Origin of the sequence: Variovorax sp. V213 (assembly GCF_041154455.1) — a bacterium.
Classification (GTDB): Bacteria; Pseudomonadota; Gammaproteobacteria; order Burkholderiales; family Burkholderiaceae_C; genus Variovorax.
Map to the genome: position 1 here is coordinate 57,672 of NZ_AP028665.1, position 111,183 is coordinate 168,854.

Genomic DNA, 111,183 nt, shown 5'->3' on the forward strand with positions numbered 1-111,183 from the left:
GAGGATCAGGCACGTTGAATCCCGTGCCTTGCACAAGCATCACTCGAGTCTCGTTGAGCATCTCGAGGAAGAACTGCCGGTCGTCATGGATGGGATAGACCGCAGGGTCCAGGCGAGGAAACATGTACAGAGCCGCCTGAGGCTTGACGCATGTGACGCCCGGTATCGCGGTCACGAGTTCGTAAGCAAGATCCCTCTGCCTGCGAAGCCGGCCACCCGGACTCACCATCTCGTCGATGCTCGGCGGCGACGTCAGCGCCGCCTGAATTGCCCACTGCCCAGGAACGTTCGGGCACATGCGCATGTTGGCCAATAGGTCCAATCCCTCCAGATAGTCCTTGGCCAGTTTCTTGTCACCTGAGAACGACATCCAGCCGGCGCGATAACCACATGCCCTGTGGTTCTTCGACAGCGAATTGAAGGTGAGCGTCGGGACGTCACCGCTCAGAGATGCCATGGCGGTGTGACGAAGCTCGTCGTACAGCATCATGTCGTAGACCTCGTCGCACAGGATCAGCAACCCAAACTCGCGCGCGATCTTCACGATGCCTTCCAGCACCGGTGTGGGGTAGAGCACGCCAGTAGGATTGTTTGGGTTGATCACCACGATGCCCTTGGTTCTCGCGTTGATCTTGGAGCGGATGTCCTCCAGATCGGGTATCCAGCCGTTGGACTCGTCGCAAACGTAGTGCACCGCCCTCCCTCCGGCCAGGCTCGCGCAAGCGGTCCACAGCGGAAAATCCGGCATTGGGACAAGCAGTTCATCCCCGGTGTCCAACAGTGCGTTGACCGCGGTCGTGATGAGTTCGGACGCGCCATTGCCAAGCCAGATGTCGTTCAACGACAAGCCGGTCACGCCTTGGCTGACTCGGTAATCCAGGACCGCCTGCCGAGCGGCAACGATCCCACGGCTGTCGGAGTACCCAGCCGAATCAGCCAGGTTTCGAATCATCGCCTGCTGGATTTCCTCAGGGGCCTCGAAACCGAACAAGGCCAGATTGCCAATGTTCAGCTTCGTGATCTGGAGCCCTGCTGCCTCCATGGCCATGGCTCGATCCATGATCGGACCGCGGATGTCGTACAAGACGCTGTCCAGTTTCCCCGATTTCTTAATCGTCATTGGTTGCCCGCATCAAGCGATCAGTTGCTGATCGAGCGGCCAAACCGGTCGCCGGACGTGTCGGAATGGAAACTGCTCGAAGTTGAGCGACATGATGCCGCCGCTGTCGACATAGATCAGCCGGCGGCTCATCGGCTCGAAGTCCGCGCGGAAGTGGTTCGCCGCCTTGCATGCCAGGATGTTGGTGGTCTCGGGCTGGATGCCGAAAATGCGGAACTGCTCCCTGTCGTCGATCTGCACTCTCTCGGTGGCGATGATGATCTTGACTTCGCCTGCCTGCACGACGCAGCTCTTTCCGTAGGAATTCTCTTTGCCGGTGGCATAGGTGCCCTTTCGAATCACCTTCCCATCGCCAGACAGTGCGATCACGGTGCCCCGCACGTCGATCGGTGTGCCGCCAAATCGAGGGTCGATCTTTCCGCCCAGAGACAGGCGGACCGTGGCGCCGACGCCAGCGGAGAAGCACGTTTGCACCGCGGCTGGGTCCGCAATCGATGCGAAAGCCACATCGCGCAGATCGGCCTCAAGCAACGCTTTGAGAAGCACGGTCCCGTCGCCCGCCGTACCACCGCCTGGACAGTCGGTGAAATCGCCGATGAGCAACGGTCCCGGCTTGTCCGCGGGCTCCCTGGCGATATGCATCGCCTCATCGCACCGGAGCAGGTGCATCGTTTTTTCAGCTCGGGTATTCCAGGCGAACTGAATCAGCTCGTCAGCAACGCGCCGCGCAACCTCGGGCGCTTGATCATGGGTGACAAGCACAGACGATCCGATGAACTCCTTATCGGACCAGTCGAACCCTGCGTTGATGCTTATCTCCAAGACATCGTCGTTCTCGGCCATCGCCTTGTCGGCCAGTCGCAAGACGTCCACCATCGGGCCTCGCCCCGAAATGGTCCGGCCCATGTCAAGCGCGTAGAACATCTTGCCTTGGGCGTAGCAAAGCTGTGGCTTGCATTCGCCCAGCATCGCCCGTTGGAGCAGCGCGCCGGCTCTCTCCGCAGTCTCGTACATGTCGATGTGCGGAGTCGTGCGGTAGGTGGATGCGATGTTCGCGTACTTCGCGGTGTCCGGCCCGACGTTCGCATGGATGTCGAAGGTGACTGCGATCGGCACCTCAGGGCCAACGATTTCGCGGACCCGCCGGAGCAAGTCGCCTTCGGCGTCCGCCACGCCCTCGGTCACCATGGCCCCGTGAAGCAAGAGCAGCACCCCGTCGACGGGGCCGCTGGCCGCCAGTTTGCTGACAATAAGGCCGGTGACATGATCGTATGCGTGCTTCGTCACGGGACCGGACGGGGTCGTGCTTGCCGAAACGGGCAAGACCAAGTCCCAGTCGAATCGCTGGGCCAAGTCAAGCGCGGCCCCGAGCTCGGTTCGCGTGCCCTGGAAGTGCTGCGGAATCTCCGCGTCCAAGTGATACGACGTGCGCTCGAAATTCGCCATGTCAGCCGCAACCGGGCTGAAGCTGTGGGTCTCGTGCATGAAACTGGCGCTGAAAACCTTGAGTCTGTTCATAGGATGCGAAAGATCAGTTGGAAATTTCCGCTGCCAACTCCGCTGCTCGATCGCGGGCTGCGGTGACCGCGGAGGCAAACGTCTCGGACAGCTTGTTTTGCCCGAACACGTTCAATGCTGCTTCGGTAGTGCCATTCTTCGACGTCACGCTTTGTCTGAGATCGCCGAACGGCGTGCCGCTGTTGCGGGCTTGCAGCATCGCACCTTCAGCAACCTGTAGAACCAGATCGCGGGCGCGATCTAGCGGAATCCCGCAGCTGATCGCAGCACTCTCAAACGCCTCGAGGAAAGCGAAGATGTAGGCCGGACCGCTGCCACTGACTGCTGTGACAACGTCCATGTCCGCATCGGACTGCACCCATAGCACCTCGCCGACCGCCGAAAAGATCTCGTGCGCCCACTGGCGATTGAAATCAGACAATCCTTCTGCGGCCAGGAGTCCAGTCACGCCCCTTCCGAAGGACATCGCTATGTTGGGCATCGCCCGCACCACTTCGGGTGTTCCAAGCATTCGCTTCAAGCTCGAGATGCTGATCCCTGCGGCAACGCTGATGTGAAACGCACACTTGCACGCCTTGCGGCTACTCTTGATGGCGTCCTTCAGCACTTGCGGCTTCACCGCCCAGATGACTACGCAGGGGCCGCTGGGCGCGCCCGAAAAGTCAGCGGACGTCGGGACATCGAACGCACCGGAGATGCGGGCGGCCTGCGCAGCATCGGGTTCGATCACATGAAGCCACGCATGGCTCCACCCCGCTTGGATCAGGCCACCCAAAATCGCAGAGGCGATGTTTCCACCGCCAACCAAGATGACCCGCGGCTGAGGCGATGCGCCGGACATCAATCTTCCAAAGGGGTGTACGGTGTGCGCAGCAGCCCGGTGTTCACCAACTCGGTCACGTAGTCCGGCACCTCGATGCCGGGAATCAGGTCAGGCGCATCTTCGGCCCCCACCGTCTTGTACGACATGGGGAGCGCGCCAGCCCAGACAGGATGATTGACGTCGTCGGGGTCGTTGGGGTAGCCCTCGCGGGTCTTGGCAGTGGCTTCCTCGATGTCCATGTACAGGATAGTCGTCGCCTTGAGCTCTTGCGGCTGCATGGGCCGCAGGGCATCCCATCGACCCGGAAACAAATTCTCAATGAAGTCCTTCAGAGCAGTCTTTTTGGCATCGTCGCCTTCCACAATCTGCGCTTTACCGAAGACCATGGCGGAACGGAAACGAGCCGAATGAAAGAACGCCGAGCGCGAGAGCACAAAACCGTCCATGAAGCTGCACGTGATGCAAACTTGGTTCCCCAGCGCCTGACGAATGAATCGGCTGGCCGACGAACCATGCCAGTAAATCCGGTCGCCGTTGCGCCAGTGGGTCGTAGGCGTAACGTACGGATTGCCGTCGATGCTGTAGCCGACATGGCACATAGGCGCGGCGTCGAGCACGCGATAAACATCTTCGCGACCATGCGAGCCACGCTCGCGAAGGCGACGGATCTTGGTGCGCTCGGTGGTGGGAAATTCGTTCGGTGGAGTAGGTGTTTGGTTCTTCATGGCACGACGCATTGGAAAAACCCTTAGTTTTCCGTAAGCGAGTGCCGCCACAAAGGGCCACTTAGTCGAATTTGCGCCGGACGGTTCATCCTCTACAGCCCCCTCCTCGCGCTCGATTTCTCCACGATCGTTAACGGCAAAGTGGCCCAGTTTATATAGAATAATTGGTCTTTTCGATAGGGCCACTCATGCATGAACGACAAAAGCGTAAGCGCGGCGCTGGCGGTGTCGTCATCACCGCGTCTTTCCGGCGCGATACGGGTGAAAGCATTCAGCAGCAGCTGTACCTGCGCGTGCGGGAACTCATCCTGACAGGAGAGCTTTCGATCGGCCAGCGCATGCCTTCATCGCGAGTAATGGCCCAGGAACTGGGCATCGCTCGCAACACCGTCGCTGCCGCATTCGAGCAGCTGCAATCAGAAGGCTACCTCGTAAGCAAGATTGGATCGGGAACCACGGTGAGCGAGAAGCTCCCGGAAGAATTGCTCATCACTTCAGCGCGGCCATCCGAAGAGCACTCTGATCGCGCTGCAAAGCTTGCCGTTTCAGAACGTGCAGAGCATCTCATGCAACTTCAAGGCGCCGGGGTGAGCTGGCTGCCAGCCTTCAGCCCGGGACTGCCTGCTGTGGACGAGTTTCCGTACGTCGTCTGGGCCAAGTTGGTCGCCCAGGAATGGCAACGCACCGGCATCGGTTCGATGAACAACGATGCTGGCGGCTACTGGCCGCTGCGAAGTCAGATCGCCGAATATGTCAACAGCGCACGCGGTGTGAAGGCCGAGGCTGACCAGATCATCATCGTGAGCGGGAACCGGGAGGGAACGGAACTGGCGGGCCAAGTCCTACTGAACCCTGGCGACCTTGCGATCGTCGAGGAACCGGGTTACGCCGGCACGAAGTCCGCCTTGACCGCCGCCGGCGTGAAGCTCATCCCCCTCCCAGTCGATGAGCAAGGCCTAGTGGTGTCGCTCGTTAACGGCACGCACCGGTCTGCCCGCCTGCTTTGCATCGCACCATCTCACCAGTACCCGATGGGGTGCACTACGTCGTTGGAACGTCGGCTGGAGATCTTGAACTGGTGCAAGCAGAACAGCTGCTGGATCTTGGAGGACGACTACGACAGCGAGTTCAGGTACCAAGGGCGCCCTCTACCCGCGCTCGCGAGCCTGGACCCGCATGCCAACATCATCTATGTCGGAACGTTCTCCAAGACGCTGCTCCCTTCCGTTCGCATCGGCTATCTCATCGTTCCCAAAGACCTCATCCAGATCTTTGTGCGGACCAAGCTCGCGATGAGCGGGCCGACGACAATGATCTCTCAGCGCGCGATCGCAACGTTCATCGAGTCGGGCATGTTTTATCGTCACGTGAGGGTGATGCGCAAAATCTACGCTGAACGTCGTGAGGCACTTAAGGCGGCCATGCGCCGACACCTTCCGATGCTAACGATACCGGCACAGGAAGACGCAGGCCTTTTCTTGATCAGCACGTACCAACTATCAGCCATACCGCACGAGGACATCGAGGTGGCACGCGCGGCCAAAGCCGTCGGCCTCTACGTGGTGCCCCTTTCGGTTCACTACCTGTCGGACAACAAGCAAAACGGGCTAATCTTCGGCTACGGAGCGTTGCGCCCCGATGACATCGATGAACCCATCCGGCGATTGGCCGACGTGCTGCAGAACCTGAAGACCGATCACAAAGCCTGAGCGGACGCCAGTTCGAAGTTGTGGCCGGGAGAAGCTTGCAGAAGCTTTTCGGTGTAAGCGTCACGGGGCGAATTAAACACATCAAACGTTCGCCCTGCCTCCACCACGGCACCATTCTTCATCACCAGAACATGGTCGCAAATCTGGGCAGCCACACGCAGGTCGTGCGTGATGAACAGGATGGCAAGATCGAAACGCTTCTGAGCGTCTTCAAGAACCTCGAGCACTTGTTTCTGCACGGACACGTCAAGTGCCGAGACGGCCTCGTCGGCGATCAGAACTTCGGGTTGCATGGCAAGCGCTCTCGCGATCGCGATACGCTGCCGTTGCCCGCCCGAGAACTGGTGCGGATAGCGTGCGAGCGCCTCCACCGGCAAACGCACAAGACTCATCAGCTCCGCAGCTTTCCTAATGGCGTCCCCTTTTTCCATGCCGAAGTTCACCGGGCCTTCGATGATCGAATCCTGGATCGTTCGGCGTGGGTTCAGGGATCGATACGGGTCTTGAAAGACAATCTGGATCTTGCGCCGATGCTGCCGCAGATGGCGTTCGTCCAACGAGGCGATGTCCGTCTCGCCGAGTTGCACCTGGCCAGACGTGGGACGCAGCAAACGCGCGATGCAACGGGCCACCGTGCTTTTACCGGAACCGGACTCGCCCACGATCCCAATGGTTTCGCCGCGGTTGAGAGTAAACCCCACATCGTTGGCAGCCTTCACGACGCGACCGCGGCCGAACCAAGATCTCGATCCGTACTGCATGTGCAGTCCGCGTACCGCCAAAACGGCTGCACGCCGAACGTGTGGCCTCTCGGGCGGCGAGGACCGGGGCACGGCTTCAATCAATGAGCGCGTATAGGGATGCTTGGGCGCGCGTAGCACCTCATCGACTGTTCCCTCCTCCACGATACAGCCACGCTGCATCACGATCACGCGGTCGGCGATGTCTGCGACCACACCAAAGTCGTGCGTGATGAACAGGACGCCCATGCCAGAGCGCACCTGCAGTTCTTTGATCAAGACCAGTATTTGGGCCTGCGTGGTCACGTCCAGGGCCGTGGTGGGCTCGTCCGCAATGAGCAGCGACGGTTCAAGCACCATGGCAGCAGCGATCACGACCCGCTGACGTTGGCCACCGGACAGCTGATGCGGATACGAGTGATACAGCCGCTCGGGATCCGGCAGGTGCATCGCCTTCATGATGTCCAAGACCTGCACCTTGCGAACGCCAGCCGGCGCATTGGTGTGTATGCGCAACACCTCATCGATCTGATCGCCCACGGTCATCACGGGGTTCAGCGCCGTCATGGGCTCCTGGAACACCATCCCCATAGCTCGTCCTCGCAGTGCGCGAAGGCGTGATTCGGAAGCTTCGACGAGATCCTCGCCGTTGAGAAAAATCTGCCCAATATCGACTTGAAGAACGCCCTTCTGGAGCAGCCCCATTGTGGCGAACGCGGTGACCGACTTGCCGGAACCCGACTCGCCGACGATGCAAACCAGCTCGCCGCGACGCACTGTGATGGAGACGTCCTCAACCGCGTGCGACCTGTCGCCGCCCATCGGCAACTGCACACACAGACCTCGAATGTCCAGCACCACTTCATCAGAGTTCACAGCTTTCATCGCTTGGCCATTTTAGGATCGAGGCTGTCGCGCAAGGCGTCCCCGACGATGTTGAGAGAAAGAATGGTGATTGCCAGAACGATGCCGGGGGCAAAGATGCCTGCTGGATGGAGCCGAAACGCGTTCCGACCTTCGGCCATGACGTTGCCCCATGTCGGTATCTCTGGCGGGATCCCAATGCCGAGGAAGGAAAGGTAGGCTTCAATGAGAATCGCGGAGGCGCAGATGAACGTGGACTGCACAATCAACGGCGGTACCAGATTTGGCAACATATGCCGGACAAGTAACAGCGGGGTCGGCGTACCGACCGTGATTGCGGCTTCGACGTAAGGCTCTTCGCGAAGAGACAGCACGTAAGAGCGGACCAATCGGACCACGCGTGGGATCTCCGGAATCACGATGGCTAGCACGACGCTTGCAACGCCTGCTCTTAACATGGACACCAGTGCGATTGCAAAGAGCACCGAAGGGATGGCCATGAGCCCGTCCATCACGCGCATCACGATGCCGTCAAGCCAGCGGACGTAGCCAGCAAGCAGTCCAATGAACAGCCCGATGCATGTGCTGATCACGGCAGCAGCCACGCCCACGGTCAACGATGCACGGGTTCCGTGCGCGATGCGGCTGAAGATGTCTCGACCAAGGCTGTCGGTCCCCAGCACCGCAGTGTAGGAGTCCAGTCCATTCACGGGCTCCACGAGTGTGATCGTCGCACCGGGAGGCTTGTTCCGAACCATGGGATTGATCGCTGCGGGATCTGCCGACGCAAACAGCGACGCACCAATCCCCAGAAGCACGATCAACACCAGCAGCGCCGACCCGATCAGTATGGTTGGTTGCGCGAACAGGCCAAGCCTGGACGCCATGGACGTCTTGCGGGGTGTCGTCACGTCATTCCCCTTGTCCGACGATATGGCAATCGAGTTCAATATTTGATCCTCGGGTCGAAGACCGTGTAAAGCAGGTCAATGCCCAGGTTGATGAGCACGTAGACGAAAGAGAAAAGGAGGATCACGCCTTGCACCGTGGGAAAGTCCCGGGCGAGCACTGCGTCCACCGTGAGCCGTCCCAGGCCTGGGATAGAAAACACGTTCTCGGTCACCACGACGCCTCCAATGAGAACCGCGAACCCCAAACCGATCACGGTCACGATCGGTGCAGCGGCGTTCTTCAACGCATGACGGAACAGGATGTTGAGCTCGGTCTGGCCTTTGGCCCGGGCCGTCCGGATGTAGTCCTCTTCAAGTGTCTCGATCACGCTCGTTCGAGTGATGCGCACAATCAGAGCGATGAACACCAAGGACAGCGAGATGGCAGGCATGACGATTCGCTCAAGCCACGCCCCCAAACCGCTGCTCAGCGGCGCGTAACCCTGCACAGGCAGCCATCCCAGCTGGAGCGCGAACACGTAGATGAGGATGTAGCCGACCAGAAACACGGGCACCGAAAACCCCATTACAGAGAAACTCATGACGAACCGGTCGAGAAGCGTCCCTCGTTTGTAGGCTGCCAGCACACCCAACGGCACCGCAACCATCACCGCAATGACCAGCGTCAATGCCGAAAGGGTAAGAGTGGGCTCCAGGCGCTCGCCGATGAGCGTCGTGACATCCTTCTTGAAGAAGAACGACTCGCCAAGGTCACCTTGAAGACCGCGCCAAAGCCAGCCTCCAAACTGGATGACGATCGGCTGGTCCAAGCCGAGCTTGCTATGGAGCATCGCAATCTGCTCCGCGTTCGCCGAGTCGCCCGCGATGATCGCAGCTGGATTGCCCGGCATGAACCGCAGGATGGAGAAGATCACCGCCGCGACGATCAGCATCACGGGGATGGTGGCGCCGATGCGGCGCAAAAGATAGGTGAGCATGGCGATTGGGCGCAGGCCTACTTCTTCTCGATACCCCAGAAGACTGGCGCTGCCGCGCTGACCAGGCCGCTGATGTTCTGTCGAATGGCTGTGGGTTGGTAATACTGGCCCACGTTCATCATCGCGTTGATCTGCACGTTGCGAACCTGGATCTCTTCTGCGATGGCTTTTTGCTTGGCAGGGTCCGTCTCTTTAGAGAACCTGTCCCGCAGCGTTTCCATTTGTGCGTCGCATGGCCAACCATACAGAGCTTTGTCGCACGTGGTGGAAAGAAAGATTTGAGAGACCGGGTCCTGGACGTCGGCGGACGCCCACGACGTAAAGAATCCGTGCCAACCGCCAGCACTCGGAGCATCCTTCTTCGTGCGTCGGGCGATGAGTGTCTGCCAATCCATCGTCTCGATTGAGACTTTGAAGCCGGCCTTTTCCATGAGGGACTTGGCAACGGGTGCAAGGTTCGTATGGTTCGGCAGGTCGGTCGACTGAAGGATCACGATCGGCGTACCGTCGTAACCACCTTCTTTCAGAAGTTCGCGGGCTTTGACGAAATTGGATTCCATGAATCCGTTACCAAGCCCCTTGTCGGACGTGAACGTCGTGTCGCACGGATACAGCGATTTGCAGATTTTGTAGTACTGAGGGTTGCCGATCGCCGCACTGAGAAAGTCACGCTGGTTGAATGTGTACCAAAGCGCGCGTCGCACCTTTTCGTTGTCAAAGGGTTTTGCCAGCCAGTTCGGTTTGAAAACGAAGTAACTTCCCAGCGGCGTTAAGTTCACAATTTTGACTTCCTTGTTTTTGTTCAACAATGGAAGCAGGTCGTGCGGAGGTGTAGCGATATAGTCGATCTCGCCGGACTCAAGGGCGTTCACCGCTTGTTGAGAATCCGAAATCGCGAGCCACTCCACGCGGTCGACTTTGACAACTTTCCCTCCAGCCAGTCCCGATGCTGGCTCGGAACGAGGCTTGTATTTGTCGAACTTGACGAAGACGGCCTTGTCCCCGGGGCGCCACTCGTCCTTCTTGAAAACGAACGGACCCGAACCAATGAACTCGTTGATCTGCGTGTTTGAATTCGTCTCCGCTACCCGCTTCGGCATCATGAATGCGACTGTGGGCGACGACTTTCCCAGGGCACGAAGCAGCAGGCTTGACGGCTCCTTGAGCTTGATCGAAAAGGTCTTCTCGCCTTCGACCTTGATCGTGTCGACGGATGACATCACCTTTTGGCCAATTGGATCTTTGGCTCCCCATCGCTTAACGGATGCAACGCAGTCATCTGCTGTGACCACAGTGCCGTCGTGCCACAGCAGTCCAGAGCGCAAGGTGAAGTTGTAAGTCAGCTTGTCCGGAGACTCGACGTAACTCTCAAGCATCTGGGGCTTTAGATTGCCATTGGCGTCTTGGGCGAGCAAGGTGTCGTATACCATGTAGCCATAGTTTCTCGTCAGGTAGTTGGTGGCCCAGATGGGATCCAAGATCTTTAAATCGGCCCCCATGACCACTTTCAACGTGGTCGTGGCCTGCGCCGTAAACGCGGTCAGTCCGATCACGCAACAGGTTGCGATTGCAGCGGCTCTCTTCATCATGCTCTCATCTCACTTGGTTATAAGCAGTCTGGAGCATTGCATGGTGCCAACCTGGTCGACAGAGCCACTTACGCTGCCAGATGGCAGTCCACTAACTCGATATGTAAATCTGCACCGACTTGGCGTTGAAAAGGCATGAGAAAAGTGCCAGAAACAGGGGATGCACCAATAACGGACCCCGGCGGCGGCCTGCTGACCACTCGGGCAGACGTGATCATCCCGATCCTCCTAAGCATCACCAGGAGCCCATCGGCGCCAAAGTGATTGGCCGCATGCACACCGCACTGGAGCGCCACGAGTCTATGGAAACAATTACCGGCGCGAAAAAATCGTATCCAGCGTCTGTTTTGACATTTTTTGATTAGAAATCAGCCGCCTGCAGCCTGCTGAGACCGACGGAGGACCACAGGCGCACGCGCAGGACGGTCGGATCGCTCAGGCCTTCGCGCCGGGTGAACGCTGACTGGCCAGCGCCCGGCTTTCCTTCTTCAGCGCCTTGGACACCGGGCAGATCGCCTGCACGAAACCGGTCAAGGTGTTGGCCAGGCTTTCGCGCTGCAGGCTGTAGAAGATGAACTGCCCTCGCTTCTCGGCCTTCACGAGGCCTGCACTTTCCAGGATCTTCAGATGCTCGGAAAGCGAGGGCTTGGACATCTCGAAGCGCGTGGCGATGTCGCCGGCCGAAAGCTCTGTTTCCGACAGGTAAACAACCTCAACCCCCGCCTGATCGCCTGCCGCGACGTCAACCCTGTGCGCTAGGTGATCGGTCCCGATTCACCCGACGCCGTGCGTCACGGTACAGCTCGAAAGGAAAGCAGGAAAGAAGGACGGAACGAAGGAAGAAAGGGCATCAACGCACCCGATCAGCCGTTGCGCCCGAGCAGACCCGTCCCCACACGCCTCACTCGCGCAACGTGAACACCACCGAGAGGTAGGACACCGGCCCACCTTGAATAGCCTCGATCCCATGCAGCGCCGTGGCCTCGAACAGCAGCGAGTCCCCTGCCCTCACCGTGACCACCTTGGCGCCATAGCGGTAGCTGACCTCACCGGACAGGAAGTACAGGAACTTCAACCCCGGATGCTGGAAGGTCACGTACGGATCGGCGCCGGGCAGCAGCGAGACCAAATAAGGCTCGACGAACAAGTTGCCCGACAGGAGATGCCCCAGCAGCTCGTAGCGGTAGTCTGAAACCGCACCCACGCGATCGACGACAACGCCCTGCCCTGCGCGCACATGGCAGAAATCCGTCCGGCGTGCCTGGTCGCCAAAGAAACGCGACGCCGGCACACCCAAACCATTCGCGAGACGCTCCAAGGTCTCCACCGAAGGCGAGACCAGCCCGCGCTCGATGCGCGAAAGCATCGAGGAAGAAATCCCCGACATCTTCGCCAGCGCACCTCCGGACACATCGGCCGCCATGCGAAGCGCCCTCACCTGCGTGCCGATGCGCGCCGCGGACAGGCTGCGTACGACAGGAGCGGGTTGCCGCGGCCGGACACGCGTCACCGAGACCGGCAACCTCAAACGCCGGGTGCTGGGGAGCGGGGATGCAATTGCTCGATTGGCCATGTGGGACTTGCCTTGACGCGGGATATGCAAGTCCAAATTCTACGAAAAACGTAGAGACGAGAAAAGTCGATCTTACGACTATCGTAGAGTGTCTCCCAGCCGATCTCCTCGCTCAATCTTCGGTGCCCGTCTGCGGCTCGCGCGATTGGCAGCCGGCCTGCCGCAGGACAAACTCGGCGTGAAAGCGGGGTTGGACGAGGGCACTGCAAGCGCACGCATCTCTCGCTATGAGAGCGGAATTCACGAGCCGAACATTGCGTTTGCCCATCGACTCGCAGACGAGCTCGGAATACCCGCCGCTTACTTTTACGCAGTAGACGACGAATTAGCCAAGCTCATTCTCTGGTTCGGCCAGTTGAGCACGAAGCAGCGCAAGTCGCTCCTGGAATTAGCCGGTCAGCTCAGATCGTCCTCCTAGAAAGACGACTACCGCATTAAAAATTCGCGTGCCTCGCGACAAACCATGTAGGCAGCGATCCCGAATAGAACAAGTCGAGCAGTCCTCTGCCATTTGTTCTATCGCCTCCGCAGACCAGGTTTCCCACTCAATGGTTTCCAAGGGCGGGAAACCCGCATGGATGCTTGCTTTGAGGGGTCGGGACGACGTAGTTTACCGTCATTGCGCCTTTGAGCCAGTGTGCGCCCGATGAGGCCCGCTTTCCGTCAAAAGAGCACCTGCTTGAGTTGGTCATCAACGACGCCGGGCCGCGATGCCATCGCTGCTCATCGAGTCGCAGATCTCCACGCGGTCGAATTTCCGCGCGCCCAGTGCTCATTTCGCCGAGGTATGCGTAGCCGAAATGAATCCGACTCAGCCGCTGCATCAGGCATAGGCCTCGCCGGTAAGGACCATTGCCGAAACGTCCGGCGTTGAAGCACGCAATGCAGCAGTCGACACGCTGTAGCGCTTCGGCTCCGCATAAGGAATCGCGACCCCATAGTTGCCGTTCACGATGTCAAGCTTCATTTCATAGCATGCCAGAGCTGCGCCCAGCGTGATCAGCTTGCTCGCCAACGGCGTGACCACCAATCGGCATCCGCCGATAACGCTCAAGCTTTTCTGATACCGTTTCATGGCGCCCAACAGTTGCCGATACGCCTCGAAGGGGTTGCTCTCGTGGGCATAGAGGACATTGGTCAGGGGCGTCTTGCTCACGTCAAACAATGGCACCTTGTATTCGATCAGCAGCCGATCACCTCGACGTGGATCACGGGACGGATGCGGAAGCACCGGGCAGATTTCCGCAGAGTCTGGAATCTGGTCGTACATCACCTTCTGCAGTTGCGACACCCTGTTCTCGCCGAGTACCGGAAACCAGACAAGCGGCCAATCGCGAGTGCTTTCAGTTTGCAATGCGCTTGCAAATCCAGGAATCAAGACCAGCTCGTTGCTAGGGTCCTCGGACTGGATCATGCTGTCGAGGCCAGCATCCTCTCCGACAAGGATCTGCAGATTGATCTTCGACGCGGCTAAGGGTACTGGCGCATTGCGGTTGGGTACTAGCCGATCCAGCAATGCGAGCATGAGCGACAAATACGCTATACGAGGAAGTGAACTTACGTCGAGAACGATGTCTGTCTGATCGGAGACTGCACGAAGCACTTCTTCGGTTCCGAGCCTGAGCGCATTGCTCGCGCTCAGGTCGTCTTCTCCCTCGGCCGTTGATTCAATCATGACCGTCCGCGTTGCCCCGATCACGGCGAACCGCCGCTCAAGAGCCAGCGCATTTGCCTCGGTCACGTCGACGAGCTCATCGCTCAACTGGTAGCCGCGAAATCCCACCAGCAGCAACTCCGCCTTTTCAACGGAGCAACCCGACGAGATAACGCTGCCGATGAACCGATCCATCACGGATTGCGCCCGCAGGTCAAATCCGCGCCCTCCCACGTACAACAGTCGCACGCCGCTGTTAGCACGTCGACGCTGTTGGAACATTTGATCCCACATGTCCTGCACTTCGGCTCCACGCCGAAACACATAGCGATTCCACAGCGTCATCGCGGCACCTCCGCCGAGCGGCGTTTCGTCGGCGCGGAGGGGCCGTCCATCCAACTGATCAAGGCCTCGGCAGACACGTCTTGCCAACCGCCGTATTGGAGAGGAAGGTCGTGGTAAGCACAGAGCGACCTGTTCAGATAGAACACCGTGCCCTCCTCCCGGGACGCGCTGGCCGCGCTACCGCGTGTTGTCAACAGATTCTCTGCAACGCACTCCCAGAGCACGCGGGCAAGCAGCGCATGTGGCTCCGACGTCTTCGTCCGCTCCGGTCGCAGCCTGCTCAGTTCGTAGCGGCTGAGACGGATCCCAGTCACACCCGGCGCATAGGAGGCAGACATCTGGAATGTCTTTTCCCGGCAGTACTGGCCGATGGCATCCAGGAGCCTCTGGGCTCTGGTTCCTTCGGTGTGACTCTTCGGTATGAAGTCGCGCTTGCGCTTGGCGGTTTCTTTGATGCGACGTTCCTGCTCGGCTGGGGACAAGCGAAGGTCTGGCTGCTTCCGAAGAACCTGTTTGGCTACCATGCCCTCATACAGGCTCGCAGCGACAGCCAGGAGCTCTTCGACGTTGGTGGTAGCCAAGGCGCAGAGCCGATCAATGCCGTAGTAATAGGGCAATTTCAGGTCGTCGTGACAAAGTATCTCCGCGGCGCCTAGCACCTTGCTGTCGCGTTCGTCGAGATCCTCCGCGGGAAGCGGCGCGAGTTCGAGCGTGAGTTGTCGCCGGCCTTCGGACCGGGCGACCAGGATGCGCGTGACGTATAGCTGCATCAGGCTCTCAAAACCAATCGTCTTCTGCCCTTCGTCGGCATGTGCCAACCAGTCTGCATAACGAATGTTCTCTCGATGGCGCTCCATCTCTGCAGCGAAGAGCGCGACCGCCTTGCCGAACACCTCCGAGAGGTCCTCAGGAGTAAGCTGATCCTCAAGGTATTGCGAGAATGCGCCTGCAGGGATCTCGCGCTGGACGTCCAACCGGCGGTCCAAGATGCTTTGGGCGAAGGTCGCGAACTGGTGCTGGCCACTCTTGCCAATCCACATGTCCTCGATAGGGTAATGGCGAAGGTCTCGCCCCTCGCGAGCACCCTGAGACAACAAGGCATCTCCCAGGGCGATGCTGCGCTCGGCCAGCCACACCGGAATCGCAGGCCGAAGTTCGACAAGCTCCTCCAGCATCAGCTCGCGCTGCTTCTTCCGAAGCTTCTGGAGGTCATCGATCATCAGCAATCGACGCGGCGCCACAAGTTTTCCGCCGCGCAGGAATTTGACCGATTGCAGCCAAAGCACGCTTTCAAACCGGACGTGTAGCGGAAGATCGGCGGAAGCATCGCCAGCGAGCGAATCAAGCTTGGCATACACGGCTCGTTCCCGCTCTTCCGCCCATCGAACCAACTCAACGGCCGAATCTGCTGTCGGAATCGATTTGAGATCACGCGCCAAGTCGTCGTACTCTAGACGCACGTCAGTGAGTTGATCGGTCGACGCGTAAGCAACTAGCGAAGCAAGACTTCGCAGGGTTCGAAGAACCACGCGGCAGTCAAAAAGCGCACGGAACAGTCCCGCTTGAGCCATGGACGCGCCGGGTGGGAGGTCGGCGTAACCCGAAGCACAGGACAGCAGCACGCCAAGTAGCTGGGGCCCCTCTGTTTCATGCATGACCTGGCGCCCGAGCAACCGTTGGTACGACTCGTCTTGACCGGCTCGGGCATTCCAGAAAGCTCGCAGTGCCGCCGGCGTGAAAGCACGCAGCAGAGTGGTCTTCCCTCCTCCCGGCGGACTGGTGAACAGATGCACCGCACCGTTGAAGGCGTCCTCATGAAGTCTTTCGAAGATCTTCGGGGAAAAAAGACGAACAAACTCCTGGTCGGAGGTGCGCTCCGACATTCGCTCCAAGAAAGGATTTGCGCGATAGGCCACTCAAAACTCCTTGTGGCGGCTTACGCGAGGAAAGAGTCCATGGAAGCGATGCCCCTCAGAACCCCATAGCATGTAGACCGAATTGTTGGGCGTGTTGTGCGACAGGACAACCGGCAACGCACACCCGGCAAAACCCATTTGCGCCGTGCTCGTGCCGCCAACCTCGATGTGCTCGTCGAAGGCGGCCGGGTCGTAGTACTTTGGATTGGTCAGTATGGACTGCAGTTCAGCCGGGACATTTCATCTGCTTATTGGCGGTGTAGAAGAGATCGACATCGTTGGTCGCCATCGTGGGTTCGTCAAACACAACACCCGCCGCGGCCTCATAGGCGTACATGGCATATGTGCCGATCACTGTGTAGTAGTCCATGATGCCGCGACGCCAGAGCACATCGAGCACCTTGACCGGCATCACCAGCAGCCTGCCGACTTGGTGGGCAACATTGCGCTTCTGCATGCGCTGGCGTTCTTGAGCCCAGTGGTCATGCGCCTGAGCGCCGCCGCCTTCTTTTCAGCGTAGCTACGCACGATGCTTTCTAGCTTGGCATTGCGCAAACCGAAGTCCTTCAGGACCTCGCCGTCGACGGCAACCTTGTGAAGATGCTCACCGTCAGTCCGGGCCTTCCAGACGAAATCGAACCCGAATGCGCGAACCGCCTCCTCGGCACGCTGGTACTCGGCAAAGACCTGTTGTGCTTCGATGATTTGGGCGGCCGCCTTCGCCTCACGCTCTCTGTATGCCATCGATCAACCAGGCGCGAAAACGCGCTGCGCGATGCTCTCTACCGTGCGGCGACACTCGGCCGCAGGTAGCTTGGACACAACAACCAGACAGTCGGCGATCAACGAATCAACCAGCGCAGCCTGACGTTGCGCCATTTGAGAATCTGGCGTTGCCGCTGGCTGAACTCCAATGACCGCATGATTGACCATTGCAAAGAACTGCGGATCGAGCGTACGCATCGTGGCCATCTTTCCGGTCTTGCCGATGACGACCTGCTCGAATTTGCCCGCATGCTGGACCTCCGCGGCCATCTCCGTGGCCAAGGTCCTCCAATAGGCATTCTCGGCCCGGCATTTCGAAGGCTCGCGCTGACGGCCAAACTTGAACTCGACAAGAAAGTAAGTTCGCTCGCCGGACGCTCCTGCCGGAGCGACTTCCACAGTCGCGTCGACTGCCTCCTGCAGTTCCGTCAGCGCGGCAGTGATGGTGTTCTCCGGAGCATCAAGCAGCACCTGCAAGTGGTACTTTGCATCGTCGACGACGCAGCCAAGGGTGGGTGAGGACATCTCCTCGAGTCGCACACCTGCGGGCTGTCCATACGCGAAGAGAGCCGATGTACCCAGCACCACGCTGCCTTCCGAGAGACCTGCGGCTTCTAACTGGCGAAGCACCTCCACCACAGGGGTGGGAACGGCGCCGGCCCTGACGGCCTTGTTCATTCGCTCGCACGACTCGACGCTTTCCTTGAGCGTTCGAGCCCGTTGCTGCAGCCGGGCCTTCTTCTGCTTGAACTCCCCGAACTGGCGCTCCGTCTCGACAGTTCGAGGACCGATGTACGTCACTTTCCCCCGCACCTTCCGGGCAAGATACTCGTAGGAGCCGACCTTCTTCCAGAAGAGACTCCCCTTCAGCCCCCGCGATTCTCCCCGCACGCGGGCGTACTCCCTGTATACCCGCGTGGAGTCCAGGATCTGCTTGGCGGCAGCATCCGAAGTTCGAACAAGATCCATTTGCACCTCAGAGAAGGATTTTGCCAATTTTGGTGCAAATCTCATGAAATCAAGACGTTAGAGGACCTCGGGGGGCGCTCCAGCCATTCTTTTGTCGAATTTACTCCATTTATTTCAGTTCTTTGAAGAATGGAGTAATAACGCTGACTGGCCGGTCTCGTCGAGGCGAGACATCATGGCAAAAAATGCAGCAGCACGGCTCACAACCCAGCAACTTGCCTGTCGAACGCGCCAGAAATTGCCTGCGTCCGGTCAGACCGGCGTTGCCCCTAAGACCGCGCCGTCGGCAATTCTTCCAAGCCTACCCGCCAGGCTCGAAACGTAGCGCCGTTGAGAGAAATTCCCTGGTCCTCGCACCTGCACATCCTCAGCCGCGCCAAGCGCGAGGAGGAGCGCGAGTTCTATCTGCGCATGGCAGCCCGGCAGGGCTGGCAGGTTCGCGAGGGCGCGCCAGATCGACAGCGGTCTCTTCGAACGCGCCCTGCTGCAGCGCCTCCCAAAGTCTCAATGGCGTTGAGAGAAATGCAGCCGCAGGCTGCGCAGCAGTTCAAGGACGCCTACCTGCTGGATTTCCTGGCCCTGCCCGAACCGCATACCGAAGCCGAACTGCACCGCAGCTTGCTGATGAACCTGGGCCGCTTCCTCACCGAACTGGGAAGCGCCTTTTGCTACATCGGCAGCGAGTCTCCGGTGCAGGTGGGCAGCCAGGATTTCGCACAAGATCGCGACCATCTTCGGTGCAGGTGGGTTTCGTGCCCAGGAACAACGAGCAGGTGTCGTGGCGCGACTTGGCGCAGGAGCCACCGGACACCGATTCATCCCGACCTGCTCCGAGCGAAACGTAGACCGAGGCGCAGATCGGGGGTTCGCGTCGCCGTGCGAGGTCCGGTTCGCGAACGCGGCGCTGCTACTCGGCAGCCAGAAAAAGGGAGCGGCATCAGACCGCGCACTCCGCGTCCCGGCCCAGGCACTCCCGCCCTTCAGCGACTACAAGGATTCGACGCCAACCCGAGACGATTCAGAAATTGCCTTGCGATCGGGCTGTTCTTCCAGACCACCGTCCGGCCCTGGTCCACGGCTTGGCGCCCGTACACGATCCATGCATCGCAGACGGTGCCGATGGGCTCGATCAGCTCGAAGCGATCGGCGTGCTTCTTCGCGAACTCCGAGAAGACAATGCCCCCGCCGTAGCGCCCTTCGCTCAAGCCGGCCTGGACCGCGAGCACCGTGGGCTCGTGGACGATGGTCGGCCAAGCGGACAGATCGGCATAGCTCTGCGTGGCAGGCTGCACGCCCACCTTGCCGGCGCCCTCCCCGCCTGCCGTCGACCGCACGAGCGCCATCGGCTGACTGGGAGAAATGAAGGCGTCGACCACCACCATGGCCGTGCGATAGGTGCCCGTGATCTCGGCCGCCGCCGGATGCACCGCGCATTGAAGCAGGTAATCCGCCTCGCCGGCGATCAGTGCACGCGCGCCGCTGTGGAAGTCGTCGAACAGCGCGATGCGGCAGGCCTGTGAGATGCCATGGGCGGCAAGGTACTGCTGGAGCACGAAGTGATGGTTGCTGCCCTCGCAACCCAAGGTAGAAAAGATCAGCATGTGTTCGCCCTGGAAGTGGAGCATGGCCGATGACAACGGTTCGGCCTCGGCGGCCGCCCTTGCGACATTCCCGCACGTGCGTGCGCCGGCGGGCCTCGCGCGAGCGCTTGCCCGTGCGCGCACCGTGCGTCTTCATGCAGCCGTCGACGGCACGCCGATGATCTCATCCTCCAGCCGGCAGGTCTCCGCGATGATCAGCTCGTACAGTGAACGCAGGAAGTCCGGGTTCATGCCGTGCGCGGCGGCAAAGGCCGCCGCACGCGCCTGCACCACTCCGATGCGATGGGGTTGCATCATCGGAATCGCATGGTCCCGCTTGTGCAGACCGATCCGGCAGCAGCAGTCAAGCCGGCGTCTCAAGGTCTCCAGCAGGGTTCTGTCCAGGCCGTCGAGCTCGTCTCGCAGCGACGCCAGGATGCGCTGGGCGTCTTCGTCGCTCCTGGGGGGAGCCGAGCTTGCGTGATGGACCACGACAGCGGTTCCCTCGTTGGCGCCCGGGCGCCGTTGTTCTGAATTCATGGGGGTCTCCTTATTCAAGCTTGATGCCCTGGCTCGCGATGATCCCGCTGAGCGCGGCCGTGTCCGCCTTCACCCGGCGCACCAGTGCCTCGCCCGAAATGCCTGCCGCCTCGTAGCCGTGCTGGAACAGTTTCTGCCGCACCTCGGGCAGGCGGATGACCTCCGAAAGAACCTGGGCCAGGCGCTGCGCGATGGGCGCGGGCAGGCTGGCGGGCGCCGCCGCGGCGGTCCAGATTTCGAGTTCGAAATCCTTCAGGCCTGCTTCCGCCAAGGTCGGGTAGTCCGGGACGAGTTCGGATCGGCGCGACGAGGTCACGCCGATCGCGCGCAGCTTTCCGGCCCTGACCTGCTCCTGCGCGAGGCCAGGCGGTAGGAGCGCCAGCTGCAGCTGCGCTCCGATCAGGCCGGTGATGACCTGCGGATTGCCCTGGTAGGGCACATGGACGGCGCCGATGCCGGTGCGGGCCTTGAGAAGCTCAATGCCGAGGTGGCCGATCGTGCCGATGCCGGGCGTGCCATAGCTCCAGTTGCTGCCGGCGACGCGCGCCGCCTCGAGAAAGCCGCGCGGAGCCGCCTTCGAGACCTCCGGGGTCGTGGCGAGCACCAGCGGTGCCGTGCAGATGATGCTCAGCGGCATCAGGTCCTTCTGCGGGTCGTAGGAGGTCGCCGGATTGAGTATCTTGGCGATCGTCATGTTGCCGTTGATGAGGATGCCGACCGTGTGCCTGTCGGTGGACTTCGCGACGACGTCCGCGGCGATGTTGCCGCTCGCGCCAGGATGGTTCTCGACGATCACCGGCTGGCCGAGCGCCTTCGCCATGGGAGCGGCCAGCACGCGCGCCACGAAATCCGGCGAGGAGCCGCCCCCGAAGCCGACGACCAGCCGCAGCGGTCGTGTCGGCCAGTTCAGATCCGCCGGGACGGGATTGGGCCGGCTGGCGCCAGCCGATTGCGCGCAGGCGACGCCGGCGCATGCGAATGCGCCGACAAGACACAGCAGACGAACGGCGCGTGTTCGAAAAAACAGGAGGTGGGACATGAGGTAGACCGTAACGAAATTGGAAGCCAAGTCTTGCTTCGGCAGCGCGCTGGATCAACTCCTGCTTGATGCGCAAAACCTCTGCATGGCCCAGGAAGCCGCGCAGGCCCGGCTTGCCGCCGAGCGGGCGAAAGCTGCGACGCGTCGCACTTGCTTCTCATGCAAGTTCGGTCGAACGCCGGTGGCGCGTCGCGGTGCCGTGAAGCGGGGCTTCAGATCAGATTTCACCGAGTGCCCGGCGCACCAGTTCGTCTGCCGAGCCGTCGTCACGCAGTCCGAGCGCACGGGCCGATGCATCGTCGAGGCGCGGATAGCGCCCGAACACCGCCTCCACGTCGGGTCGAGGCTGGAATGACACCAACCCGCGACGGGATTCGCCGTAGCGTGTCGAGCACGCATCGATGATGTCCCCGATCGAGAGGCGCAGCACGGGCAGCGGCCAAGCGCGCCCCGGGTCGGCGCGCGAGGCATCCATGACTGCCGCATGGGCGATGTTCTCGGCGCAGCGCCGGGCCGACATCCACCACGCAGCGGCTTCGGGACGACGGGGCAGACGAAGGCTTCGGCGGCCTTGAGCGCGTGCAGGATGTCGCTCATGAACGCGGAGGTGAGCCCCGCACCGCTCCTTTCGCGGGCGACGATGCCGGGGAGCCGGACCGATCGGCCGTCCAGAAGGCCGCGGCGCGTGAAGTCCGCCAGCAGGATCTCGCACACCCGCTTGTGTGCGCCGTAGGTGAGCGGCGGTCGCAGCGGCGTCGTTGGTGTGACAAGGTTCGGCAGGTCGGTGCCGTACACCGCGATGCTGCTCGCATACACGACCGTGGGCCTGGTGCCGTTCGCAGCCAGGGCCTCGAACAACGAAAGCGATGCGTCGGGGTTGACCCGCCGGCCGAGCGCGTAGTCGGCCTCGGACGCGCCACCGGGGACAGCCGCAAGACGTGCTCGCGCCGGCAGTGCTACATCAGCGAGCGTTCAGCTCGGCGAAGAACTCCGCATCCGGTTCCTGACCATTTGCAACGTCCTGCCCATTCGCCGTGGTTCGTTGAGCATCCTGTTGATTTCCGCGTTGCCGTCTTCGGTGATGCGCAACACGACAGCTGTTCGGGCGACGTTGTACTTGCCGGCCGAGTCCAGTGCCGGCGCAATCTCCGCTTCGATGAGACCCGTGGCTTTGAGGACGCTCACATGATGAACGTCCTCGGGTCTGGTCACCACCTTGGGCAGGGGGACATGCTGCAGGCTCAGCAAATAGAACAGGGGCATAGCCGTTAGCTCCTTCGATGCGTTTTCTGATCGAGACTGGCGCTTGCTCGCATCGCTCCTTCGATGGAGAGCGTGACGATATGCAGCTGCCCTGGCTGGCGCCTGTCGGACGCCGACCAGCGGCCCTGTAGCTCAATGGACGTTCCAGAGCTGTCGGCCTCTGCGTCGAAGATGCCTGGATCAACGAATTTGGCCAGGCCTGCTGCGGGCCGTGAATCTGGGGGTCTGGATGTCGAATTCCGCGGCCTCCGGATTGAGCAAGTTCTCAACTCCGGCCGCATGAGCCAGAGCGGCGTAGTTGGTCGAGATCGCCTTGAGGACGGCCAGCACCATAGGGTCGTCCTTGCCGATCGGAACCCCGTTGATCTCGTCGCAGATCCGCTTTGCCTGCTTGTATTGAAGCTCTGTGACTTTCGCGGAGTAGGCGATCCGGCGTTTCGCCAATTCGGAGGGTTCGACTTGGGAGTCATCATTCATGTTCTTCCGCCGCTGACGGTGTCGTCGCCTTCGCCGCTGCTGGTGGTGTCGCTGCCATTGGAGCCGGTCATCGTGGTCATGTGCTTCCTTGGTGAACGCCAGATGCGTGTCGTCTTGAGGCTGTATCTGTGTTGGCTATTGGACTGCGCCGGCGACATGAGCACATGGAAGGAATGTCCTTTCCTTCTCGCTCGATAAGTACTGGAACGGCACTGAAAGCCTGGTGCTTTTGTCCTGATGAGCATCTGCCCGCGGGCGCGTCAGTTCCGCCTACGCCGGATGGTCAGGCGTGGCACGTCGTACTTAGGACTACATTTAGCCCAAAAGGGCCGGCATTTTGGGCACAGCGAGCGCCGGCGACCGGAGGATCGAATGCCGCTCTTGTTCCTGATGAGGCTTCTGCGCACCCAACTACCGGTACAGGTCGTTGAGCCAGAGGAAGCTCGCGATGTGCCCGTGTTCATGGCCACGGGGTTGATCGAGGCCAAGATTTCAGCACTCACGCCGGCGGGGCTGTACGCCAAGGCCTCGACGGCGACGGTGGAGGGCATCACCGACGACGGCCTCGCCGAGATTGCCAAGATGGGCGACGCTCCCGGGTTCGCGAAGACTGCCATGCAATTCGCTCGGGGTTTGCGATTGATGTGACCTTTGGTCACGCGGGGTGCGCCAGCCGTCGCTCTGCGGCTTGACCTGCCCTCGTGCTCCATTCCTCGACGAAGCGAAGGGCACGGTACTTCGTGCACTCCAAACGCGGCTTCCCGGGTCGGCTGCGGGGTCACCACCAGCAGCAGCGACGGCATGCACCCAACGCTGCGCGCGTAGGAGGGCCACCGTCAGTAAAAGGCGCCAATCACCCCGGTTGCGCGCCTTCGATGCGTGTCATCGTGGCAGTGCGCGACATCCTTCCGCGCCGTAAGGAGACCAAAGATGGCAGATGACCTGAAGAAAACCGGCCTCGACCGAAAGCTGATCGCGATGCATGAGCCTCATGAAGTCCGGTCATGGACCGAGGCCCTCAAGTGCACGGAAACCCAACTGCGCGACGCCGTCAAGGCGGTGGGCAACTCGGCCGATGCCGTGCGCGAGTACCTGGCCGGGAAACGCTGATGGGCCACCTTCGGCGAATCGCCGTCCACGTCGACGAGCCGGACCCGGGGCACTTCTTCTGGGTACTGATGGAAGAAGGCGATGACGCCAGCCAGTGGAAAGAGCTCGAATCAGCCGGGGAGCCGCATGAAATGTGGCTCGACGCACTGCACGCTGGCGTGCGGGCGCTTGAAGGCCACGCGCCAGATGAGCGCATAGGCCCTCGCATGCCTGGCGACGACGAAGACGCCAGTCCGGTTGGCTAGTCGGACTTCCCATGCGCGCGATCGTCGCTTCGGCACGGGCCAGCCAGGGCGGGGCATGCGCGAGATGGTTCTCTCACATAAATAAGTGAGTACACCAACCGATACAACAGATAGATTGCGCCCATGTGGAAGCCTGCCAAGCCCATCATCATCGCGGGAAGCGCGTTGCCTCCGGCCGAGGCCTGGTGGCACGAATTCAGGAGTGAGTTCTACGATCGCTGCAAAGGCGCTGTCGACCGCGAGTGGCTGGACGCTTTCACTGCCGCGCTCTACGCGGTGAGCGCCGACCAGGACCCGCGCAAAGCTGCCGAGGTGGCATTCGTCACGCTTCAATTCGAGTTTCCGAGCGACGAAAACTAGACCTTCTCCAGCTCTTCGGCGCTCGGCGCCGGCCCGCATCTCGCCAGAAGGCCTCGATCTCGGTCCTCGGGGCTGATGTAGCCGGTGCACATCGGACGATTCTTGCGAACGGCGCATCACTTGTCGAGCTTTCGACGAAGCCGGCTCCGAGCGGCTGTTTTATGGATACAGGGCTCTTGTCCGGTTGAGCTCGGCTCGCCCCTGTGGAGTGATGCGCAGGATCACCCCGCCGCGGCCCGCGGTGTTGTCGGGGCCGGGGAGGTTCGCCTCGATAAGTCCGGCAGCGACCAAGACCGCCGCGCACTGAATGTCGGCCTCCTCATGGATGGCCAGAGGGAACGAGGCGTCCGCGATGCGGCGCAGGAAATTCATCGGCATCACTTCTCTTTGGTTCGCAAAGGGACAGGCTTTCGATTCACGGAGTGGTTTCGTGAGCTGGGTGAGGACGTGCCTTGTCGATGGCCCATGATGCTGCGCCTAGTATTCCGAAGTATTCCGTCACCCGAGACGGATTTTCCCTACGTCGCATACGGCGCCGCAGTCCATCATCAAGCCGGTTGTACCTGCTCGTGATCATCGGACGCCCCGGAAGCCCGCCGTGTTGCCCATCGACTACCTCCAAGAAATTGAACACGCCAGCTTTCCGCTGGAGGAAGATGATCACGCCAAGATCAGATGCGTGGAGTTGCTGTGCGCTGTCGGCTACCTCGACGCAACGATCACGGTAAGTGCCAACCAGGACAGGCGAGCCCGAGTGGCACGAATCACCTGGATGGGACGAACGGCGCTCAGCAACCTGGGCCCATGAAGCTCTTGAGCGCCCGATGGCAAGTTGTGACCTCCCCGCCCTGATACAATCCGACCTCGCCCAAACTTGATTTGGGTGTTGACTGGCCAGTCAAGCCGAATCTCACACCGGCGCGTCGAAGTCACTACGACGAGAAAAACAACAGGTGGCTTCCGCAACTGAACATTTGCCGTAACCGTGGACCGCGTGAGAGTTCACGACCAAATCTCCAAGCCCGCCTCGTGCGGGCTTTTTCGCGTCCGCTGATCACTCGAACTTCGGCCCCCAGACCGCAAGCGCGCGGTAATCCGTGCTGACGCGCTTCCGAAAAAGATTGTCCGGCCAGCGCCGCAGTGCCAGGTTCCGCAGCCATTGGCTCGGCCGACCTTCGGTGTTACGCTGGTTTCCCCATGAGGTGACGCGCGCATGACCAACGACGTATCCGGCTTGGGAGAGTTCATCAAGGGCAACCTGGAGCCGATCCTGCAAGAGTGGGAGACCTTCGCCCACTCCTTGATGCCGCTTGCCCAACTGGACAGGAAGGCCCTGCGCGACCACGCGGAAGAGATGCTTCGCGCGGTGGCCGAAGACATGCGCGTGCCGCAATCGGAGCAGCAGCGCGCAGACAAGGCCAAGGGGCTGCGGTCCGACACCATGCCGCAGCTCACGCACGCCGCCGAGGCGCACGCAGTCTCGCGGTTCGGCGACCAGTTCACGATGGACCAACTCGTGGCCGAGTTCCGGGCCATCCGGGCAAGCGTGCTCCAGCAATGGGCCGTGCACAGGGCCAAGACCGATGAAGCAGTGGAAGAGCTGACTCGTATCAACGAAGCCATCGACCAGGCGCTCACCACTTCGGTCACGCGCTACTCCGTGAAGCTCGATGATTCCCGCACCATGATCCTCGGTGTACTGGCCCATGATCTGCGCAACCCGTTGAACGCGCTGTCGATCGGGTTGCAGTACATCCTGCGCAGCGAGGCCACCGACGCTACCAGTATGAAGGTGGCAGCGCGGGCCCTGCAGAGCGTGGGCCGCATGGATGGTCTGATTCGTGACCTGTTGGACTTCACGCTGGTGCGCCTCGGACCCGGATTGCCCGTGACGAGAGAGCCGGCGAACATGGCTCAAATTTGCGCCAGAACGATCGAGGAGGTTGAGGCATCGCACCCCGGGCGCCGGTTGCGTTGCAAGACTGCTGGACTGGCGCATGGAGAGTGGGACCCGAAGCGGGTGTCGCAGATGCTCATCAACCTGCTCACCAACGCGCTGCACCATGGCGACCCCAGCGGCGAGGTCAGCCTCACGTTGAAAGGCACGCAGACCGAGGTGCGACTCGACGTTCACAACGAAGGGCCTCCAATTCCCGAGGCGCAACGAGCGACGCTCTTTCAGCCGCTCGCGGCCACCGCCTTGAAACGCAGTGGCGCGTCCCAGTCATCCGGTCTGGGGCTTGGCTTGTACATCGCCAACCAGATCGCAACGGCTCACGGAGGCAGCATCGAGGTGAAATCAACCGACGCCGAAGGCACGACCTTCACAGTGCGGATGCCTCGACACCTCGTGAAGGCCAACGACGCGACAGGATGAACATGATCTAGTCGACCGAGCCGCGGCTCGATCTCCATCAGTTCCCCAAAGCCGTCTGCAGTTGCCTGTCTGCGCCATCGCCTAGATGAGCCTTACGCTCAAGCAGATCAACGGTGTGCCACTGCTGCCGCAACCGGTGCGCGCAGGCGGCGATCCAGACGTTGGCTGGCACGGGTTCCATAGCTTCCATTCTAGGCCAATTACTGTATATTTAAAAGGGGTATCCTCTTAGCTCCAGCAATTGCGGAGCCACTGGATGGACGTACAGATATTAGCGCCGTCAGCGGGCAAGGACTACCCCCAGACCTGGAACGAATTCCTCGACTGGTTTTCCACCGAGAACGACTGCCTCGCCTACCTGGAACGGTTGCGTTGGGGCAGCGGCTTCGTCTGCCCGAAGTGCGGCAGTATTGGCGAGGCATACCGTGCCAGCCGCACCCGCCTGATGTGCCGAAGCTGCCAGCACCAGACCACGGTGACTGCCGGCACCATCTTCGACAAGACCCGCACGCCGCTGCGCGTGTGGCTGGCCGCGGCCTGGTATCTGACCAATCAGAAGCAAGGCGTCAGTGCTCTGGGGCTGCAGCGTGTGCTCGGCCTGGGCAGCTATCAGACCGCCTGGACGATGCTGCACCGGTTTCGCCGCGCGATGGCGCGGCCGGGCCGGGATCAGCTCAAGGGCGTGATCGAGGTTGATGAGACCTACATGGCGCTGACCGACCGCGAGGATCCACCCGTCAAGACCGGGCGCAAGCGCAGCACCTCCAAGCTGCTGGTCGCCGTGGCCGTCGAACTGCTGGAGCCCAAGGGGTTCGGCCGCATCCGGCTGCGTCGCATTCCCAAGGCTTCAGCGCAGTACCTGATTCCGTTCGTTCAGGAGAGCATCGAGCCTGGCGCCCAGGTGCGCACTGACGGTGCGGGCGCCTACCAGCCGCTGAAGGATTTGGGCTACGACCACCAGCGCACGGTGATGCTCGGCTCGGAAGTGCCGGCGCATGTGTCGATGGCCGGTGTTCACCGCGTGGCGGCGCTGGTCAAGCGGTGGATTCTGGGGACGCACCATGGTTCGGTGCAGCCCGAACACCTGGATGCCTACCTCGATGAGTTCGTCTTCCGCTTCAACCGCCGCACCTCAGGTTCACGCGGGATGCTGTTCTATCGGTTGCTTCAGCAGGCTGTGGTCACTGGTCCCGTGACCTATGCGGACGTGGTCCAGTCGAGCGACTCATAAGGCCCAAAGCCATCAGTTCAACCCCAAGGGAATACCGGTCGCGCCATCCAGCTTGGTAATCCTCCAGCGGTCAGAGTCCTTGTGTTCGTAGTCCACGCGGTAATCGAGGTTGGAGTGCATGGTGAGCAGTAGAACTTTGAAGATCACACCGCCCTCGTGAAGCTCGCGGGCCAATTCAGCCATCCGGTCGTAGAAAGGCCCTTCCCTCATCGCACTTAGAAGGGTCACTTCACCGGCTCGCTCGAACGACGCGCTGGCGCCATCCTGTAGCTCGTCGATGTAGAACCTGAAGAAGGCGCGTGACCAGCCAGGGAATTTCTCCAACATCAGCCCCGCAAAGGTCTGTGCGAGTTCCACAACTATTTCAGAGTCGCGCTTATTTGGGTGCGTCATGTTTGGCTTGGTTGGCCGTTTTGAGCCGTTGGACCTTGAGCGTAGCGTTTCCCTTTGGCAATCGCTAAAATCTGTATGTACATCCAGTATTTCACCATGCTGGAGCTAAGAGGATACCCTTATATTTAAACAGTACTTTTGCCGAGCCCACTATGCCGAAAAGAACTGTGAAACCGCGCCTCTCGTGGCGCATGGCGTTCGCCCATGCGTGGGTCGAATTTGCAGATGGCCAGGCCGACCTCGAGGACTTGCTCGAGAAGGGCCACCGCCTGTATCGAAAGAGCCGAACTGGCCGCGTGCGCCTTTGGCACCATCAGCTTTGCCGGCGTCGAGCAGGCGGGAGGTCGGTGGTGCGACCAGGTCTGGTACTGCGAGGCCCACAGCCTGCCCGGCCCACTCTCCCTGCAACTGCTACAGAACGCCGCGGATATGAACCATGACCCAAGCTGAGCTTTTCCTTTCGCGCGATGCAGCGCAAGTGCAGACGATAGCGGATCAACCGGATATGCCGGACGAAGACGTGCCCTTCCGTTTCGAAAACGTCGAGCCCGTGCATCGGGTCACGTACATCACGCGGCTCGTGGACTATCCACATCCAGCTGCGGATGCCGTCAAGGTGGCAGAGCAACGCTTCCGGCGCGAGCTCGACCGGCAATTGGGTGACGACGTGGTGCCGGCGCTTCGGGCGTTCCAGAACGCCAGCGAGTCGGGCGAAAGCGATCTCACCAAGGACGAGGTGGCGCTGGCCAAACGATGGATCAAGGCCTTCGATGCGGCCAGGACCGCAGGCTTCCGCGACCTTGGCGACACCGACGAGGCGTTCTTCGACGTGCGGCCAGTTTGACCGAGGGTGTCACGCCGACAATCAATGAGTCACCGAATTCTTCGGTCGATTGGTGGGACGGTGGATTCAACTCCTATTTCGAACGGTGAGAAGCGAAAGCCCAACGGGGAGGCTGGGTCAAGGATGTGACTACGGGGCCGACGGTTTTTGCTTCTGCGCCGCAACGAACCGCACTTCAAACTCGTTGATCGCGTCCACCGCCGGGTTGCCTGCTCGCGAGAAGTTGTGCCGATCTGCTCGGTGATGCAAGCGATTTTGGATCTACCGCAGGCGGGTGCAACCAGGAGCGAATTGGACCGGATGATCGCTGTTGCAATGTTGGCCTGGCCGGCGGCGGTATCGCGCAAACGGGAACCTAAGCATATACGGGCTCGAAGGTCGCCGACGGGTGAACGCGATTGCCATCATCGCCGGCGCGCTCGGGCATACGCTCACGGCTAGGCAATCGTAGAACTCGCCTTTTGCTGTCGCCTTAGAGCTCAGGCAATTGGCCAGCACGCCAGGCGGCGCCCATGGCGTCGCTGTAGGCAATGGCTTGCTGGCGCTGCGTGCCGAGCAGATCACTGCCCAAGGTCATCACATCACCGTCCTTCAGGAACACAGGCGGTTTCTGGCCGAGACCGACACCTGGCGGCGTACCGGTCGGGATCACGTCGCCGGGCCGAAGCGCCATAAAGCGGCTGAGATAAGACACGATGGTTGCAACGCCGAATATCTGCGTGCGGGTGTTGCCGGTCTGCCGTCGAGTTCCGTTCACGTCGAGCCAGAGGTCGATATTCTGCGGGTCCGGCACTTCATCAGCCGTCAGCAACCAGGGTCCTATCGGCGCATAGCCGAGGTAGCTTTTGCCTTTGGTCCACTGGCCTTCCATTTCGATTTGCCAGGCACGCTCTGACACATCGTTGCAAAGGCAGTAGCCGGCCACATATTGCAGCGCTTCTGCTTCGCTGACATGCCAGGCCGGACGTCCGATCACGATAGCGAGTTCGACCTCCCAATCAAGCTTGCCTGAGCCGGGTGCGACGACGATCGGATCGTTGGGGCCAGCCAGCGCGCTGGTGTGCTTGTTGAAGACAATCGGCTGTGTGGGGATCGGCGTGTTGGTTTCTGCCGCATGGTCGGAATAGTTGAGGCCGATGCAAACCACATTCGGAACCTGGCCTACGCAGGGGCCGAGCCGTGTATCGGCGGGCATGGCGGGCAAGCTCGACGCATCGAGGGCGCGCAGCCTTGCAAGGCTCTCGGGCGAAAGTGTTGGCCCGTGAATGTCGCTCACGACGGAAGACAAATCACGCAAGGTCCCGTGTGTATCAATGAGGCCGGGTTTTTCAGAGCCGCGGGGGCCGAATCGAACGAGACGCATGGGGAATCCTTTTGGGTATGTATTCAGGTTTGAGGCCGCGTTGTCAAAGCTGCTCGAGCGTCAGCGCAAGTTCGCCGAAGTTGCCATAGCGAAGCACGGCGGGACGCTTGAACGGTAGGTCAATCGCCCCCGCAAATGAGCCGGTGATCACTGCCTGCCCGGCCTCCAGACCCGTGCCCTGGCTGCGCAGAAACTCGGCAAGCCAGTAGAGGGGCAAGCGCGGGTCGCCGTTGGGGTGGCTGGCTGCAAATGTGATGTCGTCATGGCCCTGCACCGAGAGTGCAATCTCGAAGGGGCCAGGAAATGGCTCCTGTGCAAAGTCCACGGCGACAGTCGGCCCCAGCACCACGCTTTGGTGCCACAGGCTGTCGGCCATCAGTTCAGCGCCACTGGCGTCTGCAGCATCGTCATAGCGGCAACCGAGCACCTCGACCGCCAGCCGCACGCTGCCGATGGCGGCGTTGACATCGGCGTGGGTGTAGGGGGTCGCCCGTGGCGGCAGGCTTTGCTTGAGCTCGAATGCCAGTTCGGGTTCGATGCGTGCTGCGCCTGTCGGTCCCGCAGGCGCGGCAGCCACGCCGCCCGATGGCCTCGCCTCATGCAGCGCGGCGGCGACCCAGCGATCGCCCGGGGGCAACCCGCATTTCCAGCCGATGGCGGGGTTGCCGCGCAGTTCGCTGATTCGCCGCTGGATGCGCCAACCGTCTTCCGGCGTGGCAGGACGCAAGCCGGCTTCCAGCCTTGCACCGAAGCGACCCGACGACTGAAGTGCGTGCAGGTAGTGTGCGGCGGCCTCGATGGCGCTCGGTTCCATGTTTTTGACGCCCTCGATCTGGATACCGTTCATTTGTCTGTTTCCTTGTGTCGATCGAAATGACCTGTTTGGCCCGTCTATGAATCTCATGCGGCATTTGCCGCCGGGCTGTCATCCCTGGGCCAGACCAAGCCCAGCGTGCCGCTGGCCTGTTGCAGCAGGGCATGAAACTCCGCGTCGCGCTCGGTGCCCATGCGTAGCAGCGGGCCGGCGATGCTGATCGTGCCCAGCACGCGCTGGCTTTCGGGCTCGCGCACTGCTGTCGCAATCGCTTTCACGCCGGGCTCTGCCTCTTCAACTGCCAGCCCGTAGCCGCGGGCGCGGGTCGCGTCCAGTTCACGCAGCAGTTCATCAATGGTCTGCATCGCGCGCGGACCGGCGAGTTTGCCGGGAGCGGCCGGCTGGCCCAAGCCGTTTTGCAATGCCAGCCGGGTCGCCGCTTCGTTGCTCATCGTGGCCAGCCACGCCTTGCCGTTGGCGGTGGTGTGCAGCACGGGCCGGCCATTGAGTGCCGGCTGGTACATCAGGCCGGGTGGCGCGCCTTGGGCTGATGCGAACCAGTGCAGCGCGTCGCCCTGCACAACGGTCAGTCGCACCAACTCACCGCAGCGCCTGGCCGCCTCATCGAGCACGGGCTGCACGATGCCAGGCAAGCCAGTGCCGCGCAGATATTGCTGGCCCAGCAAGGCGAGCTTCAGCGTCAGGCGATAGCGCTCGGTTTCGGCATCCTGCTCAATCCAGCCGAGCGCGGCCATTTCCGCCAGCAGCCGATGCGCCGGGCCTTTTTGCAGGTCCAGTGCAGTCGCGATGTCAGACAGGCGTCGCCATTGACCTTCTACCGCCAGCAGTTCGATGACTTCGAGACATCTCTCCAATAAACCCTTGACAAGCCGCATTTGAAGAAACAGAATTCTTGTTGGAACAAAGTTACTTTAACGACACGCAAGGCAAGTGTCAATCCTTTCGCAAAGGACATCGGCCTGAAAACCGAAGTCCATTCATCGAAGGAAACAACACGCGTTCCGATCACCAGTGCATTGCTTTTCGCTGCGCATTGAAGGTGCGGCGTACCTGGTGTAGGCCGGGCAGCCGCGACTCACGAAAAATAGGCAGAGAGTTTCCATGTCCCTCGATCTTTCCTGCACCTTGCCGGACGACGCCGCCGATGCGCTGCTGATTGGCAGACTCTGGCAGCCCGGCATCGGTCCGACGGTAGTGGCCTGTCATGGCGGCATGCTGCTCGATTTGTCGGGGCTGGGCGCCACCGCCAGTCAATTGCTGGAACTGCCCCATGTGGAGGGCGCCGTGCGCGCCGCCTTGCCGACGGCAACCCCACTGGCGCCGCTCGCCACGGTGCTGGCCAACTCCGACGAGGCTCTGCGGGACGAATCGCAACCGTGGCTGCTGGCCCCGTGCGACCTGCAAGTCGTCAAGGCCAGCGGCGTGACCTTTGTCGCGAGCCTGCTGGAACGCGTGATCGAAGAACAGGCGCGCGGCGATGCTTCGCGCGCTCAGGCGATCCGCACGGCGCTGTCAGGCATCCTGGACGACAACCTGGCCGGCATCGTGCCCGGCTCCAACGAGGCTGCGCGTGTCAAACAGGTCCTGATCGCGCAAGGTGTCTGGTCGCAATACCTCGAAGTTGGCATTGGCCCGGATGCCGAAATCTTCACCAAGGCACCGGTGCTGTCGGCGGTGGGCACCGGCGCGCAGGTCGGCATCCATGCGGAGTCGCAGTGGAACAACCCCGAGCCCGAGGTGGTGCTTGCAATCAACAGCGGCGGCGCGGCCGTCGGCGCAGCGCTGGGCAACGATGTGAACCTGCGCGATTTTGAAGGGCGCAGCGCGCTGCTGCTCGGCAAGGCCAAGGACAACAACGCGTCGTGCGCGATCGGCCCCTTCATCCGACTGTTCGATGCGGGATTCACGATCGACGACGTGCGCCGCGCCGACCTCGCGATGCGGGTCGACGGCCCGGAAGGCTTCACCATGCACGGCGCCAGTTCGCTGGCCAAGATCAGCCGCGATCCGCTCGACATCGTGGCGCAGGTGATCGGCCCGAACCACCAGTACCCCGACGGCTTCATGCTGTTTCTGGGCACGATGTTCGCGCCGACGCAAGACCGCCACGGCCCCGGCCTTGGCTTTACCCATGAAGTGGGCGATGTGGTGCGAGTGGCCACGCCCCGGCTCGGCACGCTGGTTAACCGCGTCAACCATTGCAGCAGCATTGCGCCCTGGAGCTTCGGCATCACTGCGCTGATGGGCAATCTGGCGCAGCGCGGGCTGCTCTGATCAACACCAAGGCGAGACCGAAGTTCCATGAATCAATCGACCGTTGTATCCAAAGCCGTGAATGACGTGGCGCCGCTGATCAGGCTGGCTGCGCAAGACGACGTCGGCATTGCCAGGCGCGACCTGGCTGCTGGCGAATCGCTCGCCCCCCTTGGGCCGGTATGTGCCGGTCCCGTTCCCGCCGGCCACAAGGTTGCCCTTCATGACATCGCAAAAGGTGCGGTTGTGCGCCGCTATGGCCAGATCATCGGCATGGCGACGCAGGCCATCAGCGCCGGTGCTCATGTGCATGTGCACAACCTCGGCATGGGTGAGTTCACGCGCAGCTCCAGTGTGGGCGAGGCCTATCGGCCAACAAGTTTCATCAATCCCGCCGCAACCTTCATGGGAATAGTCCGTGCCGACGGCCGCATCGCAACGCGCAACTACATCGGAATTCTGTCAACGGTCAATTGCTCTGCCAATGTGTCGCACGCGATTGCCGAGCGCTTCAAGGGTGCGGCCCTCGCCGCCTATCCGAATGTCGATGGCGTTGTACCCCTCACACACGGCAGCGGCTGTGCGATGGATCCCGACGGCGAAGGGCTGGCCTTGCTGCGCCGCACGCTGGCAGGCTATGCACGGCATGCCAACTTTGCTGGTGTGCTGATCGTTGGACTGGGCTGCGAGTCCAACCAGCTTGATGCTTTGAAAGTGGCTGGTGAACTTTCTGAAGGCCCGATGCTGCGCACCCTGGGCATTCAGTCCAGCGGTGGCACGCGCGCGGCGATCGATGCCGGCGTGGCGGCCATCGAGTCGATGTTGCCTGAGGCGAACAAAGTACAGCGACAGCCGGTGGCTGCCAAACATCTGGTTGTCGGCCTGCAATGCGGCGGCTCTGACGGCTATTCGGGCATCTCGGCCAATCCGGTGCTGGGCGCTGCGGTGGATTTGCTGGTGCGTCATGGCGGAACCGCGATCCTGTCGGAAACGCCAGAGATCTATGGGGCGGAACATTTGCTGACGGCCCGCGCCGCCTTGCCGGCAGTGGCCGCAAAGCTTGAAGAGCGCCTGCGCTGGTGGGAGGACTACACCTCGCGCAACCACGGCGAAATGAACAACAACCCATCGCCGGGCAACAAGGCAGGCGGCTTGACGACCATTCTTGAAAAGTCGCTCGGCGCCGTGGCCAAGGGCGGCAGCAGCGGCTTGATGGCGGTTGTCGAATATGCCAGGCCTGTTCAAGCGCATGGGCTGGTGTTCATGGACACGCCCGGTTATGACCCGGTCTCTGCAACCGGCCAGGTTGCCGGCGGCGCCACCCTGCTCTGCTTTACCACCGGACGAGGCTCGGTCTATGGCTGCAAGCCTTCGCCTTCACTGAAGATCGCCACCCATTCAGGCCTCTACCGGCGCATGAATGAAGACATGGATTTCAACGCCGGCGAGGTGCTCGATGGTACGGCCAGCGTTGAAGATGCCGGTGCGCGGCTGTTCGCGCTGATGCTGGAGACGGCCTCCGGTGGCAAGACCAAAAGCGAAGCACTCGGCATAGGCACCGATGAATTCGTGCCGTGGCAACTTGGCGCGGTGATGTAGTCTTTGCCTTGGCGGCGAACGCCGGTCATCCGAAGTTTCTCGCTGTCGCGAGCACTGAATCGGGCGAGCCGCATTCCTCTTGCGATCCTTGCAGGGATCAGTGCAACGTCTCGAGCCGTTCGCCGGAGTCCGCGCGGAAAAGATGAACATGCGCGCTGTCCGCACTCAGGTGCACCTGGTCGCCGGGGCGCACACTGACCCGTTCGCGCAGCACGCAGGTGAGCTTGGTGCCGCCCGCATCGACGATCAGGTGGGTCTCCGAGCCGGTGGACTCCACCACCAGCACGCGCGCCTCCACGCCCTCGGCGTCCAACCGTAGATGCTCGGGCCGCACGCCCAGCGTGAGGGCCTGCCCGCTTGTGGCCGGCACGCCGGGCACGATCCAGTGGTTGCCCGCGTTGTCCACAACGCCCTTGCCGTTCACCTTGACGGGCAGCAGGTTCATCGACGGCGAGCCGATGAAGGCCGCGACGAAAACGTTTCGCGGCCGGTCGAACAGGTCGAGCGGCGTGCCTACCTGTTCCACGATGCCATCGTGCATGGCCACGATCTTGTCTGCCATCGTCATGGCCTCGATCTGGTCGTGCGTGACGTAGACGGTGGTGGCCTTCAGGCGCTGGTGCAACTCGCGAATCTCAGCGCGCATTGCCACGCGCAGCTTGGCGTCCAGGTTGGACAGCGGCTCGTCGAACAAGAAGACCTGTGGGTCTCGCACGATGGCTCGACCCATTGCGACGCGCTGGCGCTGGCCGCCGGAGAGTTGCTTGGGCAGCCGCGTGAGCAGTGGCTCCAGCCCCAGGATCTTGGCGGCCCGGGCCACGCGCTCTTCGGTCTCCTGCTGCGGCGCATGGCGCAGCTTCAGCGAGAACGCGAGGTTGTCCGCCACCGTGAGATGCGGGTACAGCGCATAGTTCTGAAACACCATGGCGATGTCGCGATCCTTGGGCAGCAGGCCATTCACGCGGCGCCCGCCGATGCGGATCTCGCCGCCGTCGATCCCTTCCAGGCCCGCGACCATGCGCAATAGCGTGGACTTGCCGCAGCCCGACGGGCCGACCAGCACAACGAATTCGCCGTCGCGGATGTCGATGCTCACGCCGCGGATGATCTGCGTGCTGCCGAAGGACTTGGCTACGTCCTGGATCTCAACTGTTGCCATGATGTCTCCTCATTCAAAAAGTGAAGCTGTTGCCGCGCAAAGCCGGCCGCGTGCCGCTGCGCACACCTGCGGGTCGGGGGGAGCTGTGATCCCTCATCCCGCTTGCCAGGCGGTTTTTAGCCGCGTGTATTCATGCAGATAGCGGCCCACAGCAGCGTCACGTAGTTCGGTGGACTGTTGCAATAGCGCAAGGGCCGCGTCAAAGGCGCCGGGATCACATGCTTCCAGCAACAGCACCCAGCGAGCCGGGGCCTGCAGGTCCTTGCGGTCCTTGCTTTCGGCAGTGCGCTGGCCCGACAGGCCGGCGTCCGAGCCCAGCAGGTGCGCACCGCTGATGCGCGGCAGCCGCGCAGCGGCTTCCAGCGCCGAGGTGAGACGCGGCACCACGTCGCGCACCGTGTCGTCCGCGATGTCGAAGCGCACGGTCAGCATCGCCCCACCCGAGCCCACGCCGTGGCTGGCCATCACGCGCGTGAGTGATCGCGTCGTCGTCTGGAAATGTGCGGTGGTCGCACGCGTCCACTCCGTAGGCTCGTTCAAGCGCGACAGATAGTCACTGCCCTGGATGACCTGGAAGCTCGCGGTTTCATACAGGGTGAAGAACTCTGGCTGGGTCGCCGCATCGGCAGCCCGATAGCGGCGCCCCCGCACAAAACCGGGAATGCCCACGCGCTCGGGCATGTGCTCGTGCAGATGCCAGGCGTAAAACTCTGCGCGCCCGGCCTCGGCGATGTCGTTCCAGATAGCCACTGCACCTTCACCTGCCAGCATGGTTTTGCTCCTTGAATGTGGTGGGCACGGCCTCGCGCAGGTTGAGCGCGACTTGGCCGACCCTTCGGAAATACGGCGCAGCCGCTCGCCCGGCCGCGCACGATGGACGCCTGTGAACAAGAACGACGCCTGGAGCGGTGGACGCGCAGGGCGCCTCGGCTCCGGCGGGCTTCCGAGGGGGAAGACCTTTATCCATTGGAGACTTTCAGCGGCGTGATCCCCATCATGGCCTCCATCACCTTGCGGCTGGGCCACAGGTCGGCGATCTCCGCCGCGGTGGCTTGCACGTCGGGCGCGATGGCGGCGATGCGCTCCGGTGGGAGTCGCGCCACGGGGCCGGCTACGCTGACGGTGCCGATGGCGCGGCGGCTTTGCGGATCTACGATGGCGCAGCCCACTGCGCACGTGCCTGGCTCCCCTTCCTCGATGGATGTGCCATAACCGCGCTCGCGCGTCAGCGCGAGTTCGGCAAGCAGGCTGGCCTCGTCGCGCACGACTGGCCGGCCGAACCGGGAAGGCACGACGAAGCCGCGCGCCTTCACCAGCGCCACGGCCTGCGCGTCGTCCAGGGTGGCGAGCCAGGCCTTGCCGGTCGACGTGGCGTGCAGCACCACGGGCTGGCCCATATCGGGGTCGTAACGCAGGCCGGAGAGCGCGCCCTGGGCCTTGGCGATCCAGATCAGCGCGTCGTCTTCCACCAACGCCAGGCGCACCAGTTCGCCGGTGCGCGCGGCCAGACGGTCCAGGGAGGGCTGGCAAATCTCCGTGATGCCGGAGGCCGCGAGGAAGCGAAAGCCGATGGCGGCCAGCTTCACTGTCATGCGGTAGCGCTGGCTGTACTCGTCCTGCACCGCCAGCCCACGCCTCACCAAGATGGACAGCAGCCGGTGCACGGCGCTCTTGGGCAGTTCCAGTCGCCGCGCGACCTCGCTGATCGGCAGCCCCTGGGGGTAGTCGGCCAGCAGCGTGAGGATGTCCAGCACGCGCTCGATCATGTCGCCAGTGGCCACGAAATCTCCATGTATTTAGAACAGGGTTCCAATGTAGCACCGTCACTCGACGCAATATCAAGGGATATCCCGCATGACGAGGCATGTTCAAGCAACTACATTGGAACGACGTTCTATGTGAGGTCATTGTTATGAATGCCATTCCCTACGTGGAGGCCGCGACTGCGGCGCAGGCGGACCCCCGACCGCCGGGCTTCTGGTCGCGTTTCGCCTGGTTTGCGCCGGCCGTCGCGGTGTTGCTCGCCGTCACGCTGTATCCCACGGCCGTGGTGCTGTGGCTGAGCGTCCACCGCACGCGCCTCTACGAAGTGGTGGAAGGCGTGGGCTTGGCGAACTACGTCTCGGTGATCTCTTCTCCGGCCTTCCTCGAACTCAGCCTCAACTCCCTGCTGTACGTGTTCGGCGCGCTGGCAGTGGTGCTGCCTCTGGGGCTGGCCAGCGCCCTTGCACTGCAGAACATTGCGCGCGGCGCTGCGTACGTGCGCACCCTGCTATTGCTGCCCTGGACGCTGTCCATGGGCGTGGTGGGCTGCTTCTGGCTGTGGCTGCTCAATCCCTCATATGGGCCCATGAGCTATCTGATGCGGTCCCTGGGCATGGAGCCCGGCCTGATGCTCGGCGATCCTTCGCTGGCGCTCGTTCTCGTCATCCTGGTCACCGCGTGGTGGTCCTTCCCCTACGTGATGGTGATGATGAGCGCCTCGCTGCAAAGCATCCCGGCGGAGCTGTATGAGGCGATCGACATTGACGGGGGTGGCCTGCGCGCGCGCCTGCGCCACGCGGTGTGGCCGCACATCGCGCCCACGCTGGGCAGCACCGCGCTGGCGCTGGGCATCCTCTATCTCACGCTCATCACGCTGATCCTGGTGCTCACCGGCGGCGGGCCGCTGGGCTCGACCGCCACCTGGAGCTTCGAAGTGTTCTCCAGCGCTTTCCGCTCGGTGGACCTCTCGCCCTCGTCGGTCATCTCCGTCGTAGTGCTGGGGGTCAACCTCTTCCTTGGTTACCTTTACACGCGGCTCACCGGCCGCGTCTCGGGCTGAACATCATGCATATCCGCCGTTCCGAAAAAATGCTGTCCTGGGCCGTGCTGACGGCCCTGGTGCTGGTCGTGCTGATCCCGCTGTCGTGGGCGGTGCTCACCTCGCTCAAGAGCGAGGCCAACGTCATGGCCTACCCGCCTAGCTTCTTCCCTACTGAGCCGAGCCTCTCGGCGTACAAGGCAGTGTTCCGGAACGAGACCTTCGGCTCCGACCTGTTCAACTCGGTGCTGTATGCGGTCGGCGCGGTCGCGCTCGCAGTACTGCTGTCCGCGCCCGCCGGCTACGCGGCTTCACGCTTCGAGTTCCGCGGCAAGCGCACCGTGATGCTGCTGATCCTGTCCACGTCCATGATTCCCGGCGTTGCGCTGCTGGTGCCGACCTACTTCCTGCTGGACGCGCTGGGCCTCCTGAACAACGCGGCGGTCATCATCATGGTGCAGGCCGCGCGCCTGGTGCCGCAGACGGTGTGGTTCATGCAGAACTTCGTGGACGCCGTGCCGCGCGAGCTGGACGAGGCGACCCAGGTGGATGGCGCCAATCACTGGCAAACCTTCACAAGGGTCATCTTGCCGTTGGTGCGGCCCGGTATCGCCGCAAGTGCCGTCATCGGCATGGTCACGACCTGGAATGACTACATCACCGTGGCCGCGTTCGCGCCCGAGGTAGCGCACCGCACGCTGCAAGTGGCGCTGGTCAACCAGGTGTTCGACAGCATCGGCATCACCTGGTCGTACGTCATGGCCTACGCCGTGGTGTCCTCCCTTCCCATCGTGGCCATCTTCGTGCTCGCGCAGCGATGGTTCATCAGCGGCCTGACCGCCGGCGCCGTCAAAGGCTAGTCCACCACATGCGTACTTAAACCAGGAGACAAACATGAACGAGCAAAAACCAGCAAGCATGAACGAACAGAAACCAGCGCCCCGTACGAGCCGGCGCATCTTCCTGGGTGGCATGGCTGCCGTGCTGGGCGCACCAGCGGGCCGGGCCTTCGCGCAAACCACGGAGACCATCGCCTACGACACATTTCTCGACCCGGCCAACACCAAAGACCCACGCGCGGCGGCGCAGACGCAGATGATCGCGGCTTTCGAGGCCAGCCAGCCGCGTGTGAAGGTACGCGTGGTGGTGGACCCCGCCGGGCAAAACGGCGTACGCGCGGCGCGCGCCAAGTCGGACAGCCCCGACGTGATCCGCGTGAACAACTTTCAGATGCCTGAGTTCGTGTCCACCGGCTCGGTGCTGGCCATCGACGAGCTCATCGCGCGCGACAAGGTGGACACCACGGACTGGCTGATCAGCCTGGATCAGACGCGCGTCAACGGCAAGATCTGGGGCTTGCAGCAGGACTATCGGATCCCGATCTACGTCTACCGCAAGAGCAAGTTCGACGAGGCGAAGATTGCGACACCGCCGCGCACGTACGGGGAAGTGAGCGCGCTCGGCCCGCTGCTGACCAAGCAGAACCAGATGGCCTACGGCGTTCCTATCGGCCTGAGCGGCGGGATCGGCGGCGCGCAGGCTTTCATGGAGTTCATCGTGAGCTCCATCGTGGCGGGCAACAGCGACCCGTTCTTCGCGCCCAACGGCCGCGAGATCGGCTTTAGCGACAAGCGGCTGCTGCTGGCCGCCACCATCGTCAAGGACTTGTTCCAAAAGAAAGCTGCGACACCTGTGAGCCTGCAGTTCGCGTACAACGAGCTCCAGGATGGGATGCGGGCCGGCACGGTGGCATCCGCCACCTTCGGGCTGTACCGCTACCGTGGCCTGAAGGCTGCCGTGGCCGACGACCTGGCCTGGGCGCCGGCCCCTTCCGTGGAGCCCGACGACAAGCACGCGGTGTATGGCTTTCAGATGTGTATCAATCGCCATTCGCCACGCCAGGGCGGCGCGTGGGAGTTCGTCAAGTTCATGGCCAGCCCGGCGGCTCAGGCGATCGCCGCGCGAGGCGGCGAAGTGGTGGCGCGAGCCAGCGCCTACAAGGACGCCTATTTCAAGACGCCGGAAGCCGAAGACCAGCTGGGCTGGAAAGCGCTGGTGGAAAAACGAGGCCGCATGGTGAGCTACTCCATCATCCAGTCAACCTTCAACCAGATCTGCGGCGAAGCCTTCCAGCGCATGATCCTGCGTGACCTGGCGCCTGCAGCCGTGGCGCTCGAGGTGCGCACCCGCTACACCGAAGCGCTGGCCAAAGCATGATGCCGCATGTCACCGGGACAACCCGACTCTATGGGTTGGTGGGCGATCCGCTGACGACAGCCAAGTCGCCCGAACTATTGAACCGGCTCTTCATCGAACAGCGCGCGGACGCGGTTTGCGTCCCATTCGCGGTCAAGGACGATGACCTGCCCGCATTCGTCACCGGTGCACGGGCGTTGGGGAATCTCTCCGGCGTGCTGGTCACGATGCCGCATAAGCGACGGATGCTGTCCTTTGTCGACGAACTGCATCCGACTGCTCGTCAGGTTGGCGCACTCAACGTCATCCGCTGCGATAAGGACGGGCGTTGGGTCGGTGCGATATTCGATGGCCTCGGTTGTGTGCTTGGCATGCAGTGGGAAGGCAATGATCCGGCGAACAAGTCCGTTCTTCTCGTCGGCGCCGGAGGTGCCGGCAGAGCCATCGCGTTTGCAGTCGCTTCCGCGGGGGCCCGGGCGTTGACCATCTTCGATGTCGACGAGCGCCGCGCCGACGAACTCGCCAAATCCGTCGCCGCCGCAACCGGTTGCACCACAAATTCCGGTTCGGCCGATCCACGCGGATTCGAGATCGTCATCAATGCCACGCCGCTGGGTATGCATGCGAACGATCCCATGCCCGTGAATCCCGAGCGATTGGATCCCGGCAGCATCGTCGTAGACATCATCAATGCACCCGAGCCGACGCCGCTTTGTCGTGCCGCCGATGCACGCGGTTGTCGTACCCAAGGCGGACGCCCGATGCATGAAGGACAGGCACTGCATGCCCTTCGTTTTCTTGGATTCGATTACCGACCTGACGGCAAGTCACTACCGGACGGGCCCGAAACCACGCAGTTGTCGCCATCTGAATGAAAGGAAGATGTCATGAATAGGCTTTTCAGGGTTGCCGCGGCATTCCGTGCGGCTGGCTGCACGAGGGGAGAATACGCATGAAAGTTGCATTGCTGGAGGCCAGCCATTGGCATGTCCCGCTCTATCTTGATGCGCTCGAGACGCCAGGGATCGAGGTGGTTGCCGTTTCGGATGCGGAGCATGTCAAGGGAGAGGCAATTGCCGCGCGATTCGGGTGCAGCCTGTACTCGTCGCCCTATGAGCTGCTCGAGCGCGAGGAGGTCGATTTCGCGTTTGTGTTCGGTCGGCATTCCGAAATGCCTGCGCTCGCGGAAGCAGTGATCGCGCGGCGGATTCCGTTTGCGCTGGAGAAGCCCTGCGGTGTCAACATGTCGCAGGTTACCCGGCTGCGGAAACTGACCGAAGAAGCCGATCTTTATTGCGCTGTACCGCTCATCTTTCGCATGAGCGACCTGCTCAGCGCGGTCAACGGTGCCGAGGGCCGTGTCCCGTCGGACTTCAACTACATGTCCTTTCGTTTCATCGTAGGTCCGCCCGGCCGTTATGAAGCCGCGGGCTCAGGCTGGGCGCTCGATCCTGCGTTTTCAGGTGGCGGGTCCACGATCAATGTCGCAACGCACTTCATAGACTTCTTCAGATTGTTGACCGGCAAGGAGGTCACGCGCGTCTCTGCCGCCATGAACTCTCGAACGCACCGGGGTGCGGTTGAGGACTACTCGTTGCTGACGATGCAAACCGAGGATGGCGTGATCGGACTCGTGGAGACCGGATACAGCTTCCCCAGCACTTCGGATGAACAGCGCGAATTCTCGTTCACCCTTTCGTCCGATCGCATGTACGCGAAATCGGGACCCGACCGGATCGAGATCCGCGACCGAACCAATCTTGCCGCCGGCACTCGGAGCCTGCGTCTCGAGCTGGAAACCGACGCCTACTACCCGCTGTTCGTCAAGCGGGTGCTTTCTGAATGTCGCACGGGTGCAAAACCGATCGCGTCATTGCGCGACGCCGAGGCCATGATGCAGGTCATGGACGCGGCCTACGCTTCGGCTCGGCAAGGGGGTGCGCTTCAGACTCTTGCGCCGATTGGCACTCGCTCGCCAATCAACTGACGGGGAATTCCATGACCAAGACTGCGCGATACCAAGGTCCATTGCCGCTTGACCAGGCGAAATCCAAGTTTGTTCTCACCCCTCTCGAGGACAACCGCTTTCATCGAGATGGTCCTCGCGCCAATGTTGAGTACCGGGATCTCGGATTGGCGGATGCTTCAGGTGGCCGCATCAGCGCCAAGCACATCCGCGCTGTCCAGCCATTCGGCAAGGAGACCGGTTGGCATTGGCACGACATGACCGCGCACTTCGTGTACGTGCTGAAAGGTTGGGTCGAATTCAGGTTTGACGGCATGCCCGAACCGGTGACCGTCGTTGCCGGCTCCTGCCTCAGCCAGCCCGCCGGAGTGGCGCACAACGTCATTCGGCAATCTGACGACCTCGAGCTGATAGAGATCAACACACCCGCGGACTATGTGACGGTCGAATGTTCTCGCTGAGCGGCCGAGCCGACAAGCCTGCTGCCAGGTACGAGTTGGTCTCGCCCACGACCAGCCGATGGCTCAGCGCGGGCTCAGTCTCCGTAGAGCCGTCGGAGAACTGGAATGGCAGCGCACGGCCAGCGCTCGCGTAGATCATGCCGATGCTGGGTCTTGTGCTCCAGTCGGCGCGCGTCCTCGGCGTTCCGTGGTGCTGGAGGAAGTCGGGTGCTGCACAGGTGACGAAGTGGAACTCGCCGATCCGCCGCGTGACCATCATCCGCTAGCTCACTTCCCCAATGACGTGGCTCGCGTAGTTGCCCATGACGGCAATGCATCTTCTGCTTTCCACTTTTCACATAGGACGTCAGCGGCGGGCCGTCAGGTGGAGCATCTTGAAATGCTCGTAGTGTCCGACCCCGTTTTGAACGATAGGATCTTGCGAAGTGAGCTCGCCGATATTCTGGTCGTCTTCGATTTGGAACAGCGAGACACCATAGGAACCGGCAGGATCCATCACGGGGCCGTGCGCAACGACGACGCCTTTGCCGAGCAGGTCGTTCAAGAATACGCTGTGCTGCCCCATCCACTTTTTCTCGTCTGCAGACATGGTGGCAAGGAAGTCCGCGCGCGGCGGGATGAACTTGCACAGGTAGTGCTTCATGGCTCTCTCTTTCAAATTCTTGAGGTTTCGGGGGATTGCAGAACCTTGGCTCTTTGGTGTCCATGAGCCGCGAGATCCCATGGCTCATCGCATCAGGCGCTTGCGCGCCCTTGATGCCCTTTATTTTTCGGGCCCGCGGCCGGTGCCGACTACCTCATCGCCCGGTTGGTGCAGGTCATTGGCCAGCATCAGCCCAAGATCTGAAGATGCGCCCATGATCACGACTGCCTCCCCCGTTCGTTGATTTCAAAACTCGAAATTGCATGTTGGTATCAATTCAGGACCAAGTCAATATCAAAACGATATGAACTCCAGAAATGCTTCTGCGACCCCTTACCCTATCGAGCGCAGCCTCGCGTTTCTGGGTGACGCCTGGACGATACTGATCCTGCGGGACGCGAACTCTGGCGTGACGCGCTTCGACCAATTCAAGAAGAACCTCGGAATTGCACCGACGATCCTGGCCAAGCGCTTGGCAATGCTCACAGACGAGCGATTGCTCGAGAAGAGGCTCTATTCGGAACGGCCTCCGAGAGACGAGTACGTTCTGACCCCCGCAGGGCGTGATTTTCTGCCGGTGCTTTTAATGATTGCTGCGTGGGGTAAAAAGCATCGGGGGGCGGGCAAGCTCACGCGCTTTCTGGACGCCGAATTCGGTACCGAGATCAAGCCGACGGCGATTGATGCGGTCACGGGCGCGGAGATCGGGACACGTGCTATTCGCAAGTTGTCGCCCGAATGAAGAGTGCTGACCCCGCTGCGACGACGCCGCATCTTGGCAAGGACCCGAAGGCCCCGAATCACAGAAGCCCTCGTTCGGCCATCGACGCGACCGTGCTGCCCGCGGCGATCGGGTGAACCAGCGCCCACATGTCCGCCAGCGCGGCCGCCTGTCTGAGCGTCCGCGTCAGATGCTCGTCGGCCAACGAAGACCTCATGGGGCAAGGCCCCGAGCCCGCACCCGCAGGTCCTTGCGTGGGCCCATCGAACCTGCATCTCCAAGCGCTCAAGGAGGTCCAGCGCGGCATCCATCCACGGTGCGCGAGCGGTGACTACGCGCGCGAGGGCCAAACCCACGTGGCGAGACGAATTGCTTCAGATCTCAGAAAGATTCGAATCACAGGTCCACCGTCAACGTTTCGCCGTGCGCACGTGAACAGCACGGTAGGAATGCTTCGTTTCGGACCTTTTCCTGCAAGGTAAGAAACGAGTCGCGGTGGTCCACAATGCCTTCGAGCACTGGCGTGAGGCAAGATCCGCACACTCCCTGCTCGCACGAAGAAGCGACCTCGATGCCGCAGCGGGTCAAGGCCTGCAGCGCGGTCTCCGCGGCGGCGACGGTGATGCATTTGCCGCTTCGCACGGCGATCAGGTCGAACGCGCGGTCGCCACCGGACGTCGCCGCCGCCGCTGCCTGGAAGTACTCGTGATGCAGCCTGCTTTCATCCCAGCCGGCGGCCCGCGCGGTGCCCAGCACGTGGTCCATAAAGCCCTGAGGTCCGCACACGTAGAGATGCGCACCGGAGGGTTGCGATGCGAGCACGGCTTCGCTGTCGAAGGCGCTCTGCGCCTCGTCGTCCGGATATAGATGCACCGCGTTTGCGAACGGCGCGCGCTGCAGTTCGTCGGCGAAGGCCATGCGGTCTTTCGATCGCGCGCAGTAGTGCAGCGCGAAACGCGCGCCGCCCGCGTGCAAGGCCGCGGCCATGCTCATGATCGGTGTGATGCCGATGCCCCCTGCAACGAGCACCGAGGAGGGACTGTCCGGCCGCAATGGAAAATTGTTCCTCGGCGCCGAGATCCGCAACACGCTGCCTTCCCGCAGTTGCGCATGCATCGCCTCGGACCCGCCGCGCGACGACGCGGCGCGCGCCACCGCGATGCGATAGCGCCGTGGCGCAAGGCTGGGCCCGTCGAGCAACGAGTACTGCCGCACGAAGCCGTTCACATGAACGTCGATGTGCGCGCCGGCCTCGATAGCGGGCAGCGGCGCGGCGCCCGCCGCTTCGATCTCGAAGAGGCAGATGTCCCTCGCGACCTCCGCTCGGGCGGCAATCCGCGCCTCGATGAGCGCAACCCGCGTCATTCCGCACACACGGTGTTAGACAGCGTGCCCAAACCTTCCACCTCGACCTCCACCACGTCGCCCGCGTGCATGTACCGCGGCGGCTGCCGCTTGAAGCCCACGCCGCCCGGGGTACCGGTGACGATGACGTCGCCGGGCTCGAGCGCGGTGAAGGTCGAGATGTAGGCCACGAGGCTCGGCATCGAGAAGATCAGCTGCTCGGTGGTCGCGTGCTGCACCGTCTCGCCGTTCAACCGCGTGGTCAGGGCCAGCACCTGACCATCGGCTATCTCGCCGCGCGTGATCATCCACGGGCCGAAGCCGCCCGTCGCAGGAAAGTTCTTGCCGGGCGTCCATTGCGTGGTGTGAGCCTGCCAGTCGCGCACCGATCCGTCGTTGTACGGGGCATAGCCCGCGACGTGCGCCCATGCGTCTTCCTCCCGGATGCGCCGCCCGCCCGTGCCGATGACGATGGCGATCTCGCCCTCGTAGTCGAAGCAAGCCGACTCGGGCGGCAGCACCAGAGGCTGGCCGTGACCGGCCTGCGAAGACGCCACGCGCAGGAAGATGGTCGGCTGGCCGGTCTTCTCGCGCTTGGCCTCGACGCGGTGCGCCTCATAGTTCAGGCCCACACAGAAGATGCGCGACGCATCGGGTACGACGGGCAGCAGGCTGACGTCGCGCAGCGCGACGTCCGGCCGGGCGCCTTGGGCCAGCGCCTCGATCCCGGGCAGCCCGAGTTCCGACAGCGCGCTGCGAAGGGTCGGAAACCGTCCCTGCGAAGCGGCCTGGAGATCGGCGATGCGTTCGCCGACGAGCGCGCCCCAGCGCGCCTGTCCCTGGTGGGAATAGCTCAGAAGTTTCATGGTCGGAAAGGACCCCTCTCCTCGAGGGGCGTGTGAAGAAAAAAAGAGAACCGTGCGGCGCGGCTAGTCGGCGGTGATGCCGGCCGACTTGACGATCTTTCCCCACTTGTCGTACTCCGCGAGGAAATAGGTCTTGAACTGCTCGGGCGTGCCGCCGCGCACGCTGGCGCCCTGGGAAGCCAGGATTTCCTGCAGCTCCTTCTCCTGGAGCGCGGCATTGGTCTCGTGCGACAGCCTGTCGATGATGGGACGCGGCGTGTTCGCGGGCGCGAGCAGGCCGAACCAGGTGCCGGCCTCGAAGCCGGCGACGCCGGCCTGCTGCATGGTCGGCACCTGCGGGAACTGCGGTGACCTCTGCGTCGAGGTGATCGCGATGGCGCGAAGCTTGCCCCCCCTGACCAGCGGTGCCGAAGTGCTGAAGACGTCGAACATCAGGTCGATCTGGCCGGCGACGAGATCGACCAGCGCGGGTCCGCTGCCCTTGTACGGCACGTGCACCATGTCCACGCCGGCGAGCATCTTGAAGTACTCGCCCGCGAGGTGGGCGGCGCTGCCGTTGCCGAACGAGCCGTAGGAGAGCTTGCCGGGTTTGCCTTTGGCCTCGGCGATCAATTCGCTGACGCTGTTGACCTTGAGTTCGGGCTTGACCACCAGCAGCAGCGGCTGCGTCGCCACCAGCGTGATCGGATGGAAGGACTTGATCGGGTCGTAGCCGAGCTTGGGATAGATGTGCGGCGTTACCGCGAGCGGGCCCGCGGCGCTGAACAGCAGCGTGTAGCCGTCGGCGGGCGCCTTGGCCACGAAGTCCTGCCCCAGGGTGCCGCCCGCGCCGGCGCGGTTCTCGACCACCACCGGTTGCCCTAACCGCTCGGACAGCGACTTGGCCACCAGCCGCCCCGTCTGGTCGGTCGAGCCGCCGACCGCATAAGGAATGATGAGCTTGATGGGCTTGCTCGGATAGGTGTCGGCGTGGACGGTGGCGGCGCCGAGGAAGGCGCATGCGGCAAGGGCTAGCGCCGCGGGCCATCGGAATCTTGTGGGGGTCATTGTCTTGTCTCCTGGATGGGTATCGAACGCGAAACGTGTAGCTACTTGACGATGGCTTCCACCTCCGTGCCGCCGGTGACGGTGTGGGGCGCCTTGGTCGGCACGCGGCCGACGGTGTCGCCGAAGCGCTCGAGCATCACCTGCTCGAACGACACGCCCTCCGAGGCGAACCAGCTACCCGAACGCAGCCGGTAGGCTTCGTGCTTCAGCGGCGCCTCGGGCTCGATGCCGCGCGCCAGCGCCTTGGCGCCCGAGAGCACCGTGCGCCGGAAACGCACCACGGCGGCGTCGGAGGGCGAGAGATGCTCCCGCGTGCGGTCGCTGATGCGCCCCTGACTGTCCTGGATCATCGCGTCCTGCTCGGCGACGCCGCGCACGCCGGTGAAGCTGATGTGCTTCTGGTGCGCGCGGTCGATCAGGTACTCGTTCGAGCGGTTGCGGATCGGGATGTAGTTCGCGTCGACTTCCGCGATGACGCCGTGACCTTCCTTGAACTTCGCGACCTCTTCCTCGCCCAGCGGCCGGTCGGGGTTCCAGGCGTAGGTGTAGATCCAGCAGTTCTCGTCGTCGATCGGCACCCAGGTGTAGCCGAAGTGGGTTTCGCCGGGCAAGGTCGAGGGCGTGGTGCTGTGCGAGGGCAGCGCGAACTGCGCGCTGCGCCAGTAGCGCGCGCCGCCGTCTGCGCGGCGCGCGCCGCCCACCACGAAGCCGACCTCGTGCTCGAGGATCGAGAACTGCGGCAGTGGGTCTTCACGGATCCAGCGCAGCCGCTTCTCGTCGGCGGGCGCGTCGGGGTTTGCGTTCGACGGCACGCTGGGCGCCGGCATGTGCAGGAACGAGAAGTGCGAGGTGTCGAGCGCGCCTTCGATCGACTGCGCCCAGTTGCATTCCTGCAACTTCTTGGTCACGTAGCGGTGTGATTCGGGCAGGGCCGCGAACTCGAGCTGCGGCACCTGCGGCAGTTCCCGCTCCCAAGGGTCGGGGCCCATGTAGGCCCACACGATGCCGCCGTGCTCGCGCGTCGGGTAGGCCTTCAGGCGCAGCGTGTCGTGGTAGCTCGCGCCGGGCGGCACGTTCGGCAGCTCCACCGGGCGACCCTGCAGGTCGAACTGCCAGCCATGGAACACGCAGCGAATCGCGCAGTTCTCGTTGCGGCCGAAGTACAGGTCGGCGCCGCGGTGCGGACAGCGCGAGTCGACCAAGCCGACCACGCCATCGCTGTTGCGGAACGCAACCAGCCGTTCGCCCATGATGTTCACGCGCATCGGCGCGCCATCGGCTTCGGGCAGTTCGCGCGAAAGGGCCACCGGCTGCCAGAAGCGTCGGAAGAACTGCCCCATAGGTGTCTCGGCCCCGGTGCGGGTGAGCATGTCGTTGTCGGCTGCGCTGAGCATCTTCGGGTCTCCTTTAATTCGTTGTCGAAGCGGTTGTCGTTGCGGAGGCGTTCTCCGCGGCCGCATCACGGCGCGCACGCGGATCGCGGATGCCATGGCCCGCGGCCCACGCCAGCGTATCGAGCGTGTGGCCCGACGGCGCGTACTCGCAGCCGATCCAGCCCTTCCAGTCCAACTGCTCGACGAGCTCGAACAGGTAGGGAAAGCGGATCTCGCCTGTGCCCGGCTCGTTGCGGCCCGGCACGCTGCCGACCTGGATATGGCCGATGTGCGGCCACACCGCCTTCAATCGGTCGGCGATGGCGCCCTGCTCCATCTGGATGTGGAAAGTGTCGAAGCACAGCTTCACGTTGTCGCGGCCCAGCGCCTGGATCACCTCCACGCCCTCTTCGATGCGGTGGTACAGAAAGTCGGGAAAGCGCGCGCGGCAGCAGGGCTCGAGGATCAACGTCAGCCCGGCCGTACAGGCCTGGTCGGCAGCCCAGCCAATGTTGTCCTTGAAGAGGTCCATGCAGCGAGCCCGGTCCATGCCAGCGGCAATGTTGCCGGGCATCACGTGGATCATCGGCCCACCGACCTGCGAGGCGTACTCGATGGCGGTGTGGATGCTCTGCCTGAACTTCTGCTCGGCGCCCGGCAGAGCCGCATACCCACGCTCACCGGCGTCCCAGTCGAAAGGCGAGAGGATCTGCACCAGCTGCAGGCCGTTGGCGTCAAGCCGCGCCGCGATCTCGCGCGCCGGGTACTCGTAGGGGAAGGCCACCTCCACGCCCTGGAAGCCCGCCCTGGCGGCGGCTTCGTATCGTTCGAGCATGGGGTATTCGGTGAAGAGCCACCGTAGGTTCGGATCGAATCGGAGCATCGTGTCTATGTACGTTTATTTGCGGGATGAAGGGCATCGTAGGTAGCCGGCATTACTAAGACAAGCTAGACTTTTTAATGTCGAAGTGAGCTTGTCTTATGAATATCGGAAACGTCACCTTTCGCCAGTTGCGCGCCTTCGTCGCCATCGCCGATGCCGGGAGCTTCGCCGCGGCGGCTGGCCGGCTGCACCTCACGCCATCGGCGCTGAGCCTGCTGATTCGCGATCTCGAACGGAACATGGGCGTGCGCCTGTTTGATCGGACCACGCGCTCCACGGCGCTCTCGCTGGCGGGCAGCGAGTTCTATCCGCTCGCGCGGCGGGTGCTCGACGACCTCGCGCGCGCGCTGGAGAGCACGCAGGACCTGGAGCAAAAGAAGCGCGGCACGGTGCGCATCGCATGCACGCCCCTGTATGCCGCGACCACGCTGCCCGAGATGATCCTTCGCTACCGCCGCCGGTACCCGGCCATCGCGGTCTACGTGCTCGACTCGCTCAACCAGCAGGCCACCGCGCGGGTGGTGAGCGGCGAGGCCGACCTGGGCATCGCGCCGCAACGCCAGACGCCGCCCGAGCTGACGCAGCAAAGCCTCATGCGTGACCGTATACGCCTGGTGTGCCGCCCCGATCACCCGCTCGCCGCGCGAAGCCGCGTGAGCTGGGCCCAGGCACTGCAGCATCCTTTCGTGAGTCTCACGCCCGACTTCACGAACCGCCTGCAGGCCGATCTCTTCAAGCACTCAGCCTCGCTCGCGCTGCACCCGGCGCACGAGGTCTCGTTCATCACTACCGCGCTTGGCATGGTGAGGGGCGGCTTCGGTATCACAGCCCAACCGAGCCAAGCCTTGCCGTTGCTCGAGTGCTTTGGCCTTGTCTCGCGGCCGCTTCTGTCGCCGACCGTCGATCGGCACCTGTCGCTCTTCTGTCCGCGCGCGCGAGCCCTGTCGCCGGCAGCAGAAAGCTTCAGAGACTTCTTGATCGGAGAGTTATTGGAGCCTGAAGACGGCTCGGGAGACGCTGAACCATGAGCGTTGCAGCCAGAGTTGAGGACATGACGAAGGAAAGCAGCCGAGGAATCCGTCGACTCCGCGGCACGCGGCCTTCGCTGCATAGGTTTTCGCCTCGTTCGAGTGCCTACGACCTGATAGAGCGGCGGCGCGGCCGTGTGCCTGCCCCCTACCTGCCATTGCTCCGGAGCCCCGGATTGCCGATCTTCCGGAGCAGCTCTCGCGCACAGGCAGCAATGCCGCCATCAATGGGAGACTCACGCAGCAAAGGCATTGTCGGCCGGACTTGTTGGAGACGATCGGCTGATCGGTGACCTCGCCGCCTACCTGCACCGTGCCCCCGCCACGAGGTCGTCCAGGTAGTACAGGCCCATTGCCATCATTTCCATCAGAGAGTTTCGAGCGCCAGCGCGATGCCCTGACCGCCGCCGATGCACAAGGTCACGATGCCCCGCCTCAAGCCGTCGCGTCGCATCGAATGCAGCAAGCGCGTGGTCAGCACGGCGCCCGTTGCGCCGATGGCGTGGCCATGGGCGATGGCGCCACCCTCGACGTTGACGATGTCTTCCGGCAGGTCCAGCTCACGCAGGCAGGCCAGCGTGATCGCGGCGAACGCCTCGTTGATCTCGATGCGCTGGATGTCCGTGCGCTTCCAGTTGGCGCGTTCCAGGGCCAGTTTGACCGCCGGCACCGGCCCGATACCGAACATGCCCGGCTCAACCGCCGCGACGCCGTGCGAGACCAGGCGCGCCCATGGCCGTAGCCCGTGCTTCTCCGCAAAACTTCGCTCCGCAACGATCATCGCCGCTGCGCCGCTGTTGAGCCCTGGCGCGTTCCCGGCCGTGATCGTTCCGTCCTTTCGAAACGCCGGCTTGAGCTTGGCCAGTGATTCGACCGTGGTGTCGGGCCGATTGGCTTCGTCTCTGGAGAAGCTCACCGGTCCCTTGCGGCCGGAGAGCTCGATGGCGACGATCTCTTCCGCGAACTTGCCGGCAGCCTGAGCCCCGCTGAACCGTTGCTGTGAACGCGCGGCCCAGCGATCCTGGTCCTCGCGCGTGATGCCGTACCGACCGACGAGATCCTCGGTATGCCAGCCCGAGTGTTGACCGCTGAAGGCATCATGGAGACCGTCTCGCAGCATGCTGTCCAGCATCTGCGCGTCCCCCATGCGCTGTCCCCAGCGCGCGCCGGGCACCAGATAGGGGGCCTGGTCCATGTTCTCCATGCCGCCGGCAACCGCCGCCGCGGCATAACCCGCCGCGATCTCGAGTGCCGCCGTTGCGATCGCTTGTGCACCCGATCCGCACACCCGATTCACCGTCAGGGCGGGCACCTGCACAGGCAGTCCGCCGCCGATGGCAGCTTGTCGTGCCGGATTCATCCGAGTGCCGGCCTGGATCACGTGTCCCATCACAACGGTGTCGACGGCTTCCGCGGCCAGACCTGAGCGATGAAGGGTCTCGCGAATTACCGCGGCACCCAGTGCGGACGCGGGCGTCTCCTTGAGCGAGCCGCCATAGCTCCCAATGGGTGTTCGGACCGGCGCGCAGAGAACGATGTCAGGGGTGGGCATGAGAGCACCTCAGGTTGTTGCAGGTTGATCGAAGATCAGAAGGGATTCACGTCGAGCGGCATCAGGCCGCGGCTTTCGGCACGCTCGCGATTCGCATCGCGTCGTTCAACACCTTGGCAGGCACGTCCGGCCGCTCGAGGACGATGAAGTGACCGGCGTCAGGCACCTGGACGAACTCGGCCGCGGGGAGGAGCTGCTTGTTGGCTTGTCGGTCCGAGGGTCTTGACCAATCCTTCTCTCCGTAGATGAGGTGGACGGGTGCGCGGACCTCGGGGTAACGGGCGCGGGCCGCGATGAGGCTGGGCAGGTTCCCGTACACCGCGCGGGCGACGACCGGATAGCCGGGCCGACCTCCGACCTTCAACAGTTCATCAACGTAGTCATCGCGCAGGGCGGCCGTGTCGCCGAGACCCCCACGGAGCACGGCGCGCACGATCGGCTTGGGTTGGACGCCCGCGATGGTCTGGCCGATACCCGGCGCAAGCGCGCCGGTCACGACGAACCGGGCCAGCAGGCTGGACCGCGCGATGCCGCCCGCGTAGTCATAGGCATTGATCGCCACGACACGCCGCACTCTCTCGGGCAGATCGGCCGCGGTGGTGAGGGCGAGCGTCGCGCCCATCGACTCGCCGAGCAGCGTCACATCGCGCAAGTCGAGTCGGGTGATGAGGCTCTTGACTGCCTCGCGCATGGCCGGCTCCTCATAGGAGGCGCCCGGCACGATCTGCGAATATCCCATTCCAGGGAGATCGAGGGCATACACCGTGTACCGCTCCCGGACCAGCGGGATGAGGTGGCGGAAGTGCTCGGCCTGGGTGCGCACGGTGTGCAGCAAGACCAACGGCGGCCCCATTCCGCCCGAGAGATAGCGCAGTCGCCCCATGCTCCTCTCCTTTGACCCGCGTGGGTCGAGAAAGTGATCCTCGGTTCCGGGAATCCTGATGGCGGAAAGTGGATCATTGCTGGTCAGCGGCACGGTGGGTCTCCTCGAATCTTCAGGGACGCAGTTCGAATGCGATGCGGCCACTCAGCGCAAGGGCTGGTAGCGCGATGCCGCTTCGTTGCTCGAGAGGTGGGGCGCCATCGCCTTGCGCGCGCCTTCGTAGGCGTCCCAGAGAGCGACGTCGTGCAGCGACGGAAGCGTCACCGACTCGCCCCGGTCGAAGCCCAGCAAGGCGGCATCCACCAGGTCTTCGGCACGCATCACGATCTGCGCCGGCAGGTGTTCCACGGGAAGGCCGCCGCGTGCCCAGAACTCGGTGGCCGTCGCACCCGGCAGCACGGCTTGCACCCGCACGCCCTTGCCGGCCAGCTCGTGCTGCAGCGATTGACTGAAGGCCAACACGAAGGCCTTGCTGCCGCCATACACGCCGTTCAGGGCCTCTGGCGAGACGGCCACGATGGAGGCGACGTTGATCAACGCACCGCTGCCGCGTGCCACGAAGCCTGGCACCGCCGCGTAGCTCAGCCGGGTGAGCGCCGTCACGTTGAGGTCGATCATGCGCGCCATCTGGTCCACGTCGCTCTCCAGCAGCGACGTGTGCGTGCCGATGCCGGCGTTGTTGACCAGCAGGGTGATGCTCGCATCCTGCTTGAGCTTGTTTTCCACGCTGCGCAGCGCCACCGGATCGTTCAGGTCAGCGGGAAAGACCTCCACCGCGCGGCCGTAGCGATTGCTGATGTCCTCGGCCAGCGGGTTCAAACGCTCGCGGCTGCGGGCGACGAGGATGAGGTCGTAACCACGCCGCGCCAGGCGGTCGGCGTAGAGAGCCCCGATCCCGGAGGAGGCTCCGGTGATGAGGGCGGTGCCCAGGCTTGTCTGCGTCATGGTGGTGCTCCGTCTTGGTGTTTCGATGGTGCGCATGTTGCGCCGTCGGGCGGCTGGCGTAAATGACGCGTATAGTCATGTTTTATGCCATCGTCTCCCGGGACTGAACATGCACAGAATCAGCTACGTCCTGCCGACCGGCTTTCAGGTGATGGCGCTGGCCACACAGGCGGTCTTCGAGTTCGCCAACCTCGTGGCGGACGAGCCCTTCTACGAGGTGACTTGCCACTCGATGCCCGGCGGCACCGTGAAGGCTTCGCTGGGGATGTCCCTCCAGACGAGGCCCTTCACCGCACGCAGCACCGCGGACACCTGGATGGTGGTGGGCGTGCTCGACCCGTTGGCCAGCCCCTCGCCAGCCGAACTGCTGCATGCGCTGCGAAAGTGCAGCGCTCGGGCGCGTCGGACCGTGGGGCTGTGCACCGGAGCCTTCGTGCTGGCCGAGGCCGGCTTGCTGGCAGGGCGACGTGCCACGACGCACTGGGCCTATGCGGACGCACTGCAACGGCGGCATCCCGATGTCCAGGTCGAGCCGGACCGCATCTTCATCGCCGATGACCCGATCTGGACCTCCGCCGGCATGACGGCAGAACTGGATCTGGCGCTCGGCCTCGTCGGGAAGGACCTGGGCGAGGACGTGGCGCGATCAGTGGCGCACCGGCTGGTCATGCATCAGCGCCGTTCGGGCGGCCAGTCGCAGCATTCGGAAATTCTGAATCTCGCGCCCCGTTCGGACCGCATCGCGCGGGCGCTGGAGCATGCACGCCGCCACCTGGCGCAGTCCCTGGGCGTGGAAGAACTCGCTGCGGCTGCGAACCTCAGCCCGCGCCAGTTCAGCCGTGTCTTTACCGCCGAGACCGGGCAGTCGCCGGCCAAGGCGGTAGAGCGTCTGCGCGTGGAGGCGGCACGCTTGATGATCGAGCGCAGCCGCCACCCGCTGGAGGTGGTTGCACGCGAAACGGGCTTCCGCGACCGGCGCCACCTTCGCGAGGCGTTCATGCGCGGCTTCGGTAAGCCGCCTCAATCACTCAGGCGCGACGCCCGCCTGGGGTCCTGAAGCGTGTCGAGACGACGGTGACAGTCTTGCCATGCGTCGATCGTCGGCCATCGGCACACGAGACCGACCGTTCGTTCACGAGCGCTGGCGTTGCCATGCGATGTCTGGATTGGAGCTTGACGCAGGGCCCGCGGCTTCTGGCTACGCGATGCAGATCAAAAGCGGCTGGTCCTGGGCAAGAGCTGAATCTTCAAACCGTGCCCCAATAGAGACGTCCGGGATTCGATACAAGGATTCGGTCTAGCGAGGCCTGGTCCTCGACCCACGAAAAGAGCTTCTCCATTAAGAGAGCTGTGTCTGGTGGTTGTTTCAACGAGGTATGGGGCCAGTCGCTTCCCCAGACCACACGCTCGGGAGCGACTTTGATCCAATGCCTGGCTGCGCGATCCACGTCCGCGTAAGCCCCATCGCCGCCGACGAGCGAATCCAAGTATGGAGCCGAAAGTTTCATCCATGCGCGACCGTCGCGCAACAACCTTTCGATGATCGCCGCGGCAGGGTGATCGAGCCCACGCGCGACAGGCAGCCTGCCCAGATGATCAAACACGATGTCCACAGGGAGCCGGTCAAGCAGTTCCTCGTGCGCAACGACCTGGTCGGCGGTCCAATGGAGCTGCACGTGCCAGCCAAGATCTTTGATCCGCGCCGCAATTGGCTCGATCATGTCGAACGAGGTCGGCGCGTGCTCTGGCGTGTAGAGGGTGAAACGGACGCCACGAATGCCCTGCGTGTTCAGTCGGACAAGCGTGGAATCATCTACATCGGGACGTAACACCGCGACACCCCTCGCGCGGTCAACGCCGATTTGGGCGATTGCGTCCAGGGTGACGGCGTTGTCCGTGTCGTAGTTTCTGGGCGTGACCACGACGGCGCGATCGACCTTCAGTGCTTGCTGCACCCTTGCATAGGCAGACGCAGTGCACGCAATCGCGCCCATGTCGTCTGCAGGCAGGATTTCTCGGAACCGAGGATCGAAGACGTGAAGATGTGAATCGCAGGCGTGAGGCGGAACCGACAACTGGGTGGCCATGATTGAGTTGATGTCAAGTGACTGCTTGTTATGAAAGACACCTCGCACTCAGGATCGCCAGGGTCGGCAATCGTTCGCGCGTAAGGGTTGGGATGAAGGCATCGCCAGTCCGCTGCAGCGCACTCAATCTACTTTGATGTTCCGCGCCTTCACCAGAGCATTGGCTCGACTTGTTTCGTTCTGCACGAACTTGGAGAACTCTTCGGGCGTAGTGTTGCCGGGCTCCAGGCCGAGTTGCAACAGCTTTTCCTTGACCTTCGGGTCGTTCAACGCCGATTGAAGAGCCTTGCCCAGGCGCTGCACGACGTCAGGCGGCGTGCCCTTGGGCAGGAACACGCCGTTCCATTCCGACGTGTTGAAGCCCGGCAGACCCTGCTCAGCCAGGGTGGGGACCTCGGGTAGCAAGGCCAGACGCTTGGTAGAAGTGACGCCAATGGCCCGCACCTTGCCGCCCTTGATGTAGCTCAGGCTGAAGGCCACATTGCTGAAGTACATCGACACCCGTTCGCCCATCAGGTCGGTGATCGCAGGCGCACCGCCTTTGTACGGCACATGCATCAGGTCGAGCTTGGCCTGCTGGTTGAACGCTTCTGCGGCCAGGTGAGAGCCGGTGCCGGATCCGGCCGATGCGAAGTTGAGCGCGCCGGGATTCTTGCGCGCGAAGTCGAGCATTTCGGGCACCGTCTTGTATGGCGCAGCGGCAGGCACCAACAGGACTTGCGGTGCCGTGGCAACCAGTGACACCGGGATGAAATCCTTGGCGGCGTCGAACGGCAACTTGTAAAGCGAGGGGTTCACCGAGAAGGCTGACGCGTCGTACAGCACGGTGTAGCCGTCGGCGGCCGACTTGGCGACGGCGTCGGCGCCGATGACTCCCCCGGCGCCCGGCTTGTAGTCGAGGACGATCGGTTGGCCCAGCACAGCGCTCATTTCCTGCGTCACGATGCGCGCGGTGATGTCGGCGCCCCCGCCGGCAGCGTAGGGCACCACCATGCGTATCGGCTTCTCTGGCCATGCGGCCCAACCGCAAAGAGGAAGGCTGACGGCCAGCGCCGCAATGGTTCGAAGGATTTGTTTGTTCATGGGTATGTCTCAGTCGATGGGTTGAGGAACGTTGCTCTTCTCGTGTGGGATTTGTCTAGTGAGGCAGGCAGACTGCGTTGGATGGCGCCAGCCCCTTGGCTCGGGGCCTTCCAATGCGGCGACGGCTACCCTCACGGGTCTACTTGTTGATGCGTTCGATCTCACTCATCTCAGAGCTGAACACTTTCTCGAACTGCTCGCCTGGAAGACCCAGCGACATGTCCGTGAGGTTGTTCTTCTGGATGTAGTCCGTCATGGCCGGCCCGCTCCTGGCCTTGAGGAATGCCTGCTGCAGTGCCTGGTAGCCGTTAGGATCCTTCTTCACGAACTCGGCGGACACGACGTAAACACCGTAGCGCGAGAGGAAGTTGGGCGACGGCATGGAGTGGCCCAGCTTTGCGAGCTGGCTTTGCAGGGTCTGCGCCTCGTCCCATCGGGGGCTCTTGCGGTCCGAGCCGATGAAGAGCGCCGTTGTCTTCGGGCGCAGCACCGAGCGCACGAAGTCGTCGCCCAAGTTGGCGGTGACGTCGCCTGCCAGAAGAGCGGTGGCACTTTCGGCGCCGCCCTTGTAGTTGACGATGAGAACGTCGATCTTCAGCGTGTCGACGAGCCACCTGGCCAGGACCTCCTGAGCCGTCCCGCCTGCGACCGAGATGGAGAGCTTTCCGGGGTTGGCCTTCGCCTTGTTGACAAAGTCCACGAAGTCGCGGATGCCAGAGTCATTCTTGACGAGGAAGACCCGCGACTCGTGCAGGTCAGCCATCATGACCCGAAAGTCGGTCCCCTTGAACCCTGCGTTTCCGCGGGCAATGGCAAGGTTCAAGTCCGGCTGGTTGATCGCCAGCACCGCCGAGCCGTCGCGGCCCTCACGAAGCAATGCACTGGCACCCAACTGACCACCGGCGCCCGGTTGATTGCGCACCACGACAGTCCGGTTCATCACCTGCTGCAGCGGAACCGAGATCAGCCGCGCGAAGGCATCGGTGCTGCCTCCTGGCGGGTAGCCGACGATGATCTGCAATGGCTTGTCGCCCTGGGCAATGGCGATGCGAGGCAGTGCCACGCTTGCGGCCGACATTCCGAGGACACAGGAGAACAGGCGGCGGGACATTTGAGGACAGGGCATGTTCGGAACTCCAGGGTTGGTTGAAGGTGTGACCGGCGTGGCGGTCCGCAAGAGCAAGGGTTTCCAGCCCCGGACTCGCGCCTCCCCGGTTGGCTTAAAGGGGATCAGCCCAGCAGACGTGCGTCATAGGGCGTGGTATTGAGTTGCTCGCAGCCGGTTGCGGTCACCACCACCACGTCTTCCAAGTGGGCGCCACCCACGTGCGGCTGGTCGGGCAGAACGATGCGTGGCTCCAGGCACATGACCATGTTCTCCTCGACGACGAAGTCGACACGGCGGTCCACGAGCGGCTCCCCGTGCAGCCCGTAGCCGAGTTGGTGGCCCGTATTGCCGGTGTAGGTGTAGTCGCCCCAGCCGCTGTCCGCGATGACCTCACGCGCGCGCGCATCGATGGCCTTGCCTGTCACACCAGGGCGAATCATCTTCTTGGCCTCCTGCAGAGCGAGGTAAGTCGCCTTGTAGATGGACCGCTGCGTTTCCGTCGGCTCGTCGCCGCACAGGACAGTGCGGCCAAGGTCGGCCGTGTAGCCTTTGACGACCGCGCCGAGGTCCAGGATGACCATCTCGCCGGAATTGATGACCTTCTCGGTTGCGATGCGCTCGAACATCGAGGCGTTCGCGCCGGAGGCGATCAGCGGGATGAAGGGCTCGAACTCGGATCCTGCGCGGCGCATGGCGGTCACCGCGGCCGCAGAGACCGACTGCTCGGTCACGCCGGGCCGGATGGCGTCAATGGCGGCCAGCGCGCCCAGGTCGGCCACACGCAGCGAATTGCGGATGAGCTCGATCTCGATGGGGTGCTTGACCGCCGTCAGCTGCAGCCACATCGGCGTGACGTCGCCGATCTGCATCGCGGGGCAGCGCTTCGTGAGCCCCTGGAACACCATGTGCGGCATGATGTCCGTGGCGATGCGTCCTGCGCTCACGCCGTAGTCCGCGAGCATCTTTTCGATGACCTCATGCCACTTCGATACGTGGGGCAGCCGGCGAGCGTCCTCGATGTCCGACTTGAAGCGGATGCGCAGGTCGTCGCTGCCGGAGATGTAGCCAACCACAGGCGGCCGGCCTTTGACGACCAAAGCTACGTACTCCGGCTCCAGGAAGGGGCGAAAGCCTTTGACGTAGAAGTCGGTCGCCCATCGCACCGCTTCGGCCTTGAAGAAGAGGAATGCGTCGAAGCCGGACTTCTCCAGTGCGTTCTGCAGCTTTGCCTGCTTGATGGCATGCAGTTCGTCGCCCGCGTAGTAGCTGGGCGGTTGCTTGGCGAAGTTGATGTCCTTGTTCATGGCTGAGTGGTCCGGTTGGTGGTGGGGCGCGTGCTTTCAGGAGCCGCGTACGTGGGTGCCGCGTTCGGCGGCAACAGCTTTGAAGACTTCCACGGCAGTTCTGATGCCGCTTTCCGAGACATGACGATGGGTGACACACCGCATCAGGGTTGGCCCCCACGGGCGGACCAGGACACCTTGACTGCGCAGAGAGGCCTCCCATTGCTGGGCAGTGCGCCCCGTCGCCATCACGTCCACCTGGACGATGTTGGTCTGCGGGTGCTTGATGCGCAAAGTTGCAACGCTGGCCAGCCCGTCAGCCAACAGCCGCGCGCAGGCATGGTCTTGCGGCAAGCGGTCCACCATCGACTGCAGTGCTTCCAGGCCTGCTGCCGCAGCAATGCCAACCTGACGCTGGCTTCCGCCCAGCAGCTTGCGCAGCCAGCGCGCACGCTGGACAGTCTCGACTGGGCCGACAAGAACGGCCCCCATGGGTGCGCTGAGTCCCTTGGATAGACAGACAGAGACCGTGTCGGCCTGTGTGGCAATGCTTGATGCGGGAACGCTCAGCGCGAGAGCTGCGTTGAACAGGCGCGCACCGTCCAAATGGACGCGAGCGTCCGCGGCGCGCGCCAACTCGAACACCTGGCGCATGTGGTTCAGGGAAGCCACCGCGCCACCTTCGTTGTTGTGCGATGTTTCAACACACACGAGGCGTACCTTCAGGCCTCCCTTCGTGGACGCAAGCGTTGCCTGCAGCGCGGCCAGGTCGAGCGCGCCATTGGGATCGGGAATTGGCTGGTAGAACGCCCCCGTGATGGCTGCTGCGCCGCGTTCGGCGGTGTAGATGTGGGAGCCGCTGCCTGCGATGACAACGTCCTGCCGGCTGGCTTGCGCCAGGATGGCCAGCAGGTTGGCCATCGTCGCGCTCGGCGCATAGAGCCCCGCGGGCTTGCCCAAGAGCTTGGCGGTGTACTGCTCAAGCTCAACGGCAGTCGGGTCCCCATCCAGTCCATCGTCGCCCAGTGGCGCCTTTCGCATGCGGTCGTACATCGACTCGGTCGGCAGCGTGACGGTGTCGCTACGCAGATCGACGGTGTTGGAAAAAGGGGTGATGCTCATGGACTTGATTGGTTGCATTTGGTGACTGGTTCGTGAACGCCGCGTCGCCGTGGAAGTAATTTATGCAGTTCACGCTGTGAAGTGAATTGATAAGATCCGATTTCAGTTTTGAGAAATCCTCGTGAATCTTTCGGCTCTGACCACTCTTCGCGCCATCCTGGTGCACGGAAATTTCACGGCAGCGGGTGTGGCAGTCGGGTGTACGCCGAGCGCCGTGAGCCTGCAGATCAAGCAGTTGGAGCAGTTCTTCGGACAGCCACTGTTCGACCGCAGCACACGTTCCGTGAGACCCACACCGTTCGCCTTGGAGATCGCCGGAGCCGCCACGGACTTCATCGACAAGGTGGAGTCGCTGCGGTCGCGGCCGTCGATGACGGTGGAGGGCCTGTTCCGCCTCGGCGTCATCACGAGCATGCAAAGCGATGTTCTGCCGGCCGCCCTTCGCACGCTGCGCACCCGCCACCCTTTGCTGAGCGTGCGCATCCCGCCGCTGAACGACTCCGACGAGCTGCTGGCTGAATTGCGGGCGGGACGCATCGATGCCGCACTACTCGTGCGCCCTGACAACGGGGGCTCCACTCGGATGGTCTGGCGCGAGGTCTATCGGCAGCCCTACGTGATGCTTGCGCCAGCAGCAGCAAAATCGTCAGACCCGAGGGTGCTGCTGCGCACCTACGGCTGGATTGCCTACGACATGAGCCTGGCCGGTGGCAGGACGGCCGCCAGACAGGTGCGCAGCTTGGAGCCCAGCATTCAAAGCACCATGGAGCTGCGCTCGGTCGATGCCATCGTCTCGATGGTCTCCGAAGGGATGGGCGTAACGGTCTTGCCGCTACCGCGCCGCCCGATGCTGCAGGCGTACGAATTGAAGGAAATCGGGTTGGGCCGCACCACGCCCTTCCGCCGCATTTCGCTGGTCTGGCGGCGTGCTGATGATGACAACAGAAAAGTCGCAGCCGTTGCGGATGCGTTCAACAGCCATCAGTCGCCGCAGCGCTGAGCGATGTCATCCAGGCACGATGGCCAGGTGAGCGCGGCGTCCCGGCTGTAGAGCGAGGCGGCGAGGAGGGACTCGGTCGTCGGCGATCGCGAGTGCCTCCTCGTCCTTCTCGAAGCGAAAGAGAGGCGCGAGGGGGCTGTCCGGCCGGCACTCCCGCAGCGTTTTCGCGCGTGCTACCGCGAGGCCCGCAGGGCGTCAGTCGCGCCCACCTGAACGCCGACCTACAACATACCGCATCGTATCGAACCCTTCCCGCTGTCCCGTGAAGGCCCCGTCCGGCGCGCTTCGCTGGCCGCGCGGCAGCCCGGTGCAGACGTCTCCGTTCAGCTCGCGCACCCCCAGCAGGTCGGTGCCGGCGACACGCTCGGTGCGCAAGGGCGAGAGCCGCGCCAGATCCGGCGGAACGACGACCTCCTTGAGGCAGGCGAAGAGCCCGAGCTCGCGCCGCACGCCAAGTGATGCGCGTTCCGGCCGCAAGGCACGCGCCAGGTGATCGAACCGCGGATCGCCCACGGTTCCGAACAGGACCGCGTCGGCGCGTCGCACCAATGAAAGCGTCTCGTCCGGCAAGGGACTGCCATGCGATTCGAACGCGACACCGCCGACGGCGCCCTCTTCGACTTCCGCGTGAAACCCGAGAGGCTCCAAGGCCTGGAGCACCTTCCGCGCCTGCGCGATGATTTCCGGACCAACACCCTCGCCCGGCAGCGCCGCGATCCTGAATGTGGGCACCGCCTCAATCCAGGGTGGCGCCAGACTGCTTCACCAGTTTCTGGTGCTTCACCAACTCGGACTGGAAGAAGGCTGGCCCCAGGTCGGGCCCCATGTTCAGGACCGTGAGGCCCTGGCCGGCGATGACGCTTCTTGCTTCCGGCGACACCAGGGCCTCTTGCACCGCCGCGGCATAGCTGTCGACCACGGGCTTCGGCAAGCCCGCCGGACCGATCAACGCGATCCACGCGTCGAAACTGTACTTGGGCACGCCCGACTCCATCATCGTCGGCACATCGGGCAAGGCCGCGGAGCGCGCCGGCGTCGACACCGCCAATGCGCGCAGCGCCCCGGCCTTGATCTGCGGGGCGACCTGCGAGATCGAGACGAATGCGAGTTGCACCTGCCCGCCGATCAGATCGGTGATGAGTGGTCCGGTTCCGCGATAGGGCACGTGCTTCATGTCGATGCCGCTCTCGCTCACCATCAGTTCCCCCGCCAGGTGGAGAACGCTCCCGTTGCCGGCGGACCCGTAATTGAGCTTGCCGGGATTGGCCTTCGCGTAGGCCAGCAGCTCCTTCACGCTCTTCACCGGAAGCGCGTTGTTCACCACCAGCACGACCGGCACCGTGGCCAGTACCGCGATGGGCGTGATGTCCTTCATGCTGTCGTAGGGAATCGTCTTGTAGATGCCTGGATTGATGACATGGTTGGACGACACCATGCCGAGCGTGAGCCCGTCCTTGGGGGCCTTCACGATCTGGGCCGTGCCCGGAATGCCGCCGGCGCCGACGATGTTCTCCACCACGACCGGATGGCCGGTCGCGCGTCCGAAGGCCGGCGCGATCGCGCGGGCGACCGCATCGACCGTCGAACCGGCGGCCAGTGGAACGACGATCCGTATCGGCCGGTCGGCGTTCGAGGATTGCGCGGCGGCGATCAATGTCGTTGCAAGCAACGCCGCCGCAAACGAAAGGGAAATGGCTTTTCGTAGTGAATGTGCACGCATGGGTTTGTCTCTCTTTATTCAGATTCAAGGGTGGCGCGCCTGGAGCTCGGCGAACGAAACAAGTTCGCCCGCGATCGCGCTGGCCGCCACGGTGGGCGGGCTGGCGAGCCAGACCTTTCCGGGTCCGCCCCGGCCTGGGAAGTTGCGGTTGATGGCGCTCACGGTGACCTGGTCGGCCCGCACCGAACCACCCGGTCCGCAGTTGCCGCAAGCGCCGCAGGAGGGCTGAAGCATGCGGGCGCCCACGCGTTCGAACGCGTCCATGTACCCGGCTGCAATGCAGTGGTCGCGCACCGCAGTCGTTCCGAACTGGAGATACAGGTCCACCCCGGGCGCGACCCTGAGCCCGCGGTCCGCTGCCCACCTGAGCACCGCGTGGTAGTGGTCGAAGTCTTCGCGCTTGCCGGCCGTGCACGAGCCGCCGTAGGCGATGTCGATGCGCACCCGCTCGCCCACCGCCGCGAGCGGCCGCCCGTTGCCCGGATCGCCCGGTGCCGCGACCATGGAGGGAATCTGCGTACAGTCGACGTGGAGCGTTTTGGCGTAGACCGCGCCGTCGTCGCTATGCATCCACGGTTCGAGTTCGAAATCGATACCGCGGCGCTCGCGCAGGAAGCGCACGGTCTCCGCATCGGGAGCGACTAGGCCGGTGAAGCCGCCGAGTTCCGCCGTCATGTTGGTGAGCGTGGCGCGCTCGTCGATGGTCATGCGCCGCACCACTTCGCCCGTGAACTCGAACACCTTGCCGACCCCCCCGCCGTCGCGCACGAAGGGCAGCGCCAGCAGATGCAGCACGACGTCTTTGGCGGTCACGCCAGGGGCCAGCGAGCCATCGAGCACGATCTTCAGGGACTGCGGCACCGTCAGCCGCACCGCCCCCGTCACGAAGGCATTCGCCATGTCCGTGGTGCCGACGCCGAAGGCCACGCAACCCAGCGCGCCGCTGTGGGGCGTGTGTGAATCCGTTCCCACCACCAGTTGGCCCGGCAGCGCGTAGTGTTCTGCCACTATGGCGTGCGAGATCCCGGCCACGTTGGTGCCGTCGTCAATCGCCGCCTGCTCCTCCGTCAGCGTGCGATGCGAGCGCAAGCTGTAGGCGGCAGCGAATTCGCGCTGCGCCTCGACCATGCGATGAACATTCGGAACCAGGCCGCCGCGCACATGCGCGGGGCTCTCCTCGACATAGGACGTGTGATCTTCGAAGACGACGATGGAATCGGCATCGTGCAGCACGAGGGGGCGGCCGAATGTGGCGTGGAGCATGTGCGCGGCCATGCCTGTGTAGTACTCGTGGATGAAGCGAAGGTCGGCGCGCACGAAGGCGCCGTCGCCCGGCGCGGGGTGCGCCTGCGTCAACTCGGTGGCGAGCGCGTGGCGCGCCACGATCTTCTCGCACAGCGTGCGCGGACGCGCGTCCTGCGGGTCGGGCGGCACCGTGATGTCGCGCATGAATCGCTGGCCGAACCGCAGCAGCCCGCCGCTCTTGAGGATCGCCGCAGCCAGCGCGTCGCGACCGGCCACGAGATCTTCGACCGGGATCGCCTCGCCGGCCCGGATGCGCGCGACCAGCCCGAAGTCGGTCGAGGTGAACAAGCCGATGTTGTCGGCGTTCTGCCGGTACAGGCGCTCGAAGCTTCCGGCGATGACCAGTCGCACGCCGGCCGCCTTCTCGGCGGTCGGGCTGTGCTCGCGCGAGGAGCCCTTGCCATAGCGCCTGCCCGCGACCACGACCTCGATGCCCGATTCACGGATGGCATCGGTGCCGATGGGGAATGCCTCGCCCGCCTTGTAGCCGGTATAGGGGTAGCGCCCCAGCTTGTCGTCGTAGTGCGTGAGGATCGGAAGCGGCGTGATCTCGTCGGTCGAAACATCGTCACGCAACGGCGACGCGTCGGCCAGTTCGAGGGGTTCTCCCTCCAATCCCCGTTCGACCATGCGTGCGGAACAGCTCAGGATCAGGATGCGCGGGTCGAACCGGATGCTTTCGGCGCTGTCGGCGGCTGGCGTGGAGGCTGGCATGCCTCGATGTTGACAGGCCGGGGTGCTGCCATAAAGCGCTCGTACGGCACAGGGGATCTCGCCGTCCGCGAGATCGGTGATTACCCTCGCAGGCTCTCGATCAGGGCCGCCACCGCGCGAGGATGCGGCGTCTTCCGCAGGGCGTAGATCTTCAGGACGCGGTCGGCCCACTCGTCCTCCAGCGGTCGTCTGGCGAAGCGGTCGGTTCCCGCGTAGGCCGTCACGGCACTTCGAGGCACCACGGCGATGCCGAGGCCGGCCTCCACCATGCGGCAAGCGGCATCGAAGCTGCTGACCGTCACCTTCGGATTGAAATGCCTGCCCAATGCCGCGGCGCGTTCATTCAGGGACCGATCCATCGCACCGCCCTGATGAACGCCCACCAAAGGATATTCGAGCGCACGCGCAAACGTGATGGTCTGCAGGTCCGCCAAGTCATGGCCCGAAGGCAGAACCACGAGCAAGGGGTCGGAGGCAAAGTGCCATGAATCCATGCCCGCCGGCACCGCGACGTCGACGCCGACACCGACGTCGGCGCGATCGTCCAGACAGGCGCGCAGCACGTCGCGCGTGTCTTCCTCGCGCAAGGCGACCTCCACACCCGGGTACGCCTCCATGAAGCGGTGCAGCCGCTCGGGAAGGAATCCGATGACGGAAGACATGTTGGCATGAAGGCGCACTGTGCCCCGCACTTCGCCGCCTTCGCTCTGCACCTCGCGCAGCAAGGCTTGCAGCTCGTCGTCGAGACGTTCGCCTCGCGCCAGCACCAGCCTTCCTGCATCGGTCAGTGCGATGCCGCGAGGCGAGCGCACGAGCAGCGGCGTCTCGAATGCATGTTCCAGATCCGCAATCCTGCGGCTCAATGCCGAAGGTGCGATGTTCTCCGCGGCAGCGGCACGGACGATGGAGCCGGCCCGAGCCGCCGCCACGAACAACCTGATGCTGTAGGAATCGATTCGACGGGTCACGGAACTTACTGGATGGTGAAATGCAAAGTGTGGCATGGAGACCGCTGGCACAGCGCTTCTCGGCGTGCTGAACCAACCGTCTCCAAGCAATGGCCCTCGGAAGTTTGACGCATCTGGCTCCAACCACTTCGTGATCAAAAGCTTTTCAGCTCAGCTCTGCAGCGCACTCCTGAAGACGCTGCAGGCCTATCAACTGCCGGTGGCCGCTCGTGAGATGAAGTACCCACCCGACAGGCTTTTCAGACTTCCTGAAGTCGAGCGCCTCGCAGGCCTGTCTAGGTCGGCGATCTACGAGCAGATGCGCAGGGGCGTCTCGGCCGTGATCTTGGCGATGGCCAGGCCGGTACGGCCCAGTCAGGAACCATGTCGCCGACGCCGGCGGACAAGGACTCAGATGTCCAGAACCAAATCAGTGACGGGCACAGCTTGGCACGTCAGGCACACGTCGGCTTCATCGGGCTCGGGCCCGTGGAGGTGTCGCACCTCGCCCGACACTATCTTGACCGCGCAACTTTCACACTGCTCCACTCGGCATCCGCTGGGCAATCGCGCACCGGCGGCCTCACCCAGCTGGAGCAAGGTGCCCTTCGCTGCCGACCACCTGGCGCTGGCCATGCCCGACTGGCGGAAGGTGACCTGGTAGCTGCGCCCCTCCTCGCGCAGGGGCCCGGGCGGTGAACGGAACACCTCTCGGAAAATGTCGAAGCGGGGTACGCCGCGCGCGACCAGCGCCTGGGCAAAGCTCTCCATCATGCCCACCGGCCCGCACATATAGACGCGGGCCCTGCGATCGATCAAGTCCTGGGGCAACGGTAGGATCGTCTCGACGCCGGCGCAAAGACGTCCTTGCTCTAGGGGTGACGCATTTCCTTATGGGCACCGCGCGACATAACGTTTCCCTATAGGTCCAGATCGATCCCGTCTTTGTGCGGCGACGGGCCCTTGAGTACCTTCGGGGTCGATCTGGCGCCACCTGGGCGCGCCAATGCGCGAAATAGCAGGAGACACCCATGCGCCGTTCCGTCCCGGCCACCCACGCCTCTTCTCCCGACCTCGTCGAGCGGCAGAGCCAGCGCTTCGACGTTGACGACGGTGCCACCGACACGGTATGGGCACCAGACATGCCTCACAAGCTATTGGTGATGGGCGTTTCGGGGTGCGGCAAGTCTTCCACCGCGGCCGCCCTCGCCCAGACCCTGGGCGCCCAGATGATCGAGGGCGATGACCACCACCTGCCGCAGAGCCAGGAAAAGATGCGCAGCGGCATTGCGTTGGATGACGAGGATCGCGGCCCCTGGCTCGACCGGCTCGGCACCCTGATGGCGGAATCCGCAGGCCACGTGGTCTTGGCCTGCTCCGCCCTCAAGCGTCGCTACCGCGAGCGCCTGCGCGCTGCGGAACCGACGCTGAAGATCGTCTATATCGACATCGCCCCAGAGGAAGCGCGCGCCCGCGTCGAGGCGCGAAGCACGCACTGGTTTCCTGCCAGTCTGGTGGACAACCAGTTCGCGACACTGGAGCCACCTGTCGGCGAGCCCGGCGTGTTGCGCATCGATGCGAGGTGGACAACCGCCGTGCAGTGCGAAGCCACTATCCGCTGGCTGCCTCAGAGATCGGCGGAACCCAACGCTCAGGCGCGCTTGGCGCTGTGAACTCCGAGGCTCTCTGCGAACCTTGGGACCACGCCGTCCAAGGCTTTCAATACGGCTGCGATGGCAGGCCGGCGGAAGGTCCCTTGGGCCATTGCAACGAAGATTCGTCGCACCATCATTGGATGGACGGGGATCACGCTGAAAGCGGCGTCTGCGGCCACCGCCCTCAGCGCCAGCGCCGGCAGGACGGTGATGACATAGCCGGTACGCACCATCTCCAGCGTCGCGGCCATGTTGCGGCAGCTCGCAACCACGCGGGGCGTAAACCCGGCTTCGTGGCAGGCATTCACGATCTGCGTTTTGTATGTCTGCGCATTTCTGTTGATGGCCCAGTTCTCGGCCTCAAGGTCGTTCATGCCGATGGAAGAGGCTCCCGCGAGTCGATGACTTGCGGCCATCACTGCGGCGAAATGGTCCTCGTAGACCGGGCGAAAGTACAGCATGCTCGAGAGGGCTTCGGCACTGATGGAGTCATCGACCAGTGCCAGGTCGACCTGTTTCGCAGCGGCAGCCTTCAGGCTCTCGCCGGGCTCGAGTTCCTCGAAACGAAGGTCAAGCTGGGGGTACTCGCGTATCAACGATTCGAACACCGCCGGGATAAAGGTCGTCGCAACCGAGCCGAACGCCGATATCCGGACTTCGCCCGCCACGGAGCCCTTGGCCGACGCGAGGTCCGATTCGATCTCGCTCACCAGATCCAGCACTTTTCCGGCCCTTGCAACCAGGCTTTCGCCCGCCAGCGTCAGTTGAACGCCTCGGCCTGAGCGCTCAAACAGCACGGTGCCCGTCTCCTGTTCCAGGATGGCCAGTTGCTGCGAGACAGCGGGGCGTGTGAGGTTCACAGCCTCCGCCACCTTGGCGATGGTCCCTAGAACGGCAAGTTCGCTGAGAAGGTGAAGGCGAGACAGGTTGAGCATCTGAACGACAGAAAAGCTAACGCCTCCACGCTCGCAGCTATATCCCTCGAGCTCTTGGCATCAGGGTATTCCCCAATGAAACGGCACGAGGGGCCTACGCACGCAATTTTGATGCCCCTATACATGCACCAACTTGGAGGACCACAATAGGAAAGAAATTCTAACGATTCCCGTAAGCATTGGTGGTCTTATCCACACGCCACGCTCTCCCTACAGTCCAACGCATCCAAACAGGAGCGCTTAGGAATGAAGAACGTTGCATTTATCGGTATCGGCAAGATGGGCGCGCAAATGGCTGCGCGCCTGGTTTCGGCGGGTTTCAAGGTCACGGTGTTTGACCCGAACCGCAGCGCTGTCGACGAATTGGTATCCAAGGGGGCGGCCGCGGCCGCAAATCCCAAGGCAGCCGCTGAGGGGGCTGATGCAGTTCTGTTCAGCTTGCCTACGCCCGCCATCCTCAAGTCGGCAATCACAGGCGCCGACGGTGTGCTCGCGTCGCTGAACAAGGGTGCGGTCCTGATCGATTTCAGCACCGTCGACCCTGAAACTACCAAGGCTCTGGCTGCCGAGGCAGCCAAGAAAGGTGTCGACTTTCTCGACGCACCGGTCAGCGGTGGCGTTGCAGGTGCCACGAATGGAAAGCTGGTCGTGATGGTCGGTGGCGATGCCGCTGTCCTCGAACGCGTCACGCCGATGCTGAACAACTTGGCCGGACGCATCGTCCACTGCGGCGACATCGGTGCCGGCCAGCTCACGAAGCTGAGCCACAACCTTGTGGTGGCAATCAACACCGTCGCGCTGGGCGAAGTTCTTTCAGCCAGCGTCAAAGCTGGCGGCAACCTGGAAGTGCTGTGCGACGTGATGAGTGCAGGCATGGCCGGCAGCAAGATGCTCGACTGGTTCCAGAAGACGTTGTTCACCGCAGAGCGCCCGGCATTCTTCGCCATCGACCTGATGAACAAGGACCTGGGCCTGTGCCTCGATGAGTTCTCCAACTACCCGATGCCCCTGGGTCAGCTGGTCAAGCAGACCTACAACGCCGCTCGTGCCAAGGGCATGGGCGGCAAGGACTCCACCAGCGTCAGTGAAATCTACGAGGAACTGCTGGGCGTTCGCCTGCAAACCGCCGCGTAAGCGCGCCTCCCCCATCCAGCCAAGAGCATCCAAGTGAATACCATCTCCAAGTCCATCTACGGCACTGTCAGCCTCCCCACGTCCGGTCTCGCCGGCAACTTCATCAACGGCGAATGGTGCAAGCCCATCGGCGGCAAGACGCTTGACGTCATCAACCCATGCCGCCTCGACACCATCGCCACCATCGGCGCGGCCGACTCGCGCGACATCGATGTCGCTGTTGCGGCTGCCAAAGCGGCATTCCCGAAATGGCGCCGCAAGGCAGCACGCGAACGCGGCGCCATGCTGATCGAGTTCGGCAACCGCATCACCGCAAACGCCGAAGAAATCGCCAAGATCCTGGCCGCGGAAACGGGCAATGCGCTACGCACCCAGAGCCGGCCGGAGGTTGCCAGCACCGCCGAAGTCCTTCGCTATTACGGCGGCGTCATTGCAGAGCAAAAGGGCGAGACCCTCCCGCTTGGGCCTGGCCTCTTCAGCTACACCACCCGCGAGCCTTTCGGGGTGGTCGGGGCCATCATCCCCTGGAACTCGCCGCTCGTCCTGGCCGCGGTCAAGATCGGCATGTCGCTCGGAACGGGCAACACGCTGGTTCTCAAACCGGCAGAAGACGCACCGCTCGCCGTCATCCGCATCGCCGAGCTCGCTGCGGACATCTTCCCGCCCGGCGTCTTCAACGTCGTGACCGGCGAAGGCCTGGAAGCCGGTGCCCCGCTGAGCACTCATGCCGACGTCGCCAAGGTGTCGTTCACGGGATCTCACGAAGTGGGTCAGAAGGTCGCACACGCCGTTGCGGACCGTATCGGGCATCTGACCCTGGAACTCGGTGGCAAGAGCCCTTGCATCGTCTACCCGGACGCTGGCACCGATGCGATGCTGGACACCACGGTGAACAACATCATCGCGGCGATGCGCTTCGCCCGTCAGGGCCAATCGTGCACCGCGGGCTCGCGTCTGTTCCTGCACAAGTCCATCTGGGACAAGGTGATGCCACGCCTGGTGGAGAAGGTCAATGCCCTGAAGGTCGGCGACGCCCTCGACGAAACCTCCGACATCGGCGCCGTCATCAATGCCGAACGCTACAACGCGGTCTGCGGGTTCATCAAGGAAGCCATGGATGCCGGCGCGAAAGTGGAGACCGGCACGTTGCCGCCGGCCGCCCGCGATGCCAAGGGCTACTTCCCGACACCCGTCATCTTCACGGGTGTCGACAACACCTGGCGCATTGCCCGTGAAGAAGTGTTCGGCCCGGTACTCGTGGCCATCGCGTGGGAGAACGAGAGCGAAGTTCTCGCCATGGCGAACGACACGCACTACGGTCTTGCCGCCTACGTTTTCACGAATGACATCGGTGCCGCAATGCGTGCCACCGAACAGCTCGATGCGGGCTGGATCCAGGTGAATCGCGCCGGTGGCCAGATTCCTGGCATGTCGTACGGCGGCGCGAAGCAGAGCGGCATCGGTGCCGAATACTCCATCGAAGGCGCGCTGGAGAGCTACACCAGCCGCAAGAGCGTCACGTTTGGCATCTGACTCGGGGCCCCTCGTGAACAGCACCTCCACATCGGCGAACTACTGGACCCAGGGCTTGTCGTCGCAGCAGGTCGAGACGGGAAACCGAATCGACCGTCTGATGACGCTCGAAATTCGACCGCTCAGTGGGGGACTTCCCCCGGGGATCGTCGTGCCCATGTACGAGGTCTGCCGCGCGCACCACGAGGGCCCACTTTCGATGGCCGCTGCAGCTGCCCTCAAGGAGAAGGTTGTACCTGGCAGCACAGTCTTCATCGCTACAGGCGCAGGTGTGTCCCCGAAGCTCCCATGGGGCGAGACCGACGGTCCGGTCGGGGCTGCAGCACTCGCAGCCGCCCTGGTCAAAGGGCTGCGCGCGAAAGTCGTCTTCGTCACCGAGGAGGCGCACATGGCGCCCATCAAGGCCGCCGTCGATCTGATGAACGCCAAGCTCGCTGTCTGGGCCGAAGAGAAGCCGGGTCGCGATGTCCGGCCCATCACCATCGAGTCGTTCCCCATCGGAATGAATCGCGGGCAAACGCGCTCCCGGGCCCTGATCGAAACCCATCGCCCCAGCGCGGTGGTCTTTGTGGAACGCGACGGTCCCAACGTCGAGGGGCAATTTCACGGGGTTCGAGGTGACTGTCGAGACCCGCTGGCCGTTGGCTACGTCTATCTGCTGGCGTATCACGCTGCGGAAGCTGGAATCGTCACGATTGGCATCGGTGACGGCGGCAATGAGGTGGGATTCGGCGCGGTCCGGGAGTCCATCCGGGACGTCCTCCCGCTGCGTGGCCGCTCTTTGGCAGGGCACGAGTCCGGTGTGGTCACCGTGGTGGCCACCGATGTGACGGTGAGTGCCGCCGTGTCGAACTGGGGCGCGTGCGCCGTCGGGGCCGCACTCGCGGTGCTCGTCGGTGACGAGGAGCTGCTGCACGACGCCGATACAGAGCATGAACTGATAGCAGTGACTGTGGCCGCAGGTGCGCGCGACGGGGCTACTTCGAAGCAGGCCATGGTCGTTGACGGCATTGCGTTCGACGGCCACCTCGCCTTTGTCAATCTTCTGAGTGCCGTGGCGCGCATGTCCATTCGCACCGCTGCCACTGCGTAACCAAGACAAAAAATGCAAGTCAAGAAGCCCACCGACTCCCTCGGCAATCCGCTCGACCCTATCGTCGGCTTTGCACGCGGGAAAATCATCCAATCGAGCGTCGACGAGGCGCGACGACTGCGCCAAGGTCAGTCGGTCGCGGCAGAACGCATCCGCCGTCTCGGAGCGATGTCGATCGGCGTGTTCACAGGCAACCAACGCGAGTTCCCGCTGAACGTCGAAGACCTCGCAACGAACTGTGAAGAATGGGTGGGGCCTGGGCTCTACGCCGAAGAACTCCGACAGGTCGCCATCGAGCACATGGGCGGACAGCCCGGCGACATGGTGGCACCCGTGAACAGGACGAGCGCTGGAATCATTGCCACTATTGCAGCGCTCGCCGACGGGAAGCCGGTGGTGTCCGTGGTCCCGCCTGGCGGCCGATCGCACGCGTCGGTCATCCGCGGATGCGGCATCGCGCAGGTCATCCTGCATGAGGTCCAGGGAGACAAGGACTGGGCGTCGGTCATAGAAGAAAGGGCCCCCGCATTGGTGGTTGTGACCACCGTCACCAGCAGCCTTGAATATCTGGACGACAACGTCTCCATGGATGTCGCGGCGGTGGCGAAGGCAAGCGGCGCGGCGGTTCTCTTCGACGAGGCATACGGCGCCCGGATGCGTCCGGTTCTGCGTGGCGGTGCGAAGAGTCTTCACCTCGGTGGCGACGTCGCCATCACCAATTGCGACAAGGCCGGTCTGTCGGGGCCACGCTCGGGGCTGTTGGTAGGCCGACCGCTGTTGATCACGCGCATTTCTGCAAAGGCGTCCGAGTTCGGGATGGAGGCGCGCGCCCCCATCGCAGCGAGCGCTCTTCGCTCATTGCAGCGATTCTCTCCAAAGGATCTTCTGGACGAAGCGGAAAGCGGCAAGCAGCTCGCGGCGGCACTGCGAGACCGCATGGGAACCGATCTGGTCGCCGTGAGCGATCTTGGTCCAATGATTGAAGAAGACCTCGCCCTCCAGGAAGTCTTTCGCCGCGCCGGCAAGGCCCCATCGGGGACTGATCTGGTTCCCTGTGAAATCACCTCGGCGCTCGGCATGTTGCTGCTGCGTGACCACGGCATCCTGACGGTGAATACCCATGGCCAGCCCGGTGCCCGTGTATCGGTCCGTCTCAAGCCGACCCACGGTGCGATCGAGCGTGTGGGTGGCATGTCCAAGGTTGTCGATGCAATGGTGGCCTCCTTCGATGAAGTGGCCCGCTACGTCGACAAGCCCAAAGAGCTTGCCGAACTCATTGTGGGAGCCTCGCAATGACCGCGGTGAGCGGCGCGCTTGCCGCTATCGACGAGCGGCTCGACAAGCTGGTCAGCATGGACATCGGCGGCCGTGGTGTCGAACATCTGTACAAGGCCGCGCGCGCCCGGCAAGGCACGACGCTCGTCGGCGCCGCGGCCGATGCGCTCTTGTCGGTGCCGGACGGCGCGACGGTCTTCGTCACCACGGGGTCGGTATCGCGCGCCTGGATCTCCACCGAAATCGGTGAGAACGACGGCCCCGCAGGAGCCGCCGCCGTCATCCGCGCCCTGGCCATCTCCAAGCGTGTCCATTGCGTCCTGCTTGCCGAGGCCACGCTATTGCCTGGAATGAAGGCCATCCTGACCAGCGCAGGGTTGACCGTGCTGCCGTACGACCAGGCGCAGATTGCGTCCAAGGATGGGACTTTGGCGATCGCCTCGCTTCTCCCGTTCACGACGTCAGATGACGAGGCGCCTGCAGCAGCCAAGGAGTTGCTCGCCAAGTACAAGCCGAGCCTGTTCTTCTCGACGGAGCGTGTTGGTCGAGCCAAGGACGGCGTCTACTACAGCATGCGGGCAATCGACTACGGCATGGGGCGGTCGCGCATCGACATCTTGTTCGATGAAGCCATCAGACAAGGTATCCCCACCGTTGCAGTGGGCGACGGCGGAAACGAAATCGGTATGGGGGCTGTGACCGAGGCGGTCAACGCACACGTGAAGTTCGGCGAAACCATCGCTGCCGTCACTTCCGCCGACGTGCTGGTGACCGCCGCATGCTCGAACTGGGGCTGCAACGCGATTGCGGGCGCCATGGCCGCCAGGCGCAAGGACGCGCGACTCCTTCATACGCCGGAGATGGAACGCCAGTTGCTGACCCGCGGCGTCGACATCGGACTCATCAACTCTGTGCAGAACATCGTCGATGCCAATGTCGATGGCTTGGCTCTCGACACCCATGTCGCGTTTGCCGAGATGGTGCGTGCCGTCGTGCGGCCCGCACTGAGCTGACCCTGAACCGAACTCCCCCATTTTTACAACGCAACGAGGAACTCCAAATGCGCCAACTCCTTAAATCGTTCGGTCTGCTACTGGCAGGCATGGTCATCGCGTCAACCGCGATGGCTCAAGAGAAGTCGAAGCTTGACGAGGTTCTTGCTCGCGGCAAGATCATCGTCGGTGTCAGCAGCGAATCGCCGCCCTTCGGATTTGTCGACGAGAAAGGTGAACTCACGGGCTTCGACATCGACATGGCGAAGCTCATCGCAAAAGGGATCTTCGGCAGCGACGACCCCAAGCACATCGAGTTCGTCAAGCAGAGTTCGGCTGCTCGCTGGGAGAACGTGAACAGCGGCAAGGTGGACTTCGGGATCCACGTCGCAACCGTTCTTCCCGACCGCATTGCGCGCGTTGCATTCACCCGCGGATACATCGACTCGTCGATCGTTGTCATCGTCAAGGCCGACTCGAAGTTCAAGAAGTTCGCGGACCTCAACACCGACAAAGTGACGACAGCGATCCTTTCGACACCCGTCCAGGCCGCACGCGCCGCGCAGTTCTTCCCGAAAGCAAAGACGACCACGCTCGACTCGATCGGGGCTCAGTTCACTGCGGTCAAGGGCGGGCGTGTGGACGCTGCTCAACTGGACGAGCCTGTCGCCCTCTGGTACGCCACGCAGAACAAAGATGTGCGTGTACTGGAGGAGCGCATGACGGCAGTCACCAACAACGCCATCTATATGAAGCAAGGCGACTTCAAGTGGTGGCTGGCTCTGGACACCTACGTCAACGAGATGCGCGCCGGTTCGATGTTCAACGACTACTCGGCCGCGTACAAGAAGTGGTTTGGCAAGGCGCCGATGAACGCGAAATACTACGTCAAGTAATCGCCGACACCTCTGGAGCTGAAAGCAAGTATGAGCTGGTTGAACATGGTTTGGGGATGGTTACCGGAGTTCTTCAACGGATTCCTGGTCACGCTCACGCTGGTGGGCATGTGCCTTCCTGTTGCCGGTGCCTTCGGGATGGGCGTGGTCCTCATGCGGCTCTCGAACCATGCTCTCATCTGGGCACCGACGTACGCAGTGATCGAGTTTCTGCGAAACGTGCCAACGTTCCTGCTCATACTTGTCGTCTACTACGGCGCGCCGCTGCTCGGCTCCAGACTCGACGGAATTTATTGCGGTGCGATTGCCATCGCAGTTCAGCACACCGCCTACCTGGCAGAGGTCTTCCGAGGTGGAGTCAGCGCCGTTCCCCGGACCCAGTGGGATGCAGGGCGAGCCATCGGCCTTCGACCTGCCAGCGTTTTCTTCCGAGTTGTCCTTCCCCAGGCTGTGCTCAAGGTTGTACCGGCCATCGGGAACCAAGTGGTCGTGCTGATCAAGGACACGTCTCTTGTCGCAGGTATTGGGGTCGTGGATCTCACGCTGAGCGGAAAGCTCGTCATGGAGCGGACAGCCGCCTCCTACGAAGTTTTCATCGTCGTCGCTGCCTTCTATCTCGTACTCACAACACTCGCCAGCGCGGTTTTTCATTGGCTCGAGCTCTTCTCGCGCAAGCGCAACTGAGGAATTCAGATGGACGTCGCATTTCTGAATATCAACTATCTGCTGAAGGCAGCTCTTATCACCCTGGAGATGGCGGTCGCTACGGTCGTCCTCAGCTTCATCGTTGGTACCGCCCTGGGCGTCGCGGCAGCGCTGAGCGGCCGACTGGTCCGATCGGTTCTTACAGTCTATGTGTATGTGGTGCGAGGGGTTCCCGTCCTGGTCCTCATCTTCATCGCCTACTTTGGCCTGCCACGTTTGGGCGTTGACGCGCCGAACTACGTGGCTGCCACCATCGCCCTGGTCATCTACTTTGCGGCCTTCGTGGCCGACATCGTGAGAGGTTCAATTCTTGCCGTGCCCAAGAGCACCGTGGAGGCCGGATTGGCTATCGGCCTGCGTTGGAGGCAAGTCCTCACACAGATTCAACTTCCCCTTGGGATGCGTCTCGCGCTCCCGCCATTGGTAACCACTGCGTCCATTGCAGTGAAGAGCACTTCGTACGCCTCGATCGTGGGCGTCTGGGAACTGACGTATGCATCGCGTGAGGTCGTCGAGCGTACATTGGCCGCGTTCGAGATTTTCTTCGCCGTGATGGTTATCTATTTCTGTATCTGCTACCCGATTTCACTCTGCGCGACCTATCTGCAGCGGCGCTATGCGGCGGCGTAGTCGCACAACGAACTGCCTGGAAACCATGAACAAAGCACAGCCCCTGCCGACGAGCCGGCCCATGATCGAAGTTCGAGGCGTCTCGAAGAGCTTCGGCGAGAATCAAGTCTTGAAGAGCATCTCCTTCGAAGTGAAGGAGGGCGAGGTTGTCGTTCTCATCGGACCCAGCGGGTCCGGCAAGTCGACGCTCCTGCGGTGTATCAACTACCTCGAGGATTTCCAGGCAGGCGAAATCCTTGTCGACGGTGCGGCTGTCGGCTACAACTCCGCGGCCGGCGGCTCTAAGAGGATCAAGCAATCGGAGACCGAGATTGCCCGTCTCAGGACCAAGGCGGGAATGGTCTTTCAGAACTACAACCTGTTCCCCCACAAGACGGCCATCCAGAACATCATGATGGGGCCGGTACTGGTGAATGGGGAGTCCAAGGCCGAAGCTCGCGAACATGCCCAGGCGTTGCTGGCCAAGGTCGGCCTGGCAGACAAGGCGAACCACTATCCATCTCAGCTCTCCGGCGGTCAACAGCAGCGCGTGGCCATCGCCCGTGCTCTTGCCATGCGGCCGAAGGTGATGCTGTTCGACGAGGTGACGTCGGCCCTGGACCCGGAGCTGGTCGATGAGGTCCTCAAGACGCTTCGCGACCTCAGCACAGAGGGGATGACGATGATCATCGTCACGCACGAGATGCAGTTCGCACGCGATGTCGCGGACCGGCTTCTCTTCTTCTACCAAGGCTCCATCATCGAAGACGGGCCTCCGAACGACGTGTTCGCGAACCCCAAGACCGAACGTTTTCAGGCGTTCGTGAAGCGTTTCCAAAGCGCGGCGATGGTTGCCTAGTCCCTCTACATGGAAATGGCGCCGTACTGAAAGGCGTGGACTTCGCGGTTCGCCGAGGGGAAGTCGTCGTGATCGTGGGGGCCAGCGGCGGCGGAAAGAGTTCGCAACTTCGCTGCGCGAACCTGCTGCAGCGAATCAAGTCTGATCAGTTGCTTGCGCATGGGAGATCCACTTGGTCGAGGGGACGGCGGTGGACGATGGCTGAGCAGTGCCGCGCGCAAGTTCAACACCCCCACTGTTTAGGCTGCGGCCCGTGCTGCTTGATGAGCAGGCGCACGAGGCGCACGTTGCCCGCTCGATCCGATATGACGTGCGGCGCGTTATCGAAGCCCTGCAGGTCAAGCTGTGCGACGAGGACCATGGTCGACTTCGAATCGCCAGTCTTTGCCTAGGTGATCAGATTTTCGGTCGGCGCCAACACGTCAGTGCTTCAGAACCACTTTGCCCGAACTGCCGGCGGCGACGGCCGCCTGAGCCGCACCAATATGCTCCAGCCGAAACGTCTTGGCGATAGGAATGATCAACACGCCGCGTGAAGCCGCGCTGGCCACGGCGGCCAGCGTGCCCGCGTCGGCGCGGTGATAGAGCTCATGAACGCGCACGCGGTTGCCAGTGTTGGCCCCGTCGGGCACCGGAACAATACTGGCGACTTGGCCACCGTCGCGCACGTGCCGGATGAGATTGAGCGCGACGGGGGCTGCAGCGCTGATCGCGTAGTCGAAGGTGGCTTCCGCCGGCGGCGCGGTGATGTCGAGCGCTTCGCCTGCCAGCTGGCGCGCCACTTCTATCCGGTCGGGTCGAACGCCGGCCACCGGCTTGGCACCGATTTCCTTCAGATACTGGATCGCGGCGCGACCGACCGCGCCGAGGCCACCCGAGATCAGCACACGGGCACCCGCGCCCACGCCAAGCGCATCGACGGACTGGCGCCCCGTCAGACCGGCTTTCGGCAAGGTAGCGCCTTGCTCGAAGCTGAGATTGGCCGGAAGCTTGGCGACGGCCGTGGCAGGCACCACCCCATACTCCGCATGGGCGCCCCTGCCATTGAGCGCGAAGTCGGCGATCACCCGATCGCCGATCGACAGCCCGCTCACGCCACTCCCAACGCCCGCCACGACACCGGCAGCGTCGCCGCCCAGCACCGCCGGCAGATCCAACGGGATGAACTGGGCCATGTCGCCCTTGCGGACCATCAGGTCGAAAGGGTTGACCGCGGAAGCTTCGATCTTGATCAGAATCTCGCCGGCCGCCGGCTTGGGAATGGGGATGTCATCGATCGCGAATTGATCGATGTCGCCATACGAATGTAGACGGGCAGCTTTCATGGATCGGCTCCTCGGCAGTTGGTGGTTGATGCGCAATCGGGTTCAATATCCGTCCGGCCGGATCACGTCAACTGAAGACCGGTGCAAGGCCATCCCAGCACAAGTACTTGAGCTCCAGGAACTCCTCGATGCCGTGCTCCGAACCTTCGCGACCAAGCCCACTCTGCTTTACCCCGCCAAATGGCGCCACCTCGTTGGAAATCAAACCGCAGTTGATGCCGATCATTCCTGACTCGATGGCCGCCGAAGCGCGCCAGATGCGTGCGGCGTCGCGGCTGTAGAGATAGGCGGCGAGCCCAAATTCGGTCGCGTTGGCGATCGCGAATGCTTCCTCGTCCTTCTCGAAGCGAAAGAGCGGTGCAAGAGGGCCGAAGGTTTCTTCGCGCGCCAATGCCATCTCCGAGGTGGCGCCGGACAGGACCGTCGGCTCGAAGAAGCGGCCCCCGAGCGGATGGCGATGTCCGCCGTGCAGCACTGCGGCACCGTGCGAGACGGCATCCGCGATGTGCTCTTCTACCTTCCGGACGGCCGCATCATCGATCAACGGGCCAAGCTGCACGTCCGACTCCAGGCCATTGCCAACACGCAGCCTGCGGACACGCTCGACCAGCTTGGCGGCAAATGCCTCGTACACGCCTGCTTGGACGAGCACCCTGTTGGCGCTGATGCACGCTTGGCCGGTGTTGCGGAACTTGGCCGCCACCACGCCGTCTGCGGCCGCATCGAGGTCCGCGTCGTCGAAGACGATGAAGGGTGCGTTGCCCCCCAGTTCCATCGAGCACTTCTTGATGGTGCCCGCGGCCTGGGCCAGCAACACGCGCCCGACTTCGGTCGAACCGGTGAAGGTGATCTTGCGCACCAGCGGATGCGATGTGAGCTGGCTGCCGATGTCGCGCGTGTCGTTGCCGGTCACCACGTTGAACACGCCCGCGGGCACGCCGGCGCGCTGGCCGAGTTCCGCCAGCGCCAGGGCCGTGAGCGGCGTCTGGCTCGCGGGCTTCACGACCATGCTGCAGCCGGCGGCCAGCGCAGGACCGGCCTTGCGCGTGATCATGGCCGCGGGAAAGTTCCACGGCGTGATGGCTGCGCAGACGCCGATCGGCTCCTTCAGCACCACGATGCGCTGGGTGTCTTTGGGCGCCGGGATCACGTCGCCGCGCACCCGCTTGGCTTCCTCCGAGAACCACTGGAGGAACGATGCCGCGTACTGCACCTCGGTCTTGGCTTCGGCCAGCGGCTTTCCCTCCTCCAGGGTGATCAAGGTTGCCAGGTCGTCGCAGTGCAGCACCATGAGCTCGTACCAGCGGCGCAGCACCTCCGAACGGTGCTTGGCCGTGGTCCCGCGCCAGTCGAGGAAAGCGCGGTGTGCGACCCCTATGGCCTGCGCCGTCTCGTCCTGCCTGAAGCGGGGCAGTTCGACGAGCGGTTCATCGGTGGCGGGGTTGCGCAAGGTGTACTTGCCGTGCGGCGTGGCATCGATCCACTCGCCGCCCACGAAGGCGGCGGCGCGGAACAGTTCGGGATCTTTCAGCAGGTTCTTCATGGTTCTTTGCATCAGCCGATGCGCTTGGTTTCGAATCGGATCGGCAGAGGCGTCGCCAGTCCGGCAGCGCGCGCAAGGTCGAGGATCATTCCGGCGACCACCACGTCCTGCAGTCCGGAGCCGACCGACTTGTACATGGCCACCTCGCCTTCGCGGCGGGCGCCGCTCGCCTTGCCGGACATCAGGTCGTTGAGGCTGACGCACCTGCCCTCGGGCTCGACACCGTCCCGCCGGGCGGCCAGCATGTCCCCGGATTCCTCGAGCACTTCCTCCACGTTGTCGCAAACGATGAGGCTGGCACGCGCCACCACGCTGCTGTCGACTTCGCGCTGGTCGGGCAGCGTCGATCCGATGGAAACCACCGTCGCATGAGGCGCGAGCCACTCGCCGTGCAGAATGGGTTTCTCGCCATACGAGCGCGCCGCCGCCAGCACGACGTCTGCGCCGCCCGCGGCTTCTGCGGGCGAATCGACGGCTTGCGCGCGAACCCCCAGCTCGGCGCCCAGGGCCTCGGCGAAGGCGACGCGCTTGCCCGGCGTCGGGCTGTAGACCCTGATCTCCTGCAACTGACGCACCGCCGCGATCGCGAGCGTGTGCATGCGTGCTTCCAGGCCGCTGCCAAGCACAGCCAGGCTCGCTGCGCGCTCCGGTGCCAGGCGGTCCAGGGCCGCGGCAGACGTGGCAGCCGTGCGATAGGCAGTGACGAGGTTGCCATCGACGATCGCGGCCAGCGAGCCCGTGGTGGCGTCGAACAGGACGACGGCGTATTCGAGCTGCCGACCTGCCGCACCGAAGGCCATGCCCATCAGCTTGGCGCCGTAGTAGCGCGACCCCGGCGGTACCGCGGTCATGGTTCGCAGCGAAGCACGCTCCGCGGCCCCTGCGGCAATGGTGCGCCGAGGCACCGCGTTCGGACCCATCGGCCGTGCATAGGTTTCCTGCAAGGCGCGCACCGCCGGCAGCCACTGGAAAACCGCAGCTGCGGTTTCGGAGGAGACGAACACGGGCGCATCCGCCACGGCGCTCCCGGGGAAATGTTGGTTGGAAGAGCTCATTCGAATTTCAGTTTTGCTTCGTGGATGACGCGCCTGTAGAGATCGGTGTCGTAGCGCACCTGTTCGATCAGCAGGCTTGGTGGGCCGGAACGCGGGACCATGCCGAGTTCGCGGAAACGCGCCTTCAGCGCTTCTTTTTGCAGGACGGTGTTCAGCGCCTGGTTCAGCCGCTCGATCACCGGCGCAGGCGTTCCCGGCGGAGCGAAGATCCCGAGCCAGGAATTCGTTTCCATGCCCTTGAGACCGGCTTGCGCCACGGTGGGGACGTCCGGCATGCGCGGATCGCGGTCGGTGCCCGACACCGCGAGGATCCTGACCTTGCCGGTCTTCGCGAGTTCGAGGGCCGTGCCGTCGAAGGTGAGATCGACCCTGCCCGCGGCCACCTCGGTGAGCGCGCTCGAGGTGGAGCGGAACGGCACGTGGACGAGATCAGTGCCCGTCAAGGCCTTGAACAGCTCGCCTCCAAGGTGCGCCCCGCTGCCCGGCCCGGCGCTGCCGTAGGTCAGCTTGCCGGGATTCTTGCGTGCGTGGTCGACGAACTCCCGCAGCGTTTTCACGGGCAGATGCGCATTGACGACCACGGCGATGGAATAGACCGAGGCGATGCCTACCGGCGCAGCGGCACTAAGCGCGTCGTACTTCACCGAGGGATCGACCAGCGGGAGGATGCTGTAGGCAATATTGGTGAGCAGCAGCGTGTTTCCGTCCGGCTTGGCGCCGAACACGGCGGAGGTTCCGATCCGCGTGCCTCCGCCCGGCCGATTCTCGATGATCACAGGCTGTCCCAGTACCTGGCCAAGTTGCTCGCAGATGACCCGCGCGCCGATGTCGGTGAAACCGCCTGCTGCATAGGGCACGATCACGCGGACCACGTCGGAGGCATGGGCCGATGAAAGCAACAGGCCGCCGATCCCGCCGATGAATGCGCGACGCCCGAGGAGTGTCATGGTCTTGTCTCGTTTCTTTTTTTGGAGGCAATGGCTGTCCGGCAACTGGCTTCAGCAGGGATGCCGGCCGACCATGAACTCGCCGTCGGGGTCGGCTGTCACCGGAAGCCCGGAAGCGATCAGGCCCTGGCGAAGCACCTTCAGGAAGCGATCGGGAATGCGCATGGCCGGCGCGCGCAGCGGGCCGCCATTGAAGCCGGCGAGCCAGTCCTGGTACTTCCACATGGTCCGGTTCAGCACCGACGTGCCGCCGATGTAGGCCTGGGTGGCGGCCCCATTGGCACCGCGTGCCGGGTTGACCTTCCAGTACAGCTCCATCGCCTCCTCCCACTTTCCGGTACGGGCGAGTTCGAAGGCGCGCGGATAGTAGTCGCCCATCCACTGCGTGTTGCTGGTGCCGGAGAACTGCATCTTCATCACGCTCATGAGCGGGATGGCGTCGCCCTCGATGGGGCAGCTGATGACGACCTCGTCGCGGAAGTGGTGGTACATCTCGCACACGCCGGCGGGCAATGGAAAGCCCTGCTCCGACTTGATCGCCACGATGTTCGGACATGCCTTCAGGAGGCTGCGTACGAATGCGACCGACATGCCCGCAGGATGGATGCGCTCGAAGCCCCAGGCGGGCAGGGGGAACAGCATCACCGCCAGGTTCGTGGCATCGCACAGTTCCTTGGTGTAGTCGAAGACTTCCTGCTCCGTGGTCGGCCAGAACTGCGCGGGATAGGACAGCAGCACCATGGTGGCGCCGGCGGCCTCGGCCAGCTTGACCGCCTGGATGTTCTCGGCCAGCGTGTTGAAGGCCGCATGGAAGAACAGGCCGAAGCCCGGACCCGCGGTCTCTGCCGCCCAGGCGGTGAACTGTGCGTTCTCCTCCGGCGTGATGGCCACTTCGGCGCACAGCAGCGTGTGCTTGAACCCGAGTTCCTTGGACAGGGCCACGTCGTGGCGTATGCCGCGCTCGTTCAATTTCTTCAGATCGGCCGAGTAACTCGGAATGGTCACGGAAGAGCAGCCGATCAGGTGGTCACGGGCCCAGGCCCGGGCGTCTGCGCGCTTGTAGGGAAGCATGTTGTCTCGATTCGCTGGTGGTGGAATGAAAGCTGTCCTCATCGAGGCACAGCAACGATGAGAGGCACTTTAGGTTCGCTGCGCGCAACAAGCGAGAGTGCGTGCGCGATAACAGCTATCCACTCCGGCGAAACCTCAGCCTGCGGAGCCTTCCTGCGAGAGGATCGCGGGTGCCATCGACAGCAGGAGTGCCTGGATCTCCCGCGTTGCCAGCGTGTGCGGCCGGTGACGGGCGACCGCGAGCACGATCGCGCGCGACAGCACCGGCTCCACGATCTTCAACGCGACGAGCCGGCCCTGATCATGTGGAGCGATGGACGGAGCAGTGATCGCATAGCCCGCGGCGCATGCCGCGACCTCATGCTGCAAGCGGATCGAGTTCGCCTCGGCGACGACGCGCAAGCTCAAGCCCATCTTGCGCGCCAGCACCGCCAGCCTCTCGCGCAGCGGATGAGGTTCACCGGGCAGCACCAGCGGCAGCCGGGAGACTTCTTCGAAGCGAATCTGCCGGCGACTTGCGAGCGAGTCGCTGCTGGCGGCCACGAGACAGAGCGCGCCCTCCATCAAGACTGGCTCGTCCGCGCTCGCCTCGCCACCGTCACGCAGCAGCAAGGAGAGGTCCAGCCGCCCCTGGTCCAGCATCTCCTGCAGTTGGGAGCTGGAACCCTCCGTCAGGTGCAATCGCACCTGGGGAAACTGCTTGAGGATGCGCTGGTAGAGGGGGCCGGCGAGCGCCGGCACGGTCGAGGGCAGAAGCCCCAGGCGCACGTCGCCCACCGGCACACCCCTGCTCGCCCGGACGTCGTCGGCAAAGCTCTCCGACTCGGCGATCAGCCGCTGGATCCGGGGATACAGTTGCTCGCCCAGTTCGGTCAGGACGACGCCGCGGCCGGTCCGGCGAAACAGGGGGGAGCCTGCGTCGCGCTCGAGCTGAGCGATGCACCGGCTGACCACCGATTGCGGAACATCCGCCGCCACGGCCGCACGCGACACCGACCGCAGTTCCGCCACCTTCACGAAGTGGTGCCAGGCCGGGTCGATGATGGACTTCATGCCCGTGATTTTCCGCCCTTCACGGCCGACGGGGGCGCTCACATGGGCTGGCCGAGGTACTGGTAGGTCTGCAGCATGAGCGCGGCCGACCTTTGCGGATTCGGTACGGCTTCCTGCTCGTACTTGCACAACTGCAGCGAAGCATTCCACACCGTCGACACGCGCTCGAGTCGACGTTTCGAATAGGCCTCCAAGGCCTCCCGAACATGGGCCTTCGCCGTCAGGCATTGGGCGAGCACCACGGCATCCTCGATGGCCATGCCGCCGCCGGACGTCATCTGCGGGGTCGGCGAGTGCGCCGCATCTCCCAGCAGAACGACTCGGCCGCGATGCCAGGGGGCCGGCACAAACGTGATGTCGAAGGGGCGAACCAGCACCTGCTGCGGGCTGGTGACCAGTGCCAGCGCATCCCGGATCACAGGGGCGGAGAAGCCCGCGAGCCGCTCGCGCACCAGAACATCCAACTGGTCGTCCGGCCAATGCAGGTGCTGGGCACTGTTCTCCAGGAAGAACAGGTAGCACATCTCCTTCGATGTCGGCAGCGCACCGACGGTGCGCTTGCCGTCGGGCGAGCGGTACAGACAGAAGCCGTCGACCTCGGGCGGCCGCGGCGCATTGAAGCGCCAGGCGCTCTGGCCGGCAAACCACACGCCATGCTCGGCGCCGAAGAACCGCTCGCGCAGTTTCGAGTAGGCGCCGTCGGCCGCAACGACGAGATCGTAGGCAGCCTCGCGCCCGTCGGAGAACTCCACCTCCACGCGATCTCCGCGATCGGTCACGCTCCTGGCGGTGAGGCCGCGCTCCATTTTCGCGCCCGCCTCGCTGGCCGAAGTCTCGAGGATCCGAGCAAGCTCAGGACGGCGGATGCCGATGCCCGGCGGCGTCGGGTTCGACATGAGAAGGTGCCCGGCAGCGTCGTACTGCTTGAACACCTCGAAGCGAAGGCCGCTTTCCAGGCAAGGCTCGGCCAGGCCGATCTCCGAAAGGGCACGCATCGTGTTGTGAAGCAGGCAGATTCCCGAGCCCAGCGCCGACCTGGCCGGCTGGATGTCGATGCAATGGGTCTCCAGGCCTGCCTTGGCCAGCGCATAGGCTGCCGTAGCGCCGCCGATGCCGCTTCCGACCACGAGCACCCGCTTGGTGTTGTTCATGGATTTGTCTCCTGTTCAGTCATGTTTGTGGGTGAATCCTTGCCACCTGCGCATCGGGATGCACGGAGTGGCTTCGCAGTTGCAGATAGAAGCAGAAGGCCACGGCGTCGATCGCGACCGCGGCCCAGCCGATGGCCCCATAGCCAAAGAACTTCACCAGCGTGCCGCCCAGGATCGGGCCGATGGCGGAACCAATCATCAGCATTGCAGGCGTCGCGGATACGGCCCGCCCGGACGGGTCCAGCTTGGCCAGTGCCCCGAAGGTGAAGATGTGCGTGAAGATCACCGCGGAAACGAAGAAGGCGCCGCCCGCCGCATAGGCAGGAAATGCGGTGCTCGAAACAAGCACCACCGCCAGGACGGCTTGTACTGTCGCGCCTGCAAGAACGACTTTGCGGGCATCGAGCCGGTGCTGCAGGAACGCGGCGACCGCGCCTGGAATCAGGTTGACGATACCGACAGCGATCAACATGACATGCAGGTCGGACGGTGTGAACCCGCGGTCCGCACCCATCCGCTCCATGAAGGAAAACACCATGGCCTGCGTCACGTTCATGAGGCTGATGCCTGCCATCGCGCACCACGCGGCTTTCGGTATCCGCGCTGGCCGCGCACCGTGCGCCACGGCTTCTGCCTGCGCCGGGTGTACTTTCGGGAAGGCCAGGGCCGTGATGATGCTCGCCGCGAGCATGATTGCGCCGAAGATTGCGAAGAGCCCTGCGCCCCCCACCTGCGCAATGATCTGCGGGGCGGCTGCCATGTAGGCAATGCCAAGTACGCCCACCGCGACCTGCATGAAGCCGAACAGCCGATGCGGATTGTTCGTGAGGGCGACGGTGCCGTGCGTGATGCTCAAGCCGAGGCCGGTGGACATGCCCGCCACAAGATGCAGGATGGCCAGCGTTTGGAACTGGCCGGTGCGCATGCAGGCCAGGAACGCAGCGGCCGACACGGCGTAGCCCGCGGGAACGAGCCAGTGGCGGCCGCGCAAGCGATTGAAGCGCGGTGCCAGGCCCAAGCTCGCCGTGACGGCGCCTGCCAGGAACAGCGTGGCCAGCGCGCCCGCCTGTTGCGGGTCGAATCCGAACCGTGCGATGAGCGTTCCGACCCATACAGGGAGCGCAACGATGTCAATCATTCCCGCGCAATGCGCGGCCATGAGGGCAATCCGCGCCCGCAAGCCAACTGTCGAATTCATCTCGAAGCCCTCGTAAAAGTTGTCAGCTGTCGGCGCGTGGTGATGCAATCCACAACGCCCCCTCGTCGCATTCCAGCGTCACAGGCCTGAGCGCCTGTCCCACGCAGGGTCCTTTGATGCAGACACCGGTATCGATGTCGAACACCGCGCCATGCCCATAGCAAACGATCGAACTCCTGTCGGCGCTGAGGTAGGCATCCTTGCGCCAGGCCAGCGGCGCGCCGTCGACATGCGGGCAGGCATCGAGCCACCCCCTCACGCGGCCGCCGTGCCGGACTAAAAACATCGCTCCTGGCAGCATGCCTGCGGCATCGAAGCCACGCGCCGCGCCGTCAGGAAGCTCGTCGAGCCTGCAGAGATACGCGCGCATGCCGGCTCTTCAATGCGCCTCGCCACCTGGCGCCGGGCCGCCAGGCGCCCACTTCTCTCGGTGCTGGAAGAGGAAGATCTGCGATTCATCGACTTGCATGGGTGCTTCCCGCGCGACCCAGTTGTCGTCGTGCAGGTCCATGTCCGCGTCGTATTCCACGTGGCAGCCCACCGGACTGTTGAAGTACCAGAACCAGTTGGAGCCGAACTTGTGCCGGCCCGGGCCCCAATAGGTCTGGTAGCCCTTGGCGGCAAAGTCGGTGCCGCGCTGGAGTACCGCGGTGGGACCCGAAAGATGGAACGTGAAATGCTCCACCCCCTTCATGAAGGCCGGCGTCTGGATCAGGAACAGCGTGTGGTGATCCAGGGTTCCCGCGGGCCGGAGGAAGGTGCCTGCATCCGTGAACCGGTCGGTGCAACGGAAGCCGAGCCGGTCCACGTAGAACCGGGAAGCCTTGACCTGGTCGGGCACGAAGTACACGACGTGCGAAAGCGTCAGCGGCCGGAACTCCGCGTTGGCATTCGCCCCGACGACGTTGGGCCCCCGGCCCGGCTTGGCGCCCGGCGAATTCACGGCTTCGGCCGCCGCGTCGATCTTTCGCCTCACCGAGACCTGGAAACCCAGCACAAAGCCCATGTCGTCGGACGCCTCGATCGAGCCGTCGGGCAAGCGCTTGACCTCGCGGTCGCGGCCCAGTTCGTCGGCGATGGCTTCCAGCGTCCCACGATCCGCGACACCGTAGATCGTCTTGCGCAGCATCGTGCCGGTGTCCATGGGGGCAGGCAGCGCGGGATCGCTCCTGTGCGCGACGACGATGGAGGTGCCGTCGACCGCCTCGAAGCGCCCGCCGGATTTGTCGATGCCCACCGGCGTGAGGCCGTAGTCGGTGAAGAACCGAATGCAGGCATCGAGGTCATCGACACCGAAGACCAGGGAATCAGGCCCCAGGATGTTCATGCTCTTTTCCTTTCGAGAGTGAGAAGACTCCATGGCCAGCACTCGAAAGCCAAGCACCGATGTTGGCGAAGCGACCGGGCGAACTGGCTTCGCCCGAGCTTCTTGCTTGTCTCTGTTGATGTACTGGAACTGACCTGAATACTATACGGACCGTATCGTTATTAATTTAGGGCAAACCCTCGAACCGTTGTGCAACCATATGCGTCAACTACGGGCTTCCCCGATATTTGCAATACGGCTCGTCTTGTATTATGGGAAGGCAATTTCAAGGCGCCTTTCGTTATCCGACGCCCCCACTGCGGAGATAAACCATGACGATCTCGAGACGGCAGGCGCTGGGCGCCGGCGCCGGAATGCTGATGGCAACGCTCGCCGGCAAGTCGCTGGCGCAGGACTATCCCGACAAGCCGGTGCGCATCATCGTGGCGAACCCGCCGGGCTCCGGCCTGGACGCCGATTCGCGCTTCTGGGCTGCGGGACTCGGGGCCCTCTTGCGGCAATCGGTGTTCATCGACAACCGCCCCGGCGGCGCGACGACGATCGGCACCGCGCTGGCCGCCAATGCACCTCCCGATGGCTACACCTTGCACATCGGCATCCCGAGTTCGCTGTGCTACATGTCCGAGCTGTACACGAAGCTGCCTTACAAGCCCGCTGACTTCGAACCCATCAGCCAGCTCACCGCCTTGCGCAGCGTGCTGGTCGCCCACCCGGGTCTGCCCGCCTCGACGGCATCCGAACTCGTGGCGCTGGCCAAGGCCCAGCCGGGAACCATCCCCGTCGGGACGCTCGGTATCGGCACCTTCCAGCACCTCCTGGGTGTGTGGTTCGGCGCGCTCACCGGGACCAGCTACCAGTTCGTCCCCTACAACACCACCAGTCCGTATGCGGCGCTGCTGGCGGGCGAAACGCGGGTGATGTTCGACGCGCTCGCGGCGTCCATGAGCAACATCCGCGCGGGAAAGCTGAAGGCGCTGGCCGTCACGGGCAAGGGCCGCCATGCGCTGCTTCCGAATGTGCCGACTTTCGAGGAGCTGGGCATTGCCGACTACGACGCATCGACATGGTTCGGCCTTCTTGCGCCCGCAGGAACACCCAAGGCGGTGCTGGACAAGCTGTCTGCCGCCTGCGCCGCGCTGGCACGCAAGCCGGAGGTCATCCAGCGGTACCACGAGTACGGCGGCGAGCCCGTCGGGAGCACGCCAGCGGAATTTGCGGCCTACATCCGCGCCGAACGGGAGAAATGGACTCCGGTCGTGAAGCGTTCCGGAATCAAACTCGAGTTGACCTGACGAAGGAAAAAAGCATGTTCGCAGCCCACGACCCCCGCGTGCAGGTGCACGTGGATGAAGAGCTGCTTCCACACGCAACGCGACGGCCTATGTCCCACACCTTGCGCCTTCTCTGGTTCGTTCCTTTCCCTCTGGCCGTGACCGCCGAGGTGCTGAAGCTGACGCCAAGCGTGGCCCTCAAGGCCGGGCGCAACCCTTCGTCCGATGCCCAATTCGAGGCACTAATGGCCGGCCAAGCGGATGCCGTGGTCACGGCCATGGACAACGTGATGGACTGGAACCTGCGTCAGGGGCCTCGGGATTTCCGCGTGATCGCGCAGCTGGAACGCACGACACCGTTGACCCTTGTGGGGCGGAAAGGCCGTGCCCGGCTCCGGGATCTGTGCGGCGCCACCATCCTCGTGGACGCGCCGCGCAACGGCTTCATCGTGGCCTTGCGCGCCATGCTTGCCGAGGAGGGACTCGGGCCGGACGCCTACGCGCTGGAGCCGGTGGGCGGCGTGCAGGAACGGTATGACGCCATGCTCGCCGGTCGTGGCGATGCCACCCTGCTGGGCCCTCCCTTCGACGCCATGGCACTCAAGGCTGGCCTCAGCCGCATCGCGACGGTGCAGGAGCGCTATCCTGCTTTCCCGGGGCAAGGCCTCGTGGTGAGCGCAGGCGCTCTGCAGCGGCTGCGCCCCGCCCTTTCAACCTGGTTGCGTGGCCTCGAGGGCGCGCGCAAACGCATGAGCAAAGATCCGGAGCAAGCGCGGCAGGCACCGACGCTGGCGGGCTTCTCCGCCTTGGCTGTGGATTCCATGCTTCTCGCCACGCCGGCCTCGCTGTACCCAGATCGCGCCGGGATCGAGCTCCTCATCGAGCAACGCCGCAGTTCCGGCCTGCCCGGTGCCGACACCACGTACGAGAAGCTGGTGGAGGCCTCGGCCCTGCCCGAGGGCTGAAAAAAACTCCCGTGAGGCGGCCCAGCCGCCGACGCTCACGCGACTTTGCGCTTCCTGGCCGGTGCAGCGCCGGCTTCCTTCTCAGGCGGCGCCAGCAACTGCGTGATCGCAGCGCAGTGTGCGTCCGCGAACTTCTTGTCCAGCGGCAGGTGCCGCATCAGGAGCCGGAAGTAGATCGGCGCATACAGGATGTCCATCTGCAGTTCCGTGTCCAGGTCGCTGCGGAACTCGCCCAGGCGCCGCGCATCCTCGACCACTTCGCGAACGACCGCCCTTCGCCCGTACCAGAAGCGTTCGCGAAACTCGCGCAGCACGTCCGGGTCGCCCTGGCCCTCGGCCATGATCTGCGAGACGATGCGCCCCGACCAGCCGCTGTACTCCTCAACCAGCAGGTGGATATGACGCATGAGCGCCTCGCGCGGGCCGACACCCTTCGGCATCGGCGTGTGGCTCACGTGGGTGTGCAGGAATGCCTCGATGACCACCGCAGCCTTCGAGTTCCACCAGCGGTAAATGGTGGCCTTGCCTACGCCTGCCTCGCGCGCAATCGACTCGATCGAGATCTGCTGCACCGGCGTCGTCTCCAGAAGCTTCAGCGTGGCATCAAGAATGGCCACGCGCGATGTATCGCTGCGCGCACGTCCGGGCAAGCGCGGCCGGGCCACTCCCGCGCCCGGGGCAGCAAGCTTCGCAGCGGAGGAGCGGGCACCAGCCTTGGCTGCGGCCGCTTGGGAAGAAGTTTTGGTAGGCAAGGAATTCCTGATGGCTACGGCTGTGGTCTCATTATCCGGGACCCTGTGGGTACAGCGAAACGCCGCCGAGCAGGCGAGCGGTCGCGTATTGTGCGTGTGCCGGATTTCTCCTGAGACTTGACGCGCTCACGTCTTGGTACTGAGCTCCAGATCCAGCAGCACGAAAGCCATGCGGCAGGGCTTGCCGGAACGGTTCGACCAGCTGTGATTGGTCGCCCGTTGGATCAGGACGTCGCCAGCGCGCATGAGGGCCTCACCCTCATCCATCAGCGCGTGGATCTCGCCCTCGAGCACGATCGCGTAGTCCAGGGACTGTGTCTTGTGGAACCAGAAATGCCGCGGATTGTCCTTGTCCCGCACCCCGTGATCGTCCAGAAATCGTGCCAATTGAGACGGCTCATAGCTCTCATCCGGCGGGAAGTCGACGATGCGCAGGAGGGAGCCCCCGTTGGAATGGAATCCGAACTTGTGACCGGCTGGAGCCGGATCGGGACCAGGAGCTGCGGCGTCGCCCGTCACCCATACTACTTGAGCGAATGGGGTACCCGGATCCGTGGTGTGGTTCGGCGCCGGCCCATCCGACACAAGAATGGATTTTCCTTGCGCGTTCTCGCCCGTAACGATGCGGCGCACCTGCCGCGGGCGTGCCGGGCTTCTTTCGCCTTGTTTTTCGAAGATTGCTTCAGTGTTCACGTCGAGGTCCTTCCTGGTTGCCAGTTTTCGATTCGTTCCGTATTCCATGATGCGTGATCAGTCTGTCTGCTGCTGCCGCACGCATGCATTGCGCTGTCTGCCCAGACCCTCAATTTCCGAGTCGATGAGGTCGCCCTCCCTGAGGAAGCGGTTGTAGTGCGTGCCGTTGCCCGCCGGGGACCCGGTCGCAATAAGATCGCCGGGCCAGAGCTGCACCTGCGCGCTGATGTATTCGATCTGCCGTGCAACGTCGAACAGCATGTCGGCCGTCGACTCGTCCTGCATGATCTGTCCGTTCAGCTTCAGAGTGATCTGCAGCTTCTGCGGGTCCTGCACGAAGCATGCGGGAACCAGCGTCGGACCAAATGGCATGAACGTCGGGGGAGACTTGGATCTGAGCCAGTCGGTGCCCAGCATCTTGTAGTCCGTGCGGGCGATCAGGTCCCGCGCCGAGACGTCGTTCACGATCGAGTACCCGGCGACGTAGTCGAGCGCCTCTTCGCGGCGTACGTTGCGCGCCGGCCGGCCGATGATGACGGCGAGTTCCAGCTCCCAATCCGGCTTCTCGGTGGTGGCGGGGAGCACGACGGGGTCGAAGGCCCCAGTGATAGACGAAGGCAGCTTCGGAAAGACGTAGGGCTCCCCCTTCGCCGCCCGCTCGTCCATCATGTCCTCGGCCCATTTCCGCAGCGCTGCGCCCTTGAGTCCCTCCGGCCCCACGCCCATGTCGAGCGTGAGGTCGACCACGTGCTTGCGATAGTTCGCCCCGGTGCAGAGCACCTGCCGCGGCAGATCCACTGGAGGATGCACCCGCAGGCTGGACATCGGCACTGACGAATCGTGCTGCGCCGGGAGTTGGTCCGCCAGTGTGCGCAGCACCGCCACATTGCGATCCCAGTCCTGCAGAAGGTCAAGGACGGAGGCGCCCTCCGACCATTGGGCACCGCAGTGCAACGCCTGCGCACGCAGCGCATGCAGGGGAAGCACGCGTTCGCCGAAGCACAGCGCGGCGAATCGCCCACCGCCCTGCGGCGAGAAGGTTCCCAGGGAAAACTTCACCGCCGTCTTCCTACATGAAAGGTTCGCGCGGCATCGGCCACCAAGTGCCCTGCTCGGGCTGGCCCATGCGATTGCGCAGGACCCCGACACCTGACACCTCCAGCTCCACGACATCGCCCGGGCGGAGGCTGCGGCCGAGCTCCAGCGCCGAACCATTGCCCATCGTCCCCGAGCCGATCACATCGCCCGGCTGCACGTGATCGCCGAGAGACACGTAGGCAATCAGTTCCTCGACGCTCCAGAGCATCTCCGAGGTGTCGCCCTCCCCCCAGGTTTCGCCGTTCACCCGCACGGCCATGCGGATACGGTCCAGGTGCGGGAACTCGTCGATGGTTGTGATCCACGGCCCGATGCCATAGGCGAAGTCCTTGCTCTTGGTCGGACCCATGCCGATCGCGAACTCGTTGGCTTGCAGGTCGCGGGCCGAGAAATCATTGAAGATCGTGACACCGAACAAATGCGAGCGTGCGGTCTCGGGCGTGAGGTTGTGGGCGGTGCGCCCCATGACCCAGCCGATCTCCAACTCGTAGTCCATCTTCTCGGCGCGCGCCGGCCACGGCACCTCTGCCTCGTGACCGATCACGGTCCAGGGAGAACCCTTGAAGTAGCCAGGAACTTGCAGCAGCGCCGGCGCGGGCGTGAGCTTCATTCGTTCGTGGAACTGGCGGATGTGCTTCACGAAGGTGAGGCCGTCGCGCACGATGGACGGGTCGCAGGCAGAGCCCCAACGCAGCCCTTCGAATGGCCGCGAGGCGTCGTCGCCGTGGCGGGTCGCCGCCTCGTTGGCGGTCTCGAGGAATTCCTCGCCCAGGGCGATGGCCGCCGACATGCTTTCGGGGAACACGGCCGAGGCGTATCGCAGGGCGGCCTCGCGGCTCGCACCGCGCGACTCTTGCCGCAGAACCTCTGCCGCACGCAGATCGATGACGCGGGATTGCTCCGGCAGCACCATGCAGATGCGATGGACGGGGCCATCGAGGCCCTGGACGACAAATCTTCCGAGTTTCACAGCAGCTCCAAGAGAAAACTATTTCGATACTATACGTCTCGATTCCATTTGATTTTTTGGTGTTTACCCTAGTCTCTTATAGAAAAAGGTTTGCAACTTTTTCGTTGACGCGATCGCCAAGCACATTTATTATTTGCTACGATACGACTCGTATCGCAATATAGATGAATGAGTCCGCCGCTGATTTTTCTGCGCTCCCCCTTCACCACCTCCACCCAAACCAATGAGCAAGCGCCTTCCCGTCATCATTTCCTGCGCCCTGACCGGAGCGGGCGACACCCGAGCGAAGAACCCCGCCGTCCCCGCCTCGCCGCGCGAGATCGCGGACCAGGCCATCGATGCGGCACGTGCAGGCGCATCCATCGTCCACATTCACGTGCGTGACCCCGAGACCGGCAAGTCCTCCACGAAGTTCGCCTACTACGAGGAAGTCGTGCAGCGCATCCGCGCGTCCCGCTGCGACGTATTGATCAACCTGACGACCGGTCCGGGCACGATGCTGACGGTGCCTGCTGATGCGCCGTTCCGCGTCGTGCCGATCCCGGATGCAGAACTCATGACGCCACACGAGCGGGTTGCACACGTGGTGAAACTCAAGCCCGACATCTGCAGCCTGGATGTCGCGACGATGAATTTCGGAGAAGCAACCTTCATCAATCCGGCAAATCACCTGCGCGAGATGGCTGCGGAAATCCAATCCCGCGGCGTCACGATGGAGCTGGAGGTCTTCGACTTCGGCCACGCCCGCCTGGCGAGTCACCTGATCGCGACCGGAGCCATCCCGAGGAGCGCCTATTTCCAGCTGTGCATGTCAGTGCCTTGGGGCGCGCCGGCCACGCCCACGGTGCTGGCCGAAATGCAGCGTCTGCTGCCGGCAGGCGCGCACTGGAGTGCCTTTGGTATTGGCCCGGACCAGTTTCCGATGGTCGCCACCGCCGCAATCCTCGGTGGGCACGTGCGGGTGGGTCTCGAAGACAACCTGTATGTCGCGCCGGGCAGACTCGCGCGCGACAACGCCGAACTCGTCGCCAAGGCGGCCAGAATCATTGAAGATCTCGGGTACGAAGTCGCGACGCCCGATCACACGCGCAAGACCCTGTTGGTTGAACCATAGGTCCACGGGACATGTCGAAGTCTTTGTCCGAAGAGGACAACCCCACCCGCGCCTTTGTGGCAGAAGCGGTGTCTTCTGGCCGCCGAAACGTGCCGCTGGAGGTCAATCCCGCCTTGGCTAACCTGTCGGCCCTGCTGCTGGAGAGCCGCGACGGGGAACTTGTCATCCGGTTCACCGCGCAGCGAACTGCAACGCAGGGAAATGGCGTGGTGAGCGGAGGCACTCTGGCCAGCATGCTGGACCTCGCCATGGCAATGGCGGTCCTGTCACGGCTCGAGCCTGGCTCCACGTGCGCCACCATCAGTTTGACGGTGAACATGCAGGCGGCCGCCAAGGAAGGTCATTTGGTGGCAGTGGCCGGCGTGGAACGAGTCGGTCGGCAGGTCGCCTTCGCGAACGCCAGACTTTACGGCCCAGAGTGCTCCCGGCTCGTTGCCAGCGCGTCCTCGTCGCTGGCCGTGATCCCCGTGCGCCCGTAACACTGTTGCCGCGTTCGAAAAGCTGGTGATGACCTCGGACCGGCGGAGTTCACGCTCTCTGCGGCACTGAGCGCAGCCGAACCGGGTGGCGAGCAGCACGCCTATTCCCAGAGGCCGACGTCAGACGAGAAGGCGATCACGCCGGACCTATCGCTCTGCAAGGGAAAGATACGAGTCCTAGGGTACGACCTGATCGCAGGTGTGAGCGAAGCGCTCCATCTGTTCCTTGACTGCCGCCATGACGGCCGGGTGACGATGCCCGGCCTTCAGGACATTCGCAACTTCGCTCAAACCTCGATGCGATTTGCCTGCGGAGCGCGATGGCGGCCACGGATCGTCCCGTGTGCGCATTCCACGTTTCGATTCACTCGAGAAACATCTCGGCGATCATCGAACGGAGCCAACGATTCGCCGGGTCAAGGTGAAAACGCTCATGCCAGTGCTGCTTGATGGCAAAGGCTGGCAGTTCAAAGGGTGGCGCGAGCAACTTCACCGCAGCAATACTGACCAGCATCTGTGCGACCCGCTCCGGCACGGTTGCAACGAGGTCGGATTGCGCAAGCAGGTTCCCCAAGCCAGGCAAGGTCGGGAGCGAAAGCGCAAGCCGGCGTTCGACACCCAAGCGCTTCAACTGTTGCTGCAGCAGGTCGTGTCCCGTTCCGGGCGCTGTGATGGCCACGTGCTTTTCGCGCTTGAACAGCGTCAGCGTCATGCGTTTCCCCACGCGCGGATGGTCGTTCCGCACCACACACGAAAAGCCCTGCTCGAATAGCTGCTGTTGATAGAAGCCGGCCTCCAGTTCCGGCATGTAGCCCACGGCCAGGTCCGCCTCACCGTTCTCGAGCAACCGGCGCGTATCAGGCCCGATGCGCAGTACCTCGATATGGATGGAAGGTGCGACCTGAGCCGCGCGATGAATCAACCGCGGCAGGAATTCGAGGTGACTGACATCTGTCATGCAAATCCTGAAATGTCGGCTGGAGCTTCCCGCGTCAAAGACGACCTGCTGACGGGTGGCCAGCCGAAGCAGTTCAAGGGCCTGGCGCAACGGTCCCAACAGGTCAGCGGCGTGGGGCGTTGGCACCATGCCTTCCGCAGTCCGTACGAAGAGCGGGTCGTTGAATTGACGCCGCATCCGGGCCAAGGCCAAGCTCACGGACGTCTGGGGAATATCCAGGTTTTCGGCGGCCCGTGTGACGCTGCGCGTCTTGTACACCTCGTCGAAGACCGCCAGGAGTCGCATGTCCATTATTTACATTCCTGCTGACGAGTATGTGAGGCATCGCATGGACGCAATGATGGCTGAAACCTAAAGTCGCCACAACTGGCCGGCGTTCAGAGCCAAAAATCCCGGAGACATACCATGCGGCGTTCTTTGCCACTCAAGTGGCTTATTTCCCTTTTCATAGGCTTGGCTGCGGCCTCGCCCCACGCGCAAACGTACCCCAGGGGACCGGTCCACCTGATCGTGCCCTTCGCGCCGGGCTCAACCCCCGATCTGGTCGCCCGGCTTGTGGGCGAAAGGCTCGGGGCGCGCCTGGGTCAACCGGTCGTCGTGGACAACAAGCCGGGAGCTTCCGGCAACATCGGAACCAATGCGGTGGCGAAAGCGCCCCCCGACGGGCAGACGCTTGGCATCGGGATCGCGGGCACCCTGGCCGTCAACGCCCTGCTCTACAAGAAGATGTCCTACGACCCTGCGCGCGACATCGAGCTCATCACGGTCGCCGCGTCCCAGCCCGCGGTTCTGGTCACATCTTCCAAGTTCGCGGCGGACAACGCCATCGATCTGCTCGCTCAGTTGAAGAAGAACCCGGGCAAGTACAGCTTCGCGTCCATCGGTGCCGGATCGGCGTCGCACCTCGCCATGCAGGCGCTCGCAGCACGCTCTTCGGCCAACCTTGTGCACGTGCCATATCCCGGCTCGGGCGCTGCGGTCACGGCAATCATCTCTGGTGAGGTCGACATGGGTGTGCTGCCAGCCGCGACCGTCATGCCTTTCGTGAAATCAGGGCGGATCAAGGCTCTGGCGATCGCCTCGTCGAAGCGCTCGGCATTTCTGCCCCAGTTGCCGACGCTTGCGGAGGTCGGAGCGCCCGAGATCCAAGCAGATGCCTGGATCGGGATCGTGGCCCCGGCCAGAACGCCACCCGAGATCGTGAATCGCTTGCGCAGCGAACTCGTGCAGATCCTCGCCGAGCCATCTGTCCAGGAGAAGCTCCACGCGCAGTACATGGAGCCTGTCGCAAACACTCCGGCACAGTTTCGCAGCATGGTGAACGACGAGGTGACGCGGTGGAAACCGGTGATCGAGAAGAACGGTATCACGCTGGACTGATCTGGAGGCCAACGATGCACACACTGGCTAAACATAGGGTTGCGCGACCCGCCTTCTCGAAGATCAACGAGGAATTCAGATGCAAACGATGATCGAGGAATCGAAAAACCTTCCTGTGTTCGGTGAATACGACGTCGTGATCGCAGGCGGCGGGCCCTCCGGAATCGCTGCCGCCGTCAGCGCAGCGCGTCACGGTGCACGCACGCTTTTGATCGAACACTATGGCTTTCTGGGCGGAATGGGCACCGCAGGCGGCGTGACAAATTTTGCTGGCCTGTACGGACGCCACAACGGAGAGATGCAGCAGATGGTGCACGGCGTGGTGGACGATCTGCTCCCCCGCCTCGAGGCGCTGGGCGGACTGAACCAACCCCAAGACGGCATGCAGGGAAGGATCCGTGTCAGGGCTTACGACGTTTCCGCATACAAATGCGCTGCTGACCAGATGCTCGATGCCGCCGGCGTCCAGTGTCTCTTCCATGCGTCCGCAGCAGGTGTGCTGATGGAAGGCGACCGGATTGCAGCACTCGTCGTGGAAACCAAGTCAGGCCGCCTGGCAATCCGCGGTGGCGTGTTCATCGACTGCACTGGCGATGGCGACGTCGCAGCCTACGCAGGTGTTCCGTTTGTCGTTGGCGATGGTGCCGGAAGCGGGCTTTTTCCGACCACCATGTTTCGTGTCGGCCACGTCGACCCCGAGCCCGCTCTCGCCGCAATCGGTGAATTCAAGGCGATCAACGATTTCATGGAGCGTGCACACAAGGAGCATCCGGACCGCTACCAGTTTCCACGCGAAGGAGCAATCTTGCGCCCGCAGATCAATCCGACCGAGTGGCGCGCCAACGTGACCCAGCTGAGAAACGCCGAAGGGGGCGCGATGAACGGCGTCGACGCCCGTCAACTCAGTGATGGCGAGAGGGAGGGCAGACGCCAGATCGTGAACTACTTTCATTTCTTGCGCGAGCGGGTGCCTGGCTTCGAGAAGGCACAGATCGTGGACATCGCGCCTCAGGTCGGAATCCGAGAGACTCGCCGCATTGAAGGCACCTACGCACTCAGTGGCGAAGACATCCTTGCTTCGGCGCAGTTCGACGACAGCATCGGAATCAACACCTGGCCGATGGAACTGCACGCCGAGGGCCGCATCGACTGGCGTTTTCCGACAGACAGCGACAGGTCCTTCAACGATCTACCCTGGCGAATGCTCGTTCCTCGCAGGGTCCAGAATCTGCTGGTTGCAGGGCGCTGCGCGTCGATGACTCATGAAGGGCAGTCAGCAGCGCGCGTGAGCGGGGGCTGCTTCGTGATGGGGCAAGCCGCGGGGACCGCCGCTGCGCAGGCGGGGTCCGACCCGATGCAGGCGATCGATGTCGCACGCTTGCGGCGCAGTCTGGTCGCGGACGGCGTCTGGCTCCAGATCCAGTGACCACCTGCAGGACCACCTTGTTTCCCGCAGGCGCGTAGTGCAGGAAGCCCATGTTCGGAACTTCCGGCGCAGGATGCCAGGTGGTGCCACCTCTCGCATCTCTTGATGACCTGTTCGAACAGCGCGTTCGGCATGACCCGATCCGGGCGAGCGCCGCGACGTACCGGGAGCGTGTCACGGCGAAGCGGTCTGAAGAGCGGTGGCCCCGACTTTCGATCAGCAATGGGCGCTTTGGAAACGCGGGCTACGAAGCCCTCGTCATCAGGCGCAGGTTCTGCACGGCCGCGCCTGCGGCACCTTTGCCCAGATTGTCGAGAACTGCGCTCAAGACGATCTGACCCGTGCGTTCATTGCATGCAACGGCCAGACTCATGTCGTTTGAGCCGTTGTGGACTTGCGGGTCCAGCTCGGTCGTCGGCGCGGCGGAAGACATCGGCATCACACGCACATGCGCCGCATCGCGGTATCGTTCCCTGAGGCATTCGTGGATGCGCACGCCAGAAACATCGTCGGCAAGCATTCGCGTGTGCAGTCCGATGGTGAGCACGATGCCCTGCCGGTAGCTGCCATAGGCCGGCACGAAAATCGGCCTGTCCGTCAAGCCGGCGTAGGCCTCGATTTCCGGCACATGCTTGTGCTCGAGTGCAAGGCCATAGACCTTCAGCGAATGCGCCCCGGCCCCGGCCTCGTGCGCTTCCGCCCCCGCCCTGCCCTGACCCGAATAGCCTGAGACGGCGTGGATGACAAGCGGATAGTCGGCGGGCAACAGGCCCGCATCCGTCAGCGGTCGCAGCAAGGCGACCGCGGCCGTGGGATAGCAGCCCGGATTTGTAACCCGCTGTGCCGAGGCGATACGCTCGCCTTGCCATGCATCGAGCTCCGGCAGGCCGTAGACCCAACCCGGGCTGGTGCGGTGCGCAGAGCTGGCATCGATGACACGCACCGACGGGTTCTCGATCATCGCCACCGCCTCTCGCGCCGCGGCGTCGGGCAGGCAAAGGATTGCGATGTCGCTCTCATTGAGAGCGGTCCGGCGGGCAGCCGCATCCTTGCGCAGGCTTGCCGGCAATGTGCGGATGCGAAATTCCTCCCCCCGGAGTCGGTTCTGCAGGTCAAGGCCGGTGGTGCCCTGGTCGCCGTCGATGAAAATATTGAGGTCCATGGAGTGCGATCGTAGGGACACGACCTCGATGGCTCCAGCTAAATATACGGAACCCAGGATTAAGAAAAGTTAAATTAGCGATATGCGGGAACTGAGCCTTGACCATCTGCGCACCCTGGTCGCCATTGCCGACCTCGGGTCCCTGGCCAATGCCGCGCGCGCCCTTCACCTGGCGGCGCCCACCGTCACCGTTCAGATCGCGGAACTGGAGTCGCGCTTGGGTGGCCAGTTGCTCGTTCGCGGGCGGGGGCCTGCGCAAGCGACCGCCCTGGGAGAGCGGTTCATCGCGCGTGCCCGCAGGCTGCTGGCGGACGCGGACGACGCGGTGGAGGACGTTCGACGTCAACTCGCCGGCCAAACGGGCCGCGTGCGAGTGGGTGCCTCGACGGGCGCCATTGCGCACCTGCTGCCGCCCGCGCTCGAACGTCTTGCCCGAAACCATCCCGGCATCGACGTGAACGTGCAGGTGCTGACCTCCAACGACAGCATGGCCCGGCTCGCCGCAGGTAGCCTGGACCTGGCGGTCGTGGCGCTGCCGCAGGCACCTGTGCGCGGCATTCATGTCACGCCCCTGCGGCGCGAGGCGGTCATCGCCTTTCTGCCGGCGGCCTGGAAAGCACCCAAGCGGCTTACCCCGCAGTGGCTGGCCCAGCGACCGCTGATCATGAACGACTCCTCTACACGTCTTTACCGGCTGACCGCGGAATGGTTCTCCACGGCGGGTGTCCATTGCCGGCCGCGCATCGAGCTCAACTACAACGATGCGATCAGGACGCTGGTCGCCGCCGGCTACGGAGCGGCCTTGCTGCCGGAGGAATCGCACGAGCCTGCGCACGATCCTCGCATCGCCGTCCGCCCGCTCAGCCCGGCTCTATCGCGGCAGCTGGGTCTCGCGGTCAGTGACCGAGGCGCCAGCGGCCCCACACGTTTCGTGTTGCAGGCGTTGCTGCCTGAGAGGGATTCGGCTACTTGAGCCGGTCCTGCACGACCCGGTCAAGCAGGTCGAGCGCCACGTCCACGATCATGTCCTCCTGGCCGCCCACCCGGGACCGCGGCGCCAAGCACCAACGTCAGGTCACGGGTGCCGGGTTGAACAGCACCAGCGCGTTGTGCAGCTTCCACTGTTCGGCCCAGGTCTTCTTCCTGCCGCTGGCCACCTCGAGCATCAGGCGGAACATCTCCCAGCCCACGTCCTCGATGGTGGCGTCGCCGTCGGCAATGCGGCCCGCGTTCACGTCCATCAGGTCGTGCCAGCGGCGCGCCAGGTCGCTGCGCGTGGCCACCTTGATCACCGGCACCTCGGCCAGGCCGTAGGGCGTGCCGCGGCCGGTGGTGAACACATGCAGGTTCATGCCGGCGGCCAGCTGCAGCGTGCCGCAGATGAAGTCGCTGGCGGGCGTGGCGGCATAGAGCAGGCCTTTCTGCCGGGCCTTCTCGCCCGGGGACACCACGCCCGAGATCGGCGCGCTGCCGCTCTTGACGATCGAGCCCATGGCTTTTTCGACGATGTTCGAGAGCCCGCCCTTCTTGTTGCCCGGCGTGGTGTTGGCGCTGCGGTCGACGCGGCCGCGGTCCAGGTAGGCGTCGTACCAGGCCATCTCGCGGATCATGGCCTCGGCCACCTCGGGCGTGGTCGCGCGCGAGGTGAGCTGGTCGATGCCGTCGCGCACCTCGGTCACCTCCGAGAACATCACGGTGGCGCCGGCGCGCACCAGCAGGTCGGTGCAGAAGCCCACGGCCGGATTGGCGGTGACGCCCGAGAAGGCGTCGCTGCCGCCGCACTGCACGCCCACCACGAGTTCGCTGGCGGGCACGGTCTCGCGCCGGCGGGCGTTGAGCCGCTCCAGGTGCTCTTCGGCCTGGCGCAGGATCGAGTCGATCATCGACATGAAGCCGACGTGCGCGTCGTCCTGCAGGCACACCACGTCGAGCTTGCTGTCAGCGCTGGTGCCGACGTCGGCCACGTTGCGCTCGTCCACCAGTGGGATGCTGCCCGGCGGCAGCAGGCGCTCGGGCTGCAGCTTCTCGCAGCCCAGGCTGATGACCATCACCTCGCCGCCGAAGTTCGGGTTGAGGCTGATGTTGCGCAGGGTGCGGATCGGGATGACCGCGTCGGGCGCATCGATGGCCACGCCGCAGCCGTAGCTGTGGGAGAGGCCCACCACGTCGTCGACATGGGGGTACTTGGGCAGCAGCTCGGCCTTGATGCGCTGGACCGCGAAATCGACCACGCCCGCCACGCACTGCACGGTCTGGGTGATCGCGAGGATGTTGCGCGTGCCGACCGATCCGTCGAGGTTGCGGTAGCCCTCGAAGGTGTAGCCCTCCAGAGGCGGCTGGGCGGGGGGCTTGACGGTGGCGATCGGCAGGCCTTCGAGCTCGCGCGCGGCGGGCATCTGCAGCAGGCGCTCGTGCACCCAGCTGCCGCGCGGGATGGCCTTCAGCGCGTAGCCGATCGGCACGTTGTAGCGGATGACGGCGTCGCCTTCGGCCAGGTCGGTCAGCGAGACCTTGTGGCCCTGCGGCACGTTGTCGACCAGCACGAGGCCGTCGGCAAAGGTGGCGCCGGCCTTCAGGCCGCCGTCATTGGCCACGATGGCGACGTTGTCGCGCTCGTGCATGGTGATGCAGAGCGGAGCCTGGGCAACTGATTCAGCCATGATGGGTCCTCCTGCTATGCCCGCTTGCCGATTTCCACTTCTTCGCGCGTCCAGCCCTTGGCCTGCTCGCTGAGGCTGAGACCCAGACCCGGCCGCGTCGGCACCAGCATGCGGCCATCCTTGATCTCGAGACGCTCGTTGAAGAGCGGCTCCAGCCAGTCGAAGTGCTCGACCCATGGTTCGGTCGCGTAGACGGCGCCGAGGTGCACATGGAGCTCCATCGCAAAATGCGGGCCGAGGCTCAGGCCCGCCTGCTCGGCCTGCCCCGCGATCTTGAGGAAGGGCGTGATGCCGCCCACGCGAGGCGCATCGGGCATCAGGTAGTCGGCGGCGCGGTGGCGGATCAGCTCCCCGTGTTCCGCTGCGCTCGTCAGCATCTCGCCCGTGGCGATGGGTGTGTCGAACGCGGCCGCCAGCGCAGCGTGGCCTTCGAAGTCGTAGGCGTCGAGCGGCTCCTCGATCCAGATCAGATTGAACTGCTCGAAGATGCGGCACATGCGCTGTGCGGTCGGCCTGTCCCATTGCTGGTTGGCGTCGACCATCAGCGGCATGTCATCGCCCAGGTGCTTGCGCACAGCTTCGACACGCTGGATGTCGAGCGCGCGATCGGGCTGGCCGACCTTGAGCTTGATGCCGCCGATGCCGCGCTCGCGCGAGGCCGCGGCGTTGACAAGGAGCTGATCCAGCGGTGTGTGCAGGAAGCCGCCCGAGGTGTTGTAGCACTGGACCGAATCCCGCTGCGAGCCCAGGAGCTTCGAGAGCGACAGGCCGGCACGCCGCGCCTTCAGGTCGTAGAGGGCCACGTCGAAGGCGCCGATCGCCTGTACCGCCATGCCGCTGCGCCCGACCGATGCGCCCGCCCAGCAGAGCTTGGTCCACAGCCTGGAAATGTCGCTCGGGTCCTCGCCAATCAAGGCGGGTGCGATCTCCTTGGCATGTGCGAACTGGCCGGGGCCGCCTGCACGCTTGGAGTAGCTGAAGCCGAGACCGCGGTGGCCGTCCCGGGTCTCGATCTCGGCGAACAGCATCGCGATCTCGGTCATCGGCTTCTGGCGGCCGGTGAGCACCTTGGCATCACTGATCGGATTGGCGAGCGGGAGGTAGCAGGAGGACACGCGAATCCAGGCGATGCGGTCGCCCGCTGCGGAAGGGGAAGTGGTCATGGTTGGCTGCTCAATCGATCGTGATCTTTCCGGCCTCGATCACCTTCTTCCAGCGGGCGTATTCCTTCTGCTGGAACTCCGCGAACTGGGCCGGCGTGTTGGCGACCATCTCGAAGCCGATCGATGTGAATTGATCCTTCACCTTCGGATCGTTCAGTGCTTCGACGAACGCTGCATGCGCCTTCTCACGCACCGCAGGCGGCAGTCCCTTCGGCGCGACGATCGCTTGCCACGAGGCGACCTCGACGTTCTTGACGCCGGCTTCCGCCAGGGTGGGCACGTCCGGGAAGATGGGCGAGCGCTTCGGGCTGGTGATGGCAAGCGCGCGCATCTTTCCGCCCTTGATGTATTGCGCCACCGCGTTGACGTTCTGGAACGACGCATCGACCTGGCCGCCCATCAGGTCGGTGTGCGCGGGCGCGCCGCCTTTGTAGGGAACGTGGATGCCAGTCGTGCCGCTTTGCTGCCAGAAGAGTTCGGCGGTCAGGTGATCGCTCGAGCCGTTGCCGGCCGAGGCGAAGGTCATCTTGCCGGGGTTGGCCTTTTCGTACGCGATCACGTCGGCCACGCTCTTGTGCGGCGAGCTGGTCGGCACCACCAGGATATTGGGTGACGCGACGGCCACCGTGATCAGGTCGAAGTCGTTCAGTGCGTCGTACTGCAGGCCCTTGACAAGGTGCGGCACGATGACGAGCGGGCCGAGCGAGGTGACAAGGAACGTATATCCGTCCGGCGCCGCGCGCTTGACGAAGGTCGCACCGATCGTGCCGGTCGCGCCGGCCTTGTTGTCGACGAGGAAGGATTGCTTGAACTTCTCTGTGAGGCGGGGACCGATGGCCCGCGCCACTTGGTCGGTGGATCCGCCGGGCGGAAAGGGAACGACCATGGTCACGGATTTTTGCGGCCAGTCTTGGGCGCTGGCGGCCCAGGCGGTCAGCCCGAGGGCGAATGCAGTCAGGATTTTCTTCACCGGTGTCTCCAGCATGGTTGGATGAAATGGTAACGTTATCATTTGCGGCGATGTTTGGAATTCCAGCTGCCTGGTTGTGCCGCTGCTCGACCTTCCACCTTGCGTGTGACGGCTGGAATCGTCGAGCCGCTCAAATGATATCGTTGTCATTTCATGCAGTCAATCGGCCTTATCCCGGGTATTCCCTGTGGCGTGAATCATGCTAACGTTGTCATACCTGTTTCAGATCGCTTCTCGATGAACGCCCCCCTCCCCCTCAAGGCCGCAACGCTTCACGACGTCGCTCGCGAGGCGGGTGTCTCGCTCATCACCGCCTCGCGCGCGCTCAGCAATCCCGGCGTGGTTTCGGACAAGACGATTGCACGCGTGCAGCAAGCCGTGGAGGCCACCGGATACATCCCCAATCTGCTCGCAGGAAGCCTCAAATCCAAGCGCAGCCTGATGGTCGCGGGCATCGTGCCGGCGCTCTCGGTGCAGCAGTTCCTGCCGACCGTGCAGATGCTCACGACCACCTTGGCAGGGGCCGGGTACCAGCTGATCCTGGGGCAGACGAATTACGACGCCGAGCAAGAAGAGGCCGTGCTGCACACGATGATCAGTCGTCAGCCCGATGGCATCGTCATGACGGGCCTGGTCCGATCCCAGAAGGCGCGGGATCGGCTGCGCCGCGCGAACATCCCGGTGGTGGAAACCTGGGACTTGAGCGATCGTCCGGTCGACATGCTGGTCGGCTTCTCGCACCTGAAGGTGGGCAGCGCCGTCGCGGGCTACTTTCTGTCCAAGGGATGGAAACATCTGGGCATTGCGACTGGCAACGACCACCGCGCCATGCAGCGTCGCGAGGGGTTCCTGGCGACTCTTGGACACGACGTCTCCACAGCGATCGTGCCCGCGCCCAGCAGCCTGGAGCTCGGCAGGCAGGCACTCGCGCAACTGCTGCAGCAGGATCCGGCGCTGCAGGCGGTTTGCTGCAGCTCGGACCAACTGGCGCATGGCGTTCTGGTCGAGGCGCAGGCGCGGGGCCTGCGGGTGCCGCAGGATCTTGCGGTCTTCGGTTTCGGCAATGCGGACTTTTCGGCCCACATGGTGCCGTCGATCTCGACGATCCACGTCGATGGTCCGGAGATCGGACGGCTCGCGGCACAGCTGATCATCGACCGGTGCCGCGGAGCGACCATCGAACGGCCCGTCGTTGACGTAGGTTTTCGAATCATCGAGCGCCAGTCGACGGCCTTGTAGGGTTCGATGAGCCCGTGCATCTCAGAATCTCGACTCGTTCGAGATCAACAACGTTGCGCTGATTGCTTAGGAACGCATTTCTGCACATGGACGAGTGCCAGCCGACCGGCAGCTATGCGATCAGATGCGCGTAGCTGCGCCGATTGGCCCGGTAGCAATCGCACGCCGCGTTCTCCAGCCCCTCGCGGTCCGTGATCGTGATGACGCCCCGTCGATAGTCGATCAGCCGGCGCGTGTGCAGGGCCGTTGCCGCATTGGTGATGCCGACCCGGCGCACGCCCAGCATGCGGCCCAGCACTTCATGCGTGAGCGCCAGGTGCGTCGAATGCGCGCAGTCCTGTGTGGTCAGCAGCCAGCGCGCCAGCCGCTCCTCGATCTGGTGGAAGCGGTTGCACAGGCCCGAGCGGCCGAACTCCATCAGGAGCACGCAGACGTAGCGATTGAGGATGCGCTTGAGCTTCGAGTTCTGCTCCAGCTCCTGGGCGAACGATTGCGCCGTCAGGCGCCAGGCCATGCCGCTGCCCTGCACCAGCGCCCGCAGCGGCGCGCTCTGCACGTCCAGCGACAGCTCGTAGCCCAGGGCGCCCTCGTTGCCCACCATCCCCGTCTGGAGGCCATCGTGGCCGTCCGCGGTCGACACCAGCGAGACGAACGCGCTCGTGGGGAAATGGATGTGATGGATGACATCGCCCGGCTCGTAGAGGATCTGCGCCGTGGCCAGCTGCACGCTGTCGCAGCGCTCGAGCAGATGCGCGCGGTCCACGGGCGGCAGCGCCTCGAGCAGGCGATTGAAGATGGGACGGGGCGGGGCTGATGTCACGGAACCGCCTGTTGGGAAGAATCAGCGCGGAAATGCGCAACCGAGCGCATTGTTGCCGAGGGCTCCTCTCGCGTCTGTGCGCAGGCGCACCGACCGCGGCGCGATCGCCGCTGTCTCAGGTTGCGGGCTGACGGGGTAGCAGGCGATCCGTTTCACGCTTCACGACCTCATAGCACTCGCACACCTGCTTCTCCAGCCCCGGGCGGTTCAGCACCGTGATGTGACCCCGCGCGTACTTGATCAGGTTCAGGCGCTGCAGCTTGCCGGCCGCCTCCGTCACCCCTTCGCGCCGCACGCCGAGCATGTTGGCGATCAGTTCCTGGGTCATCACCAGCTCGTTGCCGGGCAACCTGTCGAGGCTCAGCAGCAGCCAGCGGCACAGCTGCTGTTCCAGCGAGTGGTGCCGGTTGCAGACCGCCGTCTGTGACATCTGGGTGATGAGCGACTGGGTGTAACGCAGCAGCAGATGCAGCAGGGGGCCGCCGTTGTCCGTCAGCTGCTTGATGTGGCTGGCGCTCAGGCGGAACGCGTGTCCCGCGCTTTGCACCACGGCGCGGTTGGGCGTACTGCCCCCGCCCATCAGCAGCGAAACGCCGACCATGCCCTCGAATCCGACGACGGCGATTTCGGCCGATTGCCCGTTTTCCAGCACGTACAGCAGCGAGACGATGCAATCGGTCGGGAAATACACGTACTGCTGTACCACGCCCAATTCGTAAAGCACCTCGCCAAGCTTGAGCGGCACCAGTTCAAGGAGCGGCATCAGGCCCGTCAGCACCTCCGGCGGCATCACCTCCAGGAGGCTGTTGCGCGCCACGGCTGCACGCGAAGAAGATGAGGGCGGGGTCGATGCCATGCGAAAGAAGACTCCAAAGTGCCCATCATTTTGCCGCCGATACCTCGCCGTCTGTGCGCTGCCGCACAAAGACGCGGGCTACTTCCGCATGCGGCACGTATGTACGACGCCGCACAGACAAAGCTCCCCCGAGCAGCTAACGATGGCGCTACGCCTTCCAAGTGGAAGCAGGCGGCATTCATTGAATGAACCAGGCGCAAGCCATCGAGGTCTCGGAACATGCGCAACTTTCTTACAAACAACCGGGAGGAGCTGGTTTCACGGTGCAAGTCGAAAGTTGCACTGCGGCCCCGGCGGGCCGCCACTGAACATCAGTTGGCGAACGGCATCCCGTTGTTCCTCGAGCAGCTGATAAGAACCCTTGCGGCCGAAGAAGACGACAAACCCGCCGACAGCATCAGGATCTCGGGGCCATCGGGCGGGGACTCGCTGACCTTGTCGGAGATGGGGGTGTCCGCAACAGCCCATGGCAAGGAGTTGCTGAATTTGGGGTACACGGTTGACCAGGTCGTTCACGACTATGGCGACCTTTGCCAGGCGATCACGGACCTGGCCTTCGAACGCGATGCCCCCTTCGCGGTCGGAGAATTCCGGACCTTGAACCGGTGCCTGGACAACGCCATTGCGGATGCGGTCACCGAGTTCAGCTTCCAGCGGGATTCGCAAATCGCCCGTCAGCACAGCCTCGACGCGACAGAGCGTTTCGGGTTCCTGGTCCACGAGCTGCGCAACTCCCTTGGGACAGCAACCCTGGCGATTCACGCGCTTGAACTCGGCAACATGACGGTGGGCGGCGCCACCGGGGCCGTGCTGAAACGCAGCCTGTCGGCAATGGGTGCCCTGATCAGCCGGGCGCTCGCCGAGGTGCGCAGCGGCGCCGCCGAACAGCGGCAGACATTTTCTTT

Annotated in this window: 115 protein-coding genes and 3 pseudogenes (2 of these 118 running past the window's edge); 44 read left to right on the forward strand and 74 right to left on the reverse strand. The window is 63.4% G+C overall.

The window, feature by feature from the left end:
* The 4 genes in view from ACAM55_RS25325 to ACAM55_RS25340 are tightly spaced (at most 13 nt apart) and all read right to left on the reverse strand, a layout consistent with a single transcriptional unit that may run on beyond the window.
* Window positions 1-1,120, reverse strand: partial view of a pyridoxal phosphate-dependent aminotransferase gene (locus ACAM55_RS25325; protein WP_369657029.1) — the 5' portion only. Its footprint begins 176 nt before the window's first position; only the first 1,120 of its 1,296 coding nucleotides appear in the window; it begins with the start codon at window positions 1,118-1,120; its stop codon lies beyond the left edge, outside the window.
* A 12-nt stretch (window positions 1,121-1,132) separates the two neighbouring features.
* Window positions 1,133-2,638, reverse strand: a complete 1,506-nt coding sequence (locus ACAM55_RS25330; protein ID WP_369657030.1) for a M81 family metallopeptidase — start codon at window positions 2,636-2,638, stop codon at window positions 1,133-1,135.
* A 13-nt stretch (window positions 2,639-2,651) separates the two neighbouring features.
* Window positions 2,652-3,479: a pyrroline-5-carboxylate reductase gene (gene proC / locus ACAM55_RS25335; protein ID WP_369657031.1), complete on the reverse strand. Its 828-nt coding sequence runs from the start codon at window positions 3,477-3,479 to the stop codon at window positions 2,652-2,654.
* Entirely contained in the window at window positions 3,479-4,186 is a 708-nt protein-coding gene (locus tag ACAM55_RS25340; RefSeq protein WP_369657032.1) for a pyridoxamine 5'-phosphate oxidase family protein, read from the reverse strand. The genes proC and ACAM55_RS25340 overlap by 1 nt, the downstream gene beginning before the upstream one ends.
* A gap of 188 nt (window positions 4,187-4,374) precedes the next feature.
* Between ACAM55_RS25340 and ACAM55_RS25345 the strand changes: the two genes are divergently transcribed.
* Window positions 4,375-5,895 carry a PLP-dependent aminotransferase family protein gene (locus tag ACAM55_RS25345; protein ID WP_369657033.1) on the forward strand — a complete coding sequence of 507 codons (1,521 nt, stop codon included), beginning with the start codon at window positions 4,375-4,377 and terminating at the stop codon, window positions 5,893-5,895.
* Here the strand turns inward: ACAM55_RS25345 and ACAM55_RS25350 are convergent.
* The 6 genes from ACAM55_RS25350 to ACAM55_RS25375 form a co-directional block, all read right to left on the reverse strand.
* Window positions 5,883-7,520, reverse strand: a complete 1,638-nt coding sequence (locus tag ACAM55_RS25350) for a dipeptide ABC transporter ATP-binding protein (RefSeq protein WP_369657034.1) — start codon at window positions 7,518-7,520, stop codon at window positions 5,883-5,885. The genes ACAM55_RS25345 and ACAM55_RS25350 overlap by 13 nt on opposite strands.
* Window positions 7,517-8,386: an ABC transporter permease gene (locus ACAM55_RS25355; protein WP_369657469.1), complete on the reverse strand. Its 870-nt coding sequence runs from the start codon at window positions 8,384-8,386 to the stop codon at window positions 7,517-7,519. The genes ACAM55_RS25350 and ACAM55_RS25355 overlap by 4 nt, the downstream gene beginning before the upstream one ends.
* 59 nt (window positions 8,387-8,445) lie before the next feature.
* Complete coding sequence (locus ACAM55_RS25360) at window positions 8,446-9,387, reverse strand: ABC transporter permease (RefSeq protein ID WP_369657035.1); 942 nt, start codon at window positions 9,385-9,387, stop codon at window positions 8,446-8,448.
* A 17-nt stretch (window positions 9,388-9,404) separates the two neighbouring features.
* Window positions 9,405-10,976: an ABC transporter substrate-binding protein gene (locus tag ACAM55_RS25365; protein ID WP_369657036.1), complete on the reverse strand. Its 1,572-nt coding sequence runs from the start codon at window positions 10,974-10,976 to the stop codon at window positions 9,405-9,407.
* A gap of 435 nt (window positions 10,977-11,411) precedes the next feature.
* A complete protein-coding gene (locus ACAM55_RS25370; RefSeq protein ID WP_369657037.1) occupies window positions 11,412-11,630 on the reverse strand; it encodes an ArsR family transcriptional regulator in 219 nt (72 codons plus the stop codon).
* Window positions 11,631-11,877: 247 nt separating this feature from the next.
* Window positions 11,878-12,399 (reverse strand): helix-turn-helix domain-containing protein, encoded by a 522-nt coding sequence (locus ACAM55_RS25375; protein ID WP_369657470.1) that lies wholly within the window; start codon window positions 12,397-12,399, stop codon window positions 11,878-11,880.
* 328 nt (window positions 12,400-12,727) lie between these two features.
* Here ACAM55_RS25375 and ACAM55_RS25380 point away from each other — a divergent pair, with 328 nt between their 5' ends.
* Window positions 12,728-12,967, forward strand: a complete 240-nt coding sequence (locus tag ACAM55_RS25380; protein WP_369657471.1) for a helix-turn-helix domain-containing protein — start codon at window positions 12,728-12,730, stop codon at window positions 12,965-12,967.
* 405 nt (window positions 12,968-13,372) lie between these two features.
* On the opposite strand, the gene ACAM55_RS25385 is transcribed toward ACAM55_RS25380, so the two are convergent.
* From ACAM55_RS25385 to ACAM55_RS25405, 5 genes are all read right to left on the reverse strand, one after another.
* Entirely contained in the window at window positions 13,373-14,548 is a 1,176-nt protein-coding gene (locus tag ACAM55_RS25385; RefSeq protein ID WP_369657038.1) for a hypothetical protein, read from the reverse strand.
* Window positions 14,545-16,464 carry a hypothetical protein gene (locus ACAM55_RS25390; protein WP_369657039.1) on the reverse strand — a complete coding sequence of 640 codons (1,920 nt, stop codon included), beginning with the start codon at window positions 16,462-16,464 and terminating at the stop codon, window positions 14,545-14,547. Before ACAM55_RS25390 ends, ACAM55_RS25385 begins: the two co-directional genes overlap by 4 nt.
* 226 nt (window positions 16,465-16,690) lie before the next feature.
* On the reverse strand, window positions 16,691-16,921 hold the full coding sequence (locus ACAM55_RS25395; protein WP_369657040.1) for a GSU2403 family nucleotidyltransferase fold protein: 231 nt from the start codon (window positions 16,919-16,921) through the stop codon (window positions 16,691-16,693).
* Window positions 16,876-17,208 (reverse strand): hypothetical protein, encoded by a 333-nt coding sequence (locus ACAM55_RS25400; protein WP_369657041.1) that lies wholly within the window; start codon window positions 17,206-17,208, stop codon window positions 16,876-16,878. The genes ACAM55_RS25395 and ACAM55_RS25400 overlap by 46 nt, the downstream gene beginning before the upstream one ends.
* Window positions 17,209-17,211: 3 nt before the next feature.
* Complete coding sequence (locus ACAM55_RS25405) at window positions 17,212-18,243, reverse strand: GSU2403 family nucleotidyltransferase fold protein (protein WP_369657042.1); 1,032 nt, start codon at window positions 18,241-18,243, stop codon at window positions 17,212-17,214.
* Between the two features lie 477 nt (window positions 18,244-18,720).
* On the opposite strand from ACAM55_RS25405, the pseudogene ACAM55_RS25410 reads away from it, so the two are divergent.
* A pseudogene (locus ACAM55_RS25410) lies at window positions 18,721-18,861 on the forward strand (PDDEXK nuclease domain-containing protein); the annotation flags it as partial.
* 317 nt (window positions 18,862-19,178) lie between these two features.
* On the opposite strand, the gene ACAM55_RS25415 reads toward ACAM55_RS25410, so the two are convergent.
* The 7 genes and pseudogenes from ACAM55_RS25415 to ACAM55_RS25445 all read right to left on the reverse strand — a co-directional run bounded on the left by ACAM55_RS25415 (window position 19,179) and on the right by ACAM55_RS25445 (window position 23,097).
* A complete protein-coding gene (locus tag ACAM55_RS25415) occupies window positions 19,179-19,799 on the reverse strand; it encodes a hypothetical protein (protein ID WP_369657506.1) in 621 nt (206 codons plus the stop codon).
* A 132-nt stretch (window positions 19,800-19,931) separates the two neighbouring features.
* Window positions 19,932-20,318, reverse strand: coding sequence for a chorismate mutase family protein (locus tag ACAM55_RS25420; protein WP_369657043.1), 387 nt, complete (start codon window positions 20,316-20,318; stop codon window positions 19,932-19,934).
* Between the two features lie 10 nt (window positions 20,319-20,328).
* Entirely contained in the window at window positions 20,329-21,387 is a 1,059-nt protein-coding gene (locus ACAM55_RS25425) for a Bug family tripartite tricarboxylate transporter substrate binding protein (RefSeq protein WP_369657044.1), read from the reverse strand.
* A 187-nt stretch (window positions 21,388-21,574) separates the two neighbouring features.
* Window positions 21,575-21,832 (reverse strand): hypothetical protein, encoded by a 258-nt coding sequence (locus ACAM55_RS25430; RefSeq protein WP_369657507.1) that lies wholly within the window; start codon window positions 21,830-21,832, stop codon window positions 21,575-21,577.
* Window positions 21,833-21,978: 146 nt separating this feature from the next.
* Window positions 21,979-22,215: pseudogene (locus ACAM55_RS25435) on the reverse strand (NAD-dependent epimerase/dehydratase family protein); the annotation flags it as partial.
* Between the two features lie 114 nt (window positions 22,216-22,329).
* Window positions 22,330-22,620 carry a hypothetical protein gene (locus ACAM55_RS25440; protein ID WP_369657045.1) on the reverse strand — a complete coding sequence of 97 codons (291 nt, stop codon included), beginning with the start codon at window positions 22,618-22,620 and terminating at the stop codon, window positions 22,330-22,332.
* Window positions 22,621-22,800: 180 nt separating this feature from the next.
* Window positions 22,801-23,097, reverse strand: coding sequence for a hypothetical protein (locus ACAM55_RS25445; RefSeq protein WP_369657046.1), 297 nt, complete (start codon window positions 23,095-23,097; stop codon window positions 22,801-22,803).
* Between the two features lie 372 nt (window positions 23,098-23,469).
* Between ACAM55_RS25445 and ACAM55_RS25450 the strand changes: the two genes are divergently transcribed.
* The 4 genes from ACAM55_RS25450 (at window position 23,470) to ACAM55_RS25465 (ending at window position 24,812) form a co-directional block, all read left to right on the forward strand.
* Complete coding sequence (locus ACAM55_RS25450) at window positions 23,470-23,745, forward strand: hypothetical protein (RefSeq protein WP_369657047.1); 276 nt, start codon at window positions 23,470-23,472, stop codon at window positions 23,743-23,745.
* Between the two features lie 282 nt (window positions 23,746-24,027).
* Window positions 24,028-24,207, forward strand: a complete 180-nt coding sequence (locus tag ACAM55_RS25455; protein WP_369657048.1) for a DUF3606 domain-containing protein — start codon at window positions 24,028-24,030, stop codon at window positions 24,205-24,207.
* Complete coding sequence (locus ACAM55_RS25460; RefSeq protein ID WP_369657049.1) at window positions 24,207-24,452, forward strand: hypothetical protein; 246 nt, start codon at window positions 24,207-24,209, stop codon at window positions 24,450-24,452. Before ACAM55_RS25455 ends, ACAM55_RS25460 begins: the two co-directional genes overlap by 1 nt.
* A gap of 123 nt (window positions 24,453-24,575) precedes the next feature.
* A complete protein-coding gene (locus tag ACAM55_RS25465) occupies window positions 24,576-24,812 on the forward strand; it encodes a hypothetical protein (protein ID WP_369657050.1) in 237 nt (78 codons plus the stop codon).
* A 159-nt stretch (window positions 24,813-24,971) separates the two neighbouring features.
* On the opposite strand, the gene ACAM55_RS25470 is transcribed toward ACAM55_RS25465, so the two are convergent.
* Entirely contained in the window at window positions 24,972-25,190 is a 219-nt protein-coding gene (locus ACAM55_RS25470; protein ID WP_369657051.1) for a hypothetical protein, read from the reverse strand.
* A 220-nt stretch (window positions 25,191-25,410) separates the two neighbouring features.
* Here ACAM55_RS25470 and ACAM55_RS25475 point away from each other — a divergent pair, with 220 nt between their 5' ends.
* The 3 genes from ACAM55_RS25475 (at window position 25,411) to ACAM55_RS25485 (ending at window position 28,420) form a co-directional block, all read left to right on the forward strand.
* The gene (locus tag ACAM55_RS25475; RefSeq protein WP_369657052.1) at window positions 25,411-25,620 is read left to right on the forward strand and encodes a hypothetical protein; all 210 of its coding nucleotides are present in this window, start codon (window positions 25,411-25,413) and stop codon (window positions 25,618-25,620) included.
* A 405-nt stretch (window positions 25,621-26,025) separates the two neighbouring features.
* Window positions 26,026-27,189, forward strand: coding sequence for a sensor histidine kinase (locus ACAM55_RS25480; RefSeq protein ID WP_369657053.1), 1,164 nt, complete (start codon window positions 26,026-26,028; stop codon window positions 27,187-27,189).
* 256 nt (window positions 27,190-27,445) lie between these two features.
* Entirely contained in the window at window positions 27,446-28,420 is a 975-nt protein-coding gene (locus ACAM55_RS25485; RefSeq protein ID WP_369657054.1) for an IS1595 family transposase, read from the forward strand.
* Window positions 28,421-28,432: 12 nt separating this feature from the next.
* Here the strand turns inward: ACAM55_RS25485 and ACAM55_RS25490 are convergent, their stop codons facing one another.
* Window positions 28,433-28,813 (reverse strand): hypothetical protein, encoded by a 381-nt coding sequence (locus ACAM55_RS25490; RefSeq protein WP_369657055.1) that lies wholly within the window; start codon window positions 28,811-28,813, stop codon window positions 28,433-28,435.
* A gap of 436 nt (window positions 28,814-29,249) precedes the next feature.
* Here ACAM55_RS25490 and ACAM55_RS25495 point away from each other — a divergent pair, with 436 nt between their 5' ends.
* Window positions 29,250-29,657, forward strand: a complete 408-nt coding sequence (locus ACAM55_RS25495) for a hypothetical protein (RefSeq protein ID WP_369657056.1) — start codon at window positions 29,250-29,252, stop codon at window positions 29,655-29,657.
* A gap of 472 nt (window positions 29,658-30,129) precedes the next feature.
* Here the strand turns inward: ACAM55_RS25495 and ACAM55_RS25500 are convergent, their stop codons facing one another.
* Genes ACAM55_RS25500 through ACAM55_RS25510 form a run of 3 tightly spaced genes read right to left on the reverse strand, consistent with a single transcriptional unit; the run spans window position 30,130 to window position 32,730 of the window.
* Window positions 30,130-31,020 carry a fumarylacetoacetate hydrolase family protein gene (locus tag ACAM55_RS25500; protein WP_369657057.1) on the reverse strand — a complete coding sequence of 297 codons (891 nt, stop codon included), beginning with the start codon at window positions 31,018-31,020 and terminating at the stop codon, window positions 30,130-30,132.
* A 43-nt stretch (window positions 31,021-31,063) separates the two neighbouring features.
* Window positions 31,064-31,867, reverse strand: a complete 804-nt coding sequence (locus ACAM55_RS25505; RefSeq protein ID WP_369657058.1) for a hydratase — start codon at window positions 31,865-31,867, stop codon at window positions 31,064-31,066.
* A gap of 53 nt (window positions 31,868-31,920) precedes the next feature.
* Window positions 31,921-32,730: an IclR family transcriptional regulator gene (locus tag ACAM55_RS25510; protein WP_369657059.1), complete on the reverse strand. Its 810-nt coding sequence runs from the start codon at window positions 32,728-32,730 to the stop codon at window positions 31,921-31,923.
* A 226-nt stretch (window positions 32,731-32,956) separates the two neighbouring features.
* On the opposite strand from ACAM55_RS25510, the gene ACAM55_RS25515 reads away from it, so the two are divergent.
* Together ACAM55_RS25515 and ACAM55_RS25520 are read left to right on the forward strand one after the other, a co-directional pair.
* Entirely contained in the window at window positions 32,957-34,129 is a 1,173-nt protein-coding gene (locus ACAM55_RS25515; protein WP_369657060.1) for a fumarylacetoacetate hydrolase family protein, read from the forward strand.
* Between the two features lie 27 nt (window positions 34,130-34,156).
* A complete protein-coding gene (locus ACAM55_RS25520; RefSeq protein ID WP_369657061.1) occupies window positions 34,157-35,707 on the forward strand; it encodes a UxaA family hydrolase in 1,551 nt (516 codons plus the stop codon).
* A gap of 97 nt (window positions 35,708-35,804) precedes the next feature.
* Here the strand turns inward: ACAM55_RS25520 and ACAM55_RS25525 are convergent, their stop codons facing one another.
* From ACAM55_RS25525 to ACAM55_RS25535, 3 genes are all read right to left on the reverse strand, one after another.
* Window positions 35,805-36,866 (reverse strand): ABC transporter ATP-binding protein, encoded by a 1,062-nt coding sequence (locus tag ACAM55_RS25525; RefSeq protein ID WP_369657062.1) that lies wholly within the window; start codon window positions 36,864-36,866, stop codon window positions 35,805-35,807.
* Window positions 36,867-36,959: 93 nt separating this feature from the next.
* Window positions 36,960-37,637, reverse strand: coding sequence for a hypothetical protein (locus ACAM55_RS25530; protein ID WP_369657063.1), 678 nt, complete (start codon window positions 37,635-37,637; stop codon window positions 36,960-36,962).
* A 188-nt stretch (window positions 37,638-37,825) separates the two neighbouring features.
* Complete coding sequence (locus ACAM55_RS25535) at window positions 37,826-38,647, reverse strand: IclR family transcriptional regulator (protein WP_369657064.1); 822 nt, start codon at window positions 38,645-38,647, stop codon at window positions 37,826-37,828.
* Between the two features lie 131 nt (window positions 38,648-38,778).
* Here ACAM55_RS25535 and ACAM55_RS25540 point away from each other — a divergent pair, with 131 nt between their 5' ends.
* The 6 genes from ACAM55_RS25540 (at window position 38,779) to ACAM55_RS25565 (ending at window position 44,292) form a co-directional block, all read left to right on the forward strand.
* Window positions 38,779-39,690, forward strand: coding sequence for a carbohydrate ABC transporter permease (locus tag ACAM55_RS25540; protein ID WP_369657065.1), 912 nt, complete (start codon window positions 38,779-38,781; stop codon window positions 39,688-39,690).
* A 5-nt stretch (window positions 39,691-39,695) separates the two neighbouring features.
* Entirely contained in the window at window positions 39,696-40,529 is an 834-nt protein-coding gene (locus ACAM55_RS25545; RefSeq protein WP_369657066.1) for a carbohydrate ABC transporter permease, read from the forward strand.
* A 58-nt stretch (window positions 40,530-40,587) separates the two neighbouring features.
* The gene (locus tag ACAM55_RS25550; protein WP_369657067.1) at window positions 40,588-41,886 is read left to right on the forward strand and encodes an ABC transporter substrate-binding protein; all 1,299 of its coding nucleotides are present in this window, start codon (window positions 40,588-40,590) and stop codon (window positions 41,884-41,886) included.
* On the forward strand, window positions 41,883-42,740 hold the full coding sequence (locus ACAM55_RS25555) for a shikimate dehydrogenase (protein WP_369657068.1): 858 nt from the start codon (window positions 41,883-41,885) through the stop codon (window positions 42,738-42,740). The genes ACAM55_RS25550 and ACAM55_RS25555 overlap by 4 nt, the downstream gene beginning before the upstream one ends.
* A gap of 77 nt (window positions 42,741-42,817) precedes the next feature.
* Window positions 42,818-43,852: a Gfo/Idh/MocA family protein gene (locus tag ACAM55_RS25560; RefSeq protein WP_369657069.1), complete on the forward strand. Its 1,035-nt coding sequence runs from the start codon at window positions 42,818-42,820 to the stop codon at window positions 43,850-43,852.
* Between the two features lie 11 nt (window positions 43,853-43,863).
* Entirely contained in the window at window positions 43,864-44,292 is a 429-nt protein-coding gene (locus ACAM55_RS25565) for a cupin domain-containing protein (protein ID WP_369657070.1), read from the forward strand.
* A gap of 346 nt (window positions 44,293-44,638) precedes the next feature.
* Here the strand turns inward: ACAM55_RS25565 and ACAM55_RS25570 are convergent, their stop codons facing one another.
* The gene (locus tag ACAM55_RS25570) at window positions 44,639-44,935 is read right to left on the reverse strand and encodes a YciI family protein (protein WP_369657071.1); all 297 of its coding nucleotides are present in this window, start codon (window positions 44,933-44,935) and stop codon (window positions 44,639-44,641) included.
* A gap of 304 nt (window positions 44,936-45,239) precedes the next feature.
* On the opposite strand from ACAM55_RS25570, the gene ACAM55_RS25575 reads away from it, so the two are divergent.
* Window positions 45,240-45,677 (forward strand): winged helix-turn-helix transcriptional regulator, encoded by a 438-nt coding sequence (locus tag ACAM55_RS25575; protein ID WP_369657072.1) that lies wholly within the window; start codon window positions 45,240-45,242, stop codon window positions 45,675-45,677.
* Window positions 45,678-45,735: 58 nt separating this feature from the next.
* Here the strand turns inward: ACAM55_RS25575 and ACAM55_RS25580 are convergent, their stop codons facing one another.
* The 6 genes from ACAM55_RS25580 to ACAM55_RS25605 form a co-directional block, all read right to left on the reverse strand.
* Window positions 45,736-45,861, reverse strand: coding sequence for a hypothetical protein (locus ACAM55_RS25580; RefSeq protein ID WP_369657073.1), 126 nt, complete (start codon window positions 45,859-45,861; stop codon window positions 45,736-45,738).
* 191 nt (window positions 45,862-46,052) lie between these two features.
* Entirely contained in the window at window positions 46,053-47,021 is a 969-nt protein-coding gene (locus ACAM55_RS25585; protein ID WP_369657074.1) for a 2Fe-2S iron-sulfur cluster-binding protein, read from the reverse strand.
* A complete protein-coding gene (locus ACAM55_RS25590; protein ID WP_369657075.1) occupies window positions 47,018-47,866 on the reverse strand; it encodes a fumarylacetoacetate hydrolase family protein in 849 nt (282 codons plus the stop codon). Before ACAM55_RS25590 ends, ACAM55_RS25585 begins: the two co-directional genes overlap by 4 nt.
* A 63-nt stretch (window positions 47,867-47,929) precedes the next feature.
* Window positions 47,930-48,913: a Bug family tripartite tricarboxylate transporter substrate binding protein gene (locus ACAM55_RS25595; RefSeq protein ID WP_369657076.1), complete on the reverse strand. Its 984-nt coding sequence runs from the start codon at window positions 48,911-48,913 to the stop codon at window positions 47,930-47,932.
* A gap of 41 nt (window positions 48,914-48,954) precedes the next feature.
* Entirely contained in the window at window positions 48,955-50,307 is a 1,353-nt protein-coding gene (locus ACAM55_RS25600) for a Rieske 2Fe-2S domain-containing protein (protein ID WP_369657077.1), read from the reverse strand.
* Between the two features lie 13 nt (window positions 50,308-50,320).
* Window positions 50,321-51,121 carry a hydroxypyruvate isomerase family protein gene (locus tag ACAM55_RS25605; protein ID WP_369657078.1) on the reverse strand — a complete coding sequence of 267 codons (801 nt, stop codon included), beginning with the start codon at window positions 51,119-51,121 and terminating at the stop codon, window positions 50,321-50,323.
* A 146-nt stretch (window positions 51,122-51,267) separates the two neighbouring features.
* Here ACAM55_RS25605 and ACAM55_RS25610 point away from each other — a divergent pair, with 146 nt between their 5' ends.
* Window positions 51,268-52,197 carry a LysR substrate-binding domain-containing protein gene (locus ACAM55_RS25610; RefSeq protein ID WP_369657079.1) on the forward strand — a complete coding sequence of 310 codons (930 nt, stop codon included), beginning with the start codon at window positions 51,268-51,270 and terminating at the stop codon, window positions 52,195-52,197.
* A gap of 367 nt (window positions 52,198-52,564) precedes the next feature.
* Here the strand turns inward: ACAM55_RS25610 and ACAM55_RS25615 are convergent, their stop codons facing one another.
* From ACAM55_RS25615 to ACAM55_RS25625, 3 genes are all read right to left on the reverse strand, one after another.
* Complete coding sequence (locus tag ACAM55_RS25615; RefSeq protein WP_369657080.1) at window positions 52,565-53,749, reverse strand: acetyl-CoA C-acetyltransferase; 1,185 nt, start codon at window positions 53,747-53,749, stop codon at window positions 52,565-52,567.
* Between the two features lie 61 nt (window positions 53,750-53,810).
* Window positions 53,811-54,725, reverse strand: a complete 915-nt coding sequence (locus ACAM55_RS25620) for an alpha/beta fold hydrolase (protein ID WP_369657081.1) — start codon at window positions 54,723-54,725, stop codon at window positions 53,811-53,813.
* A gap of 51 nt (window positions 54,726-54,776) precedes the next feature.
* The gene (locus ACAM55_RS25625; RefSeq protein ID WP_369657082.1) at window positions 54,777-55,577 is read right to left on the reverse strand and encodes an SDR family NAD(P)-dependent oxidoreductase; all 801 of its coding nucleotides are present in this window, start codon (window positions 55,575-55,577) and stop codon (window positions 54,777-54,779) included.
* Between the two features lie 109 nt (window positions 55,578-55,686).
* On the opposite strand from ACAM55_RS25625, the gene ACAM55_RS25630 reads away from it, so the two are divergent.
* Window positions 55,687-56,634 carry a GlxA family transcriptional regulator gene (locus tag ACAM55_RS25630; protein ID WP_369657083.1) on the forward strand — a complete coding sequence of 316 codons (948 nt, stop codon included), beginning with the start codon at window positions 55,687-55,689 and terminating at the stop codon, window positions 56,632-56,634.
* A 190-nt stretch (window positions 56,635-56,824) separates the two neighbouring features.
* Here the strand turns inward: ACAM55_RS25630 and ACAM55_RS25635 are convergent, their stop codons facing one another.
* From ACAM55_RS25635 to ACAM55_RS25655, 5 genes are all read right to left on the reverse strand, one after another.
* Window positions 56,825-57,664, reverse strand: coding sequence for an amidohydrolase (locus ACAM55_RS25635; RefSeq protein ID WP_369657084.1), 840 nt, complete (start codon window positions 57,662-57,664; stop codon window positions 56,825-56,827).
* A 123-nt stretch (window positions 57,665-57,787) separates the two neighbouring features.
* Complete coding sequence (locus ACAM55_RS25640; protein ID WP_369657085.1) at window positions 57,788-58,657, reverse strand: tripartite tricarboxylate transporter substrate binding protein; 870 nt, start codon at window positions 58,655-58,657, stop codon at window positions 57,788-57,790.
* A 229-nt stretch (window positions 58,658-58,886) separates the two neighbouring features.
* The gene (locus ACAM55_RS25645) at window positions 58,887-59,858 is read right to left on the reverse strand and encodes a Bug family tripartite tricarboxylate transporter substrate binding protein (protein WP_369657086.1); all 972 of its coding nucleotides are present in this window, start codon (window positions 59,856-59,858) and stop codon (window positions 58,887-58,889) included.
* A gap of 119 nt (window positions 59,859-59,977) precedes the next feature.
* Window positions 59,978-61,159: a M24 family metallopeptidase gene (locus ACAM55_RS25650; RefSeq protein WP_369657087.1), complete on the reverse strand. Its 1,182-nt coding sequence runs from the start codon at window positions 61,157-61,159 to the stop codon at window positions 59,978-59,980.
* A gap of 36 nt (window positions 61,160-61,195) precedes the next feature.
* A complete protein-coding gene (locus ACAM55_RS25655; protein ID WP_369657088.1) occupies window positions 61,196-62,260 on the reverse strand; it encodes a low specificity L-threonine aldolase in 1,065 nt (354 codons plus the stop codon).
* 187 nt (window positions 62,261-62,447) lie between these two features.
* Between ACAM55_RS25655 and ACAM55_RS25660 the strand changes: the two genes are divergently transcribed.
* On the forward strand, window positions 62,448-63,260 hold the full coding sequence (locus ACAM55_RS25660; protein ID WP_369657472.1) for a LysR family transcriptional regulator: 813 nt from the start codon (window positions 62,448-62,450) through the stop codon (window positions 63,258-63,260).
* A gap of 195 nt (window positions 63,261-63,455) precedes the next feature.
* Here ACAM55_RS25660 and ACAM55_RS25665 read toward each other — a convergent pair whose 3' ends face one another.
* The 5 genes from ACAM55_RS25665 to ACAM55_RS25685 all read right to left on the reverse strand — a co-directional run bounded on the left by ACAM55_RS25665 (window position 63,456) and on the right by ACAM55_RS25685 (window position 68,777).
* Window positions 63,456-63,992, reverse strand: coding sequence for an isocitrate/isopropylmalate family dehydrogenase (locus tag ACAM55_RS25665; protein ID WP_369657089.1), 537 nt, complete (start codon window positions 63,990-63,992; stop codon window positions 63,456-63,458).
* 4 nt (window positions 63,993-63,996) lie between these two features.
* On the reverse strand, window positions 63,997-64,914 hold the full coding sequence (locus tag ACAM55_RS25670; protein WP_369657473.1) for a Bug family tripartite tricarboxylate transporter substrate binding protein: 918 nt from the start codon (window positions 64,912-64,914) through the stop codon (window positions 63,997-63,999).
* A gap of 90 nt (window positions 64,915-65,004) precedes the next feature.
* A complete protein-coding gene (locus ACAM55_RS25675) occupies window positions 65,005-66,915 on the reverse strand; it encodes an aconitase family protein (protein WP_369657474.1) in 1,911 nt (636 codons plus the stop codon).
* 164 nt (window positions 66,916-67,079) lie between these two features.
* On the reverse strand, window positions 67,080-68,003 hold the full coding sequence (locus tag ACAM55_RS25680; RefSeq protein ID WP_369657475.1) for a LysR substrate-binding domain-containing protein: 924 nt from the start codon (window positions 68,001-68,003) through the stop codon (window positions 67,080-67,082).
* A gap of 354 nt (window positions 68,004-68,357) precedes the next feature.
* A complete protein-coding gene (locus ACAM55_RS25685) occupies window positions 68,358-68,777 on the reverse strand; it encodes a flavin reductase family protein (protein WP_369657090.1) in 420 nt (139 codons plus the stop codon).
* 200 nt (window positions 68,778-68,977) lie between these two features.
* On the opposite strand from ACAM55_RS25685, the gene ACAM55_RS25690 reads away from it, so the two are divergent.
* Window positions 68,978-69,619 carry a gluconokinase gene (locus ACAM55_RS25690; RefSeq protein WP_369657091.1) on the forward strand — a complete coding sequence of 214 codons (642 nt, stop codon included), beginning with the start codon at window positions 68,978-68,980 and terminating at the stop codon, window positions 69,617-69,619.
* Here ACAM55_RS25690 and ACAM55_RS25695 read toward each other — a convergent pair.
* Window positions 69,598-70,536: a LysR family transcriptional regulator gene (locus ACAM55_RS25695; RefSeq protein WP_369657092.1), complete on the reverse strand. Its 939-nt coding sequence runs from the start codon at window positions 70,534-70,536 to the stop codon at window positions 69,598-69,600. The two genes, ACAM55_RS25690 and ACAM55_RS25695, sit on opposite strands and share 22 nt — an antisense overlap.
* Window positions 70,537-70,782: 246 nt before the next feature.
* On the opposite strand from ACAM55_RS25695, the gene ACAM55_RS25700 reads away from it, so the two are divergent.
* The 10 genes and pseudogenes from ACAM55_RS25700 to ACAM55_RS25745 form a co-directional block, all read left to right on the forward strand.
* Window positions 70,783-71,670, forward strand: coding sequence for an NAD(P)-dependent oxidoreductase (locus tag ACAM55_RS25700; RefSeq protein ID WP_369657093.1), 888 nt, complete (start codon window positions 70,783-70,785; stop codon window positions 71,668-71,670).
* A gap of 33 nt (window positions 71,671-71,703) precedes the next feature.
* Complete coding sequence (locus tag ACAM55_RS25705; protein ID WP_369657094.1) at window positions 71,704-73,203, forward strand: aldehyde dehydrogenase family protein; 1,500 nt, start codon at window positions 71,704-71,706, stop codon at window positions 73,201-73,203.
* 13 nt (window positions 73,204-73,216) lie between these two features.
* A complete protein-coding gene (locus ACAM55_RS25710; RefSeq protein ID WP_369657095.1) occupies window positions 73,217-74,296 on the forward strand; it encodes a glutamate cyclase domain-containing protein in 1,080 nt (359 codons plus the stop codon).
* 12 nt (window positions 74,297-74,308) lie between these two features.
* Complete coding sequence (locus tag ACAM55_RS25715) at window positions 74,309-75,592, forward strand: selenocysteine synthase (protein WP_369657096.1); 1,284 nt, start codon at window positions 74,309-74,311, stop codon at window positions 75,590-75,592.
* Window positions 75,589-76,584, forward strand: coding sequence for a glutamate cyclase domain-containing protein (locus ACAM55_RS25720; RefSeq protein WP_369657097.1), 996 nt, complete (start codon window positions 75,589-75,591; stop codon window positions 76,582-76,584). The genes ACAM55_RS25715 and ACAM55_RS25720 overlap by 4 nt, the downstream gene beginning before the upstream one ends.
* 47 nt (window positions 76,585-76,631) lie before the next feature.
* Window positions 76,632-77,459, forward strand: a complete 828-nt coding sequence (locus ACAM55_RS25725; RefSeq protein ID WP_139701214.1) for a transporter substrate-binding domain-containing protein — start codon at window positions 76,632-76,634, stop codon at window positions 77,457-77,459.
* Between the two features lie 30 nt (window positions 77,460-77,489).
* Window positions 77,490-78,143 (forward strand): amino acid ABC transporter permease, encoded by a 654-nt coding sequence (locus ACAM55_RS25730; protein ID WP_369657098.1) that lies wholly within the window; start codon window positions 77,490-77,492, stop codon window positions 78,141-78,143.
* 9 nt (window positions 78,144-78,152) lie between these two features.
* A complete protein-coding gene (locus ACAM55_RS25735; RefSeq protein ID WP_369657099.1) occupies window positions 78,153-78,794 on the forward strand; it encodes an amino acid ABC transporter permease in 642 nt (213 codons plus the stop codon).
* A gap of 25 nt (window positions 78,795-78,819) precedes the next feature.
* Window positions 78,820-79,632 (forward strand): amino acid ABC transporter ATP-binding protein, encoded by an 813-nt coding sequence (locus ACAM55_RS25740; protein WP_369657100.1) that lies wholly within the window; start codon window positions 78,820-78,822, stop codon window positions 79,630-79,632.
* Between the two features lie 74 nt (window positions 79,633-79,706).
* A pseudogene (locus tag ACAM55_RS25745) lies at window positions 79,707-79,775 on the forward strand (hypothetical protein); the annotation flags it as partial.
* A gap of 80 nt (window positions 79,776-79,855) precedes the next feature.
* Here ACAM55_RS25745 and ACAM55_RS25750 read toward each other — a convergent pair.
* The 11 genes from ACAM55_RS25750 to ACAM55_RS25800 all read right to left on the reverse strand — a co-directional run bounded on the left by ACAM55_RS25750 (window position 79,856) and on the right by ACAM55_RS25800 (window position 90,302).
* Window positions 79,856-79,993, reverse strand: a complete 138-nt coding sequence (locus ACAM55_RS25750) for a hypothetical protein (RefSeq protein ID WP_369657508.1) — start codon at window positions 79,991-79,993, stop codon at window positions 79,856-79,858.
* A gap of 61 nt (window positions 79,994-80,054) precedes the next feature.
* Window positions 80,055-80,957, reverse strand: a complete 903-nt coding sequence (locus ACAM55_RS25755) for an NADP-dependent oxidoreductase (RefSeq protein WP_369657101.1) — start codon at window positions 80,955-80,957, stop codon at window positions 80,055-80,057.
* Window positions 80,958-81,024: 67 nt separating this feature from the next.
* The gene (locus ACAM55_RS25760; protein WP_369657476.1) at window positions 81,025-82,500 is read right to left on the reverse strand and encodes an NAD-dependent succinate-semialdehyde dehydrogenase; all 1,476 of its coding nucleotides are present in this window, start codon (window positions 82,498-82,500) and stop codon (window positions 81,025-81,027) included.
* Between the two features lie 11 nt (window positions 82,501-82,511).
* A complete protein-coding gene (locus ACAM55_RS25765) occupies window positions 82,512-83,555 on the reverse strand; it encodes an ornithine cyclodeaminase family protein (RefSeq protein WP_369657102.1) in 1,044 nt (347 codons plus the stop codon).
* Window positions 83,552-84,502, reverse strand: coding sequence for a Bug family tripartite tricarboxylate transporter substrate binding protein (locus ACAM55_RS25770; RefSeq protein ID WP_369657103.1), 951 nt, complete (start codon window positions 84,500-84,502; stop codon window positions 83,552-83,554). The genes ACAM55_RS25765 and ACAM55_RS25770 overlap by 4 nt, the downstream gene beginning before the upstream one ends.
* A 51-nt stretch (window positions 84,503-84,553) precedes the next feature.
* Window positions 84,554-85,573 (reverse strand): dihydrodipicolinate synthase family protein, encoded by a 1,020-nt coding sequence (locus ACAM55_RS25775; protein WP_369657104.1) that lies wholly within the window; start codon window positions 85,571-85,573, stop codon window positions 84,554-84,556.
* A gap of 135 nt (window positions 85,574-85,708) precedes the next feature.
* A complete protein-coding gene (locus tag ACAM55_RS25780) occupies window positions 85,709-86,626 on the reverse strand; it encodes a LysR family transcriptional regulator (RefSeq protein ID WP_369657105.1) in 918 nt (305 codons plus the stop codon).
* Window positions 86,627-86,664: 38 nt separating this feature from the next.
* A complete protein-coding gene (locus tag ACAM55_RS25785) occupies window positions 86,665-87,777 on the reverse strand; it encodes an FAD-dependent monooxygenase (RefSeq protein WP_369657106.1) in 1,113 nt (370 codons plus the stop codon).
* Between the two features lie 19 nt (window positions 87,778-87,796).
* Entirely contained in the window at window positions 87,797-88,936 is a 1,140-nt protein-coding gene (locus tag ACAM55_RS25790) for an MFS transporter (RefSeq protein WP_369657107.1), read from the reverse strand.
* A gap of 61 nt (window positions 88,937-88,997) precedes the next feature.
* The gene (locus ACAM55_RS25795) at window positions 88,998-89,345 is read right to left on the reverse strand and encodes a Rieske (2Fe-2S) protein (RefSeq protein WP_369657108.1); all 348 of its coding nucleotides are present in this window, start codon (window positions 89,343-89,345) and stop codon (window positions 88,998-89,000) included.
* Window positions 89,346-89,354: 9 nt separating this feature from the next.
* Entirely contained in the window at window positions 89,355-90,302 is a 948-nt protein-coding gene (locus tag ACAM55_RS25800; protein ID WP_369657109.1) for a VOC family protein, read from the reverse strand.
* Window positions 90,303-90,613: 311 nt separating this feature from the next.
* On the opposite strand from ACAM55_RS25800, the gene ACAM55_RS25805 reads away from it, so the two are divergent.
* A complete protein-coding gene (locus ACAM55_RS25805) occupies window positions 90,614-91,594 on the forward strand; it encodes a Bug family tripartite tricarboxylate transporter substrate binding protein (RefSeq protein ID WP_369657110.1) in 981 nt (326 codons plus the stop codon).
* Between the two features lie 14 nt (window positions 91,595-91,608).
* Window positions 91,609-92,538, forward strand: coding sequence for an ABC transporter substrate-binding protein (locus ACAM55_RS25810; RefSeq protein ID WP_369657111.1), 930 nt, complete (start codon window positions 91,609-91,611; stop codon window positions 92,536-92,538).
* A 35-nt stretch (window positions 92,539-92,573) separates the two neighbouring features.
* Here the strand turns inward: ACAM55_RS25810 and ACAM55_RS25815 are convergent, their stop codons facing one another.
* From ACAM55_RS25815 to ACAM55_RS25830, 4 genes are all read right to left on the reverse strand, one after another.
* Window positions 92,574-93,155 (reverse strand): TetR/AcrR family transcriptional regulator, encoded by a 582-nt coding sequence (locus ACAM55_RS25815; RefSeq protein WP_369657112.1) that lies wholly within the window; start codon window positions 93,153-93,155, stop codon window positions 92,574-92,576.
* A 261-nt stretch (window positions 93,156-93,416) separates the two neighbouring features.
* Entirely contained in the window at window positions 93,417-93,983 is a 567-nt protein-coding gene (locus ACAM55_RS25820; RefSeq protein WP_369657113.1) for a cupin domain-containing protein, read from the reverse strand.
* A gap of 57 nt (window positions 93,984-94,040) precedes the next feature.
* A complete protein-coding gene (locus tag ACAM55_RS25825) occupies window positions 94,041-95,042 on the reverse strand; it encodes a fumarylacetoacetate hydrolase family protein (RefSeq protein WP_369657114.1) in 1,002 nt (333 codons plus the stop codon).
* 10 nt (window positions 95,043-95,052) lie between these two features.
* Entirely contained in the window at window positions 95,053-96,051 is a 999-nt protein-coding gene (locus ACAM55_RS25830) for a fumarylacetoacetate hydrolase family protein (RefSeq protein ID WP_369657115.1), read from the reverse strand.
* Between the two features lie 223 nt (window positions 96,052-96,274).
* Between ACAM55_RS25830 and ACAM55_RS25835 the strand changes: the two genes are divergently transcribed.
* A complete protein-coding gene (locus tag ACAM55_RS25835) occupies window positions 96,275-97,165 on the forward strand; it encodes a 3-keto-5-aminohexanoate cleavage protein (protein ID WP_369657116.1) in 891 nt (296 codons plus the stop codon).
* 11 nt (window positions 97,166-97,176) lie between these two features.
* Entirely contained in the window at window positions 97,177-97,644 is a 468-nt protein-coding gene (locus ACAM55_RS25840) for a PaaI family thioesterase (protein WP_369657117.1), read from the forward strand.
* A gap of 364 nt (window positions 97,645-98,008) precedes the next feature.
* Here ACAM55_RS25840 and ACAM55_RS25845 read toward each other — a convergent pair whose 3' ends face one another.
* On the reverse strand, window positions 98,009-98,893 hold the full coding sequence (locus ACAM55_RS25845; RefSeq protein WP_369657118.1) for a LysR family transcriptional regulator: 885 nt from the start codon (window positions 98,891-98,893) through the stop codon (window positions 98,009-98,011).
* Window positions 98,894-99,007: 114 nt separating this feature from the next.
* Here ACAM55_RS25845 and ACAM55_RS25850 point away from each other — a divergent pair, with 114 nt between their 5' ends.
* The 3 genes from ACAM55_RS25850 (at window position 99,008) to ACAM55_RS25860 (ending at window position 101,746) form a co-directional block, all read left to right on the forward strand.
* A complete protein-coding gene (locus ACAM55_RS25850) occupies window positions 99,008-99,982 on the forward strand; it encodes a Bug family tripartite tricarboxylate transporter substrate binding protein (protein WP_369657119.1) in 975 nt (324 codons plus the stop codon).
* Between the two features lie 79 nt (window positions 99,983-100,061).
* Window positions 100,062-101,408: an FAD-dependent oxidoreductase gene (locus ACAM55_RS25855; protein ID WP_369657120.1), complete on the forward strand. Its 1,347-nt coding sequence runs from the start codon at window positions 100,062-100,064 to the stop codon at window positions 101,406-101,408.
* 50 nt (window positions 101,409-101,458) lie between these two features.
* Window positions 101,459-101,746 carry a nucleotidyltransferase family protein gene (locus ACAM55_RS25860; protein ID WP_369657121.1) on the forward strand — a complete coding sequence of 96 codons (288 nt, stop codon included), beginning with the start codon at window positions 101,459-101,461 and terminating at the stop codon, window positions 101,744-101,746.
* Here the strand turns inward: ACAM55_RS25860 and argC are convergent.
* Window positions 101,653-102,570, reverse strand: a complete 918-nt coding sequence (gene argC / locus ACAM55_RS25865) for an N-acetyl-gamma-glutamyl-phosphate reductase (protein WP_369657122.1) — start codon at window positions 102,568-102,570, stop codon at window positions 101,653-101,655. The genes ACAM55_RS25860 and argC overlap by 94 nt on opposite strands.
* A gap of 82 nt (window positions 102,571-102,652) precedes the next feature.
* Between argC and ACAM55_RS25870 the strand changes: the two genes are divergently transcribed.
* On the forward strand, window positions 102,653-103,543 hold the full coding sequence (locus ACAM55_RS25870) for a LysR family transcriptional regulator (protein ID WP_369657123.1): 891 nt from the start codon (window positions 102,653-102,655) through the stop codon (window positions 103,541-103,543).
* Here the strand turns inward: ACAM55_RS25870 and ACAM55_RS25875 are convergent.
* From ACAM55_RS25875 to ACAM55_RS25890, 4 genes are read right to left on the reverse strand one after another with little or no spacing between them, the layout of a single operon-like run.
* Window positions 103,536-103,613, reverse strand: coding sequence for a hypothetical protein (locus tag ACAM55_RS25875; RefSeq protein WP_369657477.1), 78 nt, complete (start codon window positions 103,611-103,613; stop codon window positions 103,536-103,538). The genes ACAM55_RS25870 and ACAM55_RS25875 overlap by 8 nt on opposite strands.
* 27 nt (window positions 103,614-103,640) lie before the next feature.
* Entirely contained in the window at window positions 103,641-105,230 is a 1,590-nt protein-coding gene (gene garD, locus ACAM55_RS25880) for a galactarate dehydratase (RefSeq protein WP_369657124.1), read from the reverse strand.
* Window positions 105,231-105,244: 14 nt separating this feature from the next.
* Window positions 105,245-106,393: a mandelate racemase/muconate lactonizing enzyme family protein gene (locus tag ACAM55_RS25885; protein ID WP_369657125.1), complete on the reverse strand. Its 1,149-nt coding sequence runs from the start codon at window positions 106,391-106,393 to the stop codon at window positions 105,245-105,247.
* 10 nt (window positions 106,394-106,403) lie between these two features.
* Complete coding sequence (locus ACAM55_RS25890; RefSeq protein WP_369657478.1) at window positions 106,404-107,378, reverse strand: Bug family tripartite tricarboxylate transporter substrate binding protein; 975 nt, start codon at window positions 107,376-107,378, stop codon at window positions 106,404-106,406.
* 222 nt (window positions 107,379-107,600) lie between these two features.
* Here ACAM55_RS25890 and ACAM55_RS25895 point away from each other — a divergent pair, with 222 nt between their 5' ends.
* Window positions 107,601-108,602: a LacI family DNA-binding transcriptional regulator gene (locus ACAM55_RS25895; RefSeq protein WP_369657479.1), complete on the forward strand. Its 1,002-nt coding sequence runs from the start codon at window positions 107,601-107,603 to the stop codon at window positions 108,600-108,602.
* 112 nt (window positions 108,603-108,714) lie between these two features.
* Here the strand turns inward: ACAM55_RS25895 and ACAM55_RS25900 are convergent, their stop codons facing one another.
* Together ACAM55_RS25900 and ACAM55_RS25905 are read right to left on the reverse strand one after the other, a co-directional pair.
* Window positions 108,715-109,422, reverse strand: a complete 708-nt coding sequence (locus ACAM55_RS25900) for a Crp/Fnr family transcriptional regulator (protein ID WP_369657126.1) — start codon at window positions 109,420-109,422, stop codon at window positions 108,715-108,717.
* Between the two features lie 115 nt (window positions 109,423-109,537).
* Entirely contained in the window at window positions 109,538-110,278 is a 741-nt protein-coding gene (locus tag ACAM55_RS25905) for a Crp/Fnr family transcriptional regulator (protein WP_369657127.1), read from the reverse strand.
* Window positions 110,279-110,497: 219 nt separating this feature from the next.
* Here ACAM55_RS25905 and ACAM55_RS25910 point away from each other — a divergent pair, with 219 nt between their 5' ends.
* Window positions 110,498-111,183, forward strand: partial view of a sensor histidine kinase gene (locus ACAM55_RS25910; RefSeq protein WP_369657128.1) — the 5' portion only. 439 nt of this gene lie beyond the right edge of the window; the window shows 686 of its 1,125 coding nt (coding positions 1-686); its start codon is at window positions 110,498-110,500; its stop codon lies off the right edge, out of view.

Bases quoted from the DNA above. Each gene is read 5' to 3' on its own strand.
- ACAM55_RS25330 (WP_369657030.1), bottom strand. From the start codon at position 2,638: ATGAACAGACTCAAGGTTTTCAGCGCCAGTTTCATGCACGAGACCCAC.
- proC (WP_369657031.1), bottom strand. From the start codon at position 3,479: ATGTCCGGCGCATCGCCTCAGCCGCGGGTCATCTTGGTTGGCGGTGGA.
- ACAM55_RS25340 (WP_369657032.1), bottom strand. From the start codon at position 4,186: ATGAAGAACCAAACACCTACTCCACCGAACGAATTTCCCACCACCGAG.
- ACAM55_RS25345 (WP_369657033.1), top strand. From the start codon at position 4,375: ATGCATGAACGACAAAAGCGTAAGCGCGGCGCTGGCGGTGTCGTCATC.
- ACAM55_RS25350 (WP_369657034.1), bottom strand. From the start codon at position 7,520: ATGAAAGCTGTGAACTCTGATGAAGTGGTGCTGGACATTCGAGGTCTG.
- ACAM55_RS25355 (WP_369657469.1), bottom strand. From the start codon at position 8,386: ATGGCGTCCAGGCTTGGCCTGTTCGCGCAACCAACCATACTGATCGGG.
- ACAM55_RS25360 (WP_369657035.1), bottom strand. From the start codon at position 9,387: ATGCTCACCTATCTTTTGCGCCGCATCGGCGCCACCATCCCCGTGATG.
- ACAM55_RS25365 (WP_369657036.1), bottom strand. From the start codon at position 10,976: ATGATGAAGAGAGCCGCTGCAATCGCAACCTGTTGCGTGATCGGACTG.
- ACAM55_RS25370 (WP_369657037.1), bottom strand. From the start codon at position 11,630: ATGTCCAAGCCCTCGCTTTCCGAGCATCTGAAGATCCTGGAAAGTGCA.
- ACAM55_RS25375 (WP_369657470.1), bottom strand. From the start codon at position 12,399: ATGGCGGCCGATGTGTCCGGAGGTGCGCTGGCGAAGATGTCGGGGATT.
- ACAM55_RS25385 (WP_369657038.1), bottom strand. From the start codon at position 14,548: ATGACGCTGTGGAATCGCTATGTGTTTCGGCGTGGAGCCGAAGTGCAG.
- ACAM55_RS25395 (WP_369657040.1), bottom strand. From the start codon at position 16,921: ATGCAGAAGCGCAATGTTGCCCACCAAGTCGGCAGGCTGCTGGTGATG.
- ACAM55_RS25400 (WP_369657041.1), bottom strand. From the start codon at position 17,208: ATGGCATACAGAGAGCGTGAGGCGAAGGCGGCCGCCCAAATCATCGAA.
- ACAM55_RS25405 (WP_369657042.1), bottom strand. From the start codon at position 18,243: ATGAGATTTGCACCAAAATTGGCAAAATCCTTCTCTGAGGTGCAAATG.
- ACAM55_RS25415 (WP_369657506.1), bottom strand. From the start codon at position 19,799: ATGCTGATCTTTTCTACCTTGGGTTGCGAGGGCAGCAACCATCACTTC.
- ACAM55_RS25420 (WP_369657043.1), bottom strand. From the start codon at position 20,318: ATGAATTCAGAACAACGGCGCCCGGGCGCCAACGAGGGAACCGCTGTC.
- ACAM55_RS25430 (WP_369657507.1), bottom strand. From the start codon at position 21,832: ATGGATGCCTCGCGCGCCGACCCGGGGCGCGCTTGGCCGCTGCCCGTG.
- ACAM55_RS25440 (WP_369657045.1), bottom strand. From the start codon at position 22,620: ATGCCCCTGTTCTATTTGCTGAGCCTGCAGCATGTCCCCCTGCCCAAG.
- ACAM55_RS25445 (WP_369657046.1), bottom strand. From the start codon at position 23,097: ATGAATGATGACTCCCAAGTCGAACCCTCCGAATTGGCGAAACGCCGG.
- ACAM55_RS25450 (WP_369657047.1), top strand. From the start codon at position 23,470: ATGCCGCTCTTGTTCCTGATGAGGCTTCTGCGCACCCAACTACCGGTA.
- ACAM55_RS25455 (WP_369657048.1), top strand. From the start codon at position 24,028: ATGGCAGATGACCTGAAGAAAACCGGCCTCGACCGAAAGCTGATCGCG.
- ACAM55_RS25460 (WP_369657049.1), top strand. From the start codon at position 24,207: ATGGGCCACCTTCGGCGAATCGCCGTCCACGTCGACGAGCCGGACCCG.
- ACAM55_RS25465 (WP_369657050.1), top strand. From the start codon at position 24,576: ATGTGGAAGCCTGCCAAGCCCATCATCATCGCGGGAAGCGCGTTGCCT.
- ACAM55_RS25470 (WP_369657051.1), bottom strand. From the start codon at position 25,190: ATGCCGATGAATTTCCTGCGCCGCATCGCGGACGCCTCGTTCCCTCTG.
- ACAM55_RS25480 (WP_369657053.1), top strand. From the start codon at position 26,026: ATGACCAACGACGTATCCGGCTTGGGAGAGTTCATCAAGGGCAACCTG.
- ACAM55_RS25485 (WP_369657054.1), top strand. From the start codon at position 27,446: ATGGACGTACAGATATTAGCGCCGTCAGCGGGCAAGGACTACCCCCAG.
- ACAM55_RS25490 (WP_369657055.1), bottom strand. From the start codon at position 28,813: ATGACGCACCCAAATAAGCGCGACTCTGAAATAGTTGTGGAACTCGCA.
- ACAM55_RS25495 (WP_369657056.1), top strand. From the start codon at position 29,250: ATGACCCAAGCTGAGCTTTTCCTTTCGCGCGATGCAGCGCAAGTGCAG.
- ACAM55_RS25500 (WP_369657057.1), bottom strand. From the start codon at position 31,020: ATGCGTCTCGTTCGATTCGGCCCCCGCGGCTCTGAAAAACCCGGCCTC.
- ACAM55_RS25505 (WP_369657058.1), bottom strand. From the start codon at position 31,867: ATGAACGGTATCCAGATCGAGGGCGTCAAAAACATGGAACCGAGCGCC.
- ACAM55_RS25510 (WP_369657059.1), bottom strand. From the start codon at position 32,730: ATGCGGCTTGTCAAGGGTTTATTGGAGAGATGTCTCGAAGTCATCGAA.
- ACAM55_RS25515 (WP_369657060.1), top strand. From the start codon at position 32,957: ATGTCCCTCGATCTTTCCTGCACCTTGCCGGACGACGCCGCCGATGCG.
- ACAM55_RS25520 (WP_369657061.1), top strand. From the start codon at position 34,157: ATGAATCAATCGACCGTTGTATCCAAAGCCGTGAATGACGTGGCGCCG.
- ACAM55_RS25525 (WP_369657062.1), bottom strand. From the start codon at position 36,866: ATGGCAACAGTTGAGATCCAGGACGTAGCCAAGTCCTTCGGCAGCACG.
- ACAM55_RS25530 (WP_369657063.1), bottom strand. From the start codon at position 37,637: ATGCTGGCAGGTGAAGGTGCAGTGGCTATCTGGAACGACATCGCCGAG.
- ACAM55_RS25540 (WP_369657065.1), top strand. From the start codon at position 38,779: ATGAATGCCATTCCCTACGTGGAGGCCGCGACTGCGGCGCAGGCGGAC.
- ACAM55_RS25545 (WP_369657066.1), top strand. From the start codon at position 39,696: ATGCATATCCGCCGTTCCGAAAAAATGCTGTCCTGGGCCGTGCTGACG.
- ACAM55_RS25550 (WP_369657067.1), top strand. From the start codon at position 40,588: ATGAACGAACAGAAACCAGCGCCCCGTACGAGCCGGCGCATCTTCCTG.
- ACAM55_RS25555 (WP_369657068.1), top strand. From the start codon at position 41,883: ATGATGCCGCATGTCACCGGGACAACCCGACTCTATGGGTTGGTGGGC.
- ACAM55_RS25560 (WP_369657069.1), top strand. From the start codon at position 42,818: ATGAAAGTTGCATTGCTGGAGGCCAGCCATTGGCATGTCCCGCTCTAT.
- ACAM55_RS25565 (WP_369657070.1), top strand. From the start codon at position 43,864: ATGACCAAGACTGCGCGATACCAAGGTCCATTGCCGCTTGACCAGGCG.
- ACAM55_RS25570 (WP_369657071.1), bottom strand. From the start codon at position 44,935: ATGAAGCACTACCTGTGCAAGTTCATCCCGCCGCGCGCGGACTTCCTT.
- ACAM55_RS25575 (WP_369657072.1), top strand. From the start codon at position 45,240: ATGAACTCCAGAAATGCTTCTGCGACCCCTTACCCTATCGAGCGCAGC.
- ACAM55_RS25585 (WP_369657074.1), bottom strand. From the start codon at position 47,021: ATGACGCGGGTTGCGCTCATCGAGGCGCGGATTGCCGCCCGAGCGGAG.
- ACAM55_RS25590 (WP_369657075.1), bottom strand. From the start codon at position 47,866: ATGAAACTTCTGAGCTATTCCCACCAGGGACAGGCGCGCTGGGGCGCG.
- ACAM55_RS25595 (WP_369657076.1), bottom strand. From the start codon at position 48,913: ATGACCCCCACAAGATTCCGATGGCCCGCGGCGCTAGCCCTTGCCGCA.
- ACAM55_RS25600 (WP_369657077.1), bottom strand. From the start codon at position 50,307: ATGCTCAGCGCAGCCGACAACGACATGCTCACCCGCACCGGGGCCGAG.
- ACAM55_RS25605 (WP_369657078.1), bottom strand. From the start codon at position 51,121: ATGCTCGAACGATACGAAGCCGCCGCCAGGGCGGGCTTCCAGGGCGTG.
- ACAM55_RS25610 (WP_369657079.1), top strand. From the start codon at position 51,268: ATGAATATCGGAAACGTCACCTTTCGCCAGTTGCGCGCCTTCGTCGCC.
- ACAM55_RS25615 (WP_369657080.1), bottom strand. From the start codon at position 53,749: ATGCCCACCCCTGACATCGTTCTCTGCGCGCCGGTCCGAACACCCATT.
- ACAM55_RS25625 (WP_369657082.1), bottom strand. From the start codon at position 55,577: ATGACGCAGACAAGCCTGGGCACCGCCCTCATCACCGGAGCCTCCTCC.
- ACAM55_RS25630 (WP_369657083.1), top strand. From the start codon at position 55,687: ATGCACAGAATCAGCTACGTCCTGCCGACCGGCTTTCAGGTGATGGCG.
- ACAM55_RS25635 (WP_369657084.1), bottom strand. From the start codon at position 57,664: ATGGCCACCCAGTTGTCGGTTCCGCCTCACGCCTGCGATTCACATCTT.
- ACAM55_RS25640 (WP_369657085.1), bottom strand. From the start codon at position 58,657: ATGGTGGTGCCCTACGCTGCCGGCGGGGGCGCCGACATCACCGCGCGC.
- ACAM55_RS25645 (WP_369657086.1), bottom strand. From the start codon at position 59,858: ATGTCCCGCCGCCTGTTCTCCTGTGTCCTCGGAATGTCGGCCGCAAGC.
- ACAM55_RS25650 (WP_369657087.1), bottom strand. From the start codon at position 61,159: ATGAACAAGGACATCAACTTCGCCAAGCAACCGCCCAGCTACTACGCG.
- ACAM55_RS25655 (WP_369657088.1), bottom strand. From the start codon at position 62,260: ATGAGCATCACCCCTTTTTCCAACACCGTCGATCTGCGTAGCGACACC.
- ACAM55_RS25675 (WP_369657474.1), bottom strand. From the start codon at position 66,915: ATGGTCGAACGGGGATTGGAGGGAGAACCCCTCGAACTGGCCGACGCG.
- ACAM55_RS25680 (WP_369657475.1), bottom strand. From the start codon at position 68,003: ATGCCACACTTTGCATTTCACCATCCAGTAAGTTCCGTGACCCGTCGA.
- ACAM55_RS25690 (WP_369657091.1), top strand. From the start codon at position 68,978: ATGCGCCGTTCCGTCCCGGCCACCCACGCCTCTTCTCCCGACCTCGTC.
- ACAM55_RS25695 (WP_369657092.1), bottom strand. From the start codon at position 70,536: ATGCTCAACCTGTCTCGCCTTCACCTTCTCAGCGAACTTGCCGTTCTA.
- ACAM55_RS25700 (WP_369657093.1), top strand. From the start codon at position 70,783: ATGAAGAACGTTGCATTTATCGGTATCGGCAAGATGGGCGCGCAAATG.
- ACAM55_RS25715 (WP_369657096.1), top strand. From the start codon at position 74,309: ATGCAAGTCAAGAAGCCCACCGACTCCCTCGGCAATCCGCTCGACCCT.
- ACAM55_RS25720 (WP_369657097.1), top strand. From the start codon at position 75,589: ATGACCGCGGTGAGCGGCGCGCTTGCCGCTATCGACGAGCGGCTCGAC.
- ACAM55_RS25725 (WP_139701214.1), top strand. From the start codon at position 76,632: ATGCGCCAACTCCTTAAATCGTTCGGTCTGCTACTGGCAGGCATGGTC.
- ACAM55_RS25730 (WP_369657098.1), top strand. From the start codon at position 77,490: ATGAGCTGGTTGAACATGGTTTGGGGATGGTTACCGGAGTTCTTCAAC.
- ACAM55_RS25735 (WP_369657099.1), top strand. From the start codon at position 78,153: ATGGACGTCGCATTTCTGAATATCAACTATCTGCTGAAGGCAGCTCTT.
- ACAM55_RS25740 (WP_369657100.1), top strand. From the start codon at position 78,820: ATGAACAAAGCACAGCCCCTGCCGACGAGCCGGCCCATGATCGAAGTT.
- ACAM55_RS25750 (WP_369657508.1), bottom strand. From the start codon at position 79,993: ATGGTCCTCGTCGCACAGCTTGACCTGCAGGGCTTCGATAACGCGCCG.
- ACAM55_RS25755 (WP_369657101.1), bottom strand. From the start codon at position 80,957: ATGAAAGCTGCCCGTCTACATTCGTATGGCGACATCGATCAATTCGCG.
- ACAM55_RS25760 (WP_369657476.1), bottom strand. From the start codon at position 82,500: ATGAAGAACCTGCTGAAAGATCCCGAACTGTTCCGCGCCGCCGCCTTC.
- ACAM55_RS25765 (WP_369657102.1), bottom strand. From the start codon at position 83,555: ATGAGCTCTTCCAACCAACATTTCCCCGGGAGCGCCGTGGCGGATGCG.
- ACAM55_RS25770 (WP_369657103.1), bottom strand. From the start codon at position 84,502: ATGACACTCCTCGGGCGTCGCGCATTCATCGGCGGGATCGGCGGCCTG.
- ACAM55_RS25775 (WP_369657104.1), bottom strand. From the start codon at position 85,573: ATGCTTCCCTACAAGCGCGCAGACGCCCGGGCCTGGGCCCGTGACCAC.
- ACAM55_RS25780 (WP_369657105.1), bottom strand. From the start codon at position 86,626: ATGAAGTCCATCATCGACCCGGCCTGGCACCACTTCGTGAAGGTGGCG.
- ACAM55_RS25785 (WP_369657106.1), bottom strand. From the start codon at position 87,777: ATGAACAACACCAAGCGGGTGCTCGTGGTCGGAAGCGGCATCGGCGGC.
- ACAM55_RS25790 (WP_369657107.1), bottom strand. From the start codon at position 88,936: ATGGCCGCGCATTGCGCGGGAATGATTGACATCGTTGCGCTCCCTGTA.
- ACAM55_RS25795 (WP_369657108.1), bottom strand. From the start codon at position 89,345: ATGCGCGCGTATCTCTGCAGGCTCGACGAGCTTCCTGACGGCGCGGCG.
- ACAM55_RS25800 (WP_369657109.1), bottom strand. From the start codon at position 90,302: ATGAACATCCTGGGGCCTGATTCCCTGGTCTTCGGTGTCGATGACCTC.
- ACAM55_RS25805 (WP_369657110.1), top strand. From the start codon at position 90,614: ATGACGATCTCGAGACGGCAGGCGCTGGGCGCCGGCGCCGGAATGCTG.
- ACAM55_RS25810 (WP_369657111.1), top strand. From the start codon at position 91,609: ATGTTCGCAGCCCACGACCCCCGCGTGCAGGTGCACGTGGATGAAGAG.
- ACAM55_RS25835 (WP_369657116.1), top strand. From the start codon at position 96,275: ATGAGCAAGCGCCTTCCCGTCATCATTTCCTGCGCCCTGACCGGAGCG.
- ACAM55_RS25840 (WP_369657117.1), top strand. From the start codon at position 97,177: ATGTCGAAGTCTTTGTCCGAAGAGGACAACCCCACCCGCGCCTTTGTG.
- ACAM55_RS25845 (WP_369657118.1), bottom strand. From the start codon at position 98,893: ATGGACATGCGACTCCTGGCGGTCTTCGACGAGGTGTACAAGACGCGC.
- ACAM55_RS25850 (WP_369657119.1), top strand. From the start codon at position 99,008: ATGCGGCGTTCTTTGCCACTCAAGTGGCTTATTTCCCTTTTCATAGGC.
- ACAM55_RS25855 (WP_369657120.1), top strand. From the start codon at position 100,062: ATGCAAACGATGATCGAGGAATCGAAAAACCTTCCTGTGTTCGGTGAA.
- ACAM55_RS25860 (WP_369657121.1), top strand. From the start codon at position 101,459: ATGTTCGGAACTTCCGGCGCAGGATGCCAGGTGGTGCCACCTCTCGCA.
- argC (WP_369657122.1), bottom strand. From the start codon at position 102,570: ATGGACCTCAATATTTTCATCGACGGCGACCAGGGCACCACCGGCCTT.
- ACAM55_RS25870 (WP_369657123.1), top strand. From the start codon at position 102,653: ATGCGGGAACTGAGCCTTGACCATCTGCGCACCCTGGTCGCCATTGCC.
- garD (WP_369657124.1), bottom strand. From the start codon at position 105,230: ATGGCTGAATCAGTTGCCCAGGCTCCGCTCTGCATCACCATGCACGAG.
- ACAM55_RS25885 (WP_369657125.1), bottom strand. From the start codon at position 106,393: ATGACCACTTCCCCTTCCGCAGCGGGCGACCGCATCGCCTGGATTCGC.
- ACAM55_RS25890 (WP_369657478.1), bottom strand. From the start codon at position 107,378: ATGCTGGAGACACCGGTGAAGAAAATCCTGACTGCATTCGCCCTCGGG.
- ACAM55_RS25895 (WP_369657479.1), top strand. From the start codon at position 107,601: ATGAACGCCCCCCTCCCCCTCAAGGCCGCAACGCTTCACGACGTCGCT.
- ACAM55_RS25905 (WP_369657127.1), bottom strand. From the start codon at position 110,278: ATGGCATCGACCCCGCCCTCATCTTCTTCGCGTGCAGCCGTGGCGCGC.